The following is a 115,343-nucleotide window of genomic DNA, read 5'->3' on the forward strand; positions in this document are numbered from 1 at the left end:
ATCAACGGTGCGCCGGGGCCGGCGATGGCCATCTCGTCCTCGCAGCCGGGAACCCAGACGGCGGCGGCATCTGACAGGGAGTCGGTGGAGTGCATCCCGGCCCAGGTGACGGCGGCAGCGAGCTGGTCGGCCTCAGCCTGCAACTGGACAGAGCGTCGGGCGCGCACGAAGGCGAGCACCGCAGTGGCGGTGTCGCAGTCGTCGAGGTCCCGAGTGGCCATACTCATATGGTAGTCGAACAGGTGAGCGAATGGAAGTGGTTGTTCGTAGCCTTGTTCGAACGGTCGACCCGAGGTGACCGAAAGCTAGAAGCAGCCTGGTGATGGCCCTTGATCACCGCGGACGATGAGCCCCCTTGTCTCTGTAAATGTCTTTGAAACGGCCTGGTGCCAGGCGCAGACGTCACGGCAGAGGCCGACTCGAACGAGGTCAGCGGCAGGGCTGCGGGGGTCTCGACGGGCGTTCAGGACTTCGTCCTTCACTGCTCGACCACCGGCGGCGACCACCGGCGATAGTGACCGGCGGCAGGGCCCACCTACCGGAGGTCGTTCGCTGGTTGAGGGGGTCTCGACGGGCGTTCAGGACTTCGTCCTTCACTGCTCGACCACCGGCGGCGATCACCGGCGACAGTGACCGGCGGCAGGGCCCACCTACCGGAGGTCGTTTGCTGGTTGAGGGGGTCTCGACGGGCGTTCAGGACTTCGTCCTTCACGGGAGAGGCCACCGGAGGGCGGGTCAGCCGCGCAGTGCGGCGACCAGCCCGAGCACGTCGTCGACGAGCCCGCGCACGAGGGGCAGCCGCGACATCCGGACGATCCGGTCGACGACCGGGACGATCCGGGTGACCAGCTCGCGGGAGCGCAGCTGCTCGGGACTGTCGTCGTACACCCAGAAGAGGACGACGCCCATCTGGAGCAGCCACAGCAGCTCGGGCAGCTCGCGGCGCACGTTGGGGGCGAGCTTGAGGTCGGTGCCCTCGACGACCCGGGCGTAGAGCCCGGTCGAGGCGGCGCGCGCGGGCGCCGACTCGGCGCTGAAGGGGGACAGGGGCGAGCGCGGGTCGGCGGCGTTCTTGAAGAACTGTCCCGCGAACTCGTGGCTCGGGGCGGCGACGTCGAGCCACACCTCGAGGACGCCGCGCAGCCGTGCGTCGAAGGCGGTCTCCCGCTCGAGCACGTCGGCGGCCGCGTCGGCGTGCTCGTCCTGCATCCGGTCGTAGAAGGCCTGGATCAGGTGTTCCTTGGAGCCGAAGTAGTAGTAGGCGTTGCCGACCGAGACGCCGGCCTCGGCCGCGATGGCCCGCATCGTGGTCCGGTCGTAGCCGTCGCGGCGGAAAAGCCGCATCGCCGACTCCAGGATGGTGCCGCGGGTCTGCTCAGCCTTGGGCGAGCGGGGCGCAGGATCCGGCACAGGGCTCAGGGTAGTCACCCCTCTCGCGAACCGGGGCGGAGTGCAGCAGGTGACGCAGTCCGGCGGCCGAGTACGCCGCACCGCGGGCGAGGGGCAGCCACTGCGGTCGGGCCAGCCGCTCGGCGAGGCCGCGGTGCGCCCGGGTGGCCCACAGGCACATCACCCAGGCGTGCTCGTTGGTCCACACCGACCCGTCCGACCCGACGACCGTGATGTCGCGCAGCGTCGCCGCGTGGTCGAGCGTGGGGAACATCCGCCGGGCCGTCTCCGACCCGGCCGGCACCAGGTCGAGCGGCACCAGGAACGGCTGGCCGGCCAGCCACGACGCGAACCGCCGGCAGAGCGGGCAGCCCGGGTCGTGCAGGACGACGAGCCGGTCGACGTCGATCACGGGAGCGTCACCGCCCCGGCGCCGGGTACGGCGCGGCGTACGGCGCCACGTGCGCCTGGGGCGGGACGGGTGCGCTGCGGAGCGACTCCATCCGGCCGCGGCGACGGATCGCGTTGAAGACGTAGACGTTGAAGAAGTGCAGGACGCCGACGACCAGGGTCACGACCCCCACCTTCACGCTGAGCTCCTCGAACAGTCCGGCGGCGTCCGGGACGGTGGTCCCGATCCGCAGGTAGAGGCTGACGAAGCCCAGGTTCAGCAGGTAGAAGCCGACGACCAGCAGCGTGTTGACGGCCTCGGCGAGTCGGTCGTTGCCGGCGAAGACGTCCTCCAGGAACACCTTCCCGTTGCGCGACAGGGTGGTGGCCACCCACACGGTCAGCGGCACGGTCACCAGCAGGTACACCACGTAGGTGGCGACGGTCCAGGTCATCTCAATCTCCTTGAACGTGTTCAAAAATGGGATGTCCCGAACTGTAGGGCAAGTTCTGAACGTGTTCAACTACAGGCCGACGGCGGTCTCGGCCGCGGCCAGCACCGGCGCCGCCAGAGCGCGGGCGCGGACCGCGCCGGCGTCGTACACCTCCGAGACGTGGGCGGCGTCGGCCGCGAGCTCGGCGTAGCGCCGCTGCAGCGGCCCGAGCTCGGCCACCACCGCGTCGGTCACCGCCTTCTTCAGGGCGCCGTACGTCGTCAGCCCGTCGGCCGACCCGCCGCAGGCGAGCAGGATCTCCAGCAGGTTGGTGACCCCGGGCTTCGCGGCTCGGTCCGCGCGGACGGCGGCCGGTCCGGTCTCGGAGTCGGTGACCGCGCGCGCCACCTTCCGTCGTACGACGTCCGGCGGGTCGAGCAGGAAGATGCTGCCGGCGGCGTCGGCCGACTTGCTCATCTTGCGGGTCGGCTCGGCGAGGTCCATGACCCGCGCCCCGGCCGCGGGTGTGACGGCCTCGGGCACGGTGAAGACCTCGCCGTACGTCCGGTTGAAGCGGAGGGCGAGGTCGCGGGTCAGCTCGACGTGCTGGCGCTGGTCGTCGCCGACGGGGACCTGGGTCGGGCGGTAGAGCAGGATGTCGGCCGCCATCAGCACCGGGTAGGTGAGCAGCGAGGTCCGCGACGACGAGCGGCCCTTCTCCTTGTACTGGATCATCCGCCCCAGCTCGCCGGTGGTCGCGACGCACTCGAGCAGGTAGGCCAGCTCCCGGTGAGCAGGTACGGCGCTCTGCCGGAACAGCGTCGCCCGGTCCAGGCCGGCCGCCAGCAGCAGCGTGGCCATCTCGAGCGATCGCGCGCGCAGCTCGGCCGGGTCGTGGGGGACGGTCATCGCGTGCAGGTCGGACAGCCCGTAGAGGGCGTCGTCCTGTCGAGCGGCCATCGGTCGCAGCGCGCCGAGCAGGTTGCCGAGCGTGAGCCGGCCGGAGGGGGTGAGGAGGGAGAGGGTGCGGGTCATCGGAGCTCCTGGGACGAAGGTGGGGTGAGGCCCACCGGGAGCGCCGAGAAATCGACGACGGCCGCCCGGAGGGCGGCCGTGGGTGAAGTGCGTGCTTCAGACGTGGTCCGCCGTCAGGCGGGCCACCACTGCAGGGCGAGCGGGGTCGTGAGCACGGACACATCATGGCACGGCGGGCAACGGCGGGTAGCGTCGCGGACATGCCCGCCTGTGAGGGACCGGCGACGGTCGTCTTCGACCCGACGCTCACCGAGTACGACTTCGGTCCCGCCCACCCGATGTCGCCGCTGCGGGTCGACCTGACGATGCGGCTGGCGACCGAGCTCGGGGTGGTGGGCGCCGGCGGGCTGCGGACGGTCGCGGCCCCGATCGCCGACCTCGACCTGCTGGCCACGGTCCACGACCCGGCGATGATCGAGGCGGTGATGCGGGCTGGCCGCACGGTCGCGCCCGACGAGGCGTTCGGCCTCGGCACCGACGACAACCCGGTCTTCGCCGGGATGCACGACGCCTCCTCCCACGTCGTCGGCGCGACCGTCGAGGCGTTCCGGCAGGTGTGGAGCGGCGAGTCGCTGCACTCCGCCAGCATCTGCGGCGGCCTGCACCACGCGATGCCCGAACGGGCCAGCGGCTTCTGCATCTACAACGACGTCGCCGTCGGGATCCGCAGCCTGCTCGACCAGGGGGCGCAGCGGGTGGCCTACGTCGACGTCGACGTCCACCACGGCGACGGCGTCGAGAAGGTCTTCTGGGACGACCCGCGGGTGCTCACCATCTCCCTGCACGAGACCGGCCAGATGCTCTTCCCCGGCACCGGGTTCGCCCACGACGTGGGCGGCCCGGAAGCGCAGGGGAGTGCGGTCAACGTCGCGCTCCCGCCCGGCACCGGCGACGGCGGCTGGCTGCGCGCGTTCCATGCGGTCGTGCCCCCGCTGCTGCGCGAGTTCAAGCCCGAGGTGCTGGTCACCCAGCACGGTTGCGACTCCCACGCCGAGGATCCGCTGGCCCACCTGATGCTGACCGTGGACGGGCAGCGGGCGGCCTACCAGGCCCTGCACGACCTGGCCCATGAGGTCGCCGGCGGGCGCTGGGTGGTCACCGGCGGGGGCGGCTACGCGCTGGTCGAGGTGGTGCCGCGCGCCTGGACCCACCTGCTGGGCATCGTCGGCGGCCGGCCCGTCGACCCGCAGACCGAGACGCCGGGCGGCTGGCGCGAGTACGTCGCCGAGTACCTCGGCCGCACCGCGCCGTACCGGCTCACGGACGGGCGGAACCCGGCGTACCGCGACTGGCGCGAGGGCTACGACCCGGACACGTGGCTCGATCGGGCGGTGCACGCGACGCGCACCGAGGTCTTCCCCCTGCACGGCCTCGATCCGCTGCCCTGAGGTCGCGCTGACTCCCACACGGAGGTTCTGCAAGTCAACACGCCGTAGACCACTGGTGTTTCTTTCGTCCATCCCTTCCCACGAGTCACACCAGGCCCTATTCTCACGACAGCGCCGCCCGTGTGATCACCGGTGGGGAAGCCGGTGGCGGGCGCACAAGAAAGAGAGCTGGTGCACGATGGCTGCCAACTCGTCCGGGGACATCTCCGAAGCGAAGTTTCTGACCGTCGCCGAGGTCGCATCGATGATGCGGGTCTCGAAGATGACCGTCTACCGCCTGGTCCACAACGGTGACCTGCCCGCCGTGCGGGTCGGCCGGTCGTTCCGCGTCCGCGAGGAGGACGCGAACGAGTACCTCCGCAAGAGCTTCTACGACGCCGGCTGACCGGCCCTCGGGCCGCGATTCTCACCTGCCACCCTGCGGCGGATAGGCTGTCTTGGTCCTGCGGTGTCTCCGCCGGATCGCCTCACAGCTGTTGAAAGGTATCCCGTGGGTTCTGTCATCAAGAAGCGGCGCAAGCGTATGGCCAAGAAGAAGCACCGCAAGCTGCTGAAGAAGACGCGCGTCCAGCGCCGCAAGCTCGGCAAGTAAGCCACCTCCCAGGTCGAGGGGTCGCCATGGGCAGCGCCGGCTCGGTCGTCCTGGTCACGGGCGTGTCCCGCGACCTGGGGCGGAAGTTCGCGCGGTCCGTCGCAGCCGACCCTGCCGTCGACCGGGTGATCGGAGTCGACGTCGTCCCCCCGCGGGGCGACCTCGGCGACGTCTCGTTCGTCCGCGCGGACATCCGCAACCCGGTGATCGCCAAGGTGATCGCCAAGGAGGACGTCGACACCGTCGTCCACATGAGCGTCATCTCGACGCCGGGGAGCGCCGGCGGGCGCAACAGCATGAAAGAGCTGAACGTCATCGGGACGATGCAGCTCCTCGCCGCGTGCCAGAAGGCACCCGGGCTGCGCAACCTCGTGGTCAAGTCGACGACCACCATGTACGGCGCGAGCAGTCGCGATCCTGCGATGTTCACCGAGGACATGGAGCCCCGGCGCGCCCCGCGCTCGGGCTACGCGAAGGACGTCGCCGAGATCGAGGGCTACGTCCGCGGCTTCGCCCGGCGGCGCTCCGACGTACGCGTGGCGACGATCCGGGCGGCCAACGTCATCGGGCCCTACGTCTCGAGCCCGATCACGTCGTACTTCCGTCTGCCGGTGATCCCGACCGTGCTCGGCTTCGACGCGCGGTTGCAGTTCCTCCACGAGCAGGACCTGCTCGAGGTGCTGCGGCAGGCCGTGACCCGCGATGTCGCCGGCACCTTCAACGTCGCCGGCGACGGCATCCTGATGCTCTCCCAGGCGGTACGACGCCTGCAGCGCCCGACGGTGCCGATGCCTGGGATCCTGGTCGGCAACCTCGGGTCCGTGCTCCGCTCCGCCCGGCTCGCCGACTTCTCTCCCGAGCAGCTGGCGTTCCTGACCTACGGCCGAGGCGTCGACACGACCCGGATGCGCGAGGTGCTCGGTTTCGAGCCGTCGTACTCCACGGCGGAGGCGTTCGCCGACTTCGCCTCGACCCTGACGCCGACCGGCGGTCGCGCCGACCGGGCGCTCGCCGGCGTCGAGCGCCAGCTCACGACCAGCCCTGCAGTGCTCTCGGGAGGCGACCATGGGTGACGCCGAGATCATCCCCATCGGCACCCGCGGCCGGCCCGGCCGCGGCACCGGCAAGCAGCCGTCCTCGGCGGCGCGGGGCCTCGCCGGCGGGTCCAAGCCGGCGAAGCCCCGGGCGGCGACGCGTAAGGCCCGCCCGGCTCCCGAGCCGGCGGCGGTCGAGGAGCCGGTCGAGACCGTCGAGGTGCCCGAGGTGCCCGAGGTGGTCGAGGCCGCCGAGCGTCCGCCGGTGACGACGGTCGACCGCGGCCCGCTCGCCGGCATCCCCGCCGCCGACTGGCTCTCGGCGTTCCAGCACGCCGCGCTTGAGGTCTTCGGCGACCAGTGGGAGCCCCAGCTGGCTCGGTTCCTCGCCTTCCTGCGCCGCCGGGTCACCGGCGACTACGCCGTCGACGAGTACGGCTTCGACCAGGAGATCACCGAGCGCTTCTTCATGGCCGCGCTGCGCCCGATCGCCGAGCGGTGGTTCCGGATCGAGGTCCGGGGCATCGAGAACATCCCGACCGAGGGCGGCGCCCTGGTCGTCTCCAACCACTCCGGCACCGTGCCCGTCGACGGGCTGATGACGATGGTCTCGGTCCACGACCAGACCGGCCGGTTCCTCCGGCCGCTCGGCGCCGACCTGGTCTTCCGGCTGCCCGTCGTTTCGGCGCTGGCCCGCAAGAGCGGGGCCACCCTGGCCTGCACCGAGGACGCGGAGCGGATGCTGAGCGGGGGCGAGCTGGTCGGCGTGTGGCCGGAGGGCTTCAAGGGCATCGGCAAGCCCTACTCCGAGCGCTACAAGCTCCAGCGGTTCGGGCGGGGCGGCTTCGTCTCCGCCGCGCTGCGCACCGGCGTGCCGATCGTGCCGCTGTCGGTGGTCGGCGCCGAGGAGATCTACCCGCTGGTCGGCAACGTCCCGTCGCTGGCCCGGCTGCTCGGCGTCCCCTACATCCCCATCACGCCGCTGTTCCCGCTGCTAGGGCCGCTCGGCCTGGTGCCGCTGCCGTCGAAGTGGCTGCTGGAGTTCGGCGAGCCGATCCGCACCGACGAGTACGACCGGGGTGCTGCGGACGACCCGATGCTGGTCTTCAACGTCACCGACCAGGTGCGCGAGACGATCCAGCAGACCCTCTACTCGCTGCTGATGAAGCGGGAGTCGGTCTTCCGCTGACCGGAGTGGTCAGGGCTTGGTGGTCGGCTTCGGCGGGTTGAGCAGTCCGCCCACGATGTCGCCGACGCCTTCGAGCGTGTCGGTCACGATCGGGATCTCGGGGTCCTCGGTGGGCGTCGCGCTGCTGCCGCCGCCGAGCAGCCCGTTGACCAGGTCCTCGACGGGGTTCTTGCCACCCGAGCCGCCGGAGCCGCCGGAGCCGCCCGAGCCGCCGGAGCCGCCCGAGCCGTTGCCGCCACCCGGCGTGGGCAGGGGTACGGCGGGCGCGGTCGGGACCCCGGCCGAGGGCGCGGACTTCCCGGGCTTCGGGGAGGCCGGCTTGCCCCCGCCCGAACCGGGCTGGGGGTCGGCCGTCGTCGGGGCCTGGCCGGTCCCGGAGGAGATCAGCTGGTCGAGGGTGTTGCCGACCGGCTGGAGGAGCGACTGCGGCAGCTGGGTCAGCGACACCACGCAGCTGGGGCAGGCCTGTTGGACGGCGGCCTCGATCGCGGTCAGCACGTTGCCGACCGGCACCAGGGCCTCGCGCACCTCGTCGGTGGCATCGGAGGCCAGCTGGTCGAGGAGGGTGAAGCCGCGGTCGGTGAAGTCCTGCAGCTCGCTCAGCGCCTCGTCGTCGCCGTCGGCGTCGTAGGCGGCGAGCAGCAGGTCGCTGGCCTCGGTCGCCTGGGCCGTGAACAGCACGACGGTCTCCTCGACCGCGCGGACGTCGACCTCGCCGGATGCCGAGGCACGGGTGAGCCGGTCGACCTCCTCGAGCCGGCCGCTCGCGTTGGCCAGCAGCGTCGAGCCCTTCTGCTCGTCGTCGACGCTGAGCCCGGTGTGGGCGTTCTCGATGGCCCTCTTGAGCGGGTAGAGCACGTCGCCCGGGAGCGCGGACTGCGCGGCGACCGCCATCGAGGTGGTCGCGCCGATGATGGCGAACCCGCCGACGACGGCGGCCAGCCGGCGCTCGCGGGGGGAGCGGCGCGTCACGGTGAGCCGATCCTGGACGGCGGCGGTCGGCGCGGCGGGGACCAGCTCGGTCTCGGCCGCGATCATCAGCCGCTCGCGGAGGTCGGCGACGAAGGCGGGCCGGGGCTCGACCGGGGCGGTCGCGCGGAGCGTGCCCACCAGCGCCAGAAGCTCGTCGTACCGTGCGGGGTCGACCGGCCCGGTCGAGGTTCCCTCGACCAGGGAGTCGAACTCCTCGGCGCGTCTGCGCGCCGCGAACACGGGGCTCATCGGTGGATCCGTCCTGTCGTCTCGGCCATGACCGGGCGCGCGGTGGCGCTCCCGGACGAACGTTTCAACGACGGGCGGACGGCGGAGGTTACGGCGTGTGACGCAGGCGTCAGGAGGAATTCAGCACGGGTGCTCATCAGCCGCGGATCCCCTCGGGCATCAGCTTGGCGAGGTTGCGCACCCCACGCAGCTGGAGCTGCTTGATCGCGCCGTCGCTGCGGCCCAGCACGGCGGCCGTCTCGGCGATGCTCATGCCCTGCAGGAACCGCATCACCAGGCAGTCGCGCTGCTCGACGGGCAGCTCGGTCAGGGCCCGCAGCAGGATCTCGTTGGTCAGCCCGGCCAGCACCGCGGCCTCGGGGCCCTCGGTGGCGTCGTCGTGCTGACCCATGTCCTCGGTGGCCATCTCCAGCCGGGTCCGGCCCGCCTTGAAGTGGTCGGTGGCCAGGTTGCGCGCGATGGTCATCAGCCAGGCGCCGAAGTCCTTGCCCTGCCAGCGGAAGCTGGTCATGCTCCGCAGCGCCCGGAAGAAGGTCTCCGAGGTCAGGTCCTCGGCGAGCGTGCTCGAGCGGGTCCGGTAGAAGAGGAAGCGGTAGACCGAGCCCTGGTAGTGGTCGTAGAGCAGGCCGAACGCCTCGGAGTCGCTCTGACGGGCCAGCTCGACCAGGGCGATCAGCCGGGTGCGCTCGGCCTCGGACTCCTCCGAGGAGGCGGCCAGCTCGCTGTCGTCGTACGACGAGCCGGGGCCGGTCGGGACCGGGCCACCGTCGCCGGTGAGCGCTTCGGCCAGGAGCATCCCGGGACCCGGGGTGGCGAGGGGCGGCGGGGCCAGCAGCCGCGCGACCTCGGCGCGCAGGGCATCGAGCCCCCGCGCGGCGTCGCGCACGCCATCGCCACCGTGCCACGGCATCTGGTCGATCCCCTCCCGGAAACGCTCAGCCCCATCGAGCGTTCTTCCCACCTTACGCACGAGTAGTCCGGCATGTGAACGAAACCGTCCGCAAAATCCCGGGCGCGGAGAGGGCGGGTCAGTGCCGCCGGCGGACGGCCAGACCCGCCGCGACCGCACCGGTGGCGGCGCCGGTCATGGCGCCGACCAGGAGCCCGGCGCGAGCGGCCTTGCGTCCGGTGCGGTAGTCGCGAACCCGCCAGCCCTGCTCGCGGGCGTGGGCCCGCAGCCGGGCGTCGGGATTGATGGCGCACGGGTCGCCCACCATCGAGAGCATCGGGAGGTCGTTGTAGGAGTCGGAGTACGCCGAGCAGGCCGCCAGCTCGAGCTCCTCGCGCGCGGCGAGCGCCTTGACCGCCTCCGCCTTGGCCGGCCCGTGCAGCATGTCGCCGACCAGTCGTCCGGTGTAGACGCCGTCGTCGTGCTCGGCGACGGTGCCCATCGCCCCGGTCAGCCCGAGCCGGCGGGCGATGATCTGGGCGATCTCGATCGGCGCGGCCGTGACCAGCCAGACCCGCTGGCCCTGGTCGAGGTGCATCTGGGCGAGGGCGCGGGTGCCGGGCCAGATCCGGTGGGCCATCGCCTCGTCGAAGATCTCCTCGCCCAGCTCCTCGAGCTCGGTGACGGTGTGGCCGGCGATGAAGGAGAGCGCTGAGTTGCGAGCGTCGGCGACGTGCTCGGGGTCCTCGACGCCGACCACCCGGAAGTAGGCCTGCTTCCAGGCGGCGCCCGCGATCTCGCGGGTGGTGAAGAACTTGCGGCGGTGCAGGCCGCGGGCCAGGTGGAAGATGCTCGCGCCCTGCATCACGGTGTTGTCGACGTCGAAGAACGCCGCCGAGCGGGCGTCGGCCGGGGTGTGCAGGGCCGTCTCGACCTCGGCGGCCGCCGCGGCGGCCTCGCCGGCCAGCGTGGACCGCTGCTGGAGGTTGGGGAGGCTGCGCCGTTCGGCGGGCGGGGTCACCTGGCCAGGGTAGAGCCCCGACCGGTGTCCGGAGGAGTCCGCCGCGTGCCGTTGCGTGGTGTGGAAGTATCCCTCCATGCCTGCCTCAGCCGAGGTTCCCGACGTCCGTGACGTGGCCGACCTGGTCGCCGCCGCCGCTGTGGAGAGCCCGGACAAGCTGGCGGTCGTCGAGGCCGGCGGTCGCAGCATGACCTGGGCGGAGCTCGACGACGAGGTCGGCCGGATCGCGACCGGCCTCGGCGCTGCGGGCATCGTCGCCGGCTACCGCGTGATGCTGGTGCTCGGCAACCGCCTGGAGTTCGTCGCGACGTACCTCGGGGTGCTGCGCTCGCAGGCGGTCGCCGTACCCGTGAACCCGCTGGCGACCCCGGGTGAGCTGGCCCGGATGATCGCCGACTCCGGGGCGAAGATGGTGGTGACCGACGTCGACGCGGTGCGGGTCGTCCGCGAGGGCGTCGCGCTGCTCGCCCGGGCCGTCGACGACCACGCCGCGGGCCGCGACCCCGAGCTCGACCCCGAGCTGCTGACCCGGGCGGTCACGCCGCGCGTCGTGGTCGCGGGGGCCACGCTGCTGCCCGGCGAGCGCTCCTACGACCACCTGCGCGCCGATCGGGCCCGGTTCGTCCCGCCGCTCCAGGACCCCGAGAAGCTCGCGTGCCTCCTCTACACCAGCGGCACCTCGGGCCGCCCCCGCGCGGCGATGCTCACCCACCGCGCCCTGCTCGCCAACATCGAGCAGGTCGCGGTCGTCGACCCGCCGATGATGCACGGCGACGACGTCGTTCTCGGCGTGCTGCCGCTCTTCCACGTCTACGGCCTCAACGCGGTGCTCGGCGGTGTCGTGCGGCACCGCGCCAAGCTGGTGCTGGTCGAGCGTTTCGACCCTCAGGGCACCCTCGACATCATCGACGACGAGGCCTGCAGCGTCGTCCCGGTGGCCCCGCCGGTGTTCGCCTACTGGCGGGGCGAGGACCACCTGGCCGAACGGCTCGGCCCGGTCCGACTGGTGCTGTCCGGCTCCGCGCCGCTCGCCCCCGAGCTCGTCGAGGAGTTCGTCGCGAGCACCGAGATCCCGGTGCACCAGGGCTACGGCCTCACCGAGGCGTCCCCGGTGGTGACCAGCACCCTCTGCAGCACGCGGCCACCGGCGGCGGGCTCGGTCGGTGCCGCGCTGCCCGGGATCGACCTGCGCCTGATCGACGACGCCGGCCGCGAGCCCGAGGGGGAGGACCCCGGGCAGATCCAGGTGCGGGGGGCCAACCTCTTCAGCGGCTACTGGCCCGACGGCGCCGACGGCCCGGACGACGACGGCTGGTGGTCGACCGGCGACGTCGGCTTCCTCGACGCCGAGGGCGACCTCTTCCTCGTCGACCGGCTCAAGGAGATGGTCATCGTCTCCGGGTTCAACGTCTACCCGGTCGAGGTCGAGGAGGTCATCCGCGAGCTCGACCAGGTGCTGGAGGCCGCCGTCATCGGCGTCGCCGACGAGCACACGGGCGAGGCCGTGGTCGCCTACGTCGTGGCGACCGGTGACGACCCGGCCACCGTCGGCGCCGCCGTCCGCGACCACTGCGAGGCCCGGTTGGCCCGCTTCAAGCGCCCGCAGCGCATCGAGGTCGTCGCCGAGCTCCCGCTCACCGTCACGGGCAAGGTGCAGAAGGGCCGGCTGCGCGGCATCGAACGCCGCCGCGCGCTGGGCCTGCTGGAGGAGGCGCCGTGACCGCCCGGGTCACGCTCTACTCCAAGCCGGGGTGCCACCTGTGCGACGACGCCCGTGCGGTGGTCGCGCGGGTCTGCGCCGAGCTCGGTGAGGAGTACGACGAGATCTCGATCCTCGACGACCCCGCCCTGCTCGAGCGGTACGGCGAGGAGATCCCGGTGACCCTGGTCGACGGCCGGCAGCACGACTTCTGGCGGGTCAGCGAGGACCGGTTGCGCACGGCTCTCACCTCGTAGCCACCCCTCCGCGGGTGGGACATGTCACATGTGCTAGGCCTGCCCCCGGACCAGGCTTCCGCCGGTTTGTTCTCTCGTTCACAAACTCCTACAGTGAGCGAGCCGTCGGACGAATCCGGGCTGCGCCGGCCCCCATCTGCGGCAGCTACTTGCCCCTCGTGGCATGGAGAGAAGACGCACGTGACCGCACGGACGCCCAGCGAGACCGCCCGGGACATTCCCGAGGCCACCGTCGCGCGGCTGCCCGTCTACCTCCGGGCCCTGACGTCGCTGTCGGAGGCCGGTACGTCGACCTGCTCGAGCGAGGCGCTCGCGGCGTCGGCCGGGGTCAACAGCGCGATGCTCCGCAAGGACCTGTCCTACCTCGGCAGCTACGGCACCCGCGGGGTCGGCTACGACGTCGACTACCTGCGCTACCAGATCGCCCGCGAGATCGGCGTGACCCAGGACTGGCCGGTGGTGATCGTCGGGATCGGCAACCTCGGGCACGCGCTGGCCAACTACTCCGGGTTCCGCAGCCGCGGGTTCCGCACCGTGGCGCTGCTCGACGCCGACCCGGCGCGGACCGGTGAGACGGTCGCGGGCATCGACGTACGCCCGTTCGACGACCTGGAGGGCATCGTGGCCGAGCACGGCGTGGCGATCGGGGTCATCGCGACCCCGGCCCCGGCCGCCCAGGCCGTGGCCGACCGGATGGTCGCCGCCGGCATCAGCAGCATCCTCAACTTCGCCGCCTCCGTACTGACCGTGCCCGCGGGGGTCGACGTCCGCAAGGTCGACCTGTCCATCGAGCTGCAGATCCTCGCTTACCACGAGCAGCGCAAGGCGCAGGACCAGCAGCAGGAGGAGACCGCGTGAGCATCCTGGTCGTGGGGATCTCCCACAACTCCGCACCCGTCGCTCTCCTCGAGAGCGTCGCGCTGACCTCCGACGGCGTGCAGAAGCTGGTCACCGACGTCGCGTCGTGCACCCACGTCACCGAGGCCACGGTGATCTCCACCTGCAACCGGCTGGAGATCTACACCGAGGTCGACCGGTTCCACGGCTCCGTGGAGGAGCTGTCGCGGCTGCTGGTGGAGCGCGCCGGCCGGAGCGCGGAGACGATGCTCCCGCACCTCTACGTCCACTACGACGACGGCGCCGTCTCCCACCTCTTCCAGGTGGCCGCGGGCCTCGACTCGATGGCCGTCGGCGAGGGCCAGATCCTCGGCCAGGCCCGCGAGGCACTGCGCCTGGGCCAGGAGCTCGGGACCGTCGGCCCCGCCCTCAACGTGCTCTTCCAGCAGGCCCTGCGCGTCGGCAAGCGCTCGCGCGCCGAGACCGACATCGACCGGGTCGCGCCCTCCCTGGTGACCGCCGCCCTGGAGCGCTCCGAGCTCGCGGGCGGCGGCGTCGCCGGTCGCCGGGTGCTCGTGGTCGGGGCCGGTGCGATGGCCGGCCTGGCCACCGCGACCGTCGCGCGCCTCGGTGCCGGCGAGATCGTCGTCGCCAACCGCAGCCAGGAGCGAGCCGACCGACTCGCCCGCGAGTACGACGCCCGCCCGGCCCCGCTCGCCGACCTCGAGGCCGAGCTGGCCCACGCCGACCTGGTCGTGAGCTGCACCGGCTCGACCGGCGTGCTCGTCACCCGCGCCATGCTCGAGCGGTCCCGTCCCGACGGTCGCCCGGTCGTGCTCATCGACCTCGCCCTGCCGCACGACGTCGACCCGCGCGTGACCGAGCTGGACGGGGTGACCCTGCTCGGCCTGGCCGAGCTCGCCGACGACCTGCACGCCTCCGACGCCGGCCGCGAGGTCGTCGAGGTCCGCCGGATCGTCGGCCAGGAGGTCGCCGCGTTCCTCGCGGCCCGCCGCCAGGCCAGCGTCACCCCCACGGTCGTGGCGCTGCGCTCGATGGCCACCGCCGTCGTCGACGCCGAGATGGAGCGACTGGACGGCCGGCTGCCCGGCCTCGACGACACCACCCGCGCCGAGGTCCTGCACACCGTGCGCCGGGTCGCCGACAAGCTGCTGCACGAGCCGACGGTCCGCGTGAAGGAGCTGGCCAACGAGGCCGGCGCCGTGTCGTACGCCGCCGCGCTCGCCGAGCTCTTCGCCCTCGACCCCGAGGCGGTCGACGCGGTCACCCGTCCGGAGGGTCTGCGGTGAGCGCCGCGACCGTGCGCGTCGGCACCCGCGCCTCGCTGCTCGCCACCACCCAGGCCGGTCACGTCGCCGAGCTGATCCGCACCCGGCTGGGCCGGGAGGCCGAGCTGGTCGAGATCGCCACCGACGGCGACCGCAGCCAGGCCGCCGGCACGCCGCTGACCGCCGTGGGCGGCACCGGCGTCTTCGTCGGCGCGCTCCGCGACGCGCTGCTGCGCGGCGAGGTCGACGTCGCCGTGCACTCCCTGAAGGACCTGCCGACCTACCCCGCGGAGGGGATCGCGCTGGCCGCCGTACCCGGTCGCGAGGACCCGCGCGACGTGGTCGTCGCCCGCGACGGACTGACCCTGGGCGAGCTCCCGGTCGGGTCGCGGGTCGGCACCGGCTCCCCCCGACGGGCGGCCCAGCTGCACGCCCTCGGCCTCGGTTTGGACGTCGTCGGCGTCCGTGGCAACGTCGACACCCGGATCGGCAAGGTCCGGTCGGGTGAGTACGACGCCGTCGTGCTCGCGCGCGCCGGCCTGGCCCGGATCGGCCGGCTGGAGGAGGCGACGGAGGTGCTCGACCCGCTGCAGATGCTCCCCGCCCCCGGCCAGGGGGCGCTGGGCGTCGAGTGTCGCAGCGACGACGCGCTCGCCGCAGACCTGGCCGTCCTCGACGACCCGCACGCGCGGGCCGCGGTCGAGGCGGAGCGGGCCGTGCTGGCCACCCTCGAAGGTGGCTGCTCGGCCCCGATCGGCGTCCTCGCCGAGGTTGCCGAGGGCGATGACGGAGACGAGATCTGGGTGCGCGCCATCGCGCTCTCACCCGACGGGGCCCTCGCGGTGCGGATGTCCGCGTCGGGAGACCCCGCCGACGCCGTGGGCGTCGGCAACCGGCTGGCGGCAGAGATGCTCGCCGACGGGGCCGGACAGCTGGACACACGACAGCACGACGAGTCAGAACAGGTGCGCAACGCATGACCCGAGGCAAGACCACCACCGCCACCCCGACCCGCGGATGGGTGTCCTTCGTGGGCAGCGGACCCGGCGACCCGGAGCTGCTCACGGTCCGCGCCGTGGGCCTGATCGAGCAGGCCGACGTGATCGTCACCGAGGCGCCGGAGCACGCCGCCCTGGTGCGGCACCTGCTCGGCCTGGCCGACCCGGCCGACCTCCCCGAGGGTGAGCCGGTCCCCGGCCCCGAGCTGGTCGACGGCGGGTTCGGCGAGGACGGCCAGCCGCTGACCCACGCCGCCCGCGCGAAGGTCGTCGTCAAGCAGGCCAAGCGCGGACACCGCGTCGTGCGGCTGATGACCGGCGACCCGTTCCTCTACGCCTCGGGCCCCGAGGAGGCGCAGGCCTGCGCCAAGGCGGGCCTTGGCTTCGAGATCGTGCCCGGGGTCTCGTCGGTCAGCGCGGTCCCGGCGTACGCCGGCATCCCGCTCACCACCAAGGACCACCGCGAGGTCGCGGTCGTCACCTGTGGCGAGAAGATCGACTGGAGCCACTACGCCGACCGGCGCACCCTGGTGCTGCTCTCGGCCGTCGGCCAGATCGGCGAGGTCAGCAAGGCGCTGGTCGCGGCCGGCCGCTCGCCGCAGACCCCGGTCGCGATGACCCGGGTCGGCACCACCACCACCCAGAGCACCGTCACCTCGACGCTGGAGCACATCGCCACCGACGCCCGCGCGGCCCGGATGGCGCCCCCGGCGATCACCGTGGTCGGCGATGTCGTCGACCTGCGCGACACGCTCTCGTGGTTCGAGACCAAGCCGCTCTTCGGCTGGCGCGTCCTGGTGCCCCGCACCAAGGACCAGGCCGGCCCGCTGGTCAACCGGCTGCGCGGCTACGGCGCCGTCCCCGACGAGGTGCCGACCATCTCGGTCGAGCCGCCCCGCAACCCGCAGCAGATGGACAAGGCCGTCCGCGGCCTGGTCGAGGGCCGCTACGAGTGGATCGCCTTCACCTCCGTCAACGCGGTCCGCGCGGTCCGCGAGAAGTTCGAGGAGTACGGCCTCGACGCCCGGGCCTTCTCCGGCCTGAAGATCGCCGCCGTCGGCGACAAGACCGCCCAGTCCATCGCCGACTGGGGTCTGCGGGCCGACCTGGTCCCCTCGGGCGAGCAGTCCGCGGCCGGCCTGCTCGCCGACTGGCCCGAGTACGACGACGTCCTCGACCCGATCAACCGGGTCTTCCTGCCGCGCGCCGACATCGCCACCGAGACCCTGGTCGCCGGCCTGGTCGACCTCGGCTGGGAGTGCGACGACGTCACGGCCTACCGCACCGTGCGGGCCACCCCGCCGCCGGCGCCCACCCGCGACGCGATCAAGACCGGGAAGTTCGACGCGGTCGTCTTCACCTCGTCCTCGACGGTGCGCAACCTGGTCGGGATCGCCGGCAAGCCGCACCCGTCGACGATCATCGCGGTGATCGGTCCGGCCACGGCCAAGACCGCCGAGGAGCACGGCCTGCGGGTCGACGTCCTGGCCCCCAAGCCGGACGTCGACGAGCTGGTCGACGCGCTCGCCGACTTCGGCTCCGCTCGCCGGGCCGCGATGGTCGAGGCGGGCCAGGAGGTCACCCGGCCGTCCGAGCGCAAGCCGTCGGGCCGCCGGAAGACCACCACCGCGCGATGACCGGCCCCGTCATCCGGCCGCGGCGCCTGCGGACCACCGCGGCGCTGCGGCGGATGGTGGCCGAGACCTCGGTGGAGGCGCGGCAGCTGGTGCTGCCGCTCTTCGTCCGCGAGGGCATCGACGAGCCGGTCCCGATCTCCTCGATGCCGGGCGTCGTCCAGCACTCCCGCTCGAGCCTGCTGGCCGCCGTGGGCGAGGCAGCCGAGCTGGGCCTGGGTGGGGTGATCCTGTTCGGCGTCCCCGAGACCAAGGACGCCGTCGGGTCCGGTGCGGTCGACCCGGCGGGGATCCTCAACGTCGCGATCACCGACGTGGTCGCCGAGGTCGGCGACGCGATCACCGTGATCGGCGACCTGTGCATCGACGAGTTCACCGACCACGGCCACTGCGGGGTGCTCACCCCCGACGGTCGGGTCGACAACGACGGCACCCTCGAGGTCTACGCCGAGATGGCCCGCGCGATGGCCGCGGCCGGCGCCGACATGGTCGCGCCGAGCGGCATGATGGATGGCCAGGTCGCGGCCATCCGCGGGGCGCTGGACGGCGCCGCGCACACCGACGTCTCGATCATGGCCTACTCCACGAAGTACGCCTCCGCCTTCTACGGGCCGTTCCGCGAGGCCGTGGACTCCTCGCTGACCGGCGACCGCCGTACCTACCAGCAGGACGGCGGCAACGCGGTCGAGGGTGTCCGCGAGGCGCTGCTCGACGTCGCGCAGGGTGCCGACCTGGTCATGGTGAAGCCCGCGCTGGCCTACCTCGACGTGCTCCGCCGGGTGCGCGACGCCGTCGACGTCCCGGTCGCCGCCTACAACGTCTCCGGCGAGTACGCCATGCTGGAGGCGGCCGCGGCCCAGGGCTGGATCGACCGTGAGGCCGCGATCCTCGAGACGCTCACGTCGATCCGCCGCGCGGGTGCCGACGTGGTGCTGACCTACTGGGCGGCCGAGGCCGCCCGCCTGCTCGCCCGCTGACGCGACCCGGTCAGGGGTTCGTGTACTTGGCGATGCAGGCCTCGGTCGCCTCGGCGCCGACCACGGTGTTGAGCAGGCTGAGGATCACGTTGACCAGACCGTTGACGTCGACCTTCAGGCCGTAGTCGAGCGCGCACTGCACGATCGCCTGGGCCCGGGTGAGGGTCTCGTCGACCGGGGTGACCCCGGTGCTCGGCAGCGTCGGCACGACCACCGGCGGGAGGCTGGGGGCCTTCGTCGGCTTGCCGCCGCCCTTGCCGCCGTTGCCCTTGCCACCGCCGGACGGCGCGGTGGGCGTCGGGGTCGTGGGCGCAGCCGGCGCCGTGGCCTCGGGCTGGTTCGCGCCGGGCTTGCTCTCCTTGACCACCTTCGGGCCGGAGCTCGCGCTCGGCGGCGGGGTGTACGACGTGTCGGGCTGGATGTAGCCCGCGGCCGTGGTGCCGTTCGGGACCGAGGTGTAGGAGCCGGCCAGGTAGTTGCTCATGATCGAGAGCACGAGGTCGACGTACGAGTCGCTGTGGTTGTAGCGGTAGACCGCGGTGCGCTGACCGGCGGTCGTCGACAGGTCGTCGTCGCCGGAGCAGAGGTAGACCGCCGAGGCCAGGGCCGCGTCGTCGATGTCCTGCGGGTCGCGCCGGCCGTCGCCGTCGGCGTCCACGCCCACGACCGACCAGGTCGAGGGGATGAACTGCAGCGGGCCGACCGCGCGGTCCCACTTCGCGTCGCCGTCGAACTGACCTGCGTCGGTGTCGGCGATGGCCTGGGTCTTGTTGCTGCCGTCGAGGGCGATGCCGAAGATGCCGGGGCGGGCGACGCCCTGGTCGTCGAGGGTGTTGCCGCCGTAGCGACCGTGGTCGGACTCGACCCGGCCGATGGCCGCGACCAGCTGCCAGGTGAGGTTGCAGCTCTCGTCGGCGGCGTTGATGACGGTCTCGGCGCGCTGGTAGGCGGCCAGGGCGACCGAGGGGATGCCGGCCGTGGAGGCGGTCGAGACGGCCTGGGCCGCCCCGCCCGCACCGATGCCGGGGGCGACGCCGTCGGGGGAGGAGACGCTGGCGGGGGCCTCGATGGCCTGGGTCGGGACGCTGGTCCCGTCGGGCAGGCTGGTGGCCGGGAGCGGGTCGGGGGTCTGGGTGGCCGTGGCCGACCCCGCGCCGACGCCGGCGAGGCTGGCGGTCCAGGCGGCGGACAACAGCGCGAGCGGCACCAGGGCCGTCGCGCGCTGTGCGCGTCCGAGTCGCTTTGCCATGCGGTCTACTCCCGATCTTCGAGCGATGTGTCGTCCCCGAGCGTTCCGACGTCCGTGGGCGATCAACGAATCGTGTCACGGGCAAGTTACGCGGGGGTTCGAATCAGCCGAACAACTCGGACGAGCTTGAGTGGTCGGCGTCACGATGGTGCCCGACCAACCTGAGCGCGAAACGACCGAGTCCACTGAGTGGGCTATACCACTGTCGCGGACGGGGGCCGAGGACCCTCGCCGAGGGTCGGTTGGGCGGCTGGGCGACAATGAGGCGATGTCTGCCGCGACCCGTCCCACCCCTGCCTCCGAGGCGCTGTTCACGCGCGCCCGCGCGGTCACGCCCGGGGGCGTGAACTCCCCGGTCCGGGCCTTCAACGCGGTCGGCGGCACCCCGCGCTTCATCCGCTCCGCCGCCGGCGCCTGGCTCACCGACGTCGACGGGCACGAGTACGTCGACCTCATCTGCTCGTGGGGCCCGATGCTGCTCGGGCACGCCCACCCGGAGGTGCAGGCCGCGGTGCAGGCCGCGGTGGCCCGCGGCACGTCGTACGGCACGCCGACGGAGCCGGAGGTGGAGCTCGCCGAGGAGATCGTCGACCGCGCGCCGGTCGACCGGGTGCGCTTCGTGTCCTCCGGCACCGAGGCGACCATGTCGGCGATCCGGCTGGCCCGCGGCTTCACCGGCCGCGACGTCGTCGTGAAGTTCGCCGGCTGCTACCACGGCCACGTCGACGCCCTGCTCGCGTCGGCCGGGTCGGGCCTGGCGACGTTCGCGGTCCCGGGGACGCCGGGCGTGCCCGCGTCGTCGACCGAGCTGACCCTGGTGCTGCCCTACAACGACCGCGCCGCGGTGGAGCGGGTCTTCGCCGAGCACGGCGACCGGATCGCCTGCCTGGTCACCGAGGCCGCTCCTGGGAACATGGGCGTCGTCCCGCCGGAGCCCGGCTTCAACCGGTTCCTGGCCGAGACCTGCGCCCGCCACGGCGCGCTGTTCGTGAGCGACGAGGTGATGACCGGGTTCCGCGCGTCGCGGCAGGGGCAGTGGGGTCTCGACGGGGCGGTCGAGGGCTGGCGGCCCGACCTGGTCACCTTCGGCAAGGTGATGGGCGGCGGCTTCCCGGCCGCGGCCTTCGGCGGTCGCGCCGACGTGATGGGCCGGCTGGCGCCGGACGGGCCCGTCTACCAGGCCGGCACGCTGTCGGGGAACCCGATCGCGACCACCGCCGGGCTGACCACGCTGCGGCTCGCCACCGACGAGGTCTACGCCCACATCGGGGCGGCGGGCGAGACGATCAAGGAGGCCGCGACCGAGGCGCTGAGCGCCGCCGGCGTACCCCACGTCGTGCAGGCGAGCGGCACCATGTTCTCCGTGTTCCTCACCGACGGGCCGGTCCGCGACTTCGCGGACGCCTCGCGCACCAGCGCCCCGGCGTACGCCGCCTTCTTCCACGCGATGCTCGACGCGGGGGTCTACCTGCCGCCCTCGGCGTACGAGGCGTGGTTCCTCTCCAGCGCCCACGATGACCGCGCCGTCCAGACCGTGGTCGACGCCCTGCCCGGAGCCGCCCGCGCGGCCGCTGCCGCCCTGGAGACCGCATGAGCGCCACCCCCGACACGATCGTCCACCTGCTGCGCCACGGCGAGGTGCACAACCCGCAGGGCGTGCTCTACGGCCGGCGCGACGGCTTCCACCTGTCGGCGTTGGGCAACCGGATGGCCGAGCGGATCGCCGAGTCGATCGGCGACCGCGACATCACCCACCTGGTCGCCTCTCCGCTGGAGCGGGCCCAGGAGACCGCCCGCCCGCTGGCGGCGGCGCGGGGCCTGGAGATCGTCACCGACGAGCGGGTCATCGAGTCCACGACCGTCTTCGAGGGGCTGAGCTTCGGCGAGGGCGCGATGACGCTGGTCAAGCGGCCCAGCCTGTGGAAGCACTTGCGCAACCCGTTCACACCGTCCTGGGGCGAGTCTTACAAGGCGATCGCCGCCCGGATGATGGCGGCCGTCGAGGACGCCCGGGTCGCGGCGCAGGGCCACGAGGCCGTCCTGGTCTCCCACCAGCTGCCGATCTGGACGGCCCGGCTGCACGTCGAGAAGCGCTCCTTCCTGCACGACCCGCGCAGCCGGCAGTGCACCCTGTGCTCGCTGACGTCGTTCCACTTCGTGGGGGAGCGGCTCGCGCAGGTCTCCTACTCCGAGCCCGCCGGTGACCTGATCCCGGCCGGCGACCGCAAGGCCCCGTTCTCGGCCGGTGGCGCGCCCGAGGAGAACCGGCCCTGACATGAGGTTCTCCCGCGCCCTCTCCGGCGCCCTCCTCTCCGGTGCCCTGGTGATCACCGGCGGCTGCACGTCCGTCGGCCAGACGAACCCGAACGGCTACATCGAGGGCGACAGCCAGGTCATCCAGTTCGGCGTCGACGAGCGGAAGGACCCCATCGAGCTGTCGGCCGAGACCATCGCGGGCGACGAGCTCGACCTCGCCGACTACCGCGGCCAGATCGTCGTCGTCAACGCGTGGGGATCGTGGTGCGGCCCGTGCAACCGGGAGATGCCGCTGCTCGCCGAGGCTGCCGAGGAGCTCGGCGACCGGGCGGCCTTCCTGGGCATCAACATCCGCGACTCCAGCCGCGACGACGCGCTGGCCTTCGAGCGCTCGCACGGCGTCGAGTACCCCTCGCTGGACGGGTCGAGCGACCCGTCGGTGCTGCTCGCCTTCCGCGGCTCCTTCCGGCCGGCCGCCGTGCCCTCGACGGCCGTCCTCGACGAGGAGGGGCGGGTTGCCGCGATCGTCAGCGGCGAGGTCCCGTCCGTGCGCACCCTCGTCGGCATGGTCGAGGACGTCGAGAAGGGGAGCGGGTAGCGGCGTGGGTGACTGGTTCGGCCAGACCGCAGGCTCCGGCTCGCTGGTCCTGGCCATCCCCGTGGCGCTGCTCGCGGGCCTGGTGTCGTTCTTCTCGCCCTGCGTGATCCCGCTGCTGCCGGCGTACTTCTCCTACGCCACGGGGCTCTCCGGCGCCGACCTCGCGACGGGCAACGTCAAGCGCGGGCGGATGGTCGCGGGGTCGACGCTGTTCGTGCTCGGCTTCTCGGTCGTGTTCGTGCTGCTGGGCGTCGCGACCGGGTCGGTCGCCACCTGGCTGCTGGTCAACGAGGACACCCTCAACGTCGTCCTGGGCTGCTTCGCGATCGCCATGGGCCTGGTCTTCATCGGGCTGGTCCCGCTGCTGCAGCGCGACGTCCGGTTCCACAAGGTCCCCTCCGTCGGGCTGGCCGCCGCGCCGCTGCTGGGCTTCCTCTTCGGACTGGGCTGGCAGCCCTGCATCGGTCCGACCCTCGGCGTGATCATCACCCTCGGGTACGACGAGGGCACCGCCGGCCGGAGTGGGCTGCTGCTGGCCTGCTACTCCCTGGGGCTCGGCATCCCGTTCATCCTGGCCGGGCTGTTCTGGCAGCGCGCGCTCGGCGCCCTCGGCTTCGTGCGCCGCCACCAGCAGTGGGTCACCCGGGTCGGCGGCGTGATGCTGGTGCTGGTCGGGCTGATGCTCGTCACCGGCTGGTGGGACTACGCCGTCACCTGGCTGCAGATCCACCTGGTCAGCGACTTCGAGGTGGGCGTGTGAGCGACACCCCCGAGACCGGCCGCCGGTCCGGCGAGCTCTCGCCGCTGGAGCTGCTGCGCTGGACCTGGCGACAGCTCACCTCGATGCGGACCGCGCTGATCCTGCTGCTGCTGCTCGCGCTGGCCGCCGTACCGGGGTCGGTGATCCCGCAGCAGGGCGTCGACTCGCTGAAGACGACCCAGTGGCAGGAGGCGCACCCCGACCTGACGCCGATCTACGAGAGGCTCGGGCTGTTCAACGTCTACAGCAGCCCGTGGTTCGCCGCGATCTTCGTGCTGCTGATGGTCTCGCTGGTCGGCTGCATCATCCCGCGCACGCTGGTCTACCTGCGCGCGATCAAGGCCCCGCCGCCGCGCGCCCCGCGCAACCTCGGCCGGCTGCCCGACCACGCGTCGTACCGCACGGACGACGACGTCGAGGAGGTGCTGGCCCGCGCCCGCCAGGTGCTGAAGCGCCGGCGCTACCGGGTCCGCCCGGCGGACGCCGGGGACGCCGCGGTGAGCAGCGAGCGCGGCTACCTCCGCGAGGTCGGCAACCTGGTCTTCCACCTGTCGGTCGTGGTGGTGCTGGTGGGCTTCGCCGTCGGTGGCCTGTTCGGCTACAAGGGCGGCGTCATCCTGACCGTCGGCACGCCGTTCTCGAACACCCTGACCCAGTACGACGATTTCGTCCCCGGCCGGCTCTTCGACCCCGAGTCGATGGAGCCGTTCTGCTTCACCGTCGACGACTTCTCGGTGGAGTGGCTCGTCGACGGTCCCCGCCGCGGCATGTCCCGCGGCTTCAGCGCCGACACCCGCTACCGCGAGGACTGCACTGACCAGTCCGGCAAGGAGCGCGAGCACGACCTGCGGGTCAACCACCCGCTCGCCATCGGGGGCACCGACGTGTTCCTGATCGGGCACGGCTACGCGCCGGTGATCACCGTCCGCGACGGCGAGGGCAACATTGCCGCCACCGGCCCCAAGCCGTTCCTGCCCCAGGACCAGAGCCTCTTCTCCTTCGGGGTGGTCAAGGCCAGCGGGGCCGAGCCCGAGCAGATCGGTCTCGAGGGGGTGTTCTTCCCGACGTTCTTCCTCAACGAGGACGGCGACCCGGTCAACCTGATGGGCGAGCTGAACAACCCGCTGCTGTCGCTGAGCGTCTTCACCGGCGATCTGAACCTCGGGGAGCCCCAGTCGGTCTACGTGCTCGACAAGTCGAAGATGTCGCAGGTCGAGAACCCCGACGGGACCCCGCTGCGCCTGGACCTCCAGGAGGGCGAGACCGTCGAGCTCCCCGACGGTCTGGGGTCGGTGACCTTCGAGGGGATCGAGCAGTGGAACCGGCTGCAGATCAGCAAGACCCCCGGCAAGCTGGTGACCCTGGCGGGCGTCGTGCTCGCGCTGGCGGGGCTGCTGGGCTCGCTGTTCGTCCGTCCGCGCCGCGTCTGGGTTCGCGCCCGGGTGGTCGACGGGGAGACACTGGTCGAGGTCGCCGCCCTCGACCGCTCCGGTGGGGGAGACGTGCGGCCCGAGATCGACGAGGTCGTGGCCGCGTTGCGCGGCGCTGACGTCGTACCGACTGGCGAGGAGAAGTCGTGACCAACGCATCGTGGGAGACCCTGAGCAACCAGGCCGTCGCGTTCTGCGGGGTGATCTACTTCCTCGCGCTGCTGAGCCACCTGGTCGAGTGGTCGGCGCTGCGCCGACTGCCGGTCTCGGCCGGCTCGGTCACCCTCCCGGCCCGTCGTACGGGCTCGGGCTCGATCGCCGTCGCCGAGGGCGGGTCCGACGACGCGGAGGTGGACGAGGACGTCGAGCGCCGGACGAACCTGTTCGGTCGGCTCGGCCTGCTGCTGACGGTCCTCGCGCTCGCGGTGCACTTCGTCGCCCTGCTCGGCCGGGGCATGGCCGCGGACCCGAACCGGGTGCCGTGGGGCAACATGTACGAGTTCACGCTCGCCGGCACCTTCTTCGTGACCCTCAGCTACCTGGCGCTCTACAAGCGGTTCTCGCTGGCCTGGATGGCCCCGATCGTCACCGGCGTCGTCCTGGTGCTGCTGATGGTCGACGTGATCGTCCTGCACGAGGAGGTCGCGCCGCTCACCGAGGCCCTGGACTCGCCCTGGCTGGTCATCCACGTCGTCTCGGCCGTGATCGCGACCGGCGCCTTCACCGTCGGCGGCATCGTGTCGGTGCTCTTCCTGGTCCAGGAGCGGGCCGAGCGACGCGGTCGCACCGGCGGTGGCTACCTCGGCCGGGTGCCCGACACCGCGACGCTCGACCGGGTCGCCTACCGGATCAACGCGTTCGCGTTCCCCGTCTGGACCTTCGCCGTCCTGATCACCGGCCCGATCTGGGCCTTCCACGCCTGGGGCTCCTACTGGAACTGGGACCCCAAGGAGGTCTGGGCGTTCATCACCTGGGTGCTGTACGCCGGCTACCTGCACGCCCGGGCCACCGCCGGATGGAAGGGCCGCAACGCCGCGATCCTGGCCCTCTGCGGGATGGCGACGCTGTGGTTCAGCTTCATCGGCGTCAACTTCTTCATCTCCAGCATCCACTCCTACGCCTAGGTCGCCCGGCTAGGTCGCGGCCAGGCTCTCGAGGAGGGCGCGGTACGTCGCGTCCGGGTCGCCGTCCGGGCTCGTGACCACCACCGCGTCCGGGCGCTCGGCGACCAGTTGGACCAGTCGCGCGTGGTAGTCCAGCAGCACCTGGTCCCCGCCCTGCTCGGCCACGATCTCGCGGACCCGGTCGTGCCACGGGTCGGCGGCCTCGTCGCCGACGCCGCGCCGGTGGAACCGGGAGACGGCCGCGGCCGGGGTGTCGAGCAGGACCCGTTCGACGTACGCCGCGCCGGCGTGGGTCGCGGCCGCCTCGAACCGCTGCAGCTCCGGCTGGCGGACGAGCATCTGGGGGAGCACGACGTCGCGGCCCTCGCGCAGGTGCGTCTCGATCATCGCCAGCGCGAGCGGCCGGATCACGGCACCGGCGGTGGCGAAGTCGTCCCGCCAGCCGCCGACCAGCGTGCGCAGGACGTCGATGTCGCAGCACAGGACGCCGGGGTGCTCGTCGGCGTACCGGCGCGCGATCGTGGACTTGCCGATCCCCGGCGGTCCGTTGAGGTGGATCAGGCGGCTCATGCGTCCGCCACTCAGGCGGAGTCGGGGTCCTCGGGATCCTCGGGGAGTCGGCGCTTGCGGTCGAGGTCGCGCAGGAAGTCCTCGTCGTCGTCGGGAGCGACGATGCGGGGCTGGGGGCGGGGACCGGGGCGCTTCGTGCCGCCCGGGGTCGGCGGCAGGATGCCGCGGCGCTGGATGACGCGAACGACGAGGTACGTCGCCAGCGCGAAGAGCGCAACCACGAACAGGAACTTCAGCACACCTCCAATGTAGGCCCCGACTGGTGACGATCTACCCTGGAGGGGTGAAGGAGTTCTGGGTCTACACCGGTCTGCGGCTCGCGCTGTTCGTCGCCTCGCTCGCGGTGGTGTTCTCCGCTTGGCTCCTGATCGCCGGCGAGGCCAACATCCTGGTCTGCGTCGTGATCGCCTTCGTGGTCAGCGGCATCGGCTCGTACTTCCTCCTCGAACGTCAGCGCCTCGCCCTCGCCCAGCACGTCGAGGCCCGGGCCACCCGCGCCACCGCGCGGTTCGAGGAGATGAAGACCAAGGAGGACGTCGACTAGCTCGACGACCCGGCCGCCCGCCGTCGCCCCTCAGAGCCCACGCGCGGCGTTGCGCCACTCAGCGCCGTCCCACGTCGGCACCGCGCCACCCACCGGCTCCAGCTCCAGCCGCGGATCGCCGGACTGGGCCAGCACGATCAAGCGATTGCCCACGAGCACCGCGGTGCGCGCAGCCCCGGCCAGGACGTCGAGCAGCGACTGCGCGGTGGGCCGATCGACCTCGACGAACTGGTCGAAGCCGACGAGCGCCAGCACCAGTCCGGTTGCTCCGGTCGGCCAGCCGTACTCCCCGTGGGCGACGTCGTCCAGGCAGTCGTCGAGTGCGTCGAGGTTGTGCCCGTAGGAGGCCGGGAAGTCGAACGTCTCCGCCAGAGTGCTGTGCATCTCGGACTCCGATCCCCACCGCGCAGCCGCGAGGGTGACGCAGTGGTAGCCCTCGTCGCTCAGCCACCGCACGGTCTCGTCCAGGACCGACGTCTGCCAGAACAAGGTCACGAAGCAGTCCTGCACGAGACGGAGGTCGCGCGCGTCGGCCGGGAGAGTGCCCGGCTCCCAGGAGGCCACCGCGGCAGCGAAGCTGTCTCCGGGTGCGCCCGTGGCCCTGAGCGGGCGGGCCGTCAGGGCTGCGGGGTGGTGGTGCCGGTGTGGTCGCGTCGGAAGATCAGACCGTTGGGTGATCGCCAGATGAAGGTGGTGTCGTCGATCTTGTCGTAGCGCCATCTGGTGTGGGTCTTGGCGCGGTGATGTCGGCGGCAGAGTGGGGCGATGTTGCAGTCACACGTCGTCCCGCCGTGGGCGGCGGGGTCGCTGTGGTCGTGGTCGCAGGACCTCGCCCGCCTGCGGCACCACGGGAACACGCACGAGTGCTGGAGCAGGGCTTGGCGTTCCTTGAGCCTGTCGGGGACCTCGTAGGCATCGACGTGGACGTGACCGGCCAGGTCGATGACCGGCTTGATGACGACCTGGCTGTCTCCGTCCTGGCACCAGGACCGGACCCGTTCCACCGAGATCATCGACCGGGTGTTCTCGACGCGGGCGATGGCGGCGTCGGCGAGGTGCACGTGGACCACGACCTGACGGGGGCGCTTGCGGTCCGGGTCGGGTTCGGCGTTCAGGTCCAGGGTGAGCTGGCGTCGGGCCAGGTCACCCACGGCGATGGAACGTCGTACGTCGAGTGACAGCCCGTCGGCGATCGTGCCGAGGTGGGTCGCACCCCGAGCGACCGCGTCTTCCAGGTCCAGTGCATCGACCAGATCCAACGTGCCGCGGACCTCGACGTGACCGTCGTAGGAGACCTGCTGGACTTCGATGTCGAAGTGCCGCACCTCGGCCGCATCCCGTGCCCGTTGGGCGGCGGTCTCGGGGTCGAAACGGACACGGGCTTCTTCGATGGTGCGGTCGAGCTGGGCGATGGAGATCTTGTGTGCGGTTGCGGCGACGTGGGTGTCGACGAACTCGGCGCCGTCCTCAGGCAGGTCGATGGTCTCGGCGGCGATCCGGCGGGCCTTCCAGACCGGGAGGTCCAACGACTGGACGCGTTCGTAGATGCGTGGGAGGCGGTGGGCGAGTTCGACGGCGTGGCCGAGGTAGATCCGCCCGGAGTCGGAGGACAGGCCCAGTGCGGCGGAGAACTCCAGGACTGAGAACTCGGCGATCAACGGTGCGCCGGGGCCGGCGATAGCCATCTCGTCCTCAAAGCCCGGGATCCACACCGCTGCCGCATCGTGCAGGCAGTCGGTGGAGTGCATGCCGGCCCAGGTGACGGCGGCGGCGAGCTGGTCGGCCTCAGCCTGCAACTGGATAGATCGTCGGGCGCGCACGAAGGCGAGCACCGCAGTGGCGGTGTCGCAATCGTCGAGGTCCCGAGTGGCCATACCCATATGATACTCGAACGCATTATCGAATGCGAGGGTTGTCAACAGCCTTGTTCGAACGGTCGACCCGAGGAGACCGAGAGCCAGAAGCAGCCTCGTGATGGCCCTTGATCACAGTGGACGTTGAGCCCCGTTGTCTCTGTAAGTGTCTTTCAACCGGCCTGGTGCCAAGCGCAGACGGCGCGGCAGAGGCCGACTCGAATAAGGTCAGCGGCAGGGCTGCGGGGGTCTCGACGGGCGCTCAGGACTTCGTCCTTCACTGCTCGACCACCGGCGGCGGCAGGGTCGATCCCGCGCGAGGTCGCTTGTTTAGTTGCGGGGGTCTCGACGGGCGTTCAGGACTTCGTCCTTCACTGCTCGACCACCGGAGGCGGCAGGGTCGATCCCGCGCGAGGTTGCTTGCTGGCTGCGGGGGTCTCGACGGGCGTTCAGGACTTCGTCCTTCACTGCTCGACCACCGGAGAGGGTCAGGCGCAGGTGATGAGGGCGGCGGTGGTGAGGGCGGCCCAGGCGAGCTCGGCGGTGCCGGTGGACTGCAGGACGGGGATGAGGCCGGGGCCGGTGGCGCCGCCGAGGACCAGGCGGAGGCCGGGGCCGGCGAGGACGAGGAAGAGCAGGCCGACGAGGACGCACCAGGAGGTCGTGGCGGCGAGGGCGACGACGGCGAGGGCGGCGACGAGCACGAGGGCGGCGTAGAGGAGGCGGGTGGCGCGGTCGCCGAGGACGACGGCGAGGGTGCGCTTGCCGGCGATCGTGTCGGTGGGGATGTCGCGCAGGTTGTTGACGACCAGGATCGCGCAGGCGAGCGCGCCGATGCCGACGGCGGCGTACAGGGCGGCGAGCTCCCAGGTCTCGGTCTGGACGTACGTCGTACCGATGACGGCGACCAGCCCGAAGAAGACGAAGACCATCACCTCGCCGAGGCCGAGGTAGCCGTAGGGCTTCGAGCCGCCGGTGTAGTACCAGGCGGCGAGCACCGAGACGGCACCGACGGCGAGCAGCCACCACGCGGCGGAGGCGGCCAGGACCAGGCCGGCGACGCCGGCGACGCCGAAGGCCAGGAAGGCGGCCCGCTTCACCGCTGACGGGGAGGCCGCGCCGGACCCGACGAGGCGCATCGGGCCGACCCGGTCGTCGTCGGTGCCGCGGATGCCGTCGGAGTAGTCGTTGGCGTAGTTGACGCCGACCTGGAGGGCCAGGCTGACCACCAGGGCGAGCAGCGCCTTCCAGAGCACCAGCCCGTCGACGTACGACGCGACGCCGGTGCCGGCCAGCACCGGCGAGACCGCAGCCGGGAGCGTGCGGGGCCGGGCACCGGCCAGCCAGTCACCAGGAGTCGCCACGAGGGGTGATTGTGGCAGTCGTCCCGGAGCGGTCGGGTCAGAGGGGCCGGGCCACGGCCCCGGGGACGTCGCCGCCGGGCTCGCCGGGCTGGGTGGCCGAGGGCGGCCCGAGGGGCGGGGGCTCCTCCTCGGCGCTCGCCTCCGAGGCCGAGGCCTCGGCGAGGACGTCGGCGGGGACGTGCTGTTCCAGGAAGCGCCGGGCCATGGCGGTCGCGGGGTGCAGACCGGCCGCGGCGACGGTGATGATGCCGGCGATGACCAGCCAGCCGGTCGCCCCCCAGTTCATCGCGAGGAACGTGTAGACCGCTGGCGCCCAGACCCGGCCGAGGGTGCTGCTCAGCTCGGCGCTGCCCTGGTACTCGCCGCGGCGGCGGGGGTCCATCAGCTCGGCCTCGAAGGTCCAGCTGGCCGCCGAGAGGAACAGCTCGGCGCCGGTGAGCGTGACGTGGCCCAGGAAGAACAGGGCGATGGTGAGCCAGCCGACGCTCTGGTGCGTCGAGAGGGTGATGACGCAGGAGACGACGAAGAAGACCGTCGAGACCCGGATGGCGCGCAGGGCCGTCGTACGGTCCCGGACGCCGCGGGCGGCGGCCAGCGGCAGGAAGATGCACATCACGGTGTTGGTGCCGAAGAGCAGCGCGAGCACCGACCACGGGGCGTCGGTCTTCTCGACCAGCCACAGCGGGATGACCATGTGCAGCAGCACCTGGTTGGTCCAGAGCACGCCGGAGAAGAACGACGAGAGCAGCCACCCCGGGTTGCGCATCGGCCCGGGTCCGGGGACCTTGGCCGCCCGCTCCTCGGCGGTCTTCAGGTCGTGCGGGGCCTTGGGCAGGCGGGTGATGAAGAAGGCGTTGACCAGGAAGACCGCGGCGGTGAACAGGGGCACCAGCTCGAGGAGCGTGATCGACTCGAAGGCCAGGGCGATGCCGCCGACCAGGGAGCCGAGGGTGAAGCCGACGTTGAGCGCCGAGTACATGTAGGCGCGCGAGGTGACCCGCTCGCGCGGGGGCAGGACGTCGATCGTGTAGGCGCCGTGGGCAGTGCTGCCGAGGGCGCCCACCACCTCCATCACCACGGCCATGACGAGGTAGCCGGTGAAGCTGTCGATGAACGGCCACACGGCGAACATCGCCGACTGGCCGAGCGAGCTGATCGCCCACGCGCGCTTGGGTCCGATCCGGTCGACGAGGCGGCCCATCGGGTAGGCGGCGATGAAGGCGGCGACGCCGGCCAGGGTCAGCCCGAGGCCGACCTGGGCGGCACTCAGGCCCACGACCTGAGTGAAGAAGACGGCGGAGCCGGTCAGGAAGGTGCCTTCTCCGACGGCGAAGAGCACCGACTGCAGGGACAGGCGCCCCGCGAGGGGAGACGGCGGAGCGAAGCGCCCGAGAAGGGTTGGCACGGCCGCATCTCATCACGAGGACTAGGTTTCGGCCTATGGGGATTGCGGTGGCCGACTGGCTGGCCGCGGCCGACGAGCCGCGGCCGTGGGTCGTGGAGACCTCCGGGTCGACCGGCCGGCCCAAGCGGGTGCTGCTGCCGCGTCGGTCCTTGCTCGCCTCTGTCGAGGCCTCCGCCCGCCGCCTCGGCGCCGCGGGGCAGTGGCTGCTCGCCCTCCCCGAGGAGTACGTCGCCGGACTGCAGGTCGTCTGCCGCTCGCTGGTGGCCGGCCGGCCGCCGGTCCGCCTCGACGACCACCCCTCCTTCGCGGCGGCCGCGGCGGCGATGGCCGGCGAGCACCGGTTCGTGTCCCTGGTCCCGACGCAGCTGCACCGGCTGCTGGAGACCGACGCCGAGGTGCTGGCCGGGTTCCACACCGTGCTGCTCGGCGGCGGGCCGATCGACCCGGCGCTGCGGGACCGGGCGGCCGCGGCCGGCGTACGGGTGGTGGCGACGTACGGGTCGGCGGAGACCGCCGGCGGCTGCGTGTACGACGGGCTGCCGCTGGACGGCGTCGGGCTCGCGATCGGCACCGGCGGCCGGGTGCGGATCAGCGGGCCCACCCTCTTCGCGGGGTACGACGGAGACCCGGAGCTGACCGCGGAGGTGCTGGTCGACGGCTGGTTCCTCACCTCGGACGCCGGCCGGCTCGACGAGGACGGTCGCCTGCAGGTGCTCGGCCGGCTGGACGACGTGGTGGTGACCGGCGGGGTCAACGTGCCCGCTCCGGCCGTCGCGGCGCGGCTGCGGGAGCATCCGGGTGTCGAGCAGGCCGAGGTGCTCGGCGTCCCCGACGAGGAGTGGGGCAACCGGCTGGTCGCGTTCGTCGTGGGCGACGTCGACCTCGAGGCCGCTCGCGACTGGGTGGCCGCCGCTCGACCCCGCTCCTGGGCGCCGCGCCAGCTGGTGGCACTCACCGAGATCCCGCTGCTGCCCAACGGCAAGCCCGACCGGCTGCGGTTGAAGGAGCTCGCGTGAGAGTCGTCGCGATCCCGATGCGCACCCGCTTCCGCGGCATCACCGTCCGCGAGGCGGTGCTGCTCGAGGGCCCGGCGGGGTGGGGCGAGTGGAGCCCCTTCCTGGAGTACGACGACGAGGTCGCCGCCCCCTGGCTGCGCTGCGCCGAGGAGGCCGCCGCGGGCGACTGGCCGGCGCCGCTGCGCACCCGGGTGCCCGTCAACGTGACCGTGCCCGCGGTCGGGCCCGAGCAGGCGCACGCGATCGTGAAGCGCGGCTGGTGCGGCACCGCCAAGGTGAAGGTGGCCGAGCCCGGCCAGACCCTCGCCGACGACCTGGCCCGGGTCGAGGCGGTCCGCGACGCCCTCGGGACGACGGGACACGTGCGGGTCGACGCCAACGGTGCCTGGGACGTCGACACCGCGGTCGCGTCGATCGCGGCGCTCGACCGCGCCGCGGGCGGTCTGGAGTACGTCGAGCAGCCGGTGGCGAGCGTCGAGGACCTCGCCGTCGTACGGCGCCGGGTGCAGGTGAAGATCGCGGCCGACGAGTCGATCCGCCGGGCGGCCGACCCCTACCGGGTCCGAGACCTGGAGGCGGCCGACATCGCCGTGCTGAAGGTGCAGCCGCTGGGCGGGGTGCGCGCGTGCCTGCGCATCGCCGAGGACATCGGGCTGCCCGTCGTCGTGTCGTCCGCGCTCGAGACCAGCGTCGGGATCGCCGCCGGGGTCGCGCTGGCCGCCGCGCTGCCGGAGCTGCCCTACGCCTGCGGGCTCGCGACCGTCCAGCTGCTCACCGACGACGTGACCGGCCGCTCACTGCTCCCCGTCGAGGGCGCGCTGCCGGTGGAGGTCCCGCGGGTGGACGAGGCCGCGCTCGACCGGCTGGCCGCGAGCCCCGATCGGGTCGCCCACTGGGAGGCCCGCCTGGCTGCCGTCCGGGCGGTCGGGCAGGATCGGTGACGTGACCAGCACCGACCTCGCCCGCAGCGTCGTCCGGGCGCTGCTCGACGGCGGGGTCACCGAGGTCGTGGTCGCGCCGGGCTCGCGCAACGCCCCCCTCTCCTTCGCCGTGTACGACGCCGCGCAGGCCGGCCTGCTGCGCCTGCACACCCGCATCGACGAGCGGTCCGCCGGCTTCCTCGCCCTGGGGCTGACCAAGGTGCACGCGCGGGCGGCCGTGGTGTGCACCTCCGGCACCGCCGTCGCCAACCTGCACCCGGCCGTCCTGGAGGCGGCGCACGCCGGCGTACCGCTCGTGGCGGTGACCGCCGACCGGCCGGCCCGGCTGCGCGGGACCAGCGCCAACCAGACCACCGACCAGCTCGGGATCTTCGGGCCGCTGGTGCCGACCGCCAACCTGACCGAGCCCGGCCCGGTGCACCTGGTCGAGGACGGCCCCACCCACCTCAACGTGCAGCTCGACGACCCGCTCGTCCCGACCGACCGGTGGCAGCCGTGAACGTCCTCCCGGCCGGACCCCGCACCGTCGTCGTCGCCGGCGACGACTCCGGCCCGCCGCCGCGGATCCTCGCCCAGGACGGCGGCTGGCCGCTGCTCGCCGAGCCCACCAGCGGCGCGCGCACCGGCGACCACGCCTTGCGCTGCTACCGGCTGCTGCTCGACGGCGAGCTCGGCCGGAGCATCGAGCGGGTGGTGGTCTTCGGCCGACCGACGCTCTCCCGACCGGTCACCCGGCTGCTGTCGCGCCCCGACGTCGAGGTCCTCGCCGCCCCCGCCCGCGGCGCCTGGTCGACGCCGCCGTTCCCGGTCGACGGCACCGTCGACCGCGACACCCGCCCGGAGGCCCGCGACGACACCGGGTGGTTCGAGGCCTGGGTCGAGGCGGACCGCTCCGTCGGCCGGCAGCTCGACCGGCTGTTGCACGAGGAGCCCGGACTCACCCCCCACGAGGTGGCCGGGGCCGTCGGCCGCGCCGTCCCTCCCGGGGGGCTGTTCGTGGTCGGCCCCTCCAGCCCGATCCGCGACCTCGACCTGATGGTGCGGGGGTACGCCGTCGGCGACCGCCGCAAGCTGATCGCCAACCGCGGGCTCTCCGGCATCGACGGCGTCGTGTCGACCGCGATCGGCGCCGCCCTCGGCCGCCCGCACTCGACCCGCAGCCTGGCGCTGATGGGCGACGTGACCTTCCTCCACGACACCAACGGCCTGGTCCTCGGCCCGGGCGAGCCCGAGCCCGACCTGACGATCGTCGTCGTCAACGACGACGGCGGCTCGATCTTCACGATGCTGGAGCAGGGCGCCCCCGAGCACGCGCAGCAGTTCGAGCGGCTCTTCGGCACCCCCCACGGCGTCGACCTGGCCCAGCTCTGCGCGGCGACCCGGACGCCGCACTGGCGGGTCGGGTCGGTCGCCGAGCTGGAGCACGCGCTCGGCTCGCCCAACGGGGGCATCGAGGTCGTCGAGGCCGTCGTACGACGGGACAACCGGCGCGAGCTCGACGAGCGGATCCGTAGGCTCGTCCCGTGAGCGAGCAGCAGGCCCCCGCCGGCGTCATCCCGTACGTCGAGCACCATCTCGGTGAGCGCCGCGTCCTCACGCTGCACCTCACCACCGGGAACTCCCTGCTCGGTGGGAAGACCACACCGGTGGTGAGCATCGACGGCCGGCAGTACCTCGTCTACTGGGGCTCGGTCTCCTTCGAGGTGCCGGCCGACCGGGCCGTCCACGTCAGCGTGCACGTCGAGGTGGAGCGGGTCGGGCAGGTCGCCTCCGCGCTGCTGCCGCCGGGCGGCTCGCTCGCGATGACCTACGCCACCGACTTCAGGTCCGGGGTGGGCTCGCTGCACTGACCCCTCCGGGTGGAGGATCAGGTCGTGGACATCGCCCTGCTCCTGTGCGGTCTCGCGGTCGGGGTCCTGATCTCGACCGAGATCGCGCGCCGTCTCGACATCCCGGCGCCGTTCCTGCTGATCGCGGTGGGCGTCGCGGCGTCGTACGTCCCGCAGGTGCCGCAGGTCTACCTGGACCACGACGTGGTGCTCCTGGGCCTGCTGCCCCCGCTGCTGTACGCCGCCGCGCAGCAGACGTCGCTGGTCGACTTCCGGGCCAACTGGCGCCCGATCCTGATGCTGTCGGTGGGCCTCGTGGTCTTCACGACCGCCGGGGTCGGCCTCGTCGTGCACGCCCTCGTCCCCGGTCTGCCCTGGGCGGTGGCGCTGGCGATCGGCGCGGTGGTGGCCCCGCCGGACGCCGTGGCCGCGACCGCCATCGCCCGCCGGATCGGCCTGCCCCGGCGCATCGTCACCATCCTCGAGGGCGAGTCGCTGCTCAACGACGCCACCGCCCTGGTCACCCTGCGCACCGCGCTGGCGATCGCCGCCGGCAGCGGCCTCGACGGGGCCGAGGTCTCCCTCGACTTCGTCCGGGCGGCCGGCGGGGGAGTGGTCGTCGGGTTCGTGTTCTTCGTCGTGGTGGCCAAAGTCCGCCGGCTGATCGCCGATCCGGTCACCGACAGCGCGATGTCGCTGGTCGTCCCGTTCGCGGCGTACGTCCTGGCCGAGGAGCTGCACGCCTCGGGCGTGATCGCGGTCGTCGTCGCGGGCCTGCTCCTCGGCCACAAGGCCCCGATCCTGCAGTCGGCGCAGTCCCGGATCGCCGAGCGGCTGAACTGGCGCACCATCGCCTTCGTCCTCGAGAACACCGTCTTCCTGCTGATCGGCCTCCAGGCCTGGTGGATCCTCGAAGGGGCCGCCGACAGCGACCTCGGCGCCGGGCGGATCGTGGCGGTCTGCGCGGCCGTCCTGGCCACCGTCGTGGTGCTGCGGATGGTCTGGGTCTTCCCGTCGCGGATGCTCTACGTCCGCCGCGTCGAGCGCGACACCGGGCAGCGGCCGCCGTGGACCTTCACCTTCCTGCTCGGCTGGGCCGGCATGCGCGGGGTCGTCACGCTGGCCGCGGCGTTCGTCATCCCCGAGGACACCGAGTACCGCGAGGTGCTGCTGCTCATCGCCTTCTCGGTCGTGGCCGGCACGCTCTTCCTGCAGGGCATGTCGCTGCCCTGGTTCGCCCGGGTGCTGCGGGTGCCCTCGCCTGACCCGGCCGAGGACGCCCTGGCCCGGGCGACGCTGCTGCAGCAGGCGTCGAAGGCCGCGCTGCACCGCCTCGACGAGCTCGAGTACGACGACCGCCACGGCGTGGTCGACCTGATCCGCCAGCGTCTCGACCAGCGCAACTTCGCGGCCTGGGAGCGGTTGGCCACCGTCGAGGACCAGGAGTCGCCCAGCGACCTCTACAACCGGGTGCGGCTCGAGCTGATCGAGGCCGAGCGGAGTCGGGTGCTGGAGATCCGGTCCTCCGGCACGGTCGCGGCCGAGGTGGTCGCCGACGTGCTGGCCATGCTCGACGTCGAGGAGTCGATGCTCGACGTCGCAGCCGAGGAGCGGCGGGAGGTCCGGGTGGGCGCGGCCCGTCGTACCGGCGAGGTCTGCGCGGAGCTCGAGCACCACCCGGCGGTCGAGACCGCGACCGACCCGGTCTGCCAGGACTGCCTCGACGAGGGCCTTGAGTGGGTCGCGCTGCGGCAGTGCCTCGAGTGCGGGAACGTCGGCTGCTGCGACTCGTCGGCGGGGCAGCACGCCACCCGCCACTTCCACGAGACGACCCACCCGGTCATGCAGTCGGCGGAGCCGGGCGAGGACTGGCGCTGGTGCTACGTCCACCACCTCACCGCGTGACGCCGCTCTCTCCCTAGGCTTGAGGGGTGAGCCAGGAGCAGTCAGCGTGCGGGCAGGGCCAGGACGACGAGTTCGCGCGGCAGACGGGACACCAGCTCCGGCGCTTCATCCGCACCGAGGCCGGCAGCGCCGGGCTGCTGGTCGTGGCATCCCTGGTCGCCCTGGTGTGGGCGAACTCGCCCTGGTCGGAGTCGTACGTCGACCTCTGGCACACCACCGTCGAGATCACCGTCGGCTCGATGGGCGGGCTCTCGATGGACCTGCACCACTGGGTCAACGACGGCCTGATGGTGGTGTTCTTCTTCGTCATCGGCCTGGAGGTCCGCCGCGAGTTCTCGGTCGGTGAGCTCACCGACCGGCGCCGGCTGGTCGTGCCGCTGGTCGCGGGCCTCGGCGGCATGCTGGTGCCGGCGCTCGTCTACCTGGCCCTGAACTCCTCGGGTGAGGCGGCCAACGGCTGGGGCGTGGTGATCGGCACCGACACGGCGTTCCTGCTCGGCGTGCTGGCCCTGGTCGGCCCGCGGGTCTCGACCCAGCTGCGGATCTTCCTGCTGACCCTGACCGTGATCGACGACATCGTCGCGGTCAGCGTCATCGGGCTGGTCTACTCCGAGTCCATCGAGACGGTGCCGCTGCTGGTGGCCGCCGCCGGTCTGGTCGCGCTGGTCGTCCTGGCCCGGGTCGGCGAGTGGCGCGCGTCGCCGTACGTCGCGGTCGTCGTGGTGATGTGGATCGCGACCCTGGAGTCGGGCCTGCACGCCTCGATCGCCGGCATGCTCGCCGGCCTGCTGGTGCCGGCCCTGAACCCGACCCGCAGCGACGTCGAGTCGGCCGCGTCGAGCTTCCGGGCCTTCCGGCAGTCGCCGATGCCCGGCGTGCAGCGCACCGCCCGGCAGAGCCTGACCCGGGCCATCTCGGTCAACGAGCGGCTCCAGGAGGCGCTGCACGGCTGGACCAGCTACGTCGTGGTCCCGGTGTTCGCGCTCGCCAACGCCGGCATCGACCTGCGCGACGGCGTCCTGGGCGAGGCGCTGCGCTCGCCCGTGACCTGGGGCGTCACCCTCGGCCTGGTGCTCGGCAAGCTCACCGGCATCGGACTCGGCACGTTCGGCAGCGTCCGGCTCCGGCTGGGCAGCCTGCCACAGGGCGTCGGCCAGGGTCACACGCTCGCCGGCGCCGCGCTGTCCGGCATCGGGTTCACGGTCTCGCTGCTGATCGTGGGACTGGCCTTCGAGGACCCCGACCTGCAGGCCCAGGCCGCGGTCGGCGTCCTGATGTCGGCGGTGCTCGCCAGCGTCGTCGGCTGGCTGGTCTTCGCCCTGGCCGCCCGCTTCTTCGACCAGCGCGACGCCGCGCTCCCGCGGCTGCTCAGCGACCCCGTCGACCCCGAGGTCGACCACGTGCGCGGACCGGCCGACGCCGAGCTCACCCTGGTCGAGTACCTCGACTACGAGTGCCCGTTCTGTGCCAAGGCGACGGGTGCCGCCAACGAGGTCCGCGCCCACTTCGGCGACCGGCTGCGCTACGTCAGCCGGCACCTGCCGCTGACCGTCCACGTGCACGCCGACATCGCCGCCCTGGCGGCCGAGGCCGCGGCCGAGCAGGGACGGTTCTGGGAGATGCACGAGCTGCTCTTCGCCCACCAGGACGAGCTGGAGGTCGAGGACCTCGCCGGCTACGCCGCCGACCTCGGCCTGGACGTCGAGGAGTTCCTCCGGGCGCTCGACGACGAGCGGCTCGCCGCCCGCGTCCGCCGCGACCTGGTCAGCGCCGAGGCCAGCGGCGTGCGCGGCACCCCGACGTTCTTCGTCGGCGACCAGCGCCACCTCGGTGCCCACGACGCCCGGTCGCTGATCGAGGAGCTGGAGCGGTCGGCCCGTCGTACGACCGGGCGGTTCGGGGCGTGAGGGCCGAGGAGCGCCAGGTCCTCGCCCAGGAGGTCGAGCGGTGGCGCCTCACGTCGTACGACGACCTCCGCGCGCAGTGGCAGGACGCACCCGGCGCCTACGAGGCGACCGGTCCCGGGGGCCGCACGCACCAGGTCGAGGTCGAGGCCTGCTGGGACGACCCGAGTCGCCCGGGCGACCTGCGGGTCGTCGTCGCCGTCGGCAGCGGCTTCAGCCCGCCCACCGCCTCGTTCATCGTGGCGGCGGACGGGTCCTTCGTCGGCGAGTGAGGCTCCCGGCTCAGCCGGTGGTGTGCGCGATGTAGACGTCGCAGGGCGCCTTGCGGACGACGTCGACGGCCACGCTGCCGAGGATCCGCGACACGCCCTGGACCCGCTTGTTGCCGATCACGATCAGGGTGGCGCCGGCCGTCTCCGCGGCGTTCACCAGCGCCTCGGCGGGCTTGCCCGGCTCGGCGTCGCTGTTCACCGTCAGGTCGGGGTACGCCGACCGCAGCGCGCCGGCGGTGGTGAGCGCGAGCTCCTCGGCCGTGTCGCGGGAGGTCGGCCCGGTGGCGTCGGTCGGGCCGGGGGTGCCGGTGGGGAAGGCGGAGACGACGTGCAGCGACGTCCCGAGGGCACTGGCCAGACCGGCGGCCGTCGAGGCCGCCTGCGCTGCGGTCTCGCTCCCGTCCACTCCCACGACGATGACGCTCATGACGGTCCTCCACACTCTCGGGTTGCTTGGTGGACCGAACCCTAGCCAGATTTCGACTGCAACGATTCAACCGTCCGTCAGGGCGGCCTCGATCGGGCGGGCCGGGCGGCCGGTGACCCGCTCGACGTCGCCCGTCACCTCGGCGACCGAGCCGTCGGCGATCGCCGTGTAGGTGCTCACCCAGGCGTCCAGCTGCCAGTCCTCGGCCTCGGGGTACGACGCCCGCCGCGAGGCGTAGGCCTCCTCGACGGTCTCGTCCACGAAGCGCAGCTCGCGCCCGAGCGCGGCGCCCGCCCGGCCCGCGACCTCCTCGAGGGTGAGGGCCTCCGGGCCGGTGAGGGCGTAGACGGCGCCCGCGTGGCCGGCGGGGTCGCGCAGCACGGCCTCCGCCACCGCGGCCACGTCGGCCCGGGCGACCGCCGCCACCCGACCCCTGCCGGCCGGTCCGCGGATCGTGCCGGTGGCGTCGGCGAAGTAGGGCAGCAGGTCGCTGTAGAAGTTGTCGCGCAGGATCGTGGCCGCCAGCCCGGTCTCGCGGATCGCCGCCTCGGCGTCGAAGTGGTCGCGACCCAGCGTGAAGGTCGCGTCGGCCGCGGCGCCCGCGAACGAGGTGTAGACGACGTGCCCGACCCCGGCCTCGGCCGCGGCCCGGATGAAGGTGCGGTGCTGCTCGCGCCGGTCCGGCGCCTCGGCCGCGGAGACCATGAACAGGGTGTCGACGCCGCGCAGGGCCTCGACGGAGGCGTCCCGGTCGGCGTAGGTGCAGACCCGGACGTCGGTGTCGTAGTCGGGCGCCCGCGCCGCGTCGCGTACGACGAGCCGCAGGTCGGTGCGCAGGTCGTCGGCGAGCGAGCGGGCGACCAGCCCGCCCACGGCGCCGGTAGAGCCGGTGATGGCGATCGTCATGCCCCCCAGTCTGCCGAGTCAGCAGAAGTAGTGGGTCGAGTCAGCACCAGTAGTGCTGACTCGACGGTCAGCGACCCGGGGTGAAGCGGATCGGGAACTCCAGCGCCCCGGTGTTGCCGCTGACCGGCAGCCACCGGCCGGGTCCGTCGGGGGCCGCGTCGGGCATCCGCCGGGCCAGCAGCGGCAGCGCCACGGCCATGTCGGTGCGGGCGACGAAGTGCCCGAGGCAGTGGTGGACGCCGGCGCCGAAGCCGTGGTGCGGCGGGCGCTGCTGGGTGATGTCGAACGACGGGTCCGGCATCGCGGCCGGGTCGGTGCCGGCGCTGTGGGAGAGCATCTGGACGATCCCGCCGCGGGGGATGCGCAGGCCCTGGAACTCCACGTCCTCGAGTGCCTCGCGGGTCACCCAGGTGACCGTCGGGTTGACCCGCATCACCTCCTCGACGGCACGGCCGCCGAGGTCGGGACGCTCGCCCAGGAGCCGCCACTGGTCGGGGTGCTGGAGCAGGGTCTGCAGGGCCAGCCCGAGCTGGTTGCGGGTGGTCTCCATGCCGGCGAAGGCGAGGAAGACCAGGGCTACGCCCAGCTCGTGGCGGCTGAGCCGCTCGCCCTCGACCGAGGCCTGGACGAGCGTCGTCACGAGGTCCTCGCGGGGGTGGGCCATCCGGTCCTCGACGATCTCGTCGAGGTAGCCGTGCAGCCCGCTCAGGGCCGCCTCGATCCGCGGCACCTGCCGGCCGACGTCGATGGAGAACGACGCCCCGAGGTCGTCGGCCCAGTGCGCGACCTGACGCCAGTGCGACTCGTCGAGGCCGAGCAGCAGGCAGATGATCCGGGCGGCGTACGGCTCGGCGAACTCCGAGATGAACTCCACCGAGCCCCGGTCGGCGAACCCGTCGACCAGCTCGTCGGCGAGCGCCTGGAACCGCGGCACCATCGCCTCGATCGCCCGCTTCTTGAACGCCGGGACCATCAGCCGCCGGATCCGGGCGTGGTCGTCGCCCTCCAGGCTCAGCAGCGTCTCCTGCCACCAGTCGCTGAACAGCCCGGAGTGGATGCCGTTCTGGGCGGGCCAGCGGGCGTTGCCCTGGCGGAACCGGCGGTCGCGGAGCAGCGCCGAGACCTCGGCGTACCGCAGCACGGCCCAGCCCCAGTTCGTCTCGACGTACCAGTCCTGGTCGCGGGCGGCGTGCACCTCGTCCGAGGTCACGTCGAAGGCCGGGTCGGACAGGTCGAACCTCACGTGCCGCTCCTGACCATCCGGACGTGCAGCCCCTCGTCGTGCTCGTCCTCGGTGCCGTCGAGCCGGAAGCCCTGGCGCTCGTAGAACCGCAGGGCCCGGTCGTTCCCCCCGAGCACCCAGAGGTACGCCGCACGGTCGCCGATCGCCTCTCGCAGCAGGGCGTAGCCGATCCCCTCGCCCCAGTGCGTGGCCCGCACGTAGAGGGCCGTCAGCTCCAGCTCGAGGTCGACGTCGTTGTCGCGACCCGGTCCGGCCGAGGCGAACCCGACCAGCCCGTCGGGGCCCACGGCGAGGTACGTCGGGTTCCCGCTCGTCGTGAGGATGTCGCGCCAGCGCTCGACCCGCTCGGCCACCTTCTCGCGGCGGTCGTCGAGGATGCCCTGGGGCATCAGGCCCGTGTAGGCGTCGTCCCAGACGTCGAGGTGCAGGTGCGCGAGCGCCTCCGCGTCGACGGGGGTGGCGAGGCGGATCGTGACGTTCACCCGCGCATCCTAGGGACTACGTTGGGTGCCATGCGGATCACCAAGTTCGGCCACTCCTGCGTCCGGGTGGAGCACGACGGGGCCACGATCGTCCTCGACCCCGGCGTCTTCACCGACCGCTCCGCGCTCGACGGCGCGGACGCGGTGCTGATCACCCACGAGCACCCCGACCACTACCTGCCCGACCACCTCGCGTCGGTCGACGTACCCGTCTTCACGATCGACGCGGTGGCGGCCAAGATCCGCGCCGACGTCCCCGAGGTCGGCGAGCGGACGACGGTGGTCGCGCCGGGGGACTCCTTCGAGGTCGTCGGGATCCCGGTGCGCGCCGTCGGCGAGCTGCACGCGGTGATCCACCCCGAGCTGCCGCGCTTCCACAACAGCGGCTACGTCCTCACGGCCGGGACCGAGAAGGTCTTCCACCCGGGCGACGCGCTGACCGGGCCCGGCGAGGCCGTCGACGTGCTCCTGGCCCCCGTCTGCGCCCCGTGGATGCGGGTCTCCGAGGGCGTCGACTTCGCGCGCTCGGTCGGGGCGCCGCGCAACGTCGCGATCCACGACCGGGTCTTCTCCGACGCCGGGCTCGGCATCGCCGACACCCAGATGACCACGTTCCTGTCGAAGCAGGGACTCAGCTACGTCCGGCTGGCCGACGGCGACGACCTGGCCTGAGCGCGGCCTGAGCTACGGCGCGAGGGCGTCCCGGACCGGGACGAACTTGGCCTGCGCCTCGGCGAGCTCGGCCTCCGGGTCGGAGTCGCCAACGATCCCGCAGCCGGCGAACAGCCGCACCGTGGCGCCGTCGACCGACGCCGAGCGCAGGGCGATGCCCCACTCGCCGTCGCCGGAGGCGTCCATCCAGCCGACCGGGCCGGCGTACCGACCGCGGTCCATTCCCTCGATCTCGGTGATCAGGGCGGTGGCGACGGGGGTCGGGGTCCCGCCGACGGCGGCCGACGGGTGCAGCGCCTCGGCGAGCTGCAGCGACGACACGGTGGTGGCGTCGTGGACGACGCCGTTCACGTCGGTCGCGAGGTGCATGACGTTCGGCAGGTGCAGCACGAACGGGGCCTCGGGGACGTTCATCGAGGAGCAGTGCGGCTCGAGCGCGTCGGCGACCGAGCGGACGGCGTACTCGTGCTCCTCGAGGTCCTTCGACGAACGGGCGAGGGTGGCGGCGAGGGCGAGGTCGCGCTCGTCGTCGCCGGTACGACGGATCGTGCCGGCCAGCACGCGGGAGGTGACCAGGCCGCGCTCGCGGCGCACCAGCATCTCGGGGGTGGCCCCGAACAGCCCGTCGACGTGGAAGGTCCAGCACATCGGATAACCCTCGGCCAGCCGGCGCAGCGGCCAGCGGACGTCGACCGGCTCGGTGGCGGTCGCGATCAGGTCGCGGGCCAGCACCACCTTCTCCAGGTCGCCGGCCTCGATCCGGCGCACGGCGTCGGCGACGACCGACATCCACTGCTCGCCGTTGAGGGCACCGTCGGCGAAGCGGACGCCGACCGGGGCGGGCGGCACGTCCTGCGCGACCGGCACCTCGACCTCGGCGCCGACGGTGGTCAGCCAGACGGAGTCACCGTGGCGCCCCACGACGACGGACGGCACGACCAGGACCGAGTCGCCCGGCTCGTCGGCGAACGCGAAGGAGCCGAACGACACCAGCCCGGTGCCGGGCTCCTGGACGTGGTCGTGGACGACGGCGCGGGCCGTGGTCTCGCTCCACCACTTCGCGGCGTCGGCGAACCGGGTGGGGCCGCTGGTGCGGACCTCGGCGGCGACGCCCCAGCCGACCAGGCCCTGGCCGCGGCGCAGCCAGGTCACCGGACGGTCGGCGGGCAGCAGGTCGAGCAGGGATTCCGCGACGGCGGGGTCGAGCGGCACGGTCCTCGCGACCAGTGGGCTCGACGTCACGGCCGCGAGCCTACGCCCGGGAACGCGCTCAGCCCGCCTCCACCCCGACGTCATCCTCGTCACGCGGGGCGAACCCGGCCAGCACGTCCCGGACGTCGACCAGCCGCGGGCGGGCCGCCGGGTCGAGGTCGACGCACGCCAGCAGCAGCCCGCGCAGCGCCTCCGGCAGGCCCTCCGGTACGGCGCGCGGCGCGCTCGGCATCCGCCGCCCGGCCGCCGACCATCGTGGCGACCAGCGGGTCGACCAGCGCCGCCGGCTGTCCCAGGTGGCCTCGTCGCCGAAGGGCGGCTCGCCGCTCAGCGACTCCAGCAGCGTGACCCCGAGCGCCCACACGTCGGTGGCCGGTCCGACGTGGTCGCCGCGGGCCTGCTCGGGGGCGAGGTAGCCGGGCGTCCCGGCCCCGGCCCGCGCGGGTCCCGGCCGGCCGGCCAGGCTGAGGTCGATGAGCACCGCCTTGCCGTGCTCGACCACCACGTTGGCCGGCTTGAGATCGAGGTGCAGCCAGTCGTGGCGGTGCAGCCAGCCCAGCACGGACGAGAGCTGCAGCCCGAGGAGCGCGACGTCGGGCAGGTCGAGGGCGGCGTCCTCGACGACCGCGGCCAGGGTGGCCCCACGCAGCGTCTCGAGCACCACCGCCGGGAGCGGCTCCTCGACCACCGCATAGCCGCGGACCAGGTGCGGGTGAGCCAGGGTCGTGACGATCTCGCCCTCCCGGAGCACCGCGTCGCGGACCCGCTGCTCGCCGGCGCGCTCGGGACGCAGCACCTTGACGACGCACCGGGCGTCGCGGGCCTCGTCGTAGGCGTCCCAGGTCTCCATCCGACGGCCGCGGGCGAGCAGCCGCAGGCCGCGGTAGCCCGCAGGCAGGACGGCGCTCATCGGGCACCGGCCGGGACAGGCGCCAGCTCGACGACGCGGTCGACGTGCTCGAGCACCTGCGGGTCGTGGGTCAGGACGACGACCGTCCGCCCGCTGGCCACGACCGCGCTCATCAGCCGGTCGGCGGAGGCGCGGTCCAGCCCGGTCGTCGGCTCGTCGAGCACCAGGACCCGGCCGCCGTGCAGCAGGGCCCGGGCCAGGGCGAGCCGCTGGCGCTGTCCGCCCGAGAGCCAGCGACCGCGCTGGCCGACACGGGCGTCGTACCCGTCGGGGAGTCGGCTGACGAACTCGTGCGCGTCGGCAGCCCGCGACGCCTGCTCGACCTCCTCGCGCGTGGCGCCGGGCCGGGCGAAGGCGATGGTGTCGTGGATGCTGGCGTCCAGCAGCAGCTGCTCCTGGGACAGCACCGTGACGGCCGCCCGCACCGACGCCGTGGTGTGCTCGGCGACGTCGTGCCCGTCGAGGCGTACGACGCCTGCGTCCGGCTCCAGCTGGCGGGCCAGCAGCCGGGCGACGGTCGACTTGCCGACCCCGCTCGGCCCGACCAGGGCCACCCGCTCGCCGGCGGCGACGTGGAGGTCGAACTCGGTCAGCGCCGGTCCGCTCGCGCCCGGGTAGGTGAAGGAGACGGCGTCCAGCACGACCGAGCCGGCCCCACCCGGCAGCGCGATGGCCCCCGGACGGTCCCGGTGACCGGGCTCGTCGAGCAGCTCGACCACGCGCTCGACGCCGGCCGTGGCCGAGAAGAGCGAGGGGAGCAGGTCGCTGAGCTCGCGCACCGGCCGGTAGCACTGCATGAGCAGGGTCAGGAACGCGAGCAGCCCGCCGAGCGTGAGGCGATCGGTCGACAGCGCCCACACGCCGAGGGTGATGACCAGGAGCATGCCGAGCAGCTCGGCCAGGTCGACCAGCGGGAGGAAGAGGCCCCGGACCCGGCTGCCGGCGAGCTCCGCGTCGGCGATGGCCAGGTTCTGGCGGTGGTAGGCCGCGACCGCCTCGTCCTCGCGCCCGAACGCCTGCACCATCGACGCGTTGCCGAGGCTCTCCTCGGTGATGCTGGTCAGCGACCCCCCGCGTCGCCGACGCTCGCGGGAGACGTCGCGCGTGAAGGCCGCGAAGCGGGTCGAGACCCACCAGAACGCCGGGATGACGAGCAGCGACGCCAGGGTGAGCTGCCACTGCAGCCAGAAGAGCGCGCCGAGGAAGAGCACCAGGCGGACGATGGCCCCGAGCCCGGTCGCGAGCTGGCCGACCATGAAGCTCTCGACGGCGGACACATCGGAGGTGAGTCGCGCGAGGACGTCGCCGAGACGGCGCCGGTCCTGGACCGCGGCGGGCTGGGAGAGGACCTGGGCGAAGAGGTCGCGGCGCAGGCTGACCAGGAACCGCTGCGAGATCCAGGTGGAGAGGTAGTCGTCGGCGGCGGAGACGACGCCGCTCGCGAGGTTGAGCGCGAGGTAGAGCAGGGCCAGCAGGACCAGCGGCGAGAAGTCGGCCGGCACCAGCACGTCGTCCACGAGGCGCTGGAAGAGCATCACCTCGACCACCTCGATGGCCGGCGCGGCGGCGAGCAGCACCAGGCCGAGGAGCAGCCAGCCGCGCAGCGGGCGCAGTCGTGGCCAGAAGCGTCGTACGACGTCGGCGATGGTCAGCGACCTCGCGGCGGCGACCAGCGGGTCGTCGTCGGGAGTGGGACGCAGGGCGGCGAGGACGCGCTGCCAGGGACGGCTCATGGGGGATCCTGTGCTCCGAGCGGGTGGGTGGCTCCGTGGACGAGCCACCCACCCGCTCCTGGGGGAGGGTCAGCCGCGCGAGCGGCTGCGGCTGTTGCTGCGGTTGCGACGCCGGTTCCGGCGCCGGCGCCGACGCCGCCGACGGCGGTCGTCGTCGCTGCTCGAGTCGCCCCGGCGGGCCATGCGCGCCGGCTGGAGGGCGCTGAAGATGCTCGATCGAGCCATGGTCGTGCCTCCTTCGGTTGGTGTTCCGCCCCGGTTCCTCCGGGGTGGTCACCAACCTGACCGGCCCGCGTGAGCCTGGCGTGAGGCCCGGATGAGAGGCGTCTCACGGGGACTGCGGCCCCCGGCCCGCCGCGGGCTCGGTAACGTCTCGGGCGTGCAGAACACTCCCGCCGCCCAGCGCGTCGTGGGCCTCGGCCTCGGTGCCGTCGTCCTCGGCCTCCTCATCGTGCTCGCCGTCGCCCTCCCGAAGGCGCAGGGCGACGCCGGCACGACGCCGGCCGAGCTGCCGGCGACCCTGCCGGGCGGCTGGACCGCGACCGACGAGCTCGACGTCGCCGACCTGCCCGCCGAGGCCGGCATCGACGAGGAGGCGATCCAGCGCCAGGCCGACCTCCGCGACTACGCCGAGGAGGTCTACGCCGGCGTGTACGACGACGCGCCGTCGTTCCGCAGCTACACCGACAAGACGCTGCAGAAGTACGCGCTGGTGACCGTCTTCGCGGGCGAGTCGCACGCCTTCCTGCCCGACGCGCCGCCGATCGACGCCGAGGTCGCCGGTGCGGAGCGCTCCGGCACCGACCTGGTCCGCGAGGGCGACGCGCTGTGCTCCGCCAGCTACCAGCTGGTGCAGGCGGGCCAGGACGCCGGTGAGCCGACCTCGGTCACCTGCCAGCTGCCCACCGCCGGCCGGACCATCCAGCTCGAGGCTCAGGGCGTCTCGGTCGACGACTCCTTCACCCTGCTCGACGAGATCGCCGCGGCCATCGCCTGACCCGGCCTCGGTCGTCGCTCAGGAGCGGTAGACGACCACCCGGTCACCCACCCGGGCCCGGTCGAACAGCCAGGCCACGCCGTCGCGGTCCCGCACGTTCACGCAGCCGTGGGAGGCGCCGGCGTACCCGACCGCGGCGAAGTCCGGGCTGTAGTGCACGGCCTGGCCGCCGCTGAAGAACATCGCGAAGGGCATCGAGGTGTCGTAGAGCGACGACACGTGGTCGCGGCTCTTGGACCGGATGCTGAAGGTGCCCTCGCGGGTCGCGTGGCCCACCCCGCCGAAGCGGGCGTCGACCGTCAGCTGCACCCGGCCGTTGACGACCCAGCGCAGCGTGCGGCTGGTCTTGTCGACGCAGACGACCCGGCCGGTGCGGCAGCGCTGGTCCATCCGCCCGGGCGCGTTGCCCCCGACGAGGGCGGCCTGGCTGGGGGCGGAGGTCATCGCCCGCAGCTTGCGCAGGGTGGTCCGGTCGACCTTGCCGGTCGCGGGGAACCCGCGCTTGGCCTGGAAGCCGCGCACCGCCTCGGTCGTGAGGTCGCCGTAGAAGCCGGTGGGGCTCCCGAAGAACCAGTCGAGCTGGGCCAGCCGGGCCTGCAGGGCGCGGACCCGGCGGCTCTTGTCCCCGGGCTCCAGGACGGCGGGCTTGGCCGCGGTCCGGGCGGAGGCGGCGTGGGCGGAGACGGGGTGGTCGGTCCGGTCGCTCGCCCGGCCGGCGTCGTACGCCGTGCTCGAGAGCAGGACCGAGAGCGTGACGACGAGCACCAGGCGGCGCACGAGCAACATGACGGTTTCCTTCGGTTCGAGGTGGTGCCCGACGTGCTGTCGGGACACGGGGAAGACGCCCGGCCGAGGCACTTGGTTGCATCCGGCTCCGAACTTCCCGCGGCACCGCTCTAGCCTGTGCGCGTGGCCCGTGCAGAGCTCGACAAGCAGCCGACCGACGTCCGACGCATGTTCGACGCGGTCGCCCGTCGCTACGACGTGACGAACGACGTCCTCTCGCTGGGGCAGGACCGGCGCTGGCGCAAGGCCGTCATCGCCGCCGTCGACCCGCAGCCGGGGGAGCGGGTCCTCGACCTCGCCGCCGGCACCGGTACGTCGAGCCAGCCCTTCGCCGACCGCGGCGCCACGGTCGTGCCCTGCGACTTCTCGCTGGGGATGCTGCAGGTCGGCAAGGCGGCCCGCCCGCACCTGCCCTTCACCGCCGGCGACGGGACCCGCCTGCCCTTCGCCGACGACACCTTTGACGCGGTCACGATCTCCTTCGGGCTGCGCAACATCGTCGACCCGGTCGCGGGCCTGGCCGAGCTCCAGCGGGTCACCCGCCCCGGTGGCCGCCTCGTCGTCTGCGAGTTCAGCCACCCCACCTGGACGCCGTTCCGCACCGTCTACCTCGAGTACCTCATGAAGGCCCTGCCCGCGATCTCGCGCGCCGTCTCCTCCTCCCCGGACGCCTACGTCTACCTCGCCGAGTCGATCCGCGCCTGGCCGGACCAGGAGGGCCTCGCCGTCCTGGTCGCGGAGGCCGGCTGGCGTCGTCCCGAGTGGCAGAACCTCTCCGGCGGCATCGTCGCCCTGCACCGCGCGACCAACTAGCACCGTCGCCGCGCACCGGCGGTCGCGCCGGTCGCCGGCCCCCACCGGTGGTTGAGCAGGTCGCGCAGCGACCGGGTCGAAACCCCCGCAGCCCGCAAGACGCCTGACGTCGCCCTCGACGTGGGACAGGTCACGGTGCCGTTCTCCGGTGGCGGAAACGTGCTCCGCAGTCGCGGTCCCAGGACTTTCGTCCCGGTCCAGGTGGACGCTTACCACACTCCCGAGACCCCTCCGACCACCCGCGCGTGAAGACCCCTCCCAGGGGGGTGATCTAGGTCATGGAACGCGTTCTCGCAGGTCAGGTCCGGTGTGAATTAAGGCACGTCTGCGTTGACTAAATGCCCAGGTCAGGACCTATTTCCTGGTTCTGTCCCCCCGGCGTGCGGGCGGGGTGGGTGAGTGGCAGTATGTGCGCGACGCCACTTCGTGATTCGGTTCACAAAGGCACAAAACGGACCGATCGCGGCGACCTGCTAGGGGAGGACCGACGGCATGGAGCTCTACACCCCGGTGCTGTTCCTGGCCGCGCTCGCGGCCCTGTTCGCGGTGGGATCCGTGGCCATGTCGGCCTTCGTCGGTCCCAAGCGCTACAACCGCGCCAAGCTCGACTCCTACGAGTGCGGCATCGAGCCGACCCCGCAGCCCGTGGGCGGCGGCCGGTTCCCGGTGAAGTACTACATCACCGCGATGCTCTTCATCGTCTTCGACATCGAGATCATCTTTCTCTACCCGTGGGCCGTGCACTTCGACGCGATGAAGTTCTTCGGCCTGGTCGAGATGGTCGTCTTCATCGCCACCGTCTTCGTCGCCTACGCCTACGTATGGCGCCGCGGCGGCCTCGAGTGGGACTGAGCGCCGCGATGCACGCACCCTGCCCGCGTACTCCTCGGTCGACGGCCAACTCCGGGCCGCGTCCCTCGTCGGCCTCGGCAGCGCACGCGCCTGACGACGCTCAGCAGACTGAAAGGGCACATTGAGATGGGTATCGAGGAGAAGCTCCCCAGCGGCGTGCTGCTGACGACCGTCGAGGGCGTCGCCGGCTACATGCGCAAGGCGTCGTTCTGGCCGGCCACCTTCGGCCTGGCCTGCTGTGCCATCGAGATGATGACCAGCGGCGGCCCCAAGTACGACCTCGCGCGCTTCGGCATGGAGGTCTTCCGGGCCAGCCCCCGCCAGGCCGACCTGATGATCGTCGCCGGCCGGGTCAGCCAGAAGATGGCGCCCGTCCTGCGCCAGATCTACGACCAGATGCCCGACCCGAAGTGGGTGCTCGCGATGGGCGTCTGCGCCAGCAGCGGCGGCATGTTCAACAACTACGCGATCGTCCAGGGCGTCGACCACGTCGTCCCCGTCGACATGTACCTCCCCGGCTGCCCGCCGCGGCCCGAGATGCTCATCGACGCGATCCTCAAGCTGCACGACCAGGTCCAGGCCAAGAAGCTCGGCGTCAACCGCCTCGTCGAGATCGAGGAGCGCGAGAACGCCGCGCTGCGGGCGCTGCCCACCTCGGACATGAAGGGCCTGCTGCGGTGAGCGAGAACGACCACACCGACGAGACGCCCGAGAACGCCGTGCCGGCCACCACCGAGCCCGAGGTCCGCACCGTCGGTGTCCGCACCGGGATGTTCGGGGCCAAGGGCTCCGGCGACACCAGCGGGTACGGCGGGCTCGTGCAGCCGGTCGTCCTGCCGGGGGCGGCCCAGCGGCCGTTCGACGGCTGGCACGAGGAGGTCACGAGCGCGCTCGAGACGGCCCTCGGCACCGCAGGCCTCGAGCACGCGGTCGAGAGCGTGGTCATCCACCGTCGCGAGATCACCTTCCACGTCCGGCGCGAGGACCTCCCGACCGTGGCCAGGACGCTGCGCGACGACCCGGCGCTGCGCTTCGAGCTGCTCTCCGGCGTGAGTGGCGTGCACTACCCGGCCGACGAGGGGCGCGAGCTGCACGCGGTCTACCACCTGCTCTCGATGACCCACAACCGCCGGATCCGGGTCGAGGTGTCGGCGCCCGACGCCGACCCGCACGTCCCCTCGATCGTCGCGACCTACCCGACGGCCGACTGGCACGAGCGCGAGACCTACGACATGTTCGGGCTGATCTTCGACGGTCACCCGGCGCTCACCCGGATCCTCATGCCCGACGACTGGCCGGGCCACCCGCAGCGCAAGGACTACCCCTTGGGCGGCATCCCCGTGGAGTACAAGGGCGGCACAGTTCCGCCTCCCGACCAGCGGAGGTCGTACAACTGATGAGCCAGGACATCTACGCAGGCGCCAGCGAGACCACCGAGGGCCGCGTCTTCACGGTCACCGGTCAGGACTGGGACCAGATCGCTGACGGCCTCGCCGAGGAGGTCGAGGAGCGGATCGTCGTCAACATGGGTCCGCAGCACCCGTCCACCCACGGCGTGCTCCGGCTCATCCTCGAGCTCGAGGGCGAGACGGTGACCGAGGCCCGGTGCGGCATCGGCTATCTGCACACCGGCATCGAGAAGAACATGGAGTTCCGCTCCTGGGTCCAGGGCGTCACGTTCTGCACCCGGATGGACTACCTCTCGCCGTTCTACAACGAGATGACCTACGTCCTCGGCGTCGAGCGGCTCCTCGACATCGAGGACCAGATCCCGGAGAAGGCCGAGGTCATGCGGGTGCTCCTCATGGAGCTCAACCGGATCTCCTCCCACCTGGTCTGCATCGCCACCGGCGGCATGGAGATCGGCGCGCTGACCGTGATGACCATCGGCTTCCGTGAGCGGGAGCTGGTGCTCGACCTGTTCGAGCTGATCACGGGCCTGCGCATGAACCACGCCTTCATCCGTCCCGGCGGCGTCGCCCAGGATCTCCCGCCGGGCGCGCTCGACGAGATCCGCGGCTTCGTGGCCCTGATGAAGAAGCGGCTCCCCGAGTACGCCGCCCTCTGCAACGCCAACCCGATCTTCAAGGCCCGGCTCGTCGACGTCGGTCACCTCGACCTCGAGGGCTGCCTGGCGCTGGGTCTCACCGGCCCGGTGCTCCGCAGCACCGGCTACCCGTGGGACCTGCGCAAGACCGAGCCGTACTCCGGCTACGAGGACTACGACTTCGAGGTCCAGACCTGGGACACCGCCGACGCGTACGGCCGGTTCCGGATCCGCCTCAACGAGATGTGGGAGTCGCTGAAGATCATCGAGCAGGCCGCCGACCGGCTGGCCGGCCTCGAGGGTGCCCCGGTCATGGTCGGCGACAAGAAGATCGCCTGGCCCAGCCAGCTGGCCATCGGCTCCGACGGCATGGGCAACTCCCTCGACCACATCCGCCACATCATGGGCGAGTCGATGGAGGCGCTGATCCACCACTTCAAGCTGGTGACCGAGGGCTTCCGGGTCCCGGCCGGCCAGGCCTACGTGCCCGTCGAGTCGCCTCGCGGCGAGCTCGGTGCCCACGTGGTCTCCGACGGCGGCACCCGCCCGTTCCGGGCGCACTTCCGCGACCCGTCGTTCACCAACCTGCAGGCCACGAGCGTGATGAGCGAGGGCGGCATGGTCGCCGACGTCATCGTCGCGATCGCGTCCATCGACCCCGTGATGGGAGGCGTCGACAGATGAGCTTCACCCCACGGAGTTCTTCGCTCCCCCGCTTCGCTCCTCCGCGAACAACTCCGCGGGGACCCCGAAAGGTTGGTGGCCAGTGACCAGCGCAATCACCGACGAGACGTACGCCGAGCTCGAGTCCATCGCCGCCCGCTACCCGCAGCCGCGCTCCGGTCTGCTGCCGATGCTGCACCTCGTGCAGTCGGCCCAGGGCCGGATCACCCCGGAGGGGATCGAGGCCTGCGCCGACATCCTCGGCATCTCCGCGGCCGAGGTCAGCGGCGTCGCGACCTTCTACACGATGTACAAGCGCAAGCCGGTCGGCGACTACCACGTCGGCGTCTGCACCAACACGCTCTGCGCGGTGATGGGCGGCGACGAGATCTTCGCCCGCCTGAAGGACCACCTCGACGTCGGCAACGACGAGACCACCACCGACGGCAAGGTCACCCTGGAGCACCTCGAGTGCAACGCGGCCTGCGACTACGCCCCGGTGATGATGGTGAACTGGGAGTTCATGGACAACCAGACGCCGCAGTCCGCGGTGGCCCTGGTCGACGACCTCCGCTCCGGCAAGGAGGTCACCTCCACCCGCGGCCCGCGCATCTGCACCTGGCGCGAGGCGGAGCGGGTCCTGGCCGGCTTCCCCGACGGCCGTGTCGACGAGGGCCCGGCCGCCGGCCCGGCCTCGCTGGTCGGCCTCGGCATCGCCCGCGAGCGCGGCTGGACCGCTCCCGACAGGGATCAGGGCGACGGCGGGCACGGCGTGCCCGAGCAGCCCGCCCAGGCGGTCGAGGGCGCTCGCGTGTCCGACGACAAGCAGGCCGAGCAGGCCGCGGTCGAGGAGAAGGCGCCGACCACCACCACGGCGGCTGAGAAGGAGGACGCGGAGTGACCAGCATCCTGACCCCGGTGCTCACCGACAACTGGGGGGACGAGCGCGCCTGGACGCTCGCGTCGTACGAGGCGCGCGGCGGCTACGACGCCCTCAAGAAGGCGCTGACCATGGCGCCCGACGACATCATCTCCGCGGTCAAGGACTCCGGCCTGCGCGGCCGCGGCGGCGCGGGCTTCCCGACCGGCATGAAGTGGTCGTTCATCCCGCAGGACAACCCCAAGCCCAAGTACCTCGTCGTCAACGCCGACGAGTCCGAGCCGGGCACCTGCAAGGACATCCCGCTGATGATGGCCTCGCCGCACACCCTGGTCGAGGGCGTGATCATCAGCTCCTTCGCCATCCGCGGCAACAAGGCCTTCATCTACATCCGCGGCGAGGTGCTGCACGTGATCCGCCGGGTGCAGGCCGCGGTCGCCGAGGCGTACGCCGCCGGCCACCTCGGCACCAACATCCACGGCTCCGGCTACGACCTCGACATCGTGGTGCACGCCGGGGCCGGCGCCTACATCTGCGGCGAGGAGACGGCGCTGCTCGAGGGCCTCGAGGGCCGTCGCGGCCAACCCCGCCTGCGCCCGCCGTTCCCGGCCGTCGCCGGTCTCTACGCCAGCCCGACGGTCATCAACAACGTCGAGTCGATCGCATCGGTGCCGAGCATCGTCGGCAACGGCGCGGAGTGGTTCGCCAGCATGGGCACCGAGAAGTCCAAGGGCTTCGGCATCTTCTCGCTCTCCGGCCACGTCAACCGCCCGGGGCAGTACGAAGCCCCGCTCGGCATCACCCTGCGCGAGCTGGTCGACCTGGCCGGCGGCATCCGCGCCGGCCACCAGCTGAAGTTCTGGACGCCCGGCGGCTCCAGCACCCCGCTGCTGACCGCCGAGCACCTCGACCTGCCGCTCGACTTCGAGGGGATGGCCGGCGCCGGCACCATGCTCGGCACCCGAGCCCTCCAGCTCTTCGACGAGACGGTGTGCGTCGTCCGCGCGGTGCTGCGGTGGACCGAGTTCTACAAGCACGAGTCCTGCGGCAAGTGCACGCCCTGCCGCGAGGGCACCTGGTGGCTGGTCCAGACGCTGGCCGCGCTGGAGAAGGGGCAGGGCTCCGAGTCCGACCTCGACCTGCTGCTCGACCAGTGCGACAACATCCTGGGCCGCTCGTTCTGCGCCCTCGGCGACGGCGCGACCAGCCCGATCACCAGCTCGATCAAGCACTTCCGCGACGAGTACCTCGCCCACCTCACGCACGGCGGGTGCCCCTTCGACGCGAGCCGGTCCACGGCCTGGGCCGGACTGGAGGCGATGGCATGACGGTCTCGACAGGCTCGACCAACGGGGTGGAGCGCACCGACCTGGTGTCCGTCACGATCGACGGCGTCCAGGTCAGCGTCCCGAAGGACACCCTGGTGATCCGGGCGGCCGAGCAGGCCGGCGTCCAGATCCCGCGGTTCTGCGACCACCCGCTGCTCGCACCGGTCGGCGCCTGCCGCCAGTGCCTGGTCGACATCCCCGACGCCGGCAACGGCCGCGGGTTCCCGAAGCCGCAGGCCTCCTGCACGCTGCCGGTCGCCGAGGGCATGGTCGTGAACACCCAGGCCACCAGCCCCGCAGCCGACAAGGCGCAGCAGGGGATCATGGAGTTCCTGCTGGTCAATCACCCGCTCGACTGCCCGGTCTGCGACAAGGGCGGCGAGTGCCCGCTGCAGAACCAGGCCATGTCGAACGGGCGCGGCGAGTCCCGGTTCGAGGGCGTCAAGCGCACCTACCCGAAGCCGATCAACATCTCGGCCCAGGTGCTGCTCGACCGCGAGCGCTGCGTGCTCTGCGCGCGGTGCACCCGCTTCTCCGAGCAGATCGCGGGCGACCCGTTCATCGCGCTGGTCGAGCGCGGTGCGCTCCAGCAGGTCGGGATCTACGAGAAGGAGCCGCTGCAGAGCTACTTCTCGGGCAACACCATCCAGATCTGCCCGGTCGGCGCGCTGACCTCCGCCGAGTACCGCTTCCGCTCGCGGCCCTTCGACCTGGTCTCGACCCCGTCCGTCGCCGAGCACGACGCCTGCGGCTCCGCCATCCGCGTCGACCACCGCCGCGGCAAGGTGATGCGCCGGCTGGCCGGCAACGACCCCGAGGTCAACGAGGAGTGGATCACCGACAAGGACCGCTTCGCGTTCACCTACGCGCAGCAGCCCGACCGGCTGACCTACCCGCAGGTGCGCGGGGAGGACGGCGAGCTCCGTCCCGCGTCCTGGCCCGAGGCGTTCGCCGTCGCGGCGCGCGGCCTGCAGGCCGCGGGGGCGACCGGCGTGCTCACGGGCGGCCGGGTGACGGCCGAGGACGCCTTCGCCTACAGCACCTTCGCCCGGGTCGCCCTCGGCACCAACGACGTCGACTTCCGGGCCCGCCCGCTGTCGTCGGAGGAGGCCGAGTTCCTGGCCGCCGAGGTCGCGCTGACCCACCCCGACACCGGCTCCCCGACGTACGCCGACCTGGAGTCCGCCGCGACCGTGGTCCTGCTCGGCCTCGAGCCCGAGGACGAGGCGGGCGCGATCTTCCTGCGGCTGCGCAAGGCCCACCAGCAGCACGGCACCCGCGTCCTCGCGGTCGCGCCGTACCGCTCGCGCGGGCTGCGCAAGATGGGCGGTCAGGCGATCATCGCCGCCCCGGGCGCGGAGGCGGCGGTGATCGAGTCCCTCCTCGAGCAGGCCGAGTACGGCGTCGACAGCACCGCGGTGATCCTGGTCGGCGAGCGGCTGGCCACCTCGCCGGGTGCCCTCTCCGCCGCCGCGGCGCTGGCCCGCAAGACCGGGGCCAAGCTGGCCTGGGTGCCGCGCCGGGCCGGTGACCGCGGCGCGGTCGAGGCCGGCTGCCTGCCCACCCTGCTGCCCGGTGGTCGCCCCGTCTCCGACCCGGCCGCCCGCGTCGACGCCGCGGCCAGCTGGGGCGTCGACACGCTGCCCGACGCCCCCGGCCGCGACGCCGACGCGATCGTGGCCGCGCTGGTCGACGGCCAGCTCGGCGGCCTCGTGATCGGCGGCGTCGACCCCGACGACACCAGCAACCCCGCCGCCACGCGCGCGGCGGTCGAGGCGGCGTCGTTCGTCGTCGCCCTCGAGCTGCGCGAGACCGACGTGACCCGGGCCGCCGACGTGGTGTTCCCGGTCGCGCCGGTCAGCGACAAGGCCGGCACATTCATCACCTGGGAGGGTCGCCCGCGGCCCTTCGAGGCGGTCTTCAGCAACCCGGCCTCGCTGCCCGACCTGCGGATCCTGGCCGGCATCGCCGAGGAGCTGGGTCACCCGCTCGGGTTCCGCACCGTCGCCGACGTCCGCGCCCGGATGGCCGAGATGGGTCCCTGGGACGGCCAGCGGCCCGCGACCCCGTCGTACTCCTCGGGCGGCGGAGCCGCCGGTGCGATGGGCGGCGTGCGGATCGCGAGTTGGAAGCAGATGGTCGACCTCGGCACGATGCAGGACGGCGACGAGCACCTGCGTGCCACCGCCCGGATGCCCGTGGTCCGGGTGCCGGCGGCGATCTTCGAGCAGCACGGCCAGCTGGTCACCCTCACCGGTGACCGCGGCTCGGTCACGCTGCCCGCGGTCATCAACAAGGAGCTGCCCGACGACGTGGTCTGGGTGCCGGCGAACTCGGTCGGCCGCGGCGTGCTCGCCGACCTCGCCTCGCCCGGCTCGACGGTCACCGTGAAGGGAGCGGGCGCGTGATCCTCTCGACCCTGCCGCTGGCGGCGGACGACACCAGCCTGGCCGACTTCGGCCAGGACCCCTGGTGGATCATCCTGATCAAGACCTTCCTGATCTTCCTGATCCTGGTGCTGCTCACCCTGTTCAACATCTGGTGGGAGCGCCGCGTCGTCGCCCGGATGCAGCACCGCATCGGGCCCAACGTCAACGGACCCTTCGGCCTGCTGCAGTCGCTGGCCGACGGCGTGAAGCTGGCGCTGAAGGAGGACATCATCCCGAAGGCGGCCGACAAGGCGGTCTTCCTGATCGCCCCGGTGCTGGCCGTGGTCCCCGCGTTCGTGACGTTCTCGGTGATCCCCTTCGGACCCGAGGTCACCCTGTTCGGCGAGCGCACGCCGCTGCAGCTGACCGACATGCCGGTCGCCGTGCTGTTCGTGATGGCCATCGCCTCGATCGGCATCTACGGCATCGTGCTCGGCGGCTGGTCCAGCGGCTCGACGTACTCCCTGCTGGGTGGGCTGCGCTCCAGCGCCCAGATGATCTCCTACGAGGTCGCGATGGGCCTCGCCCTGGTCGCGGTCTTCCTGTACGCCGGCTCGATGTCGACCTCCGAGATCGTCGAGGCCCAGGACAATCTGTGGTTCGGCCTGATCCTCGCGCCGTCGTTCGTCATCTACACGATCGCCATGGTGGGCGAGACCAACCGCGCGCCGTTCGACCTCCCCGAGGCCGAGGGCGAGCTGGTCGGCGGCTTCCACACCGAGTACTCCTCGCTGAAGTTCGCCCTGTTCTTCCTGGCCGAGTACATCAACATGGCCACGGTGTCGGCGCTCGCGACGACCCTGTTCCTCGGCGGCTGGCACGCGCCGTTCTGGATCGACGAGCTGTACGCCGGGTTCAACGAGGGCTACTGGCCGGTGCTGTGGTTCTTCGGCAAGGTGCTGGCCTTCATCTTCGTCTTCATCTGGCTGCGCGGCTCGCTGCCGCGGCTGCGCTACGACCAGTTCATGGCCTTCGGGTGGAAGCGGCTGATCCCGGCCGCGCTGCTGTGGATCATCGCGGTGGCCACCATCCGCGCGATCTCCCTCGAGGGCGGCATCGACCGTCAGTACCTCCTGATCGGGATCGGGGTGCTGGTGGTGCTGTTCCTGGCTCTCTTCTTCTTCACCGACGAGGACGCCGACGGCGACGAGGAGCCCGCGGCGGCTCCGGCCGCGCCGGCGTCCGGCTCGTTCCCGGTCCCGCCCATGCCCGCCGGTGGCGCCGTCCGCGGTGCGGCCGAGCCGCTGACCTTCAGATCCAGTTCCACGGTCCCGGCCGGGGAGGAGCACTGACATGCCCACGTTGAAGGAGCAGTTCTGGGACCCGGTCGCCGGGTTCGGGGTGACCTTCCGGACGATGTTCAAGAAGGTCGTCACCGAGCAGTACCCCTTCGAGAAGCTGCCGACGGCGCCCCGCTTCCACGGCCGCCACCAGCTGAACCGCTGGCCCGACGGGCTGGAGAAGTGCATCGGCTGCGAGTTGTGCGCCTGGGCCTGCCCGGCCGACGCGATCTACGTCGAGGGGGCCCAGAACGTCGACACCGACGACGGCTCCGGCCGGTTCAGCCCGGGGGAGCGGTACGGCCGCGTCTACCAGATCAACTACCTGCGCTGCATCCTCTGCGGACTGTGCATCGAGGCCTGCCCGACCCGGGCGCTCACGATGACCAACGAGTACGAGCTGGCCGACGACAACCGCGCCGACCTGATCTACGAGAAGTCCGACCTCCTCGCCCCGCTGCTGCCGGGCATGGAGCAGCCGCCGCACCCGATGCGGCTCGGCGACGACGAGGGCGACTACTACCGCGGCGCGACCCGGGCGCCCGCGAGCGGGACCGAGGGGGCCCCGGAGTGAGCCCCGCGTTCTACGTCCTGGCGCCGATCATGGTCATCGCGGCGCTCGGCATCCTCTTCGTGCGCAAGGCCGTGCACGCGGCCCTGCTGCTCGCGGTCGTGATGATCAGCCTCGCCATCCTGTACGCCGTGCTGGAGGCGCCGTTCCTCTTCGCGGTGCAGATCATCGTCTACACCGGCGCGATCCTGATGCTGTTCCTGTTCGTGCTGATGCTGGTCGGCGTCGACGCCTCCGACTCCACGGTCGAGACGATCCGCGGCCAGCGGGTGCTCGCGGTCATCGCCGGCCTGGTGCTCGGCGTGCTGCTCCTGCTCGGTCTCTCCCAGATCGCGCTCGGGACCGTGGTCGGCCTGGAGGAGGCCAACAGCGGCGGCAACATCCAGGGGCTCGCCAACATCCTCTTCTCCCGCTACGTCTTCGCCTTCGAGGTCACCAGCGCGCTGCTCATCACCGCGGCGATGGGCGCGATGGTGCTCGCCCACCGCGAGCGGCTGACGCCCAAGGCGACCCAGGCCAGCCTGGCCGCCCAGCGGGTCCGCGACTACGCCGAGAAGGGCGAGCACCTCGGCCCGCTCCCGGCCCCCGGTGTCTTCGCCCGCCACAACGCGGTCGACACCCCGGCCCTGCTGCCCGACGGCACGGCCTCGGCGCTGTCGGTCTCGCGGGTGCTGGCCGCCCGCGGCACGGTCCGCTCCGCGCCGGCGCTGGCCGACGACATCGAGGAGGTCCAGCGCTCGCTGGGCGGCGTGCCCGGCGGTGCCGGCTCGGCCGCGGACACCTCCGCCGGGTCGGGCCACAACACCGAGCGGGGGACCGGCGTACCGCCGTCCCAGGTCGATGACCCGTCCGAGGAAGGGGACCGCTGATGGACGACGTGACGCCGTACATCATCCTCTCGTCGATCCTGTTCACCATCGGCTGCGTGGGCGTGCTGACCCGCCGCAACGCCATCGTGGTGTTCATGTGCGTCGAGCTGATGCTCAACGCGTGCAACCTCGCGCTGGTCGCCTTCGCCAAGCAGCACGGCAACCTCGACGGTCAGGTCGCCGCCTTCTTCGTGATGGTGGTGGCCGCGGCCGAGGTCGTCGTCGGGCTCGCGATCATCATGACCATCTTCCGCACCCGTCGTTCGGCCTCGGTCGACGACGCGAGCCTGCTGAAGTACTAGGAGTCCTCGATGTACCTCTTGTCCGACGCGGGCCACGTCCCCGTGGTCGCGCCGACCGGTGCGGACGGCATCTACTCGCTGATGTGGCTGGTCGTCGCGCTGCCGCTGCTCGGTTCCGCGGTGCTGCTGCTCGGTGGCCGGTTCACCGACCGCTGGGGCCACCTCCTCGGTACGGCGATGCCGATCGGCTCCTTCGTGATCAGCCTGCTGATGTTCGTCGACCTGCTCGGCCGCGACGAGGCGGACCGTCAGGTCGGTCAGCACCTCTACGACTGGATCGACGTCGGCAGCCTGCACATCGGCATGGACCTGCTCTACGACCCGCTGTCCGCGCTGTTCCTGCTGCTGATCACCGGCGTCGGATCGCTGATCCACGTCTACTCGATCGGCTACATGGCGCACGACCCGCGCCGGCGCCGGTTCTTCGGCTACCTCAACCTGTTCGTCGCCGCGATGCTGATGCTGATCCTCGCGGAGAACTACCTCGGCCTGTTCCTCGGCTGGGAGGGCGTCGGCCTGGCGTCGTACCTGCTGATCGGCTTCTGGCAGCACAAGCCGTCGGCGGCCGCGGCGGCCAAGAAGGCCTTCGTGATGAACCGGGTCGGCGACATCGGCCTGGCGCTGGCCATCGCGCTGATGTTCGTCACCTTCGGCACCACGAGCTTCTCCGGGGTGAGCGCGCTGGCCGGCGGCGCGTCCGAGAACACCCTCACCGCGATCGGCCTGCTGCTGCTCCTCGGCGCCTGCGGCAAGTCCGCCCAGGTCCCGCTGCAGGCCTGGCTGCTCGACGCCATGGAGGGCCCGACCCCGGTCTCCGCGCTCATCCACGCGGCGACCATGGTCACCGCCGGCGTCTACCTCGTCGTCCGCTCCAACTTCATCTTCGAGCTCGCCCCGCACGCGCAGACGGTGGTGGTCATCGTCGCCACGGTCACGCTGCTGTGGGGTGCGGTCCTCGGCTGCGCGAAGGACGACATCAAGAAGGTGCTGGCCGGCTCCACGATGAGCCAGATCGGCTACATGATGCTCGGCGCGGGCCTCGGCACCGCCGGCTACGCGTTCGCGATCTTCCACCTGCTGACCCACGGCTTCTTCAAGGCCAACATGTTCCTCGGGGCCGGCTCGGTCATGCACGGCATGAACGACGACGTCGACATGCGTCGGTACGGCGCGGTGCGCCACGCCATGCCGGTCACCTTCCTGACCTTCGCGATGGGCTACCTGGCGATCATCGGGTTCCCCGGCTTCTCCGGCTTCTGGTCGAAGGACAAGATCATCGAGACCGCGCTGGCCGAGAACTGGCTGGTCGGGGTGCTCGCCCTGCTGGGCGCGGGCGTCACCGGCTTCTACATGACCCGACTGATGCTGCTGACCTTCTTCACCGAGAAGCGCTGGAAGGACGACGTCCACCCGCACGAGTCACCGGGCGTGATGACCTTCCCGCTGATCGTGCTCGCGGCCCTGTCGGTGCTGAGCGGCGTGCTGCTGCTCGGGGACTGGATCGTCGACTGGCTGAGCCCGGTCGTCGGTCATGCCGAGCACCACGAGCCGCCGATCCCGGCCCTCGCGGTGACCGGCCTCGCGGTCCTGGTCGTCGCCGTCGGCGTGGCGATCGCCTGGTTCCTGGTCGGCAAGCGCGAGGTCGCGCTGACCCCGCCCGAGGACGTCTCGTTCGTCACTCGCGCGGCCCGCCGCGACCTCTACGGCGACGACATCAACGACACCCTGGTCGTGCGTCCCGGGGGCGCGCTGACCCGCGCGCTGGTCCGGCTCGACAGCAGCGGTGTCGACGGGGTGATGGCGGGCGGACCCGCCCAGGTCGCCGGCATCGCCGGGTTCCTGCGCCGCGCGCAGAACGGCTTCGTCCGCACCTACGCCCTGTCCCTGCTCGGCGGCGTCCTGCTCGTCGTCCTGGCCCTCCTGGCGGTGAACCTCACGTGAACGAGTTCCCCTGGCTCACCGTGCTGATCGCGGTGCCCCTCGTGGGCGCCGTCGTGGCGCCGTTCCTGCCGAAGGCCAACCCGGTCCTCGCCAAGCAGTTCGGCGTCGCGGTCGCCCTGCTCACCCTCGCGGTGGGGGTCGCCGTCGCCGTCCAGTACGACGTCGACGCCGGCATGCAGATGCAGGAGCAGCACACCTGGATCGAGGCGTTCGGCGTCCACTACGCCCTCGGCGTCGACGGCCTGGGCCTGCTGCTGATCCTGCTCACGGCCCTGCTGGTGCCGATCGTGCTGGTCGCGAGCTGGCACGAGGGCGACGAGAACCCGGCCGCCTTCGTCGGCTGGACCCTCGCCCTCGAGGGCCTGTCGCTGGCGGTCTTCGCCGCCACCGACGTCTTCCTCTTCTACGTCGTCTTCGAGGCGACGCTGATCCCGGCGTACTTCCTGATCGGCGGCTTCGGCCGCGAGGGCCGCGGCGCGGCCGCGTTGAAGTTCCTGATGTTCCAGCTCGGCGGCGGCCTGGTGCTGCTCGGCTCGGTGATCGGCCTCTACGTCGTCTCCGCCGACCAGGGCAGCCCGTCGTACCTCCTGGGCGACCTGGCGCAGCTCGACATCTCGACCGAGGCCGGCCGCTGGCTGTTCGCGGGCTTCTTCATCGCGTTCGCGGTCAAGGCGCCGCTGTTCCCGGTGCACACCTGGCTGGCCGACACGACCGAGAAGGCCACCCCCGGCACCAGCGTGCTGCTGGTCTGCGTGCTCGACAAGATCGGCACCTTCGGGATGCTGCGCTTCTGCCTGGGCCTGTTCCCCGAGGCCTCGCAGTGGGCGACGCCGGTCGTGGTCGTGCTGGCCCTGATCTCGATCGTGTACGGCGCGTTCGTGGCCATCGGCCAGGACGACGTGCTGCGGCTGATCGGCCTGACCTCGCTGAGCCACTTCGGCTTCATCACCCTGGGCATCTTCGTGTTCAGCACCCAGGGCGGCACCGGCTCGATCCTCTACATGGTCAACCACGGCCTCGGCACCGCCGCGCTGTTCCTGGTCGCGGGCTACCTGATCCGCCGCCGCGGCACCACGCTGATCAGCCAGATGGGCGGTCTCGAGAAGGCCACCCCGGTGCTCGCGGGTCTCTTCCTGGTCGCCGGCCTGGCGACCCTGGGCCTGCCCGGCCTAAGCCCGTTCGTCTCGGAGTTCCTGGTCATCCTGGCCGCCTTCGACTACCGGTGGTACGTCGGCGCGGTCGCCGTCACCGGCATCGTGCTGGCCGCGATCTACGTGCTGTGGATGTACCAGCGCACGATGACCGGCCCGACGCCGCCCGAGGTCGAGGGGACCCGGGACGCCAGCGTCCGCGAGGTCGCCGCCGTGGCGCCGCTGATGGTCGCCCTGGTGCTCTTCGGCTTCTACCCCGCGCCGCTCCTCGACGTCGCCAACCCTGCGGTCGAGTCGCTGCTGTCCCATGTCGGCGTGAGCGACGACCCGCCCACGGTCGACCCCGCGGACGTGCCGCCGCACTCCTACTCTGAAGGGGAGGCTCACTGATGGACTTCACCAAGCCCACCATCGAGTACGCCGAGCTCTCGCCGCTCCTGATCGTCTTCGGCGTCGCGATCCTCGGCGTCCTGGTCGAGGCCTTCCTGCCGCGCGAGCGCCGCTACCTGTCGCAGGTCGTGCTGTCCTCCGTCGGCCTGGTGGCCGCGCTGGTCGCGACCGTCTGGGTCGGCGTCGACCTCGGCAAGGTCGGCGACGGCGCCGCCCGCGGCCTGGTGGCCGCCGAGGGCACCGTCGTGGTCGACGGCCCGAGCGTCTTCCTCTGGGGCCTGATCCTGGTCTTCGCGCTGGGCGGGGTGCTGCTCTTCGCCGAGCGCCGTCTCGAGGCCGGGGTGTCGGTCTTCGCCGGCCAGGCCGCCGCGCTGCCCGGCACCGAGGCCGAGCGCCAGGCGTCCACCCGCGGGCTCGACCACACCGAGGTCTACCCGCTGCTGATGTTCGCCGTCGGCGGCATGCTGCTCTTCCCGGCGGCCGGCGACCTGCTGACGATGTTCGTCGCGCTCGAGGTGCTCTCGCTGCCCCTCTACCTGCTCACCGGCCTGGCCCGGCGCCGGCGGCTCCTCAGCCAGGAGGCCGCGCTGAAGTACTTCCTGCTCGGCGCCTTCTCCTCCGGCTTCTTCCTGTACGGCGTCGCGCTGATCTACGGCTTCGCGGGCTCGATGCAGCTGGAGCGGATCGACGCCGCCGTCCGCGCCAACGTCGAGAACCAGGCCCTGCTCTACATCGGCATCGGCATGCTCGCCGTCGGCCTGCTGTTCAAGGTCGGCGCCGTGCCGTTCCAGGCCTGGACGCCCGACGTCTACCAGGGCGCCCCGACCGCGGTCACCGCGTTCATGGCCGCCGGCACCAAGATCGCCGCCTTCGGCGCGCTCCTCCGGCTGTTTTACGTCGGCTTCGGCGCGGACCGCTGGGGCTGGCAGCCGATGCTGTGGATCATCGCGATCCTCACCATGCTGATCGGGGCCGCGCTGGCCATCGTGCAGACCGACGTGAAGCGGATGCTCGCCTACTCCTCGATCGCCCACACCGGCTTCCTGCTGACCGGGGTGCTCGGCGTGCAGAGCGCCACCGAGCTGGCCGACGGCGAGGTCACCTCGCTGCAGGCGGTGCTGTTCTACCTGACGACGTACGGCTTCGCGACGATCGGTGCCTTCGCGATCGTGACCCTGGTCCGTGACTCCGGCGGCGAGGCGACCTCGATCCAGCGGTGGGCCGGCCTGGGCCGGCGCTCGCCGCTGGTCGCCGGCGTGTTCGCGTTCTTCCTGCTGTCGCTGGCCGGCATCCCGCTGACCGCGGGCTTCGTCGGCAAGTGGGCGGTGTTCACCGTCGCCCTGTCGGCAGGGGCCTGGCCGGTCGTGCTGACGGCGATCGCGTCGAGCATCATCGCGGTCTACTTCTACGTGAGCTTCATCCGGCTGATGTTCTTCACCGAACCGGACGGGGGCGCGGAGGGTGAGGTGGCGAGCGTGACCAGTCCGTCGATCCTGACCTCGGCCGCGATCGTCATCGCCCTCGCCGGGACCGTGGTCCTGGGCATCGTGCCCGGCCCTGTTCTCGATCTCGCGGCCCATGCGGGACAATTCATCAGGTGAGCCCACAGCACGGCAGCAACCTCGCTCTCCCGGTCACCGACCCCGCGCTCGAGGCGCGGCTGTCCGAGCGGCTGATCGAGGTCGAGAAGGCCCTGTACGGCCACGTCCAGAGCCGGTTCCCCTACGTCACCGAGGCGGCCAGCCACCTGCTCGACGCCGGCGGCAAGCGGTTCCGCCCGCTGCTGGTGCTGCTCGCCGCCGAAGCGGGGGAGCACCCGACCGCCGATGAGGTCCTGACCGCCGCGTGCGTCGTGGAGATCACCCACGTCGGCTCGCTCTACCACGACGACGTGATGGACGAGGCGGCCCTGCGCCGCGGCGCCGACTCGGCGAACGCGCGCTGGGACAACCACGTGGCCATCCTGACCGGCGACTTCCTCTTCGCCCGCTCGTCCGAGCTGACCGCGACGCTCGGCGCGGACGCCGTGCGCATCCAGGCCGAGACGTTCACCCGCCTCGTCGAGGGCCAGATCCTGGAGACGGTCAAGCCCGGACCCGGTGCGGACCCGCTGGCCCACTACCTCGACGTCGTCGCCGGCAAGACCGGTTCGCTGATCGCCACCTCGGCCCGCTACGGCGCCCGCTTCGGCGGTGCCGGGCCCGAGATCGAGGAGGCGCTGGCGGCGTACGGCGAGATCGTCGGCTCGGCCTTCCAGCTCTCCGACGACATCCTGGACATCGCCTCCGAGTCCGCCGAGTCCGGCAAGACCCCCGGCACCGACCTCCGCGAGGGCGTCCCGACCCTGCCGGTGCTGATGGCCCAGGCCTCGACCGACCCCGAGGACGCCCGGCTGCTGGAGCTGCTGGCGGCCGACCTCACCGACGACGACCGGCACGCCGAGGCGCTCGACCTGCTGCGCAAGCACCCCGCGATGGACGAGGCCCGGGCCTACGTCATCGCCCGCGCCGAGGAGGCGAAGGCGCTGCTCGTCGTACTCCCGGACGGGCCGGTGCGAACCGCGCTCGAATCGTTCGCCGACGTCGTCGCGGTCCGCTCGGTCTGACGGGTCCGGCCTACCGCGAGCGGTAGGCCACCACGACGCTCGGCCGCGGGAAGTCGTCGGTGTGCGGCCAGGTGCTGGCCGGCGCCTCGAACGTGGCGCCGGTGATCTCACCCGGGTGCTGGACGGCGAAGAACAGCGAGCGGCCGCCGTCGGTCACCAGCGGTCCACAGGCCTCCGCGCCCCGCGGCACGGTGACGAACTGCTGGACCCGGCCGCGCTCCGCCCCCGAGACCGGGACCCGGAAGATGCCGTCGTTGGAGCCGAGCACGTTGCCGTCCGTCGAGACCCACAGGTTGCCTTGCGGGTCGAAGGTCACGTTGTCGGGACAGCTGATGGGGCTCACCCGCGACTTGTCGTAGCCGCCGAAGTAGGTCTCCTGGGCGGCCGGGTCGCCGCAGACGAGCAGCACGTTCCAGGTGAAGGTCGTCGACGCGTGGTCGCCGCCCCGCGGGATCAGCTCCAGGACGTAGCCGTTGCGGTTCCCCGACTGCGTGACCAGCGGCTCGCCCAGCGCCGGCCGGGTCTGCGAGGAGGTGACCGGGTTGGCCTCGTCGGCCGGCTGCGCAGTGCCGCGTCCCGAGTTGTTGGTCAGCGCGGCGTACACCCGGCCGTTCACGGGGTTCGGCTCGACGTCCTCGGGCCGGTCCATCCGGGTGGGCGAGCGGCGGTCGGCGGCCAGTCGGGTGTTCAGGAGGACGTCGGCGACGCTCATCCCCGGCACGTACGACGTCGTGTCGCTGGTCAGCGGCAGCCAGGTCCCGGTCCCGTCGTACACGCCGTCGGCGGTGCCGTCGCCGGTGAGCCGGGCGACGAACAGGGTGCCGTGCTCCAGCAGCGTCTTGTTGTGGGCGCGGGCGCGCGGGCGCCCGGAGTCGTCGTACCGGTCGCGGGAAACGAACTTGTAGAGGTAGTCGCCGCGCTCGTCGTCGCCGAGGTAGGCGACCGCGCGCCCGTTGCGGGCGATCGAGATGTTGGCGCCCTCGTGCTTGAACCGCCCCAGCATCGTGTGCTTGCGCGGCGCCGAGCCGGGACTCAGCGGGTCGAGCTCGACGATCCAGCCGAACCGGTAGGCCTCGTGCGGCTCGGTCGACAGGTCGAAGCGGGGATCGACGGCCGACCAGCCGCGGCCCTCGCCGGTGATGCCGTAGCGGGCGAAGGACTCGGCGTGCTCGGCCGGGATGCCGTCGGAGGCGTCGAAGTACTGATTGACGTTCTCCTCGCCGGAGAGCACCGTCCCCCACGGGGTGGTGCCGCCGGCGCAGTTGTTCAGCGTGCCGAGGACGCGCCGGCCGGTCGGGTCCGCGGCGGTGCGCAGCCGGGGGTCGCCGGCCGCCGGCCCGGTCACCCGGAAGGCGGTGTCGATCGTGACCCGGCGGTTGTGCCGGGCCCGGGCCGGCGTGACCCTCCGCCAGGACCCGGCGACCTGACCACGCTCGACGGTCACCACGGACATGCCGTGGCTCTGCATCTCGATCCGGAGCTGGGTCTCGGCGTCGTACCGGCCGGTGGGGAACATCAGCGTGCCGGTCGTGTACTCGTGGTTGACGACGAGCAGCGCGCGGTCCCGGTCGGAGCGTCGCGGCAGCTCGACCAGGCCGACGTAGTCGTTGTTGAAGCCGAACTGCCGGGCGGCCGCCTCGGGCGTCTGGCGGTAGGCGTCGAACGCGGGGGCGCCCGGCAGCACCGGGTCGCCCCAGCGGACGACGACGTCCTGCCGGAACCCCGGGGGTACGACGACCGCGTCGCGCCGGTTCGGCGGCACCGGGGTGAAGTCGACTCGGCCGAGCCGCCCCTCGCCCCGGCGCGCGGGCCCGGCCGCAGCGGCGGGCTCGACGGCCAGCCCGCCCAGGGCGAGCACACCGGCCCCCACGCCGGCGCCCTTCAGCAGCGAGCGCCGCTGCACCACCCGGGCGACCTCGTCGCGCAGGTGGCCGTTCCCGGAGCCGTTCGGCTCCGGACGGTCGCAGGCGTTGCCGCAGCGGAAGAGGCAGGTCATCGCGTCGCGGGAGCCGTGCGGTCCGCTGGGGAGGAGGGGCAGCAGGGCAGGCTGCTGGGGAGCCGAGGTCATCAGGCAGGTCCTTCGTCCGAGTCCGAGTGGGCCTCGCACGCTAGGAGCGCCGGGTGAGCCTCGGGCGACCTGCAGGTGAACGGGAGTCAGACGGCCGTCGCGGCCGCGACGGTGAGCCGCAGCTGGCGGCGCCGGTGGTTGACCGCCTCCACGGTGAAGATCACCAGCGCCACCCAGACCAGCAGGAAGCCGGCCCACCGGCCGGGCGGCATGTCCTCGTGGAACCACAGCACGCCCAGCGCGAACTGCAGCACCGGCGCGAGGTACTGCAGCAGCCCCAGCGTGACCATCGGCACCCGCGTCGCGGCCGCCCCGAAGCAGATCAGCGGCACCGCGGTCACGAGGCCCGCCGACATCAGCAGCAGCGAGTGACCCGCGCCGTGGCCGGTGAACTCGGAGCGACCGGTCGCGATCAGGAAGACGACGTACGACGCCGCGAGCGGGGCGATCAGCGCGGTCTCCACGGCCAGGCTCTCGACCGCGCCGACGTTGGCGGTCTTCTTCGCGAGGCCGTAGGTGCCGAAGGAGAGAGCGAGCACGAGGGCGACCCACGGCGGACCGCCGTAGTCCCAGGTGAGCACGGCGACGGCCGAGGTGGCGACCCCCATCGCCGCCCACTGGAGCGGCCGCAGCCGCTCGCCGAGCAGCAGCACCCCCATCAGCACCGTCACGAGCGGGTTGATGAAGTAGCCGAGCGAGGCCTCCACGACCCGGTCGTTGGTGACGCCCCAGATGTAGGTGGCCCAGTTGACGGTGATCGTCGCGGCCGCACCGCCGAGCAGCAGGAGGGTACGACGGTCGCGGAGCAGGGCCCGCACCTGTGAGGTCCGTCGCAGCACGACGACGAGCAGGCCCATGGTCAGCGCGGACCAGACGATGCGGTGGGCGAGGATCTCGAGGGCGCCGGCCGGCTCCAGGAGCGGGAAGTAGAGGGGGAAGGCCCCCCACATGACGTAGGCCGCGACCCCCAGGGTCAATCCACGCCGCGACTCCACCACCGGAGCAGCATAGGGTCGCCACGTCGGTCACCCGCCGGGGCCCGGCGTTTGCGGCCTTGAGTGCCCGGGCAGGCTGGTCCGATGTCCACGACCGCAGATCACGAGGGGGAACCCCGTCCCATGCGCATGCACCGAATCCTGGCCGCCCTGCTCGGTCTCGCCCTGCTGGGCCTGATGCCGACGTCCCTGTCGACGCCCGCGAGCGCGGCCGGAGTCGCGCCGGCCGCCGCCTCGGCGCCGGCCGTCGCTCGGGCCGCCAAGCTGCCCCGCGAGCTCCACGACCGCAGCGCCCGCCGCGGCGACCGCTGGTTCATCAAGGGCCGGGTCACGCCCCAGGGCGGCCGCAAGGTGGTCGTCATCAAGCGCAAGGTCGGCCCGCACAAGGCGTGGCGCACCTGGAAGAAGGTCCGCGCCGACCGCCAGGGCCGCTTCCGCGTGGAGGTCGCGTTCCCGGACAGCACTCGCTCGACCTGGTTCTACAAGGGCGGCGTCAAGGCCACCGCGAAGTACCAGGCCGGGCGCACCGACAAGATCTACACGGTCTGCCGGCGCTCGAGCTGCTGAGCCGCGCTCAGACGACCGTCCAGGTGTCCCCGCTGCCGATCAGGCCGGCGAGCCGCTCGGTCGGCGTGCCGGGAGCGGCCTCGGACGCCGAGGCGACCTGGGCGCGGGCCTGGTCGTCGTACGTCGGCCGGGAGACCTGGCGGAAGATGCCGATCGGCGTCTGGTTGAGGTAGCCCATCTCGGTCAGCCGGCTGATGGCGAAGGCCTGGGACGGGTCGGGGTTGAGGGCGTCGTGGACCAGCAGCGCGTCCGCGTCGACGTCCGCGGTCTCGACGATCTTGACCCCGCCCGTCTGGCTGTCGCGGATCAGGCCCTTGGTGCCCGCGGAGAACGTGATCGGCTCGCCGTGGGTCAGCGGGATGATCGCGTCGGCCTTGGTGTCGTTGTTCTTGATCGCGTCGAACGCCCCGTCGTTGAAGATCGGGCAGTTCTGGTAGATCTCGACCAGCGAGGTGCCGCGATGGGCGGCGGCCGCGGAGAGCACCGAGGTGAGGTGCTTGCGGTCGGAGTCGATGGTGCGCGCGACGAACGACGCCTCCGCACCGAGCGCGAGCGACACCGGGTTGAACGGGTGGTCGACCGAGCCCATCGGCGTCGACTTGGTGATCTTGCCGGCCTCGCTGGTGGGGGAGTACTGACCCTTGGTCAGGCCGTAGATCCGGTTGTTGAACAGCAGGATCGTCATGTTCACGTTGCGGCGCAGCGCGTGGATCAGGTGGTTGCCGCCGATGGAGAGGGCGTCGCCGTCGCCGGTGACGACCCAGACCGACAGGTCCTCGCGGGCGGTGGCGATGCCGGTCGCGATCGACGGCGCGCGCCCGTGGATCGAGTGCATGCCGTAGGTGTCGAGGTAGTACGGGAACCGGCTGGAGCAGCCGATGCCGGACACGAAGACGATGTTCTCGCGGCGCAGGCCGAGCTGGGGCAGGAAGCCCTGCACGGCCTTCAGGACGGCGTAGTCGCCGCAGCCCGGGCACCAGCGGACCTCCTGGTCGGAGGTGTACTCCTTCGCGGTCTGGGCGTCCTCGTTGGTCGGGACGTCCTCGACGCCCGAACGCAGGCCGGGGAAGGGGAGCTGCTCGGTGCTCACTCGGAGACCTCCTGAGCGGTAGTGGCGGGGGTGAGATCGGCGGTGAGGTCGACGGGGGTGCCCTCGGCGTCGGCGACCAGGGCTCCGACCGCCTCGGCCAGCTGGGCCGCCTTGATGGGCATGCCGTTGACCTGGTTGTAGCCGACGGCGTCGACGAGGTAGCGGGCCCGGATCAGCATCGAGAGCTGGCCGAGGTTCATCTCGGGGACCAGGACCTTGTCGTAGCGACGCAGGATCTCGCCCAGGTCCTTCGGGAACGGGTTGAGGTGGCGCAGGTGCACCTGGGCCACGTTGAACCCGGCCTTGCGGACCCGGCGGGCGGCGGCGCCGATGGGCCCGTACGTCGAGCCCCAGCCCAGCACGCAGACCTTGGCCGCGCCGGAGGGGTCGTCGACCTGCAGCGGCGGGATCGACTCGGCGATCCGGTCGATCTTGGCCTGGCGGGTGCGGACCATCAGGTCGTGGTTGGCCGGGTCGTAGGAGATGTTGCCGTGGCCCTCGCCCTTCTCGAGCCCGCCGATGCGGTTCTCGAGGCCGGCGGTGCCAGGCACGGCCCAGGGACGCGCGAGGGTCTCCTCGTCGCGCAGGTAGGGCCAGAACTCCGTGGACACGGTGCCATCGGGGGCGGTCTTCGTGTGGTTGTGCTCGGTGGCGAAGCGCGGCTCGATGACCGGGAGGTCGGCGACGTCGGGGATCGCCCAGGGCTCGGAGCCGTTGGCGAGGTAGCCGTCGGAGAGCAGGAACACCGGCGTGCGGTAGGTGACGGCGATCCGGGCGGCCTCGACGGCCGCGGCGAAGCAGTCGCCCGGGGACTGCGGGGCGACGATCGGGACCGGGGCCTCGCCGTTGCGGCCGAACATCGCCTGCAGCAGGTCGGCCTGCTCGGTCTTGGTCGGCAGGCCCGTCGAGGGGCCACCGCGCTGGACGTTGACCACGAGCAGCGGGAGCTCGGTCATCACGGCCAGGCCGATGGCCTCGGACTTCAGCGCCACGCCGGGCCCGGAGGTCGAGGTGACGCCGAGCGAGCCCGCGAACGACGCACCGATCGCGGCGCCGACGCCCGCGATCTCGTCCTCCGCCTGGAAGGTCGTCACGCCGAACGACTTGTGCTTGCTGAGCTCGTGGAGGATGTCGGAGGCCGGGGTGATCGGGTAGGTGCCCAGGAAGACCGGCAGGCCCGACTGCACGCCCGCGGCCACCAGCCCGTAGGCGAGCGCGAGGTTGCCGGAGATGTTCCGGTAGGTCCCGGGCTGCTGCGGGGCGGGCTTGATCTCGTACGACACCGCGAAGGACTCGGTGGTCTCGCCGAAGTTCCAGCCGGCCTTGAAGGCCGTGATGTTGGCGTCGCGGATGTCCGGCACCCGGGCGAACCGCTTGGTCAGGAACGCGGTCGTCGACTCGGTCGGCCGCCCGTACATCCAGGACAGCAGGCCCAGTGCGAACATGTTCTTGGCCCGGGCGGCGTCCTTGCGGGACAGCCCGAACTCCTTGACCGCCTCGACGGTCATGCCGGTCAGGTCGACCGCGTGCACCGCGAACTCGCCGAGGGCGCTGCCGGCGTCGCCGAGCGCATCGAGCGGGTTGGCGTCGTACCCGGCCTTGGTGAGGTTGCGGGTCGTGAAGTCGTGGGTGTCGACGATGATGATCGCGCCCTTGGGCAGGTCGGCCAGGTTGGCCTTCAGCGCCGCCGGGTTCATCGCGACCAGGACGTCGGGCGCATCGCCCGCCGTGAGGATGTCGTGGTCGGCGAAGTGCACCTGGAACGACGAGACGCCGGGGATGGTGCCCTGGGGTGCGCGGATCTCGGCGGGGAAGTTGGGCAGCGTCATCAGGTCGTTGCCGAAGACCGCCGACTCGGAGGTGAACCGGTCGCCCGTGAGCTGCATGCCGTCACCGGAGTCACCGGCGAACCGGATGATCACCCGGTCGAGCTGCTTGACCTGCTTGCTCTGCTGACCTGTCACGGCTCGCGCCTCTTCCTCGCTGGACCACGTACGTGCGTCTTTAACGGACGATCCCCGACCGATAACGTCCGGATCGTACCCACGTCCGGGTGAAAACTGGAACCTGTTCCAGTTTCCCCGGTGAGTGCCGACCTGTCCACGATAGAGACCCGGACCCCTCGATCCCAGCGATCTCTGATCATGGACCGCGCCCAGGTCAGTGACCCCGGACACACTGTCGTCCCGCCTGGCGAGATCGACGCCTTAAGTCGAGTACTCTTCATGACATTAGTAAGAAGGCCTGTTCGATGAGCGGGCTCGACGAAGGGTGCAGAAGGATGAAGTTCAAGCGCGCAATCACGAGTGCGTCCGCCGGACTCCTGGTGCTGGGTCTCGCCGCGTGCGGCGGCTCCGGCTCCAGTGACGCGGACACGATCAGCATCGTCGGCTTCGCGGTGCCGGAGGCGGCCAACAAGGCGATCGCCTCGGAGTTCCAGAAGACCGACGCCGGCAAGGACGTCCGGTTCAAGACGTCGTACGGCCCGTCCGGTGACCAGAGCCGCGCCGTGGTCGAGGGTCTCGACGCCGACTACGTGCACTTCTCCGTCGCGACCGACGTGACCCGCCTGGTCGACGCCGACCTGGTCGCGGACACGTGGGACGACGGTGAGAACAAGGGCGTGGTCTCCCGCTCGGTCGTGGTGTTCGGTGTCCGTGAGGGCAACCCGAAGAACATCCAGACCTGGGACGACCTGGTGAAGCCCGGGGTCGAGATCGTGACGCCCAACCCGGCGTCCTCCGGTGCGGCGCGCTGGAACGCGCTGGCGGCGTTCGGCCAGGTGGTCTCCGGAGGCGGCTCCGAGGCTGACGCCACCGACTACATCAACAAGTTCTTCGGCAACGTGGTCTCGCTGCCCAGCAGCGGCCGTGACGCCACCACCAGCTTCCTCGGCGGGACCGGCGACGTCCTGATGGCCTACGAGAACGAGGCCATCCTCGCGGCGCAGAACGGCGAGGGCTTCGAGTACGTCATCCCCGAGACCTCGCTGCTCATCGAGAACCCGGGCGCGGTCCTCGAGGACGCCGCCCCGGTCGCCGAGGACTGGCTCGAGTTCGTGCTCAGCGACGAGGGGCAGAAGCAGTTCGCCCTCACCGGCTTCCGCCCGATCCGCGACGACGTCGACTTCGGTGGCGAGGTCGAGGGCGCCGCCGACCCGAGCGACCCGTTCCCGACCGTGCCGACCCTGCTGACCGTCGACGGGGACTTCGGCGGCTGGGCCGAGGCCGCGCCCAAGTTCTTCGGCACCGGCACCGAGGGTGAGCCCCTCGGCATCATCACCGCGGCCATCGAGGCGTCCGGCAAGGCCGAGGACGAGTGACCTCGATCGAGTTGGGCCGACCGGCGAAGATCCGCCGGTCGGCCCGGTCGACGTTGACCCCCGTGTCCGGCCTCGGGCTGGGCATCGCGATGCTGTGGTTCAGCCTGCTCGTGCTGATCCCGCTGACGGCGGTCATGGTCACGGCGGTCGACGGCGGCTGGGACACGTTCTGGGCGGCGGTGACCAACGCCCAGACCGCCGCGGCGATCCGGCTGACGGTCTTCACGGCCGTCGGGGTGACGCTCGTCAACATCGTGATGGGGCCGATCATCGCGTGGGTGCTGGTCCGTGACCGGTTCCCCGGCAAGGCGGTGCTCGAGATCCTGATCGACATCCCGTTCGCGCTCCCGACGATCGTGGCCGGCCTGGTGCTGCTCTCGCTCTACGGCTCGGACAGCCCGATCGGGATCGACATCGTCAACCAGCGGCCCGCGGTGTTCGTGGCGTTCCTGTTCGTGACGCTGCCGTTCATCGTGCGCATGGTGCAGCCGGTGCTCGAGGAGCTCGACCGGGACGTCGAGGAGGCGGCCGCGTCGCTCGGCGCGAGCCGGTTCACGACGTTCCGTCGGGTGATCCTGCCGAGCCTGACCCCGGCGATCGCGGCCGGTGCCGCGCTGTCCTTCGCGCGCGGTGTCAGCGAGTACGGCTCCCTGGTGCTGCTGTCGGGCAACCTCCCCAACAAGACCGAGGTGACCTCGGTCCGGATCCTGAGCAGCATCGAGAACGACCAGCGGGCCTCGGCCGCCGCCGTGGCGGCCGTGCTGCTGGTCATCTCGCTCGTCGTGATCGTGGTGCTGGACATCATCCAGAGGCGGGTGGCGCGTCGTGGCTAGGTCCACCTTCGGGCGCAAGGGCCCGGTCGCCTACCTGCTCCGGCTGCTGGTCATCGCCTACCTGTTCTTCCTGGTGGCCTGGCCGGTCTCCCTGGTGGTGACGAACACCTTCGACGAGGGCTTCGTCAGCATCAGCGACCTGTTCGCCGATCCCGACGTCGTCACGGCCCTGCGGCTGACCCTGATCGCGGCGGTGAGTGCCGTCGTCATCAACACCGTCTTCGGCGTCGGCATCTCGCTGCTGCTGGTGCGCTACGAGTTCCCGGGCAAGCGCGCCCTCAGTGCACTGATCGACCTGCCGCTCTCGGTCTCGCCGATCGTGGTCGGCCTGGCCCTGGTGCTGGTCTACGGCGGGCGCGAGGGCTGGCTCGGACCGACCCTCGAACGCGTCGGCATCCAGGTCATCTTCTCGACGCCGGGCATCGTGATGGCGACCGCGTTCGTGGCCCTGCCCCTGGTCATCCGCGAGGTGGTCCCGGTGCTGACCGAGGTCGGCATCGAGCAGGAGCAGGCGGCCGAGAGCCTCGGGGCCAACGCCTGGCAGCGGTTCGTGCGGATCACCCTGCCGTCGGTCAAGTGGGCGATCGTCTACGGCGTCGTCCTCAGCCTGGCCCGGTCCCTCGGCGAGTTCGGGGCGGTCAAGGTCGTCTCGGGCAACGTGCTCGGCGAGACCCGGACCGCGACGCTGGTCGTGGAGGAGAAGTACCTCAACTTCGACCAGCAGGGCGCCTACGCCACCGCGTTCCTGCTCGCCATGGTCTCCGTGGCCTGCATCGTCGTCGTCTCCCTCATCCGCCCGAAGAGCCATGACTGAGTCGGCCGGGCGCACGGGCGACCCCATCACTTTCCTGGAAGGTCCTTCATGAGCATCGAAGTCGCGGGGGTGAACAAGAAGTTCGGGGACTTCGTCGCCCTGGAGAACGTCAATGTCACCATCCCCACCGGGCAGCTCACTGCCCTCCTCGGTCCGAGCGGCGGCGGCAAGTCGACGCTGCTGCGGATCATCGCCGGACTCGAGACCGCCGACAGCGGCACCATCTCGATCAACGGCAACGACGCCACCCGGCTGCCGGCGCAGAAGCGCAACGTCGGGTTCGTCTTCCAGCACTACGCCGTCTTCAAGCACATGACGGTGGCCAAGAACGTCGCCTTCGGCCTCGAGATCCGCAAGCGGCCCAAGGCCGAGGTGGCGGCGCGGGTCGACGAGCTGCTGAAGCTGGTGCACCTCGGCCAGTTCGCCCACCGGCTGCCCTCGCAGCTCTCGGGCGGCCAGCGGCAGCGGATGGCCCTGGCCCGGGCGCTCGCGGTCGAGCCGCAGGTGCTGCTGCTCGACGAGCCGTTCGGCGCGCTCGACGCGAAGGTCCGCAAGGAGCTGCGCGACTGGCTGCGGCGGCTGCACGACGAGGTGCACGTGACGACGGTCTTCGTGACCCACGACCAGGAGGAGGCCCTCGAGGTCGCCGACGAGATCGTCGTGATCAACGAGGGGCGCGTGGAGCAGGTCGGCTCGCCCGACCAGCTGTACGACGAGCCGGCCAACAACTTCGTCATGGGCTTCCTCGGCGAGGTCACGACGCTGAACGGGCGGCTGGTGCGCCCGCACGACGTCGAGGTCGCCACCTCGCCCCGCCCAGAGGCGTTGACCGGCACGGTCTCCCGCGTGCTCCGCATCGGGTTCGAGGTGCGGGCCACGGTCACCACCGAGGCGGGCGACGTCACCACTGTGATGACCCGGACCCATGCCCGCTCGCTCGGCCTCGAGTCGGGCGTGCAGGTCTGGCTGAGCGAGGCCGCCGGCGCCACCACGGTGCCGGTCGAGCCGACCACGACGGTGGGCTGAGCGCCCGCCGTACCCCCGGAACGGCCACCCGCCTGAGAGGACTGCACCCCTTCTCGGGCGGGTGGTCCTCTTGAGGAGGAGCGGCGGTCTGGACATGCCGTTCCAAAAGCACACCATGCTGATGAACTTTGTGTACCTTGAGCGCGCGGCCCCGCGGGCCCGCCCCCGATCGGCCACTCGGCCGAGGAGACTGCACCCCTCCTCGGCCGGGTGGCCCGCTGCACTCGAGGGGGCGATCTAGACCATTCTCGGGAAACCAGATAATTCTGCTGGACTTTAAGTACCTTTCTCCTCGTACAACCCCGGGTGCTGGTCTCGACCGCGCCTTGATGGATGAGGAACGGTGCGATGACAGCAGTGCCCGAGACGCTCGTGGGGGGCTCCGAGGAGGATCGTCCGCGCGTGCTGCGGAGCCGGGAGTCCCTGCAGGACCGCATCTACCTCGGCAGCGTCCGGGCGACCGGCCTCCTGGTGCTCGCGATCGTCTCCTCGATCGGCGTCTTCCTGGGCCTGCAGTCGATCCCGACCCTGCGCCACTACGGCTTCGGGTTCTTCACCGAGTACCGCTGGCTGCCCAGCCAGGACATCATCGGGATCGCGGCCGTCGTCGTCGGCACCGTCCAGGTCGCCCTGCTGGCCCTGGTCGTCGCGTTCCCGCTCTCGCTGCTGACCGCGCTGTTCATCTCCGACTGGGCGCCGGCCCGGCTGCGTCCGACCCTGATCCGCCTGGTCGACATGATGGCCGCGGTCCCGGGCATCGTGTTCGGGCTGTGGGTGCTCTTCGTGATCCAGCCGCACGCCACCGAGGTGGCCCACTGGATCAGCAAGCACGTCGGGTGGTTCCCGCTCTTCCACGTCCGCACCGACGTCGACTACCCGATCTGGAACCAGCTGCCCGGCTACCCGTCGTACGCCGGGTCCGCGTTCATCGCCGCCGTCGCGGTGTCCATGATGATCTTCCCGATGGCCACCTCGGTGATGCGCGAGGTCTTCTCCGAGGCGCCCGTCAACGAGAAGGAGGCGGCGCTCGCCCTGGGTGCCACCCGCTGGGCGATGGTGCGGACCGTGGTGCTGCCCTTCGGTCGCAGCGGCATCGTCGGTGGCACCATGCTGGCCCTCGGCCGGGCGCTCGGCGAGACCATCTCGGTGGTGCTGGTCATCTCCCAGACCTTCGAGATCAAGGGCTACGTGCTCGAGTCCGGCACCTCGACGATCTCCTCGCTGATCGCCTCCAGCTTCAAGGAGGCCTCGCCGGCCCAGCTCTCCGCCCTGCTCACCGCCGGGTTCGTGCTGTTCTGCATGACCCTGGTCGTCAACAGCTTCGCGGCGGTCATCGTGTCCCGCTCGCGCGGCAGGGACGTGACGGACCTGTGACCCAGACCGCCACCCGGCGCGCCCCCGCCCACGTGCGGCGCGAGCCCGTCACCCCCGCCTCCGTCCCGCCCGCGCCCCGGCCGCCGGTCCCGCCGGTGGTCGAGGACGTGCGCCGCCCCAGCGGCCGGACCCGCGAGGACCTGCTGAGCGTCGTCGGCGCCGGCGTGGCGTCGCTGGCGACCACCTGGCTCTTCTACACGCGGATCCTGCCGTTCGACGGGTCGATCGGCTTCGTCGTCCTCTGGTACGTCGTCTTCGTCCTCTTCTACGCCGGCCTGACCGCGCTGACCCAGCCGCGCCAGGTCGTGGTCGACCGGATCGTGACGACCGCGGTCATCGCCGCGCCGAGCCTGATCGCGCTGGCCCTGGCCAGCGTCGTGGTGATGACGGTGGTCAAAGGCCTCCCGGCGCTGACCCACTGGAACTTCTACACCGAGGACATGGCCGGCGTCCGGGCCAACGACTCGTTCAGCCGCGGCGGCATCCTGCACGCTCTGGTCGGGACCCTGATCGAGGTGGCCATCGCGGTGTCCATCGCCATGCCGCTGGGCGTCGCCACGGCCGTCTACATCTCCGAGGTCGGGGGGCGGGGCGCCGAGCTGGTCCGCACGGTGGTCGAGGCGATGACCGCGCTGCCCTCGATCGTCGCCGGCCTGTTCATCTACACGATCTGCCTGGTCTACCTCGGCATGCCGACCAGCGGCCTCGCGGCCGCCCTCGCGCTGGCGGTGATGGCGCTGCCGATCATGGCCCGGGCCAGCTACGTCGTGCTGGGGGTCGTGCCCGGGGGGCTGCGCGAGGCGTCGTACGCCCTGGGGGCGGGGAAGTGGCAGACGGTGTGGCGAGTGGTGCTCCCGACCGCCCGCCCGGGCCTGGCCACCGCCCTGATCCTCGGCATCGCGCGCGCCGTCGGGGAGACCGCGCCGGTGCTGCTCACCTCGGGCGCCTCGACGTACTTCAACGCCAACCCGGTCCAGGACCCGATGAACTCGCTGCCGCTCTACATCTATGCGGCCGTCCAGACCGGCAACCCCCAGATGGAGGAGCGGGCGTACGCCGCCGCCGCGGTCCTGCTCGCGGTCGTGCTCACCCTGTTCGTGCTCGCCCGGCTCGTCGCCGGCGGAAGGAAGTCCCGATGACCCGCCGTACCCGGATCCGCGCCGGCCTCGCCGTGGCGCTGGCGCTCTACGTCTCGCTGTTCGCCGGCCCCGGCGGCGCGAGCGTCGCGGCGGCGCCGTCGTACGCCCTGATCCAGGGGTCGGGATCCTCGTGGGCGGCCAACGCCGTCAACCAGTGGGTCGCCGACGGCGACGCGAAGGGCCTGAAGGTCGTCTACACCGCGAACGGTGCCGCGCAGGGCCGCAAGGACTACGCCAACAAGTCGACCGACTTCGGGGTCACCGACTCGCCGTACCGGGGCAAGGACCCGACGACCGGCGCGACGGACTCCCCGCTGGGCCGCTCCTTCGCCTACCTGCCGATCGTCTCGGGCGGCACCTCGTTCCCCTACCACGTCGAGGTCGGCGGCCAGATGGTCCGCAACCTCCGGCTCTCGGGCGACACGATCGCCAAGATCTTCACCAACCAGATCGACAACTGGAACGACGCGGCGATCACGAAGGACAACAACGGCCGGGCACTGCCGTCGATCCCGATCATCCCCGTGGTGCGCGCCGACGGCGCCGGCATCACCAACCAGTTCACGACCTGGATGGTCAGCCAGCACGCGAGCCTGTGGAAGGACTGCAACGGCGGCAAGCTCGCGCCGACCGACTACTTCCCCGTGAACTGCGGCCAGACCCGTGGTCAGCAGAAGGCCCAGGCCGGCTCCGACGGCGTCATGAACTACGTCAAGAGCAAGGGCGCCAACGGCGCGATCGCGATGGAGGAGTATTCCTACCCGCTGATGGCGAACTTCCCGGTCGCCAAGGTCCTGAACAAGGCCGGGTACTACACGCTGCCGACGCAGTACAACGTCGCGGTGGCGCTGACCGCCGCCGAGATCAACAACAACCCGAAGGACCCCGAGTACCTGACCCAGAAGCTGGACCGGGTCTACGTGAACGCCGACAAGCGCACCTACCCGCTGTCGTCGTACGTCTACGCGATCATCCCGACCGCCGCGAACGACTCGCGGATGACCACCGCCAAGCGGCAGACGATCGTCGACTTCCTGAAGCAGTCGATCTGCGAGGGACAGTCGGAGATCGGGCCGATCGGCTACTCGCCGCTCCCCATCAACCTGGTCCAGGCTGGCTTCACCCAGGTCAACAAGCTGAAGCTCGCCGACCAGAAGGTGCAGTTCGACGCCTCGATCATCACGAACGTCAAGAACTGCCACAACCCGACCTTCGTCGCGGGCAAGCCGCACGAGAACCACCTCGCGAAGGTGGCGCCGTTCCCCGCCGAGTGCGACCGTCCTGGCAAGGGGCCGTGCGCGGAGACCGTGGGCTCCTACAACGAGAACCCCGACGAGGACGGCGACGTCCCGGCCGACGCCGGCAACGGGGGTGGGGGCGGCGGTGGCGGCAACGGCGGCGGGACCGCCACGCCGACGGCGGGTGCCACGGCGTCCCCCGGAGCCACCCCGACCGCCACCGGGGGAGGGGCCGCGCCCGCGGCGACCGACACTGACGGCGACGGGCTGCCCGACGCCCCGCAGGCCGGCACCGATCCGGCCGCCGGTGAGGGCGGCGTGGACGGCGCCACCGCGGGGACGGCGGCCGTGGTCGCCACGACTCTCGACGCCGACGCGGCGGGATCGGGTGCGGTGCTGAAGGTGCTGGTCGTGGGGTTGTTCCTCGGGGCGCTGGTCGTCCCGGTGACGGTCGGCCAGGTCTTCGCGCGCCGTCGGGGCCGGCGTTGAGCGCCGCGACCACCCGGCGCCGGGCCGCCTCGCGGGTGCTGCTCGCCGCGGCGCTGCTGCTCGCCTCCGTGGCCGGCGTGCTGCCGATGCTGCAGGGGTCGGCCGACGCGGCCACCGGTGCGGCGGTGACCAAGACGGTCACGGCCACCCGGGCGTTCCTCGACGAGGACGGCACCCGCCGCCAGGTCAGCAGCAACCGGGTCACGCTCGCGGTGTCGCAGACCCAGGACCTGCGCGGTCGCCAGGAGATCCACGTCTCCTGGTCGGGGGCGATCCCCACCGGGGGCATCGTGACCGACCCGAACGCCTCCGACGGTCGCAACCAGGAGTACCCCTTCGTGCTGCTCCAGTGCCGCGGGGTGGACACGACCGGCAAGGTCCCGGCGGGTCAGGCCCGCCTGACGCCGGAGACCTGCTGGACCCAGACCTCGCCCGAGCGCTACCTCGCGGCGGCCTCGCACACGCCCTCGTGGCGCTTCGACGCCTACGCACCGGCGGCCGAGCGTGGCGCCGTCGTCGGTCAGCCGGCCAACCTCCCGGCCGCGTGCGCCGAGCTGAGTCAGCCCCTCACCGCTCGGTGGGTGCCGTTCCGCTCGGCCGGGGGCGAGGTCTTCTACGGCGGACCCGACCCGGGCGCCGGCTGCACGCCCCTCGCGCCGGAGTCGGACAGCGCGGAGGGCGGTGGTCTGACCAGCAACACGACGTACGGCATCACGGGCACGGACGGTCGGGGCGAGGCCGACTTCGCGGTCTGGACGGCGGCGGAGAACCAGTCGCTGGGCTGCTCGGTCTCGGTCGACTGCGCGCTCGTGGCGGTGCCGATCGTCGGCCTCAGCTGCGACGCCTGGGGCCGGGCCCTGCCCGCCGGTGCGGTGCAGACGACCAAGGCCGGTGCGCCGCTGACCGCGCAGCAGCTGACCACGGCCGACACCACCTGCCGCCGCACCGGGGCCTACGAGCCCGGGATGCCGCGCTCGAGCGAGTCGACCGACCAGGCCGTGCGGGGGAACCTGTGGTGGGCCGCCTCCAACTGGCGCAACCGGATCACCGTCCCGCTGGACTTCGCGGTCACCGGCTCGGTCTGCGACACGGTGAGCAAGGAGCCGCCGGTGGAGCTGATGGGCTCGGTCGTCGTCAACGAGCTCACCGCGTCCTGGCGGCCGGCCTTCTGCACGAGCAAGGACCTGTTCACCTTCACCCACGTCCAGCAGGCCGACTCGCTGGCCCGGACCCTGGTCGAGGCCGGGGAGATCGACGGGGCCTTCAGCTCGGCACCGAAGGCCGGGGGGTACGGGCGACCGGTCGTCCAGGCGCCGCTCGCCATCGGCGGCTTCGCCCTCGCGTTCACCATCGACGACGCCGACAAGCAGCGACGCGAGACCCTCAACCTGAACGCCCGGCTGGTGGCCAAGCTGCTCAGCGCGTCGTACCCCGCCTCGTCGGTCGTCCGTGACTATCACGAGGGCCTCGACCACAACCCGCTCAACATCACGCTGGACCCCGAGTTCCAGGCCCTCAACCCCGGGCTTCCGCAGAGCGCGTCGCTGGAGTCCGGTGCCGCGCTGCAGGTGTTCTCCGCCAACACCGACCTGGTCTGGGCGCTGAGCTCGTGGATCGACTCGGACCCCGAGGCCCGGGCCTGGCTGGACGGGTACGCCGACCCCTGGGGGATGACGGTCAACGAGGCGTACCGCGGGCTGGACCTGCCGGTCGACAACTGGCCGCTCCTCGACGAGTTCGTCGCGCCGGACTGGTACAAGGAGCAGAACGCCTGCTACAAGAACAGCCCCACGCCCTTCCTCCAGCTGGTGGCCAACCCGCCGTCGAACCTGGCCGCGGTGCTGGTGAACATGCAGTACGCCAAGTCCGCCGTCGCCACCGTCTGCCGCTACGACGGCAACGACCCGACGTCCCTCCCGCTCCGGCAGCAGGGCCGGCAGGACGTCGGCTACCGCTTCGTCCTCGGCCTGGTCTCGGTCTCCTCGGCCAGCCGGTACAACCTGCGGACGGCCGCCCTGCAGACCACGTCCGCGGTCAAGCCCGCCCAGCGGTTCACCGACACGACGGGCCGGCGCTTCGTGCGGGCGGACCTGGCCGGACTCCGGGCCGCCAGCCAGCTCCTCGAGGCCGACGACGAGGCGGGCACGTGGCGCCTCGACTACGGCCGGCTGAGCACGGATGACGGCGCGGCCGCCTATCCCGGGGCCCTGCCGGTGTACGCCGTGCTCCCGACCAGCGGGCTGGACGACAAGACGGCCACCCGGCTCGCCAAGCTGCTCTGCTACTCGCACACCCGCGGTCAGCGGTCGGGAGCGGCGAACGGGAGGCTGCCCGTCGGCTACCTCCCGGTGACCGCGGCGAACGGGCTCGGGGCCGAGCAGGACTACGTGCTCAACGCGGCCGCTGCCGTGCGGGCCCAGGACCGTGAGGTGCCCGCGCTCGACGCCGCTCCGACCACCCGGGCGCAGGCGTGCGACTTCTCGGCCGCGAAGCCGACGGCCACGTCCTCGCCGAGCCCGAGCGACTCCCCGTCGCCGTCCGAACCGACCGCGCCGAGCGTGACGCCCCCGACGGTCCCGGCCGCCGCCGTACCCTCGGCCCCGGTGCCGACCGCGACGGTGCCGACCGGCGTCCCGTCGGTCAGCACGGCCCCGATCGTCGAGGCGGCCACGGTGGCGACCGCCGGGCAGTCCTCCGACCTCGGCCGGCTGGGCGTGCCGTTCCTCCTCCTGCTCGCCTTCGCGAGCGCCCTGACCGGTGTGGTGCTGCGGTGGCTCGACGAGCTCGGCGAGGCGACCCGCCTGGCCTGGGCCGAGGCGCGTGGCTGGGTGAGGCGATGAGCACGATCGTGCCCGAGCGCAGCACCGTCCTCCACCCGGGCGTCGTCGATGCCTCGGCGCCTCCGGGACGCGACGAGGAGCAGGGCCGTCGTATCACCTCGCAGATGCTGATCGGGGTCTCGCTGCTGGTGACCTGGTTCCTGGTCTACCTGTTCGTGCTGAGCGGCCTGGAGCAGGGCCAGGTCCAGGCGGGCCTCTACAGCCGCCTGCGGACCGAGCTCGCCGAGGGCACCGCTCCGACCGGCGCGCCGATCGAGCCGGGCCGGCCGGTGGCGCTGCTCTCGATCCCCGGGATCGACGTCGAGGACGTCGTGGTCGTGGAGGGCAGCCGGCCCGGTCAGCTCCAGGACGGACCCGGCCACGTCCTGGGCAGTGTCCTTCCCGGCCAGCAGGGACTCAGCCAGGTGGCGGGGCGCTCGCTGAGCTTCGGCGCCCCGTTCGCCCGGATCGACGAGCTCCCGGTCGGCGCCGCGGTCGAGGTGACGACGGCGCAGGGTGAGTTCACCTACCGGGTGCTCGGCTCCCGGACCGAGGGGGACCCGCTACCGCCCGCTCCGGCTGCCGGTGCCTCTCGTCTGACCCTGGTGACCGCCTCGCGGGGCACCGGTCTCGGAGGGCTGCAGCCGCAGGAGACCGTGTACGTCGACGCCGCCCTCGACGAGGGCGCGGTGGTCGCGGGTCAGGTCGCGCTGAAGGACACCGGCGTCACGCTGATGTCCGCGCGGGCCGACACCACGACCCTCGCGCTGCTCGCCCTGGCGCTCCAGGTGCTCGTCGCCACCCTGGCCGGGTTCGCCTGGGCCTGGTCGTCCTGGTCGCGTCCGGCCGCCTGGCTCGCGGGCGGCCCCTGCGTGCTGGCGGCGCTGTGGCTGGTGTCGTCCCTCGCTTCCCGTCTCCTCCCGGCGCTGATCTGACCCATGCGCCCCACCGACCCCGGCAGCCCCCTGCCGTTTATCTCGGGTAAATCACTCAGGAAAGGCAACGTGATGCACCAGTACCGCAAGAGCCTGGGCGCGGCCGCCGTCGCCCTGGCGACGACCGCCGCCCTCGGGCTGTCGGGTGCGCCGGCGCAGGCCGACCCCGCGCCGCAGGAGAAGGACGTCGTGGCCACCGGGTCCGACATCATCCAGAACTCCTTCAACTTCCTGGCCGACGGCTACAAGCAGCTGCCCGGCTACAACACGGCCGGCAACCGCTGGCGCTTCATCAACTTCGACTCCTCCGGCGACGCCCAGGGCCGCAGCGCGTTCACCGACCCGCGGCTGCTCCCGACGATCACCGGCAACGGCACGCTCGGCGAGAACGGCGCCAAGTACGTCAAGCAGAGCGACGTCAAGCTGCTCAACCCGACCATCGCCCTGCGCGCCGGTCAGGACCTCGTCGTCCGCCCGAGCGGCGGCGGCGGCGGCGGTCGCGACGCGATCATCGCCGACGACCAGGGCTGGATCGACGTGGGCCGCAGCCCGGACCCGCTCGACAAGGTCGAGAACGGCCCGGACTACCAGCAGCTGGCCTTCGCCAAGCAGGGCACCAAGCTGCTCCGCGTGCAGATCGCCACGGACCGTCAGCTGATCGCGACGGCGACGACGACCAACGCGCCCGCCACCATCCCGGCCTCGGCGATCCTCAGCATCTACGCCGGCAACATCACCAAGTGGGGCCAGATCCCGGGCTACCAGGGTCCGGGGCAGGCCATCAACACCGCGGCGCCGACGTACACGGGTCCGGAGGCCGACGAGACGATCGTCGCGCTGATCCTGCCGACCGACGCGGGCATGTGGAACACCTTCGTCGCCAACGTCAAGCGGCAGAACCCGGGCAACACCGGCTTCACCGGCCGCGGCAACCCGAACAGCGTCCAGGTCCAGCAGAACGACCCGGTCTCGATCACCAGCCTGCCCGAGGCGCAGCGCAAGAACGCGATCGTGCCGTTCCCGCGGGGCCGCTTCCGGACCCTGAACACGGGCTACTACACCCAGACCTCCGACGGTGCGAAGACGAACAACTACAACACCGAGACCGGTCACCGCACCCCGGCCAGCGCGGCCGGGATCAAGCTGCTCGACGGCGACAGCAACGCCGACGTCAACCAGCCGACCGCGCCGTACGGCGGCAACTTCGCCTACAACGCCATCGTCCGTGAGCGGGACCTGAACAGCACCACGCCGTGGCAGCCGGGCAGCACGCTGAACTGGGTCGAGGCGCTGTTCTACAACCCCGACGGCCCGGCTCCGTTCGTCCGGACCCCCGCCGGCCAGGCCCTGCTGACCGCGGCCGGAGTGACGCCCCAGTACCGCGTCTTCGGCACCGACAACGCCGAGATCTCGGTCGACTGACCCGCTGGTCGGCCCTGAGGAGAGACAGACAGTCATGACCATCACGCTCACGCCCCTGCGGGCAGCTCTTGCCGTCCTCGTGGTCGGCGTGGTGATCGTGGCCGGAGTCCTTCTCTGGCCGGAGCAGGACCAGGACGAGCAGCGGGACCAGTCCCCACGGGCCGCGCCGTACGACGACACCCTGGCGGCCGGTTCCCTCACGCTGTGCTCGGCGGACGGTCAGCCCGTCACCGAGGGCAGCACGAAGGACCGACCGTTCGCGGACGTCGTACGCGGGGAGACGGCGCTGCCGTCGGAGCTCGACCCCGCCGGCGCGGTGGCGACCCTCTACGCCTACCAGCCGCGTGAGGGAGTCGGGACCGAGGAGTTCAGCGGGACGGCGATCACCGCCGCCGAGGTGCTCCCGGACCCGGGGCAGCCCGCGGTGCGCGTCACCGAGGACGCGTGGTCGGTGGACGACTTCGTCACCGCCTTCCCCGCGACCTACGACGGCTTCGTCCAGCTGCGGCTCTACCTCGGCACGCCCGGCGCCGGGACCCTCTCGACGAGCCCCTACGACACCGCCGACCTCCGGGTCGACGACGGTCGCTGGGAGCTCGTGCGAGGCGGTTCCGCCTCCTGTGCCGACGCCGAGTCGCTCGTCCCCTGACCCGGTCGGCCGACCGCGCGGTCACCAGACCACAAGGAGAAGATGATGCAGATCAGAGTGAAGAAGACGTGGGCTGCGGCCCTCGGTCTCACCGTCGCCCTGTCGACCGCGGGCGGCGTCGCCCTCGGTGCCGGGGACGACGACTGGTACGCCGGTGACGAGAACGTCACGGTGCCCGACCACGACAAGATCGCCGCGACCCTGAAGCTCTACAACGCTTCCGGGACCGAGGTGACCTCCGGTACGGCGAGCGCGCCGATCGCCGCCATCGCGGCCGTCGGCTCGCCCGTGCGCGCCGGCGACACCTTCGGCACGCTCTACGCCCACCAGGTGCGGTCCGACACGGCGCCCGGCGCCTGGCCGGGCATCCAGGTGAGCGGCACGAGCAAGTTCAGCGGCGAGGGGGCGATCGCCGTACCCGCCGCGCTGGTCAACAGCCCTGCCGTGGACGCCGACGCCCCGGGCACCTCCACGCTGGCCGACGTGGCCGGCTCGTTCACGACCACCGGAGGTGCGGTCGCGAACGTCTACGAGCTGCGCCTGCGGACGAGCTCGCCCTCGGGCGGCGTCGGGACGTCGTACGCCGCGACGTACGTGCGGGTCGACGGCGACACCTGGGAGGTCACCGACAACCCCGGCGAGGTCGAGCCCGACCCGGAGCCGGTCGCCACCTCGGTGGCCGTCGCCTGGCCGGCGTCGCTCGGCTACGGCCGGGCCGCCACGGTCGGGGTGACCGTCACCGCCGCCTCGGGTGCGGCGAAGCCGACCGGTGCGGTCCGGCTGCTGCAGGGGACCCGGGTGCTGGCCACGGCCACGCTCACGGCAGCGGGTACGGCGAGCCTGCCGATCGCGAGGACGGCACTCGCGCCGGGCTCGCGTCCGCTGCGGGTCGCCTACCTGGGAGCCACGGACGCGTTCGTGGCCTCCACCTCGGCGGTCAAGCCGTACACGGTCGCCAAGGCCGCGAGCGGCACGCCGGTCCTGCGGATCACCAAGAAGCCGACCGCGAAGAAGGCCGGCAAGGCGACCGTCACGGTGGCCGTCCCCGCGGGTCTGGCGAAGGCCGGCGGTCGGGCGACCGTGGTCCTCACCAAGGGGAAGTCGGTCACGAGGGTCGTCGTGGCGGTCCGCTCGGGCGCGGCCTCGGTGAAGCTGCCGAAACTGAAGAAGGGCACCTGGTCGATCCGGGTCGACTACCAGGGTGACGCGTACTACCTGCCCGCGAAGTCGAAGACCGTCAAGGTCAAGGCGAAGTAGGGTTTCTCTACCGAACAACTGGGTGGTGTCGGCGTTCTGCCGCCGGCACCACCCGGTCGCCCGGCTCGTCGAGCCGGGGCACAACCAGGAGGGTGCATGAGTGCCGAGCTGAGCGAGGCCACCGATCCGACCGGCGTGCTGCCGGTGTTCGTCGACGAGGTCGCGGCCACCCCGGCTCCCCGGGTGTCGACCGCGGCGACGCTGGAGGCCGACCGGGTCTCGGCCTGGTTCGGTCAGCGCAAGGTGCTCGACCGGGTCTCCCTCGACATCCCCGCCGGGCGGGTGACCGCCCTGATCGGTCCGTCCGGGTGCGGCAAGTCGACCTTCCTGCGCATCCTCAACCGGATGCACGAGCTGGTGCCGAGCGCGCAGCTCGCGGGCGAGGTGCGGCTCGACGGCCAGGACATCTACGACCCGGAGCGTCGGCTGACCGACGCCCGCAAGGCCATCGGGATGGTCTTCCAGAAGCCGAACCCGTTCCCGGCGATGTCCATCGCCGACAACGTGCTGGCCGGCCTGAAGATCACCGGCACCAAGATCGCCCGCCCGGACCGGGAGGCGCTGATCGAGGAGTCGCTGACCCGGGCCGGCCTCTGGAACGAGGTCAAGGACCGGCTCAAGCAGCCCGGCTCCGCGCTCTCCGGCGGCCAGCAGCAGCGGCTGTGCATCGCGCGCTCGCTCGCCGTACGGCCCCGGGTGCTGCTGATGGACGAGCCCTGCTCGGCCCTCGACCCGACCTCGACGCGGGTGGTCGAGGAGACGATCGGCGAGATCGCCGCCGACGTCACCATCGTGATCGTCACCCACAACATGCAGCAGGCGCAGCGGGTCTCCGACCAGTGCGCGTTCTTCCTCGCGGCCCAGGGCACGCCCGGCGTGATCGTCGAGCACGGGCCGACCGACGTGGTCTTCGAGAACCCGCAGGACCAGCGGACCTCCGACTACGTCAACGGCCGCTTCGGCTGAGCCGGGCGGCGGGGGCCGCGGGCGAATCGGCCGCCATGTAACGCGATGTTCGCCGCACTGGGTACGCGCTGCAGCAGGTACCCAGTGCGGCGAACATCGCGTTACAGCGGGGCCGGCTCCGGGGCCGCGGCCGGCTCGAGCGAGCCGCGCCGGCGCAGGTCGAGCGGGGACGGGCGGCGGTGCAGCCGCTCGTCGAGGAGTACGGCGGCCTGCTCGTGGCGCCCGGCGTTGACCAGGGCGAACAGCAGCGTCTCCTCCACCACCTCGCGCTGCGCGGCCGAGCCGCCGACCCGCGCGAGCACCGGCAGCACGTCCTCGATCAGGGTCGCGGCGTCGGTCCACCGGCCCTCGACCGAGGCCTCCAGCGCCTGGCAGAGGGTGGCGACGGTGCCGCGCAGCACGCCGTCCTTGGAGCGGCGGCAGTGGGCGGCGAGCTCGCGGAGCCGGTGCAGGTCGCCGGCGGCGGCCAGGGCGATGGCCGCGTGCAGCGCGACGAACGGCGTCTGTGGCCGGTCGAGCAGCGTCGGGTCGACCGCGTCGAGCACCGGAGCGACCGGCGGCGGTGCGCCCTCGCCCGGGAAGGCGGCCGGCCACTCGCTGGTCGTCATCCGCCAGCGCCACAGCAGGCTGGCGGAGTCGACCAGGGCCCGCACGCCGGCGACGTCGGGCGCGGCGAGCTGCGAGTAGTAGCGGCGGCGGACCGCCTCGGTGTCGCCGAGCGCCAGCTCGTGCAGCGCGGCGTGCCAGGAGAAGTGGGCGCGGTGGCTGGCCGAGCGGCCGCTCTCGGCGACCCAGTGGTCGAGCCAGACCCGACCGACCTCGTGCTGGCCGGTCTCGTAGAGGACGTGGGTCTGCGCGTGCACCGCGTGGCCGGACGACGGCTCGCAGGACAGCGCGCTCTCCGCGAGCAGGCCGGCCTCGTCGAAGAGGCCCTGGTCCTGGCGGGTGAAGGCGAGCAGGGAGATGTACCACCAGTGGTCGCCGTACGCCGGGGCGAGGCCCTCGACCAGGTCCCACGCCTCCTGCTGGACGTCGGTGACGCCGGAGAAGGCGATCGTCGGGACCGCCGCCGAGACGGCGAGGACGTCGCGCGGGTGCAGCGAGATGTGGTGCATGAGGGCGTCGGCCCCGGCCCGTCGTACGTCCTTGACCCGGAGGCCGACCACGTCGACCAGGCTGCGCTCGCGGTCGTCGCCGCGCTGACGGGCGGCCTTGCGGGCGGCGTCGAGCGAGGCGCGTACGTCGGCGTCGGCCCCGGCCTCGTGGCCGAGCATCGCGAGGGCGGCGTGGGCGAGCGCGAAGCCGGGGTCGAGCTCGGTCGCCCGGCGCAGCTGCTCCTCGGCGCCGTCCTGGAGCCGCATCAGCCGCTCGAGGCCGGCGTTGTAGGCCGCCGCAGCCTCGCTGGTGGTCGAGATCGGCAGGCCGAGCGGGTCGCGGGGACGGGCGACGGGGTGCCGGCCGCCGACCAGGCGACCGTCGGCGAGCCGGCGGGGGAGCGGGGCGACCTCGTCGAGGACCGCCCGGGCGACGGAGGCCGCCTGCAGCCGGATCTCGGGGACGGCGGTGGTCTCCCACAGCTCGCCACGGCGCAGCGCGCCGATGGTCCACAGCGGGGCGTCGGTCTCGCCGTCCGAGGCGAGCAGCCGGCCGTCGGCGGTGCGCAGGCCGAGGCCGGCGACGTCGATCGAGGCCAGGGCGGCGCCACCACGCTCGCGGAGCAGGTCGTCGAGGACGGGGTTGCCGAGCAGGCGCAGGTCGGACTGGGGGCCGGTGCAGTTGACGACCCAGCCGACCTCGCGGGTGCTGCCGTCGTCGAGGGTCACGCGCAGGCCGCCGGTCGGCAGCGGCTCGCAGTCGGCGACCCGGCCACTGCCGATCGCCAGGCGGCCCTCGGCGCGCAGGCCGTCGAGCCGGACCGCGCTGGAGGGAGCCATCCGGTGGCGATAGGTGTTCCAGCGTCCGGCGTCCTCGGTCAGGAAGGCTTCGCGGTCCTCGGCGGAGAACCGGCCCCACAGCTCCTGGACCCGGAACCGCAGCCCGTCGAGCGCGGGCCGCCAGTCGCCGGTGGTGCTGCGGACCTCGGCGACGTGCCGGTCGACCGCGGCCCGCACGTCGGCCAGGCCGGTGCCCCAGTCGGAGATGTCGGGGATCGCGGCGAGCTGCGGCTGCGGCGCGTGCACCTGCGGGAGCCGGCCGCCGCGGGAGATCGCGTGGACGACCCGGTCGTCGCGGTTGGCGCCGTCGGTGAGCGAGAAGACGACGTCGACCATGGTCAGGCCGGTGCCGACCAGCAGCACGTCGGCCGGCCCGCTGCGGTCACGTCGTACGACGTCGAGGGCTCCGCGGGCCCAGGGGTCGGCCACGAAGAAGGGGGAGGCGGTGAGCGACTCCGGCGCCCAGGCGCTGCCGGCGGCGGGCAGGCCGGACGCGAACACGGCGGCGTCCGCGACGACCTCGCCGCCGCAGCCGGTGCGCAGTGAGACCCCGCTGGTGGTGCGTCGTACGCCGACAACCTGCTGGCGCACGTGCCGCAGCCCCACCTCGCCGTACGACGCGCGCTGCGCCTCGTCGAGGGTCTCGTCGAGGTAGCGGGCCCACTGGCGCCGGGGCGCGAAGTCGTAGGGGTGGGTGCGGGCGTCGGGGTCGACGTCCTCGGCCTCGCGCTGGCGCCAGGCGGCGAAGTGGCTCGGCTCCTCGGGCAGCGCGGTCATGCCCGAGGCCGGCACGTTGAGCAGGTGCTGCTCGTCGGGAGTACCGAAGGCGACGCCCTGGCCGCGGCGGTCGACCGGGTCGACGAGGACGATGTCGAGCCCGGTGCTGCGGCGGGCGGCGGTGCGGGTCAGGTGGAGCGCGACCAGGGTGCCGGCTGCCCCGGCCCCGACCACGGCGACGGTCGGTCCGTGCCCGCGGGGGCGTCGTCCACTGGCCATGGCTCAACCGTCCTAACACAACAAGATGACTCGACAAACTGCAGTCTAGGCGGTCCGAGGGCGTCGCGCCGAATGTCGGCGCGACGCCCCGGGTTCAGCGGTAGTTCGTGAACTGCACCGCGAAGTCGTAGTCCTGCTGCTTGACCAGGGCCTGCACGGCCTGGAGGTCGTCGCGCTTCTTCGACGACACGCGCAGCTCGTCGCCCTGGATCTGCGCCTTGACGCCCTTGGGCCCCTCGTCGCGGATCAGCTTGGAGATCTTCTTCGCGTCCTCGGAGCTGATGCCCTCCTTGAGTGCGATGCCGATCTTGGACTGCTGGCCCGACGCCCGCGGCTCCGAGGCGTCGAGGATCTTCAGGCTCTGCTGGCGCTTGATCAGCTTGTCCTTGAAGACGTCGAGTACGGCGGTCGCGCGGTCGTCGGCCGACGCGGTGATCTCGATCGCCTCGTCGCCCTGCCACTCGATGGTGGCGCCGGTGCCCTTGAAGTCGAACCGGGTCGCGATCTCGCGGGCGGCCTGCCCGAGCGCGTTGTCGACCTCCTGGCGGTCGATCTTGCTGACGATGTCGAAGGACGAGTCGGCCATGGGTGCTCCTCGTGTGACGGTTTCGTGCTGCTGATGGGGCTGCGCTATTCTTTCGTCTCGTTGTCCACCGGCCAAGCTGGGACGACGACATCCCTGGCAGATTGCCCGAGCGGCCAATGGGAGCGGACTGTAAATCCGTCGGCGTAGCCTTCGAAGGTTCGAATCCTTCATCTGCCACCAGGGAAGCAAAGGGCCTCTGACCTGCGGAAACGCAGGTCAGGGGCCCTGTTGCGATACGGGCTCAGGGTATCCGGCCAAGCGGGTTTCGGACCTACCGCCTCACGGCAGCCTGCAAGTCGCTGACCTACGGAAACGCGATGCCGCCATGGTGTGGCGCGGAGCGCGTGACAGATACGTGCCAACGTTGCGGGTCGTTGTGGGAGGCGTCAAGCAGGCTGACGCGGTGGCCTGCGACTTCGGCTACACGGGGGTATGCCTTGGCAACGGGGCGCAGCGCCGTCCTGGTTCCTCAGGACCTGCATGCATTGGGTGTGTGAGTCGAGATCGTCGTGGGTGGACTCTGGGCTAGAGCGGACGGTTTCAGCCCTGCGATGGTGAGCCAGTCTCGGGACGATGGATGGTCGAAGGGGACTGCTGCAACACCCGATGTCGGCGCGGCTTCGGTGTCGGTGAGCGGACGGGTGTCCAGGCACCCGGGAGGCCGGGTCAGACGTCGTCGGCTCGGCCTCCGGCGTGGTGAGCAAGAACCGGGAGCCAAATGTCGTCGACGATCTGTTCGACGCGGTTGTCGCTCGACGCGACGCCGTTGGAGAGGAAGTCGAGTGAGGCCATCTGTGGCCCGAGGTTGATGACGGGCGCGGGAATGTCGTGGGGAGGGATGGTGAAGCGCAGTCCGTCGATGAGGGGGTCGGCTCTGTCGTAGGCGTGGCGCAGGCAGAGCAGGACGGACTCGATGGGGCGTTGGTCGTCCGTGGGGGGCACTGGTGCCACTCCTGCGTCGGCGATCACGGCCCGCATCGCCTGCCCGAAAGGCGACTCGAAGTTGCGGCCCGAGGTGTGAAGCCCGCGGATGAGGTCGGCTCGGAGTGACCCGAGGCTGGGCATGACCGGGACCGGTTGGACCGCGTTGCGGTACATGGCTGCGCGGATGAGCGCGGTTCGGCTGGACCACCGTGCGTACAGCGACGCCTTCCCTGATCGAGCTCGTGCGGCGACGCCCTCCATGGTAAAGCCGTGCCAGCCCTTCTCGGCCAGCTCCTCCCACGCGGCCTGGAGGAGTTCGTCCTCGAGGACGCGACCCCGGCGCCGGGTCCTGCGGGCCGCAGTCTCGGGCTCCCGCGGTGCGCTATCCACAGGCGTCATGGTGCCGCAACAGTCCAGCGGGGCGGTTCGGGTGGTGCCGGCACGGCCGCAGCGTGGGTTGCAGAACGCGCCCGGTGTCGACCTGCCCAGATCAACCGCTGGCGCACCGCGCCGACGATGACGTGAATCGTGACGGGGACTTCCACGCAGCTCGGGCGCGTCGCACTCGGTCTCTGGCCTAGCGCAGCCGGGGCCTGTCGGGGCCGGCACGTACGCCGGTGCCGTGGTCGCGGAGGGAGCCGCGACCACGGCACCGTGGTGGGAGGGGTCAGCGCTTGCTGACGCGGATCCAGATCTTCCTCGACTTCGCAGGCTTGGTGCTGCGGTCACCGAGGTAGTGAACGCGCAGCGCGTGCCTGCCGACCTTCAGCCCCTTGGGGAGCCGAAAGGTGGCGGTGTTCTTCGCATTGAGGGTGCGGGTGACCTTGCGCCCGGCAATGCGGAAGACGACCTTGCCGCTCATGTCCTGGCGAGCTGTGACCGTGGTGGTGGCCCGGATGCGGCGACTGGCGCCGCGGACCTGCACATGCGCGTTGACCTTCAGCTTCACCTTCGAGGCTTGCTTGGGCTGCGCCGCCGGCGGCTGCGTGGGCGGGGTGAAGGTGTCGCATGCTGTGGTCAGCTTGGCCGCGCCGTAGGGCTGGACGATGACCGGGCCGACGAGGCCATAGGCGTCACTGCTGTCGAGGCCGGCGTTGTAGACGGGCGTGGCGATGTGGATGACGACCTGGTTGGTGCCGGCTTTCAGGTGGTCGCCGAGGTCGACCCGGTGCTGGGTGACCTGGTCGACCGGATCGAGGCGCTGTCCGTTGACGGTGACCTGGGCGGTACCGAGGACGGTTCCGAGGTCGAGGTGGGCCCCGGCCCCGCCGGTCCAGCCCGCCCCGGTGTCGATGGTCGTCGTGTACGTCGCGGTTCCCGAGACCTTCTCCAGGCCGGCGATCTCCTGCCAGCTCGGGAGAGTGCCATCCGTCTTCGTCGTCACATCACGTGCAGCGAGAGGCGTCTTGAGGGTGTCGTTGGGTCCGCCAGGGCCACCGGTCCAGGACGTCACGGCCAGCTTCCACGTGGACGGCCGGATGGGCGCGCCGACCGAGGGGATGCTGGTCGTCACCGACGATCCGTCGCTGAGGGTGCTGACGTAGGAACCGGCGGCGTCGGCGCGGACGGTGAGCGCGTCGGCCTCTGCCCGGACCTCGTCAGCGCTCGTGCGGGTGACGTTGACCGCGCAGGCCTTCGCTGGGGTGTCCTCGTTGCCTCGGGTCATGGCCACGAGCTCTCCGGTGCCGGTGGCCAGGTCCACCTCGATCTGGACGCCCGAGGGGGTGCGGGTGTACTCGGCGATGGGCGTCACGGAGCCGCTCCACGCGTCGTACCGGTACGGCTGCCCGTCACCCTGCAGCGTGACCGTGGTGGCCGTCTGCTTCGTGTCCTCGTTGAACAGGTAGTAGTAGTCGCTGTTCGCGGCCTTACGGTGCAAGGTCACCAGGGGAGCGTCATAGCTGGCCGACGCGGTCACGCCAGCCCGAGCGAGGGCTCTCGGCACCCGCGTGTGGCTGGGGACGGTCGTGACGGAGTTCTCGGCGAGGAGGTCGTTGAGCACCTTCTGGATGGCGCCGTCCTGACCGGGGCGGTAGCCCCGCACCCGCGGGGCAAGGTCGCCCACGACGACGATCGGGAACCCCGAGCGGGCCCACCCCAGGATGCGCTTGGCCGCGGCCAAGTCCAGGGGAGCGCTGGTGCTGGTGCCGTCGATGACCAGGGCGCGGTAGCCGAGCTTCGTCAGGCGGCCGTCGTCCAGGCTCGCGCTGGGATCGGTGACCAGGGTGCTGTTCATGAAGCCGTAGGTGTACCCGGCGTTCGAAAGTCCATCGTCGTCGTAGGTCGACCTGCCGATGCCGTCCCAGTAGACGGCGACGTCGTTGGCCAGGGTGCCTCGGCGCAGCACGTTCTGCATGCGGCCCACGTAGGTGTTGATGGTCTTGTCGTCCTCGAACATCGGGACCTGGATGCCGTAGTTCTCAGGGGCCTGCTTCGCGAACGGGAAGAATCCCGGCCACTGGTTCGACGCGCCGGGCGACTGGTCGGGCCAGCCGTGATAGATGACCTCGTTCATGCCCAGCGCGAACTGGGAGTTGATCCTCGCCACGAGCGATGCCCGAGCGAGGCCGTCGGCACGGCCGAAGGTGCCCGCCTCGTACGAGATGCGGTTGCCGCCGACCTGGGACTTCGCCGAGGAGATCTGACGCCACGCGTCGGACTCCTCCACGCTGAAGAGCGGACGCTCGGCGTCGGTGCGGTTGTTGGCCTCCTGCTCGGGGATGTCGAGTGCGATCGCCGCGTCGGTGCGGTTGATCGCTCCGGGGCCCCAGTCGACGTAGGCCTGGCCGCGAATCGTCATGTCGTAGGTCGCGGCCCAGTCCTTGAGAAGCCCGATGTGGTTCTCGTTGAACAGCTCGCCGAGGGTCTGCAGGTAGTCCTCGCGGACCCGCTTGCCGACGCCGCCGCTGAACTCGAAGAGCGGCTTCGACGCCAACGTCAGGTGGTCGGCGGTGGAGAGCGTGGCGATGTAGGGACGCAGGGAGTAGCCGCGTCGCTCGCGGAACTCGTCGAGGAAGTCGTCGGTCCAGTGTCGGACCTCCTGGCCGTAGCGATTGATCTCGAGGGAGTCGAAGAACAGCGACCCACCGCTGGCCCTCATGGCCGCCCGCAGGTCGGGGTCGAGGATGTTCTCCTCCCAGTAGTCGATGATGGCCCGGGCGCCGGCGGCGCCGTAGTGGTCGACCATGAAGCTGGGGGTCGCGGTGTCGGCGAGCCGGATGGTCTGGCCGGTGCCCTGCGACCACGCCGCGACGATCACGTAGCGCCCGGACGCCGCCGGGGCGGTGTAGGCGAGGTTCGTGCCGGACACGGTCGCGGTGAGGTCGACGGCGCTGTCCGGGTCGAGGGTCGGGACACCGGTGCCGGCGCAGTTGGTCTCGCAGCGGTACGCGACGACCCCCTCCAGAACACGCTTGGTCACGCCGCCCGGTAGAGCCCGCGTCGGCACGGCCCCCGAGAAGCTCTGGCCCGCGTCGAGGTAGACCGAGCCATAGACGAGCTCCTTGGCGGTTCCAGGCTCGTCCGGTGAGAGGCCCTGGATGCCCGCGGACCACCCCGGGGTGTAGAGGTGGTCGACCAGCATCCCCTGCTTCCTGCCCTCCTCGAACAGCTGGGTCCAGGCACGGGTGAACTCGCTGGTCCCGAACCCGTGCTGAGCCGGGACGTAGCCGGGCATCTTGCCGCCCGCGGTGACCTCGCCGACAAGGAAGTTGGCCTCGAACCCGCCTGCTCCAGCCTCCTTCATCTGCGAGACCTGCTGCTGGATCGACTCCGGCGTCATCAGACCTCCGCCGTTCCAGAAGCGGTACATCGGCCTGTCTGCCATCGGCGGGTTGGTGAACGGTCCGGCACCGTCGGCGGTCGGGCTTGTCGAGCCCGCGAGTGCGGCTGTGCTCGTAGCGGCGCCAGGAGCGGTCGCGCTCGTGGGCGCGGCCAGCGCCGGAAGCGCGGAGAGACCGACGACGGCTGAGAGAGCCATCGAGCCGACGAGCATGGCGGGACGTGCCTTGAATGAGCGAGCACGTGGCTGGGGAGCTCCCCTCGAGGTGCTCGCGAGTGGGTCGGGCCGTCCTGACGGCGCGCGAAAGGGCATGTCTTCTCCTGGAGGCTTTCCGGGGACGACCGAGATCCCGGGTCGATGAACAGCCAGCCCACGTCTAAAACGTTTCAATGGCCAGCAGGGCGACTGTATGGCGACGGTCACACTCAGGTCAATAGTGAACGCGCCGTTCACTAAAGTTCGTCGGTTGGAGCGTCCTCGCGCCGCTCGCGAGGCGACGGGCGGAGTCCGGTGCCGACTGACGACAGGTCCGTCGGCACCGGAGTGCACGGCCGTCGTCGTAAGAACCAGCGAGGAGGGGTCGTCCCTCTGCCGTGAACCTCAACCTGCAGGAGCTCTTCGAGTTCGTCGTGGCCCGCAACGTCGAGGCGGCCTCGGCGGCGGGCGTCAGGGGTGACCCGGTCGCCGCGCAGGCGCACCATCGTCTGCACGACCTCCTGAGCCGCAAGCGATCGGATGTCGTCGGCGGTCGGGAGGTCTCGGCCGCCGAGCTCCGGGGCCTCGAGGACGCACTGCGGCGCATGGCATCGAGCTACGACGACCATCCCGCCTTCCGACGCGAGTGGCTCATGAGTCCCTGATGGCCTGGACGCCAGGAAGCACACCTGGTCCGCCTCTGGGGCCCTTTCCCGGTGATGGGTCTTCCGGGCTAGCCCACCTGGAGAACCGCGTAAGCCACCTTCTTGTACGCCCGTCTTCCTCCTGACTCGGGACCTCCGGCCGAGACCAGCGCCGGGTGCTCACAGAGACGAAACCAGGGGAGATCCACCATGACAGGACAACACCGACTCGCCGCCTGGCGGGGACGGCGGAAGAAGCGGACAGTCACGTCGCTGGCGCTGATCGCGCTCGGCGCGGTCGTCGTCTCGGCGCTTCCGTCGGTCGCTGCGCCGGGCGACGAGACACTGACCCTGACGCTGAGCCAACAGACCGGCACCGGTCCGTTCGATGCCGACGATGCGCCGGGGCACGACTCAGGTGCGGGCAACGATGTCGTGCGGACCAACGACACCGTCACCTACACCGTCGGCATCCGCTACGAGGGTGGGGACGCGACCGCACCGACGATGACCTTCACCCTCCCGCAGGGCCAGGAGCTGGTGTCGCTCCCACCGTTCTGTGGCGGGGCTTCGTCGGTGACGCCAGCCTCGATCGGCGCGCCGACGCTGCCGGTGACGAGCACGTCGTACCAGTCGCTGCCGACGCAGACGGTGACCTGCGTGGTCGACAACCAGAGCGAGGGCACCGCGCTGGACTACAAGTTCGTCGCGAAGGTGCGCCCCGAGATGCCGCAGGGTGCCTCGATGGGCCCGTTCTCGGTGAGCGCCACGACCAACCAGGTGTCGACCCCGGCGGTCTCGCCCAGCGTGACCCAGGTGGTCTCGGCTGCTGCTGACTTCGATGTCTCGAAGCGGGGCACGTCGACGAACGAGAACACGGGTCCGTACTACCAGGAGCCTGCGGCTGTCGCCTGCAGCTTCGACGCGACCCGTTCGTGCCGACGCGTCCACTACCCGCTGACGGTCAACTCGACCCCGGGCGGCAAGGGCATCACGCCCTTGGCCTCGCCAATCACGATGACCGACGACATCAGCCCTGCGGTGTTCTACGGCCCGACCGTCTGGGCCGCCGCGGTCACCGCTGCCGGGTCTGAGGCTGCTGCCGTCGCGCAGTACGCCCCGCGCCTGAACAACTGCGGCAACATCACCCACCTCTGGGGCGGACTGCCCTACACCGGCGGTGGCAGCGAGTCAGGCGATCACAATGCCGTGACCAACTCCGGCGTCATCAACTGTGTCCAGCCGGGCGGCACCGGCACGCCGATCGACGTCACCATCACCGGCGCCGACACCACCGGCTACTACGTGCCGACCCAGACGGGCAACACCAACCCGCTCCCGGCCGACACCGGCTACGTCATCGCCTTCACCGTCCTGATCGATGTCCCGATGGACGCGGTCCTCGACCTCGGCATCGTCGGAGCCGACGGGAACTCCTGGACGCTGGCCACCGAGAACACCTACACCGACATCGTCGCGAACGACATCACCGGGAACCCCAACACCGGCGAGGATCTCAGCAACAACGACCGTGACGCCGTGATCGCCGTGCAGACCGGCGAGGGCTTCAACAAGTACTTCTCCGGGCAGTGGGGCCGCGCGGGCAACACCTCCGCCGGGGCATTCTCGCCCGGCACCGGCCTGTGGCAGGGACCGCCCGGATCCGCGGGCCTGCGCGACGGCAACACCGTGGTCCTCCCAGGCCAACCCATCCAGAGCAACCTGTACTTCAACAGCACCGGCATCCCGAACTCGGGCACCACCTACGCCCGGAGCTACTTCGGCTGCGACGTGTGGGACGAGTCGAAGCTGGCGCTGACGGCCGCGAATGTTGCCGGAAGTGGTACGCCGTCCTCGCGTCCGTCGGGCGGTGCGCCAGCGTGGATCTCGTACTTCTCGAAGGACGGCTCGGACACCCTGCCGATCTCGGAGCTGGACAACCTGCGGATCGAGTTCTCCAGCGGCCCGGCGGGTTCGGGGTCCGCGTCGGACTGCACGACCGGATCCTGGTTCACCGATCCGGCCGACGTGCCCGGCGCGACCGTCGACGGCGCAGGGATGTACAGCGGGGTGAATCGCGTCCGGGTGTCGTTCAGCTCGGAGTACAACAGCGTCTCGAACGGATTCACCGTCAACCTCGCGATCGCCCAGACCGTCAAGTCCACCGCCGGCGTCCAGGGAGACGTGATCGGCAACTGGGGCGCCTACAAGCGCGTCGACGGCGTCACCGACCTCGCCGGTGTCCTGGCGGACCCCTCGGCCAGCTATCAGCAGTCCAACTACGTCCCGGCCACCCACGCCGACGCCTGGGGTGACCGACTCACCATCGGGACCGCGACCGCGCGGATCCGGAAGTGGGTTCGCAACGGCCCTTCGGGTCCCTTCACGGACACCGCGGTGCCGCAGTACGCCGCGGGGAACAACGTGGACTACCGGCTGAACCCGACCCTCACGGCGGACGTCCCGGCCGGGGTCACGGCCCCTGTCGTCATCGAGGACTGCCTGCCGCGCTACCAGCAGTTCGTGTCCTCCAAGCACGAGACCACGGGTGATGCCATCACCCCGGACGTCGTCCAGCTGGGAGCACCGGCGGGCTCGGAGCTCACCTGTCCCACGAACCGGCAGTACGTCCGGTGGAACCTCGGGCAGCAGGCCATCGGCACCGTGATCGACCCCATCGTGTACACCGTGGAGATCCTCGGCACCGCCCTGAACGGGGTGTACACCAACACGACCCTGGTGTCCTCGGAGGGTGACCCGACCTCGGCGGCCCTGCGCCGCGACTCGGTCGACATCCAGGTCGTGGTCCCGACCGGCATCAAGATCGCCAAGTCGACGCCCCAGACGGTCGTGGAGGTGAACCCGGACGGTGTCGCTGCTCCACGGCGGCTGCAGTGGAGCGTCGACTTCGCCAACGTCGATGCTCCGCAGAACGTCTCGAACGTCGATGTCATCGACGTACTGCCGACCGATGGTCTGAACGGCTCGGACTTCACCGGGTCGCTGCGCTTCGACTCGGCGGCGGTCACGGCCGGCACGGGCATCGCCCTGCGCTACACCAAGGCGCCGTCGACCGCGATCGCGATCGACCCGGCTCACGCGTCCAACGGGGCAGCAGGTGCCACCGTCTGGTGCGACGCACCCGCCGGCGGCGCGGTGGTCTCCGGATCAGGGGCCGCGGCCGACTGTCCGGCCTCGCCGGCCCAGGTCACTGGCCTGCGGTTCGTGCGGACCGGCGACTTCGAGCCCGGTGACGAGCTCACCGTGGGCATCACGATGACGCCGTCGGGCAACCGTGGCGGTGACGTCTACGTCAACCGCACCTCGGGTCGCGCCGACGGGGTCAGCCAGAGCGTCGGGCCGGCCAGCCGGGCGATCGAGATCATCTCCTCGTCCATCGGCGACCGGGTGTGGATCGACCAGGACCGTGACGGGGTGCAGGATGCCGGGGAGCCGGGCCTGTCCGGGTTCACGGTCCGGCTGAGCGGCACCGACCTGGACGGCAACACCGTCACGGCCAGCACCACCACGGGCGCGGACGGGAGCTACCTGTTCGACGGTCTGGCCTCGGGCACCTACACGGTGACCTTCGACCCCGCCTCGCTGAAGGCGTGGCAGAGGTTCACCCAGCAGGGGGTCGGGGGCGACCGCGCCGAGGACTCCGACGGCGAGGTTACCACGGGCGTCACCGCGCCGATCGTGCTCGCGGCCGACAGCGCGAACCTCGACATCGACCAGGGGGTCGTGCTCGAGCCGTCGCAGCCGGGCTACGTGACCACGATCAGCGACCAGGCGACCGAGGTCGGGGACCGGGTCACCGACCAGGTCGTCGTGTCGGGGCTGGTCCCGGGTGCTCCGGTGCAGATGAAGTGGGAGCTCTACGGGCCCTACCCGACCAAGGCGGCCATCACCTGCGCCCCGGGGTCGGTCTTCGCGGAGGGCACGATGACGGTCGCCGGCAACGGCACCGTCACCACGCCGCCGGTCACGCTGACCAAGGCGGGCTGGTACACCTACGTCCAGTCCAACGTGGCCAGCGCGGCGTACGACGCGCAGCGCACCGCCTGCGCCATCCCCGCCGAGACCACGCACACGACCGTGAAGCAGGCCCCGCCGGGCAAGTCCGAGGTCACGGTGTCCACGGTCTCGTCGCGCCAGGCCCTCGTCCTGCCGTCGAGGGGTGGCGTCAAGGTCACGGACAAGGTGATCGTCCGAGGCCTGCCGAAGGGGGTCAGGGCGAGGGTCACCGGCGCTCTCTACGGTCCGTTCGAGACCGAGAAGGCGATCCGGTGCACCAAGGCCCACGTCGTCAAGAAGGTCGCGTTCACCGCCACCGGGCGGGCGAGGACCACGACGAACTACCGGAGCAAGGCCGTCCGGGTCACCGAGCCCGGCTGGTACTCGTGGTCGATGACGGTCGCGGGCACGAAGTTCACCAAGGCTGCCACGGAAGGGTGCGGTGTCGCCCGAGAGACGTTGATCGCCACCCGGGCCGCACCGCCGGTGCCCTCGGTCCCGACCGGTTTCACCGGAGAGGCCCGGGAGAGCGCCCTCAGCGCCGTCGAGGCTGACGTCGCCGGGGTGTTCGCTGACGGCGACCTCGACTTCCTGGAGCAGATCGCGCAGGTCCTGGATATCGCTGACGGGGTCGAGGACGGCAACATCCCCGCGGGTGACGCCGGCGACCTGCCGGTCGTGTCGGCGAAGGAGGCCCAGGAGCTCGCCGAGCGACAGGCGTCCGGCATCGACGTTCCGCAGGTGGCCCTCGCCCCGCGTCACACCAGGAAGCTCTACTCCCCGCCGAACGGCAGGGGAGTGGTGCGGCGGGCCGGGACCTCGTTGTCGATCCCCGGCCTGGGGATCAAGACCTCGGTCGACGACAGTCGGGTCACCGGTGGCGTCCTGGCCGTCCCGAAGGACGTGCGTCGGGTCGGGTGGTACAGCCGCACCGCGCACGTCGACGACGTGATCGGGTCGACCGTGATCGCCGGCCACGTCTCCGACGACCGCGACAACCCTGGTGCCCTCTACCGGCTGAAGTCGCTGAAGAAGGGTGCGGTCGTCACGGTGACCGAGAACGGCCAGACCCGGAGGTTCCGCGTCACCCGGATGCGGACCTACCAGCGAACGGGTCAACTCCCCGCGGATGCGTTCGCGACCACCGGGGCGCACCGGCTCACCCTGATCACCTGCACCGGCAAGGTGACCTACCCCAACGGGAAGTTCCACTACACCAAGAACCTCGTCGTCACCGCCGACGAGATCTGAGAACGCCGGGCCCCACGGGGCCAGCGCTCAACATGGGCGTGGGTCGGGACTCCCGCGATCGCGGTGTCCCGGTCCACGTCCCACCAGCCCCGACTCCTCGGGGAGGGAGTGGGCGGCGGGGCTTCCACCCCTGGTTCACCCGCCGGCAGCACCCGGGCACACGGCCGACCACGGACGGTCGACCGTGTGCCTGGTCCCCCTGATCCGCGGTGGCCGTCCGGAGGGCCCGGTCGTCCTTCGGACGGACGCCGGGTGGGCGGCTCCGTGGTCGGGCGTCCGCCCCAGGCGCCCGTGCTCCCGTCCCCGCCGGCCCCTGGCCGGGGCTTCTGCGCCCCGGCCGAGGACGTGGGGGCGGGAGCACACTTCTCGATCCCACCGTCGATCTCAGTCCCCGAAAGGTGCCTCGATGCTCCGCACGTCAGCCCGCATGGCAGTCGGCTCCCTGGTCCTCGTTGCCGGGGTCCTTGCCGCGTGCTCCTCCGACGACGCTCGGCCCTCGCGTGATGACCTCGCCGAGGTCATCGTCGACGAATCGCTCGCCGGGGGCGCGTCGTCGGAGGACCTCGCCGACTGCATGGCGACCCTGTTCGACGACTCCGAGCTCTCGGACTCCTTCCTGCGCGCGATGGTGGCGAAGGACGACGACTACCGACCTTCCGAGAAGGACACCGCTGCGATGGCCTCCGTCGCCCGTGAGTCGGCGACCTCCTGCGCCGGAGATCCCGGTTAGGAGGTCTGGGCCGTGGGCCCGAGCACTGCCGGCGCACGACGCGTAAGTAAGCGTCTTGTGGCGGCGTCTTCGCAGCGTGACCAGCGCAGATGACGACCTTCCCTTCACGCCGGGCCGGGTGGATGCCCCTCCTCGTACCGCCGACCAACGTCGACCGGACCAGGTCCAGGACGAGCCGCAGGACGAGAGCAGGGATCGGATCCTGCTCGCGGCACTGCGAAGCGGGGATGAGGGGGCCTGGGAGGAGCTGTGGCGGCGGCACCATCCCTGGGTGCGCAGGTACTCGGCCCTGCTGCTGCGTGACCAGGCTGAAGCCGACGACGTCGCCTCGGAGGCGATGGTCCGGACCCTGACCCGCTTCACGGTCCACGACGGACCGCGGTCCCTGAGTGCCTATCTGCAGGCGGTGGCCCGCAACCTGGTGATCGACGTGTTCCGCCGGCGAGAGCGTGATGCGGAGGCGGTGGCGCGGATGTCGGTCCTCGTAGCCTCGACGGACGACCCGGTGCTGGCGCTGGATGAGCGCCGGGAGGTGGTCCTGACCCTGGAGCGCATGCCGGCACGGCAGCGGTACGCGCTCATCAGGCTGGTCGTCGACGGGCTCTCGGTCGCCGAGCTGGCCGACGAGATCCACCTGACGGCCAACGCGACCCACCAGCTCGCCCATCGCGCTCGCCACACGTTCCGGCGTCTCTTCCGAACCCCGCTCCTCCTGCTCCTCGCGGCTCCGGTGTCGGAGCGGCGAGGCCGACCCTCGCACCTGGGTCGCTGCTGGGGTGGTGGACGGCCGCGGGACCACGAGAGGGTCCAGCGCCGACGGGACCGTGACCGATCGAGAGGGAGGTCGGCGTGACGGACGAGCCGCTCGACGCGGAGGGTGGAGCCACCTCGCCCGCGGTCGACTGGGCCGGACTGCTCCTGGAACGGATCGTGCAGGAAGAGGTGGCGGACCTGGATCGACCGCACCTGGTGATGAGCCGTCACGTCGCGACCGGCATCACGTCGTACCGGGGGCCCTACCGCGACGCTCTGGCGGCCGTCGTGGCCGCGCAGGAGGAGCAGATCGCCTCCCAGCGCCACGGTCAGGAGGAGGGCATGGTGTTCTCCGTTGCACCGCTGTTCGCCGCCCATCTCGACCAGTCCTCCGAGAGCGGCGGGTGAGAAACGTCCGCGGTCCGCGTAAGCGGTCCACGTCCCGCGCGTCTCCCTCTCGGGATCACGTCTCCAGGCGTGGCGCGGACGAGAGGGCGGCGACCCGATGGCAATGGTCGGGGCAGGGACACGGGTGGCTCCCGGAGGCAGGGGCCCGATCACGGCTGGTCCCGCCGGCGTCGGTGGCGACGTCGTTCAGCGGCACGACCACACGACGTGGCGGCCCGACGCATGACCGAGCTTGCGGAGCCGGGGGCCGCAAGCGCCGGCGTCTCCGACCTCGACCTGATCGAGGCCGCTCGGCTCTCCGACGACACGGCCGTCGCCGAGCTGTATCGGCGACACCGTGAGGCCGCGCTGCGGCTGGCGCGTCATCTGTCGGACCCGGTCACCGCCGAGGACGTGGTGGCTGATGCGTTCATGCGGGTCTTCCAGGCCATGCGCGACGGGAAGGGACCGTCGGTCGCGTTCCGTCCCTATCTCCTGACCTCCGTCCGCAACGCGTACGTGAGTCACATCCGCCGGGTGGGTCGGGCCACCCCCGTCGACATCGACGAGATGCTCGGCGGCGTGGCCGCCGAGGGGGACGCGGTCGAGGCCGCTCGCGAGTCGCGCACCCTCGCGGAGGCGTTCCGGAGCCTGCCCGAGAGATGGCAGGCGGTCATCTGGCACACCACGGTCGAGGGTGACGACCAGGAGACGGTCGGTCGGCTCCTCGGCATCAAGGCGAACGCCGTGGCGGCGCTGAACTTCCGAGCTCGTGAGGGACTGCGTCGTGCCTACCTGGATGCCCATCTGGCCGCGCCGGCACCGGACGAGTGCCGCCCGGTCCGTGAGCAGCTGCCCGCCTACGTCCGGGGGAGGCTGAACCGGCGGAGACTCGACCAGGTCGAGGGGCATCTGGGCGAGTGCCGTCGCTGTACGGCGGCCTACCTCGAGCTCGACGCCGTCAACAGCAGGCTCGCCGCCGTTCTCGGTGCCGCCGTCCTGGGCGCCGCCGCGTCGGGGTACGCCGCGACCCGGCCTCCGACGGCCGGCTCCCGCGCTGTTCGTCCGCACGACGGTCTGCTGCACCCCCGCGGGGTGCTCGGTGTTCCCCGTCGGCTGACGGAGCGCCCCTTGGTGGCGGCGGTCGCCTCGGTGGCCGTCCTCGCCCTGACCGTCGGGATCGCTCTGGCCCTCACCCGGGAGAGCGACGCCTCCGAGGGTCCCCTCGCCCTCGGCGCCGCGGAGCACCTCTCCGGGGGTCCCACTCGGGCGACCCGGACACCGGTCCCGCAGGAGCCGATGTCGACATCGTCGCCCGACGACCCGGGAACCCCGGCACGTGCTGCACCCCCGAAGCCACTCGGGGCCCCGTCCGGTCCTGCCCAGGCACCCTCGACGCCGCATCCGTCTCCACCGGTTCCGTCGAGCACGCAGGGAGATCAGGCGCCTCTGCCGTCGGCGACCGTGGAGGAGCTACCGGCGAAGACCACGACGCCATCCGGGCCGACGCCGTCGTCGTCGCCGTCCCCCAGTCCCACCTCGCCCGCGCCGACGCCGACCCCTGCCAGGACGACGGATGATCTCGCCGTCGGGTCGGCCGCGACCATCGATCTCGGTGACTCCTACCACCTGCAGCTCGAGGTGGTGGGGTTCGACGACCCGACGGTGGTGACCTTCGAGGTGGCGCACCTGGTCGGCTACGAGCTGCACCAGGACTTCGACTTTCCCACGAGCAGCTGCGTCACGACGGCCGGGGACCCGACCAGGATCGTCTGCGCCCTGGCCCCGGGCGGCGGAACCTTCGCCCTCGACGTCTCCGTCGAGGGCCCGCTCGTCGCGACGGCCCGGATCAACGCCCCGAAGAACGATGACCCGAATCCCGCCAACGATGCGGTCGTCTTCCCCGCACCGTGACCCGTCGCATCTTCACCTGCCGACACCCGGCTGGGTCTGATGGCCGTGCAGGCCGCAGCCGCGTAAGGCGGTGGGGGGCGAGGCGTCTATCCGGTGTGAAGCTCCGTCAAGACACCCGTCGCCCCAGGACGAGCGTTCGCGCCGTCGTGCGCAGCGTCCGCTCCGGCACTCTTCGCCGACGGAGGTTGTTCGGCAGCCGCCGGAGTCCGGTGCCCGCTGAGCAGTCCCTGCGCGCCGTGATCCTCGAGCTCGACCCGGTCGAGAGGTCTGCCCTCATCGACCTGCTCCGGGAGGAGCTCGCTCGCGGCTGGGTTCCCAAGCGGGCGGACCTCGAGGCGGCGCTGGAGTCGATCCGCTCCGGCGACCGCAGCACCGAGACGTGGTGTGCGTGACCCGGGCTCCGAGGCCGACGAAGCCGGTGGGGCCTGTCGCCACTGCCCTGCTGGGCGGCGCAGCCGCCCGCCGGCGCGTCCGGGGTGGTCATCGGTGGTCCAACGACCGGTGTCCGGACTGCGGCCTCTCCCGACATGAGACGTGGCTGCGCGACCAGGAGGGGGCTCCCACCACCGCGATCGTCTGGGTCGCACCAGATGGCGCCGTCGTCGCGCTACGACCGTTTCCCGCGGTGAGCGGTACCGAGCCCCCGGTGGCTGTGAGGCTCCTGCCGACCGCCGCTGAGGGATTCCCCGCAGCGGGGCGCGATGAGCCACCGTGCGTCGAGCCGACCCAGACGCGCCCAGCCCACCCGACGAGTGGCCGATGAACCCGTCGAACGGCGTCGTGGCGACCCGCCGGCCGTCGCCGATCGCTCATGCACGCGCCGTCGTACGCGGGATCGGCGCGCTCACCCAGATCGCACGGGCCGTGCTCGTCTGCCTGCTGCTCGGGGTCCTCGCGCCCGTGATCGTCCTGACCGTCCTCGTCCCGGCGGGGGTCGTGGTCCTTGCCTTGGCCGCGGGGGCGTGGGTCGGTACCGCGCAGTGATCCGAGCGGATCGGTGGGGACGCCGCGCGCGGGCGACCTGCGGAACTCCGGCGGGTCCCTTGAGGCGTCGTGGCCGGTGCTGGGTCAGTCGCAGTCGTGGCAGTGGTCGCTGTCGGTGGCGGAGCGTCGAGAGACGTGCTGGACCAGGAAGCACCGGGTGCAGGTGAACTCGTCGGCCTGTCTCGGCATGACCTCGACGGTCAGGGTCTCGTGGGACAGGTCGGCGCCCGGCAGCTCGAACGACTCGGCGGCCTCGGTCTCGTCCTCGTCCACCTTGCCGGATGACTTGTCCTGCTCGCCGGAGGTGAGCCGGAGCGCTTCGAGGCTCTCTTCCTTCTGCTCCTCCTCGGACTTGCGGGAGGCGTCGTAATCAGTGGCCATGGGTGAGGTCCTCTCTGGGTGGCGCGGCGACGATAGTCATCGCGACGACCGCGAGCGGTCCCGGCCCTTTCGAACGGACCTCGAATGAGTGAGGCGTCACGCCCTGGTCGGGCATGCAGGGAGGAACCGCTGACCGCCGGAGACGGGCGGGGCTCCCGGACGAGCGGGTCGGCATCACCCCTAAGAGTGGTCTTGAATCTGTGACGTCCCTGTGACACAGCGAAAACGCGGCGAAACGATCCGGCCCCTAGCGTCGCCGATCACTCGTGCAGCGTCGCACGAGTGTCATCGCCGCCTCGCGACGATCGGATGAGTGCGTCGGAGCCGCCGCTCCACCACTGCGGATCCGCTCGCGTGCGGCCGGCAGCCAGAAGCGCTGAGGGGGTGGCGGCCAGGCGGCCTGGGCCGTCCCCGTCCTCCCGAGCACGACGAAAGCAGACTCCCCATGCCAGGTCCCTCTCCCTCCGACAACGTCTCCGACGCCGCCGAGACCGCCTACGACGGCTGCGGCCACCCGGTTCCGGCCCCGCGGGTCTCGCGTCGCGCGCTGTTCGCCGGTGCCGGAGCCACCGCCGCCGTCGTACCGCTCGCGATGCGCGTGCCCCACGCGGACGCCGAGTCGGCGCCGGCGAAGCGGGTGCGGCCGGCCAACGAGATCGGCCGCGGCCACTACCTCATCAAGAATGCCGCCCTGGTGTCGGTCGACCCGGAGATCGGCAACCAGCAGGACGTCGACATCGAGGTCAAGGACGGGGTGATCCTGCGGATCGGCTCCCGGTTGACGGCCGCCGGCGCCGAGCAGATCGACGCGAGCGCCATGATCGTGATGCCCGGATTCATCGAGACGCACTACCACATGTGGAGTGCGCTGGGCCGAAACTTCGTGGGGGACGGCTTCGAGTACTTCCCGGCCAAGTCGGCGACCGTGGCGGCCTACGAGCCCCGCGACTTCTACAACAGCGTCCTCCTCGGCCTGGCCGAGGCGGCGAGCGCGGGCATCACGACGGTCCACAACTGGGCCCACAACGTCCGCGCGCCCGAGTACGCCGACGCCGAGCTGCGCGCCCACCGCGACGCCGCCGTCCGCGCGCGCTACTCCTACGGCCACCGCGACGGCCAGCCCGCTACCCAGCTCATCGACATCGCCGACATCGACCGGGTCCGGACCCAGTGGTTCGGCTCGAGCTCGCCGTTCGAGGACGTGGTGCACCTCGGGGTGAACGTCCGCGGCCCGTCGAACATGACGACCTTCCAGGCGGAGATGGCCCTGCTCACCGAGCGCGGGATCCCGGTCAGCGTGCACTCGGGCCAGGGCCCCACGACGGCGGTCAAGCCCGCCGACCTCGAGACCCAGGGCTACCTCGGACCCGACTTCCTGGTCTGTCACAACCTGCCCGCGACCCAGGCCGACCGCGACGCCATGAAGCGCACCGGCGCTCCGGTCAGCTTCGCCCCGCACTCGGAGCTGCGGCTCGGGACGGCCGGTGGCTACCACGGCCAGCTGCTGCGCTCGAAGGCCGACGGACTGATCATCTCGCTGTCCTTCGACGCCTCGTCCCTGGCGCCGATCAACATGTTCGAGTCGATGAACCTGACCTGGAACCTCGGCATCCCGTACATCGGCACCGACACGGCGAGCCTCGCCCCGGTCCTGCTGAAGGACGTCATCGAGTGGGCGACCCTGGGCGGCGCCCGCGCACTGGGCATCGACGACGTCACCGGCTCCATCACCCCGGGCAAGCGGGCCGACATCATCATGATCCGCCAGGACGACCTCAACATGGCCCCGGCCTGCGACGTCGAGTCGGCGATCGTGCGGGTCGCGACCCCGGCCAACGTCGACACCGTCATGGTCGACGGTCGCGTCCTCAAGCGCGGCGGCAAGCTGGTCGGCTTCGACACCCAGAGGATCGTCCGCAACGCCGCGTCGTCCGCGCACGCCGTGCGGACCAGGGCGGGTGGCCGGCTGAAGCCCGCGTCGGTCAAGGTCCCGACCTTCTGACCGCCCTGATCGCCGTCCCTCTCCCCGTCTCCCGAAGGAAGCCATGAACCTGCTCTCCCACCGCCGCCGCGCGGTCGCCGCCGGCGTCTCGGCCGCGTGCGTCCTGTCGCTCGCCGTCGCGGCTGTCGCCGTCCCCGCGACGGCCGAACCGACCACCTCGACCGCAGCCCTCCCCGCCGGCTCCCCGGCCGTGGTCGGGCTCGGCATCAGCGACGCCCAGGCCCTCCTCACCCGGGGCAGCACCACCTCGGTGGCGCTGGTCCAGGCCTACCTCGCGCGGATCGCGGCGTACGACGACCCGTACGGCGACCAGCCCGGCCTGAACGCCATCCTCCGTCTCAACGACCAGGCGCTGGCCGAGGCCGCCGCCCTCGACGCCGAGCGCGCCGCGGGCAAGGTCCGCGGTCCGCTCCACGGCGTACCGATCCTGGTCAAGGACAACTACGACACCGGCGACATGCCGACCACGAGCGGCTCGACGGCCCTGGCGGACTTCCAGCCGGCCGACGACGCCACCCAGATCGCTCGGCTGCGGGCCGCGGGCGCGATCGTGATCGCCAAGACGAACCTGCACGAGTTCGCCTACGGCATCACGACCGTCAGCTCCCTCGGCGGCCAGACCACCAACCCCTACGACCAGACCCGGAACCCGGGCGGCTCCAGCGGCGGGACAGGATCCGGCGTCGGAGCGGCCTTCGCTGCCGGCGGCATGGGCACCGACACCTGCGGCTCGATCCGCTACCCCGCCACGCACCAGAACCTGGTCGGCCTCCGCCCGACCCTCGGCCTGACCAGCCGCGACGGCATCGCCCCCATGTCGCAGACCCAGGACACCGGCGGGCCGATCGTCCGCTCGGTCCGAGACGCCGCGATCGTGCTCGACGCCACCGTCGGCTACGACCCGGCGGACCCGATCACCGCCGAGTCCAACGGCAAGACCCCGGCGTCGTACCTCGACTCCCTCGACGACGGCCTGCAGGGGAAGAGGATCGGCCTGCTGGTGAACTCCACCTACCTCGGCGCCACCCAGGCCGAGCAGCCGGTCACCGAGCTCATGTACGACGCCGTGGACCAGCTGGAGGCAGCCGGTGCGGAGGTCGTCGAGGTGGCCCTGTCGCCCGAGCTGGTCGCCGACATCGGCGGCGCCAGCGTCCTGGCCCAGGAGTTCCGCCGCGACCTCAACACCTACCTGGCCCAGCCCGGAGCCACGTTCTCGGCCGAGGTGGCCGCGCTCACGGCGCCGACGGACACCCTCACGCTGAGCGACATCATCGCCACGAACACGGCGGTCGTGCAGAGCCAGCTGACCGGCGCCCAGAACCAGCCCGAGCTTCCGAGCGCCGACTACGAGGCCCGTCTCGCGAAGCGTGCCTCGGCCCAGGCCAAGCTCACCGAGCTGATGGAGGTCAACGACTTCGACGCCCTCGGCTACCCCACGCTGAAGCAGACCGCCGCGTCCATCGGGCAGAGCCAGCCGGGTGGCAACTGCGGCATCTCGGCGGTGACCGGCTTCCCCGCCCTCACCGTCCCGGCCGGGTTCACCAGCGCCGGCATGCCCATGGGTCTCGAGCTCCTCGGCACCCCGTTCAGCGAGCCGACCCTCCTCGCCATCGGTGCCGGCTTCGAGAGGACCGCCGACCACCAGAAGCCCCCGGCCTCGGTCCCCGAGCTCGCCGTCGACGCGATCCGCCCGGTCGGGCTGACCGGCACGGCCGCCGCCGCGACCTTCGGACGGGCCACCACGGTCACCGCGACGGTGACGTCCGCCGTCCCCGCCCGGGGACGCCTGAGCGTGACCCGCGCCGACGGGACCGTCCTCGGCACCGCCGCCGTCACCGCCCGGTCCTCCACGACCCAGGTCCGGATCCAGGTACCCGCCGGTCGCCTGCCCGGCGGCACGTCGCGCCTCACGCTCGCCTACGCCCCCAGTGCCGGCAACGCGACCGGAGCATCGAAGGTCGCCGTCGCCGCCCAGGTCCGTCGGGCGAAGCCCTCCGCCACGGTGCTGCGCTCCTCGGGACTCGCCCAGGGCGCCCGCGCGCGCATCCGGGTCCGTCTCTCCGCCATCGCCGGTACGGCGCCGCGCGGGACGGTCGTCGTCCGCGTCGGTGGACGCGCGGTGGGCAAGGCCGCGGTCCGCAAGGTCGGCGGGGACTGGATCGCGGTCGTCCGCACCGCGAGACTCACCCGGCCCGGCGCGGTGGTGCTGACGTACAAGCCCTCCGCGGCGGTGAGGACCAACCTCGCCGCGACGACGTACCGCACCCGCCTGAAGGTGACCCGACGCTAGGCGGGCCCGGCCGGGCGGAACGGACGACGACACGTCCGTGACTCGCCCGACGTCGTGACCCAGCGAGAACCTCCGGCGGAGACGGACCATCGAATGGTCCTCGTTCGCCGGAGGTTCTCGTGCGTCCTAGGTCGCCGGGCACCCATGCGGTGCCGGCCGCCGGTGCTGGCTCTCCCTTGTCGCACCGGAGGTTTCGACGACACCCGGTTGCTGGAGCGAAGCGCGCTCAGCACGCCGATATCTCCACAGTGTGTGGAGGTTTTGACCTGACGTGACTGGTAGCAGAAGTCAGGGAGGCCGTGCGGTCTAGACCGATGTTGGCGATTTTCCCACAGCTATCCCGTTATTCAGGCAATAAACCTCCATGTCTTGTGAAGGTCCTGGAGGCGAGTGTCGTAGGTCCCCGCGACAGCGATGACACATGGCCGGCGGAGACCGGTCGGGAGCGAAGGAGTTCGATGCACGCGTTCAGGAGCATCCGGTGGACGGTCGGGCGGCGGCTGGCGGTGATCACCGCGGTGGGCGTCGCCGTGACCTCCACGGTATCGGTGGTGGCGTGGGCGTCCGGGGGCGTCGTCGAGGACGACGCGGAGTCGGTGCGGACCAGCGCTCGCGTCCAGGCGGTCTACCAGTCGCTCGACACCGAGGCCAGCGAGGTCAAGGCGGCCGGGTTCGCGGCCCTGGGGGGACTGGAGGCCGGTGGGGCAGACGGCGCCTCGGGGGCCGGCACCTCGGTCCTGGCCGACCACTCCCGCCGCATCGAGTCGCTGCTGGACGAGCTCGCCGGCCTGAGCGAGTCCGGCTCCTCGGCGGACCGGCAGACCCTTGCCGGGACGGAGGCGGCTTTCGAGCGCTTCCTGCCACTGGTCGCCGATGCGGCGGAGCGTGCTCGGACCACCTCGCAGACGGGGGCAGGGGCCGATCCGTCGACGTCGCGGGCGGTCGCCGAGGCCAGCGAGGAACTGCACGGCCAGCTCACGGACGCCGTCGATCGCGTGACCGCCGACAGCGCCGATGCCTCCTCCCACCTGCTGACCGCCGCCTCGGGGCTCCGCGCCACGGTGCTGTGGGTCACCCTCGGGGGACTGACGCTGCTGATCGGTCTGGCCTGGGCGATCGCGCGAAGCCTGGTCCGACCCCTGAAGGCGGCGATCGCCGCCCTGCAGCGGATGGCCGACGGCGACCTCACGACCCGGCTGCCGGAGACGGCGTCGGGGTGCACCGGTGACCTCCAGAAGGCGTTCAACCGCTCGGCCGAGAACGTCAGCGGCATCGTCGGCACCGTCTCGTCGAGCGCGGTCGCGGTGGCGGCGGCCTCGGAGGAGCTGTCGGCCTCGAGCCAGCAGATCGCGGCCGGCGCCGAGGAGACCACCGTCCAGGCCGGCGTGGTGTCCGGTGCCGCCGACGAGGTCTCCCGCAACGTCGGCACCGTCGCCGCCGGCGCCGAGGAGATGGGCGCCTCCATCCGCGAGATCGCCCACTCCGCCAACGAGGCCGCCCGCGTCGCCGCCGAGGCCGTCACCACCGTGGAGGTCACCAACGAGACCGTCGCCAAGCTCGGGACGTCGAGCCAGGAGATCGGCAACGTGGTCAAGGTGATCACCTCGATCGCGGAGCAGACCAACCTGCTGGCCCTCAACGCGACCATCGAGGCCGCCCGGGCCGGTGAGGCCGGCAAGGGCTTCGCGGTCGTGGCCAACGAGGTCAAGGAGCTGGCCCAGGAGACCGCTCGGGCGACCGAGGACATCTCGCGTCGGGTGGAGGCGATCCAGGCCGACACGTCCGGTGC

At 71.8% G+C, this 115,343-nt stretch carries 103 protein-coding genes and 1 tRNA gene (1 of these 104 running past the window's edge); 71 read left to right on the forward strand and 33 right to left on the reverse strand.

Features of this window, described 5'->3' with window-relative positions; translation table 11 throughout:
• The 5 genes from BLT76_RS25720 to trpS all read right to left on the reverse strand — a co-directional run.
• On the reverse strand, positions 1–221 hold a 221-nt coding region (locus BLT76_RS25720), incomplete at its 3' end, for a hypothetical protein (RefSeq protein ID WP_211752945.1).
• Between the two features lie 514 nt (positions 222–735).
• Positions 736–1,410 (reverse strand): TetR family transcriptional regulator, encoded by a 675-nt coding sequence (locus BLT76_RS13365; RefSeq protein WP_244509398.1) that lies wholly within the window; start codon positions 1,408–1,410, stop codon positions 736–738.
• Complete coding sequence (locus tag BLT76_RS13370; protein ID WP_090856705.1) at positions 1,376–1,801, reverse strand: thiol-disulfide oxidoreductase DCC family protein; 426 nt, start codon at positions 1,799–1,801, stop codon at positions 1,376–1,378. Before BLT76_RS13370 ends, BLT76_RS13365 begins: the two co-directional genes overlap by 35 nt.
• A 7-nt stretch (positions 1,802–1,808) precedes the next feature.
• Positions 1,809–2,234 (reverse strand): hypothetical protein, encoded by a 426-nt coding sequence (locus BLT76_RS13375; RefSeq protein WP_090856708.1) that lies wholly within the window; start codon positions 2,232–2,234, stop codon positions 1,809–1,811.
• A gap of 69 nt (positions 2,235–2,303) precedes the next feature.
• Positions 2,304–3,248: a tryptophan--tRNA ligase gene (gene trpS / locus BLT76_RS13380; RefSeq protein ID WP_090856712.1), complete on the reverse strand. Its 945-nt coding sequence runs from the start codon at positions 3,246–3,248 to the stop codon at positions 2,304–2,306.
• A 200-nt stretch (positions 3,249–3,448) separates the two neighbouring features.
• Here trpS and BLT76_RS13385 point away from each other — a divergent pair, with 200 nt between their 5' ends.
• The 5 genes from BLT76_RS13385 to BLT76_RS13405 all read left to right on the forward strand — a co-directional run bounded on the left by BLT76_RS13385 (position 3,449) and on the right by BLT76_RS13405 (position 7,451).
• Entirely contained in the window at positions 3,449–4,636 is a 1,188-nt protein-coding gene (locus BLT76_RS13385) for an acetoin utilization protein AcuC (protein WP_090856715.1), read from the forward strand.
• Between the two features lie 178 nt (positions 4,637–4,814).
• Positions 4,815–5,021 carry a helix-turn-helix domain-containing protein gene (locus BLT76_RS13390; protein ID WP_090856718.1) on the forward strand — a complete coding sequence of 69 codons (207 nt, stop codon included), beginning with the start codon at positions 4,815–4,817 and terminating at the stop codon, positions 5,019–5,021.
• A gap of 105 nt (positions 5,022–5,126) precedes the next feature.
• The gene (locus BLT76_RS13395; RefSeq protein WP_008356322.1) at positions 5,127–5,228 is read left to right on the forward strand and encodes a 30S ribosomal protein bS22; all 102 of its coding nucleotides are present in this window, start codon (positions 5,127–5,129) and stop codon (positions 5,226–5,228) included.
• A 26-nt stretch (positions 5,229–5,254) separates the two neighbouring features.
• Positions 5,255–6,301: an NAD-dependent epimerase/dehydratase family protein gene (locus tag BLT76_RS13400; RefSeq protein ID WP_090856721.1), complete on the forward strand. Its 1,047-nt coding sequence runs from the start codon at positions 5,255–5,257 to the stop codon at positions 6,299–6,301.
• Complete coding sequence (locus BLT76_RS13405) at positions 6,294–7,451, forward strand: lysophospholipid acyltransferase family protein (protein ID WP_090856724.1); 1,158 nt, start codon at positions 6,294–6,296, stop codon at positions 7,449–7,451. The genes BLT76_RS13400 and BLT76_RS13405 overlap by 8 nt, the downstream gene beginning before the upstream one ends.
• 9 nt (positions 7,452–7,460) lie before the next feature.
• Here BLT76_RS13405 and BLT76_RS25725 read toward each other — a convergent pair whose 3' ends face one another.
• The 3 genes from BLT76_RS25725 to BLT76_RS13420 form a co-directional block, all read right to left on the reverse strand.
• Positions 7,461–8,672: a DUF5667 domain-containing protein gene (locus BLT76_RS25725; RefSeq protein ID WP_170867051.1), complete on the reverse strand. Its 1,212-nt coding sequence runs from the start codon at positions 8,670–8,672 to the stop codon at positions 7,461–7,463.
• 136 nt (positions 8,673–8,808) lie between these two features.
• Entirely contained in the window at positions 8,809–9,582 is a 774-nt protein-coding gene (locus BLT76_RS13415) for a sigma-70 family RNA polymerase sigma factor (protein WP_090856727.1), read from the reverse strand.
• A 118-nt stretch (positions 9,583–9,700) separates the two neighbouring features.
• Positions 9,701–10,582: an HAD family hydrolase gene (locus BLT76_RS13420; RefSeq protein WP_244509399.1), complete on the reverse strand. Its 882-nt coding sequence runs from the start codon at positions 10,580–10,582 to the stop codon at positions 9,701–9,703.
• Between the two features lie 76 nt (positions 10,583–10,658).
• On the opposite strand from BLT76_RS13420, the gene BLT76_RS13425 reads away from it, so the two are divergent.
• The 7 genes from BLT76_RS13425 (at position 10,659) to hemB (ending at position 18,273) form a co-directional block, all read left to right on the forward strand.
• Positions 10,659–12,302, forward strand: coding sequence for a class I adenylate-forming enzyme family protein (locus BLT76_RS13425; protein ID WP_090856732.1), 1,644 nt, complete (start codon positions 10,659–10,661; stop codon positions 12,300–12,302).
• Positions 12,299–12,538, forward strand: a complete 240-nt coding sequence (locus BLT76_RS13430; protein ID WP_090856735.1) for a glutaredoxin family protein — start codon at positions 12,299–12,301, stop codon at positions 12,536–12,538. The genes BLT76_RS13425 and BLT76_RS13430 overlap by 4 nt, the downstream gene beginning before the upstream one ends.
• Positions 12,539–12,718: 180 nt before the next feature.
• Positions 12,719–13,396: a redox-sensing transcriptional repressor Rex gene (locus BLT76_RS13435; RefSeq protein ID WP_211752949.1), complete on the forward strand. Its 678-nt coding sequence runs from the start codon at positions 12,719–12,721 to the stop codon at positions 13,394–13,396.
• Complete coding sequence (locus BLT76_RS13440) at positions 13,393–14,685, forward strand: glutamyl-tRNA reductase (protein WP_090856742.1); 1,293 nt, start codon at positions 13,393–13,395, stop codon at positions 14,683–14,685. The genes BLT76_RS13435 and BLT76_RS13440 overlap by 4 nt, the downstream gene beginning before the upstream one ends.
• Positions 14,682–15,644 carry a hydroxymethylbilane synthase gene (gene hemC, locus BLT76_RS13445; RefSeq protein WP_244509400.1) on the forward strand — a complete coding sequence of 321 codons (963 nt, stop codon included), beginning with the start codon at positions 14,682–14,684 and terminating at the stop codon, positions 15,642–15,644. Before BLT76_RS13440 ends, hemC begins: the two co-directional genes overlap by 4 nt.
• Positions 15,641–17,299: a bifunctional uroporphyrinogen-III C-methyltransferase/uroporphyrinogen-III synthase gene (locus BLT76_RS13450; RefSeq protein ID WP_090856745.1), complete on the forward strand. Its 1,659-nt coding sequence runs from the start codon at positions 15,641–15,643 to the stop codon at positions 17,297–17,299. The genes hemC and BLT76_RS13450 overlap by 4 nt, the downstream gene beginning before the upstream one ends.
• Positions 17,296–18,273, forward strand: coding sequence for a porphobilinogen synthase (gene hemB / locus BLT76_RS13455; protein WP_090856748.1), 978 nt, complete (start codon positions 17,296–17,298; stop codon positions 18,271–18,273). The genes BLT76_RS13450 and hemB overlap by 4 nt, the downstream gene beginning before the upstream one ends.
• A 10-nt stretch (positions 18,274–18,283) precedes the next feature.
• On the opposite strand, the gene BLT76_RS26595 is transcribed toward hemB, so the two are convergent.
• Positions 18,284–19,522 carry a lytic transglycosylase domain-containing protein gene (locus BLT76_RS26595; RefSeq protein WP_090856750.1) on the reverse strand — a complete coding sequence of 413 codons (1,239 nt, stop codon included), beginning with the start codon at positions 19,520–19,522 and terminating at the stop codon, positions 18,284–18,286.
• Between the two features lie 268 nt (positions 19,523–19,790).
• Here BLT76_RS26595 and hemL point away from each other — a divergent pair, with 268 nt between their 5' ends.
• From hemL to ccsB, 6 genes are read left to right on the forward strand one after another with little or no spacing between them, the layout of a single operon-like run.
• Positions 19,791–21,116, forward strand: coding sequence for a glutamate-1-semialdehyde 2,1-aminomutase (gene hemL / locus BLT76_RS13465; protein WP_090856752.1), 1,326 nt, complete (start codon positions 19,791–19,793; stop codon positions 21,114–21,116).
• Complete coding sequence (locus tag BLT76_RS13470) at positions 21,113–21,796, forward strand: histidine phosphatase family protein (protein ID WP_090856755.1); 684 nt, start codon at positions 21,113–21,115, stop codon at positions 21,794–21,796. The genes hemL and BLT76_RS13470 overlap by 4 nt, the downstream gene beginning before the upstream one ends.
• A gap of 1 nt (position 21,797) precedes the next feature.
• A complete protein-coding gene (locus BLT76_RS13475) occupies positions 21,798–22,376 on the forward strand; it encodes a TlpA disulfide reductase family protein (RefSeq protein WP_090856758.1) in 579 nt (192 codons plus the stop codon).
• Between the two features lie 4 nt (positions 22,377–22,380).
• Positions 22,381–23,136 carry a cytochrome c biogenesis CcdA family protein gene (locus BLT76_RS13480; RefSeq protein ID WP_090856761.1) on the forward strand — a complete coding sequence of 252 codons (756 nt, stop codon included), beginning with the start codon at positions 22,381–22,383 and terminating at the stop codon, positions 23,134–23,136.
• Positions 23,133–24,716 carry a cytochrome c biogenesis protein ResB gene (resB, locus tag BLT76_RS13485; protein WP_244509401.1) on the forward strand — a complete coding sequence of 528 codons (1,584 nt, stop codon included), beginning with the start codon at positions 23,133–23,135 and terminating at the stop codon, positions 24,714–24,716. Before BLT76_RS13480 ends, resB begins: the two co-directional genes overlap by 4 nt.
• Positions 24,713–25,690 carry a c-type cytochrome biogenesis protein CcsB gene (gene ccsB, locus BLT76_RS13490; RefSeq protein WP_090856763.1) on the forward strand — a complete coding sequence of 326 codons (978 nt, stop codon included), beginning with the start codon at positions 24,713–24,715 and terminating at the stop codon, positions 25,688–25,690. Before resB ends, ccsB begins: the two co-directional genes overlap by 4 nt.
• A 9-nt stretch (positions 25,691–25,699) precedes the next feature.
• Here the strand turns inward: ccsB and BLT76_RS13495 are convergent, their stop codons facing one another.
• Together BLT76_RS13495 and BLT76_RS13500 are read right to left on the reverse strand one after the other, a co-directional pair.
• On the reverse strand, positions 25,700–26,260 hold the full coding sequence (locus tag BLT76_RS13495; RefSeq protein ID WP_090856766.1) for an AAA family ATPase: 561 nt from the start codon (positions 26,258–26,260) through the stop codon (positions 25,700–25,702).
• An 11-nt stretch (positions 26,261–26,271) separates the two neighbouring features.
• Positions 26,272–26,499, reverse strand: coding sequence for a hypothetical protein (locus BLT76_RS13500; RefSeq protein ID WP_090856769.1), 228 nt, complete (start codon positions 26,497–26,499; stop codon positions 26,272–26,274).
• Between the two features lie 44 nt (positions 26,500–26,543).
• Here BLT76_RS13500 and BLT76_RS13505 point away from each other — a divergent pair, with 44 nt between their 5' ends.
• A complete protein-coding gene (locus BLT76_RS13505; protein ID WP_090856772.1) occupies positions 26,544–26,804 on the forward strand; it encodes a DUF4229 domain-containing protein in 261 nt (86 codons plus the stop codon).
• Positions 26,805–26,834: 30 nt separating this feature from the next.
• Here BLT76_RS13505 and BLT76_RS13510 read toward each other — a convergent pair whose 3' ends face one another.
• The 4 genes from BLT76_RS13510 to BLT76_RS13525 form a co-directional block, all read right to left on the reverse strand.
• Positions 26,835–27,368, reverse strand: coding sequence for a barstar family protein (locus BLT76_RS13510; protein ID WP_170867052.1), 534 nt, complete (start codon positions 27,366–27,368; stop codon positions 26,835–26,837).
• A 53-nt stretch (positions 27,369–27,421) separates the two neighbouring features.
• Complete coding sequence (locus tag BLT76_RS13515) at positions 27,422–28,678, reverse strand: HNH endonuclease signature motif containing protein (protein WP_139175528.1); 1,257 nt, start codon at positions 28,676–28,678, stop codon at positions 27,422–27,424.
• A 467-nt stretch (positions 28,679–29,145) separates the two neighbouring features.
• Positions 29,146–30,021: a 1,4-dihydroxy-2-naphthoate polyprenyltransferase gene (locus BLT76_RS13520; RefSeq protein ID WP_090856780.1), complete on the reverse strand. Its 876-nt coding sequence runs from the start codon at positions 30,019–30,021 to the stop codon at positions 29,146–29,148.
• 37 nt (positions 30,022–30,058) lie between these two features.
• The gene (locus tag BLT76_RS13525) at positions 30,059–31,426 is read right to left on the reverse strand and encodes an MFS transporter (RefSeq protein ID WP_090856783.1); all 1,368 of its coding nucleotides are present in this window, start codon (positions 31,424–31,426) and stop codon (positions 30,059–30,061) included.
• Positions 31,427–31,461: 35 nt separating this feature from the next.
• On the opposite strand from BLT76_RS13525, the gene BLT76_RS13530 reads away from it, so the two are divergent.
• From BLT76_RS13530 to BLT76_RS13560, 8 genes are read left to right on the forward strand one after another with little or no spacing between them, the layout of a single operon-like run.
• The gene (locus BLT76_RS13530; RefSeq protein WP_090856786.1) at positions 31,462–32,442 is read left to right on the forward strand and encodes an AMP-binding protein; all 981 of its coding nucleotides are present in this window, start codon (positions 31,462–31,464) and stop codon (positions 32,440–32,442) included.
• Positions 32,439–33,383, forward strand: coding sequence for an o-succinylbenzoate synthase (locus tag BLT76_RS13535; RefSeq protein ID WP_090856790.1), 945 nt, complete (start codon positions 32,439–32,441; stop codon positions 33,381–33,383). The genes BLT76_RS13530 and BLT76_RS13535 overlap by 4 nt, the downstream gene beginning before the upstream one ends.
• A gap of 1 nt (position 33,384) precedes the next feature.
• On the forward strand, positions 33,385–33,882 hold the full coding sequence (locus BLT76_RS26360) for a thiamine pyrophosphate-binding protein (protein WP_244509402.1): 498 nt from the start codon (positions 33,385–33,387) through the stop codon (positions 33,880–33,882).
• Complete coding sequence (locus BLT76_RS13540) at positions 33,879–34,910, forward strand: thiamine pyrophosphate-dependent enzyme (protein WP_244509403.1); 1,032 nt, start codon at positions 33,879–33,881, stop codon at positions 34,908–34,910. Before BLT76_RS26360 ends, BLT76_RS13540 begins: the two co-directional genes overlap by 4 nt.
• Positions 34,907–35,233, forward strand: coding sequence for a hypothetical protein (locus BLT76_RS13545; RefSeq protein WP_090856793.1), 327 nt, complete (start codon positions 34,907–34,909; stop codon positions 35,231–35,233). The genes BLT76_RS13540 and BLT76_RS13545 overlap by 4 nt, the downstream gene beginning before the upstream one ends.
• A 24-nt stretch (positions 35,234–35,257) precedes the next feature.
• Positions 35,258–37,117 carry a Na+/H+ antiporter gene (locus BLT76_RS13550; RefSeq protein WP_090856796.1) on the forward strand — a complete coding sequence of 620 codons (1,860 nt, stop codon included), beginning with the start codon at positions 35,258–35,260 and terminating at the stop codon, positions 37,115–37,117.
• A gap of 26 nt (positions 37,118–37,143) precedes the next feature.
• Positions 37,144–39,024, forward strand: coding sequence for a Na+/H+ antiporter NhaA (gene nhaA, locus BLT76_RS13555; RefSeq protein ID WP_211752951.1), 1,881 nt, complete (start codon positions 37,144–37,146; stop codon positions 39,022–39,024).
• Positions 39,021–39,293, forward strand: a complete 273-nt coding sequence (locus BLT76_RS13560; protein ID WP_090856799.1) for a hypothetical protein — start codon at positions 39,021–39,023, stop codon at positions 39,291–39,293. Before nhaA ends, BLT76_RS13560 begins: the two co-directional genes overlap by 4 nt.
• Before the next feature lie 10 nt (positions 39,294–39,303).
• Here the strand turns inward: BLT76_RS13560 and BLT76_RS13565 are convergent, their stop codons facing one another.
• The 4 genes from BLT76_RS13565 to BLT76_RS13580 form a co-directional block, all read right to left on the reverse strand.
• On the reverse strand, positions 39,304–39,720 hold the full coding sequence (locus BLT76_RS13565) for a universal stress protein (RefSeq protein ID WP_090856802.1): 417 nt from the start codon (positions 39,718–39,720) through the stop codon (positions 39,304–39,306).
• A gap of 66 nt (positions 39,721–39,786) precedes the next feature.
• Positions 39,787–40,626, reverse strand: coding sequence for an NmrA family NAD(P)-binding protein (locus BLT76_RS13570; RefSeq protein WP_090856805.1), 840 nt, complete (start codon positions 40,624–40,626; stop codon positions 39,787–39,789).
• Between the two features lie 67 nt (positions 40,627–40,693).
• Positions 40,694–41,869, reverse strand: a complete 1,176-nt coding sequence (locus BLT76_RS13575; protein WP_090856807.1) for a cytochrome P450 — start codon at positions 41,867–41,869, stop codon at positions 40,694–40,696.
• On the reverse strand, positions 41,866–42,351 hold the full coding sequence (locus BLT76_RS13580; protein ID WP_090856810.1) for a GNAT family N-acetyltransferase: 486 nt from the start codon (positions 42,349–42,351) through the stop codon (positions 41,866–41,868). Before BLT76_RS13580 ends, BLT76_RS13575 begins: the two co-directional genes overlap by 4 nt.
• Before the next feature lie 30 nt (positions 42,352–42,381).
• Between BLT76_RS13580 and BLT76_RS13585 the strand changes: the two genes are divergently transcribed.
• Positions 42,382–43,023, forward strand: a complete 642-nt coding sequence (locus BLT76_RS13585) for an MBL fold metallo-hydrolase (protein WP_090856813.1) — start codon at positions 42,382–42,384, stop codon at positions 43,021–43,023.
• Between the two features lie 12 nt (positions 43,024–43,035).
• On the opposite strand, the gene BLT76_RS13590 is transcribed toward BLT76_RS13585, so the two are convergent.
• The 4 genes from BLT76_RS13590 to BLT76_RS25730 form a co-directional block, all read right to left on the reverse strand.
• Entirely contained in the window at positions 43,036–44,265 is a 1,230-nt protein-coding gene (locus tag BLT76_RS13590; protein WP_244509404.1) for an isochorismate synthase, read from the reverse strand.
• 28 nt (positions 44,266–44,293) lie between these two features.
• Positions 44,294–45,145: a serine/threonine-protein kinase gene (locus BLT76_RS13595; RefSeq protein ID WP_090856818.1), complete on the reverse strand. Its 852-nt coding sequence runs from the start codon at positions 45,143–45,145 to the stop codon at positions 44,294–44,296.
• Positions 45,142–46,878 carry an ABC transporter ATP-binding protein gene (locus tag BLT76_RS13600; protein WP_090856822.1) on the reverse strand — a complete coding sequence of 579 codons (1,737 nt, stop codon included), beginning with the start codon at positions 46,876–46,878 and terminating at the stop codon, positions 45,142–45,144. Before BLT76_RS13600 ends, BLT76_RS13595 begins: the two co-directional genes overlap by 4 nt.
• Before the next feature lie 69 nt (positions 46,879–46,947).
• Positions 46,948–47,103 (reverse strand): hypothetical protein, encoded by a 156-nt coding sequence (locus BLT76_RS25730; RefSeq protein ID WP_170867053.1) that lies wholly within the window; start codon positions 47,101–47,103, stop codon positions 46,948–46,950.
• Between the two features lie 154 nt (positions 47,104–47,257).
• Between BLT76_RS25730 and BLT76_RS13605 the strand changes: the two genes are divergently transcribed.
• Positions 47,258–47,875 carry a hypothetical protein gene (locus tag BLT76_RS13605; RefSeq protein WP_090856825.1) on the forward strand — a complete coding sequence of 206 codons (618 nt, stop codon included), beginning with the start codon at positions 47,258–47,260 and terminating at the stop codon, positions 47,873–47,875.
• An 18-nt stretch (positions 47,876–47,893) separates the two neighbouring features.
• Here the strand turns inward: BLT76_RS13605 and BLT76_RS13610 are convergent, their stop codons facing one another.
• The gene (locus tag BLT76_RS13610) at positions 47,894–48,661 is read right to left on the reverse strand and encodes a L,D-transpeptidase family protein (protein WP_090856828.1); all 768 of its coding nucleotides are present in this window, start codon (positions 48,659–48,661) and stop codon (positions 47,894–47,896) included.
• Positions 48,662–48,784: 123 nt separating this feature from the next.
• Between BLT76_RS13610 and BLT76_RS13615 the strand changes: the two genes are divergently transcribed.
• The 16 genes from BLT76_RS13615 to BLT76_RS13690 all read left to right on the forward strand — a co-directional run bounded on the left by BLT76_RS13615 (position 48,785) and on the right by BLT76_RS13690 (position 66,782).
• Positions 48,785–49,474: a demethylmenaquinone methyltransferase gene (locus tag BLT76_RS13615; protein ID WP_090857513.1), complete on the forward strand. Its 690-nt coding sequence runs from the start codon at positions 48,785–48,787 to the stop codon at positions 49,472–49,474.
• Positions 49,475–49,966: 492 nt separating this feature from the next.
• A complete protein-coding gene (locus BLT76_RS13620) occupies positions 49,967–50,326 on the forward strand; it encodes an NADH-quinone oxidoreductase subunit A (protein ID WP_090856831.1) in 360 nt (119 codons plus the stop codon).
• Positions 50,327–50,452: 126 nt separating this feature from the next.
• Entirely contained in the window at positions 50,453–51,007 is a 555-nt protein-coding gene (locus BLT76_RS13625; RefSeq protein WP_090856834.1) for a NuoB/complex I 20 kDa subunit family protein, read from the forward strand.
• Positions 51,004–51,723 carry an NADH-quinone oxidoreductase subunit C gene (locus BLT76_RS13630; RefSeq protein ID WP_090856837.1) on the forward strand — a complete coding sequence of 240 codons (720 nt, stop codon included), beginning with the start codon at positions 51,004–51,006 and terminating at the stop codon, positions 51,721–51,723. The genes BLT76_RS13625 and BLT76_RS13630 overlap by 4 nt, the downstream gene beginning before the upstream one ends.
• Positions 51,723–53,057, forward strand: coding sequence for an NADH-quinone oxidoreductase subunit D (locus BLT76_RS13635; RefSeq protein WP_090856840.1), 1,335 nt, complete (start codon positions 51,723–51,725; stop codon positions 53,055–53,057). Before BLT76_RS13630 ends, BLT76_RS13635 begins: the two co-directional genes overlap by 1 nt.
• A gap of 82 nt (positions 53,058–53,139) precedes the next feature.
• On the forward strand, positions 53,140–53,937 hold the full coding sequence (gene nuoE / locus BLT76_RS13640; protein WP_090856843.1) for an NADH-quinone oxidoreductase subunit NuoE: 798 nt from the start codon (positions 53,140–53,142) through the stop codon (positions 53,935–53,937).
• On the forward strand, positions 53,934–55,244 hold the full coding sequence (nuoF, locus tag BLT76_RS13645; RefSeq protein WP_090856846.1) for an NADH-quinone oxidoreductase subunit NuoF: 1,311 nt from the start codon (positions 53,934–53,936) through the stop codon (positions 55,242–55,244). The genes nuoE and nuoF overlap by 4 nt, the downstream gene beginning before the upstream one ends.
• Positions 55,241–57,652 carry an NADH-quinone oxidoreductase subunit G gene (locus BLT76_RS13650; RefSeq protein ID WP_090856849.1) on the forward strand — a complete coding sequence of 804 codons (2,412 nt, stop codon included), beginning with the start codon at positions 55,241–55,243 and terminating at the stop codon, positions 57,650–57,652. Before nuoF ends, BLT76_RS13650 begins: the two co-directional genes overlap by 4 nt.
• Entirely contained in the window at positions 57,649–58,965 is a 1,317-nt protein-coding gene (nuoH, locus tag BLT76_RS13655; protein WP_244509405.1) for an NADH-quinone oxidoreductase subunit NuoH, read from the forward strand. Before BLT76_RS13650 ends, nuoH begins: the two co-directional genes overlap by 4 nt.
• Before the next feature lies 1 nt (position 58,966).
• Positions 58,967–59,527, forward strand: a complete 561-nt coding sequence (nuoI, locus tag BLT76_RS13660; protein ID WP_090856852.1) for an NADH-quinone oxidoreductase subunit NuoI — start codon at positions 58,967–58,969, stop codon at positions 59,525–59,527.
• Positions 59,524–60,393 (forward strand): NADH-quinone oxidoreductase subunit J, encoded by an 870-nt coding sequence (locus BLT76_RS13665; RefSeq protein ID WP_280139648.1) that lies wholly within the window; start codon positions 59,524–59,526, stop codon positions 60,391–60,393. Before nuoI ends, BLT76_RS13665 begins: the two co-directional genes overlap by 4 nt.
• Complete coding sequence (nuoK, locus tag BLT76_RS13670) at positions 60,393–60,695, forward strand: NADH-quinone oxidoreductase subunit NuoK (protein ID WP_090856854.1); 303 nt, start codon at positions 60,393–60,395, stop codon at positions 60,693–60,695. The genes BLT76_RS13665 and nuoK overlap by 1 nt, the downstream gene beginning before the upstream one ends.
• A 9-nt stretch (positions 60,696–60,704) precedes the next feature.
• Positions 60,705–62,636 (forward strand): NADH-quinone oxidoreductase subunit L, encoded by a 1,932-nt coding sequence (nuoL, locus tag BLT76_RS13675; protein WP_090856857.1) that lies wholly within the window; start codon positions 60,705–60,707, stop codon positions 62,634–62,636.
• The gene (locus BLT76_RS13680; protein WP_090856860.1) at positions 62,633–64,177 is read left to right on the forward strand and encodes an NADH-quinone oxidoreductase subunit M; all 1,545 of its coding nucleotides are present in this window, start codon (positions 62,633–62,635) and stop codon (positions 64,175–64,177) included. The genes nuoL and BLT76_RS13680 overlap by 4 nt, the downstream gene beginning before the upstream one ends.
• Positions 64,177–65,778, forward strand: coding sequence for an NADH-quinone oxidoreductase subunit NuoN (nuoN, locus tag BLT76_RS13685; protein WP_090856863.1), 1,602 nt, complete (start codon positions 64,177–64,179; stop codon positions 65,776–65,778). The genes BLT76_RS13680 and nuoN overlap by 1 nt, the downstream gene beginning before the upstream one ends.
• Positions 65,775–66,782 (forward strand): polyprenyl synthetase family protein, encoded by a 1,008-nt coding sequence (locus tag BLT76_RS13690; RefSeq protein WP_090856866.1) that lies wholly within the window; start codon positions 65,775–65,777, stop codon positions 66,780–66,782. Before nuoN ends, BLT76_RS13690 begins: the two co-directional genes overlap by 4 nt.
• A gap of 10 nt (positions 66,783–66,792) precedes the next feature.
• Here the strand turns inward: BLT76_RS13690 and BLT76_RS13695 are convergent, their stop codons facing one another.
• Both BLT76_RS13695 and rarD read right to left on the reverse strand, forming a co-directional pair.
• Positions 66,793–68,850 (reverse strand): PhoX family protein, encoded by a 2,058-nt coding sequence (locus BLT76_RS13695; RefSeq protein WP_090856869.1) that lies wholly within the window; start codon positions 68,848–68,850, stop codon positions 66,793–66,795.
• Between the two features lie 86 nt (positions 68,851–68,936).
• Positions 68,937–69,848, reverse strand: a complete 912-nt coding sequence (rarD, locus tag BLT76_RS13700) for an EamA family transporter RarD (RefSeq protein ID WP_090856872.1) — start codon at positions 69,846–69,848, stop codon at positions 68,937–68,939.
• Positions 69,849–69,968: 120 nt separating this feature from the next.
• On the opposite strand from rarD, the gene BLT76_RS13705 reads away from it, so the two are divergent.
• Positions 69,969–70,412: a hypothetical protein gene (locus tag BLT76_RS13705; protein ID WP_090856875.1), complete on the forward strand. Its 444-nt coding sequence runs from the start codon at positions 69,969–69,971 to the stop codon at positions 70,410–70,412.
• Positions 70,413–70,419: 7 nt separating this feature from the next.
• On the opposite strand, the gene BLT76_RS13710 is transcribed toward BLT76_RS13705, so the two are convergent.
• Positions 70,420–71,502 (reverse strand): 2-oxoacid:ferredoxin oxidoreductase subunit beta, encoded by a 1,083-nt coding sequence (locus BLT76_RS13710; RefSeq protein WP_090856878.1) that lies wholly within the window; start codon positions 71,500–71,502, stop codon positions 70,420–70,422.
• Entirely contained in the window at positions 71,499–73,466 is a 1,968-nt protein-coding gene (locus BLT76_RS13715) for a 2-oxoacid:acceptor oxidoreductase subunit alpha (protein ID WP_090856881.1), read from the reverse strand. The genes BLT76_RS13710 and BLT76_RS13715 overlap by 4 nt, the downstream gene beginning before the upstream one ends.
• Positions 73,467–73,783: 317 nt before the next feature.
• Here BLT76_RS13715 and BLT76_RS13720 point away from each other — a divergent pair, with 317 nt between their 5' ends.
• The 13 genes from BLT76_RS13720 to BLT76_RS13785 all read left to right on the forward strand — a co-directional run bounded on the left by BLT76_RS13720 (position 73,784) and on the right by BLT76_RS13785 (position 89,785).
• Positions 73,784–74,824 (forward strand): sulfate ABC transporter substrate-binding protein, encoded by a 1,041-nt coding sequence (locus tag BLT76_RS13720; RefSeq protein WP_090856885.1) that lies wholly within the window; start codon positions 73,784–73,786, stop codon positions 74,822–74,824.
• A 62-nt stretch (positions 74,825–74,886) separates the two neighbouring features.
• Complete coding sequence (cysT, locus tag BLT76_RS13725) at positions 74,887–75,657, forward strand: sulfate ABC transporter permease subunit CysT (RefSeq protein WP_244509406.1); 771 nt, start codon at positions 74,887–74,889, stop codon at positions 75,655–75,657.
• On the forward strand, positions 75,650–76,471 hold the full coding sequence (locus BLT76_RS13730; protein WP_090856888.1) for a sulfate ABC transporter permease: 822 nt from the start codon (positions 75,650–75,652) through the stop codon (positions 76,469–76,471). The genes cysT and BLT76_RS13730 overlap by 8 nt, the downstream gene beginning before the upstream one ends.
• 48 nt (positions 76,472–76,519) lie before the next feature.
• Complete coding sequence (locus BLT76_RS13735; RefSeq protein ID WP_090856892.1) at positions 76,520–77,497, forward strand: sulfate/molybdate ABC transporter ATP-binding protein; 978 nt, start codon at positions 76,520–76,522, stop codon at positions 77,495–77,497.
• A gap of 348 nt (positions 77,498–77,845) precedes the next feature.
• Positions 77,846–78,871, forward strand: a complete 1,026-nt coding sequence (gene pstC, locus BLT76_RS13745) for a phosphate ABC transporter permease subunit PstC (RefSeq protein ID WP_170867054.1) — start codon at positions 77,846–77,848, stop codon at positions 78,869–78,871.
• On the forward strand, positions 78,868–80,010 hold the full coding sequence (gene pstA, locus BLT76_RS13750; protein ID WP_244509407.1) for a phosphate ABC transporter permease PstA: 1,143 nt from the start codon (positions 78,868–78,870) through the stop codon (positions 80,008–80,010). Before pstC ends, pstA begins: the two co-directional genes overlap by 4 nt.
• Positions 80,007–81,737 (forward strand): substrate-binding domain-containing protein, encoded by a 1,731-nt coding sequence (locus BLT76_RS13755; RefSeq protein WP_090856902.1) that lies wholly within the window; start codon positions 80,007–80,009, stop codon positions 81,735–81,737. The genes pstA and BLT76_RS13755 overlap by 4 nt, the downstream gene beginning before the upstream one ends.
• Complete coding sequence (locus BLT76_RS13760; RefSeq protein WP_090856905.1) at positions 81,734–84,577, forward strand: hypothetical protein; 2,844 nt, start codon at positions 81,734–81,736, stop codon at positions 84,575–84,577. Before BLT76_RS13755 ends, BLT76_RS13760 begins: the two co-directional genes overlap by 4 nt.
• Positions 84,574–85,491, forward strand: a complete 918-nt coding sequence (locus BLT76_RS13765; protein ID WP_090856908.1) for a sortase domain-containing protein — start codon at positions 84,574–84,576, stop codon at positions 85,489–85,491. The genes BLT76_RS13760 and BLT76_RS13765 overlap by 4 nt, the downstream gene beginning before the upstream one ends.
• Positions 85,492–85,563: 72 nt before the next feature.
• A complete protein-coding gene (locus tag BLT76_RS13770; RefSeq protein ID WP_090856911.1) occupies positions 85,564–86,913 on the forward strand; it encodes a substrate-binding domain-containing protein in 1,350 nt (449 codons plus the stop codon).
• Between the two features lie 34 nt (positions 86,914–86,947).
• Positions 86,948–87,562 carry a hypothetical protein gene (locus BLT76_RS13775; protein ID WP_090856914.1) on the forward strand — a complete coding sequence of 205 codons (615 nt, stop codon included), beginning with the start codon at positions 86,948–86,950 and terminating at the stop codon, positions 87,560–87,562.
• A gap of 45 nt (positions 87,563–87,607) precedes the next feature.
• Complete coding sequence (locus BLT76_RS13780; RefSeq protein WP_170867056.1) at positions 87,608–88,819, forward strand: Ig-like domain repeat protein; 1,212 nt, start codon at positions 87,608–87,610, stop codon at positions 88,817–88,819.
• A 96-nt stretch (positions 88,820–88,915) separates the two neighbouring features.
• Positions 88,916–89,785 carry a phosphate ABC transporter ATP-binding protein gene (locus tag BLT76_RS13785; protein WP_090856922.1) on the forward strand — a complete coding sequence of 290 codons (870 nt, stop codon included), beginning with the start codon at positions 88,916–88,918 and terminating at the stop codon, positions 89,783–89,785.
• Between the two features lie 101 nt (positions 89,786–89,886).
• On the opposite strand, the gene BLT76_RS13790 is transcribed toward BLT76_RS13785, so the two are convergent.
• Together BLT76_RS13790 and BLT76_RS13795 are read right to left on the reverse strand one after the other, a co-directional pair.
• Complete coding sequence (locus BLT76_RS13790) at positions 89,887–92,715, reverse strand: FAD/NAD(P)-binding protein (RefSeq protein ID WP_090856925.1); 2,829 nt, start codon at positions 92,713–92,715, stop codon at positions 89,887–89,889.
• A gap of 94 nt (positions 92,716–92,809) precedes the next feature.
• Positions 92,810–93,301, reverse strand: coding sequence for a YajQ family cyclic di-GMP-binding protein (locus tag BLT76_RS13795; protein ID WP_090856928.1), 492 nt, complete (start codon positions 93,299–93,301; stop codon positions 92,810–92,812).
• A gap of 95 nt (positions 93,302–93,396) precedes the next feature.
• Between BLT76_RS13795 and BLT76_RS13800 the strand changes: the two genes are divergently transcribed.
• Positions 93,397–93,481, forward strand: a tRNA-Tyr gene (locus tag BLT76_RS13800).
• 486 nt (positions 93,482–93,967) lie between these two features.
• Here BLT76_RS13800 and BLT76_RS13805 read toward each other — a convergent pair.
• Together BLT76_RS13805 and BLT76_RS13810 are read right to left on the reverse strand one after the other, a co-directional pair.
• Positions 93,968–94,615, reverse strand: coding sequence for a helix-turn-helix domain-containing protein (locus tag BLT76_RS13805; RefSeq protein WP_170867057.1), 648 nt, complete (start codon positions 94,613–94,615; stop codon positions 93,968–93,970).
• Between the two features lie 277 nt (positions 94,616–94,892).
• Entirely contained in the window at positions 94,893–98,051 is a 3,159-nt protein-coding gene (locus BLT76_RS13810; protein WP_170867058.1) for a glycosyl hydrolase, read from the reverse strand.
• Between the two features lie 548 nt (positions 98,052–98,599).
• On the opposite strand from BLT76_RS13810, the gene BLT76_RS13815 reads away from it, so the two are divergent.
• From BLT76_RS13815 to BLT76_RS13850, 8 genes are all read left to right on the forward strand, one after another.
• Positions 98,600–98,866, forward strand: a complete 267-nt coding sequence (locus BLT76_RS13815) for a hypothetical protein (protein ID WP_090856937.1) — start codon at positions 98,600–98,602, stop codon at positions 98,864–98,866.
• Positions 98,867–99,055: 189 nt separating this feature from the next.
• The gene (locus BLT76_RS13820) at positions 99,056–104,113 is read left to right on the forward strand and encodes an SdrD B-like domain-containing protein (RefSeq protein WP_090856940.1); all 5,058 of its coding nucleotides are present in this window, start codon (positions 99,056–99,058) and stop codon (positions 104,111–104,113) included.
• A 427-nt stretch (positions 104,114–104,540) separates the two neighbouring features.
• Positions 104,541–104,843, forward strand: coding sequence for a hypothetical protein (locus BLT76_RS13825; protein ID WP_139175532.1), 303 nt, complete (start codon positions 104,541–104,543; stop codon positions 104,841–104,843).
• Between the two features lie 118 nt (positions 104,844–104,961).
• A complete protein-coding gene (locus BLT76_RS13830; protein WP_170867059.1) occupies positions 104,962–105,696 on the forward strand; it encodes an RNA polymerase sigma factor in 735 nt (244 codons plus the stop codon).
• A complete protein-coding gene (locus tag BLT76_RS13835) occupies positions 105,693–106,004 on the forward strand; it encodes a hypothetical protein (RefSeq protein ID WP_090856948.1) in 312 nt (103 codons plus the stop codon). The genes BLT76_RS13830 and BLT76_RS13835 overlap by 4 nt, the downstream gene beginning before the upstream one ends.
• Before the next feature lie 222 nt (positions 106,005–106,226).
• Positions 106,227–107,897, forward strand: coding sequence for a sigma-70 family RNA polymerase sigma factor (locus BLT76_RS13840; protein ID WP_090856951.1), 1,671 nt, complete (start codon positions 106,227–106,229; stop codon positions 107,895–107,897).
• Between the two features lie 209 nt (positions 107,898–108,106).
• On the forward strand, positions 108,107–108,289 hold the full coding sequence (locus tag BLT76_RS13845) for a hypothetical protein (RefSeq protein ID WP_090856953.1): 183 nt from the start codon (positions 108,107–108,109) through the stop codon (positions 108,287–108,289).
• A gap of 367 nt (positions 108,290–108,656) precedes the next feature.
• The gene (locus BLT76_RS13850) at positions 108,657–108,881 is read left to right on the forward strand and encodes a hypothetical protein (protein WP_090856956.1); all 225 of its coding nucleotides are present in this window, start codon (positions 108,657–108,659) and stop codon (positions 108,879–108,881) included.
• Between the two features lie 84 nt (positions 108,882–108,965).
• On the opposite strand, the gene BLT76_RS13855 is transcribed toward BLT76_RS13850, so the two are convergent.
• Positions 108,966–109,262: a DUF4193 family protein gene (locus BLT76_RS13855; RefSeq protein WP_090856960.1), complete on the reverse strand. Its 297-nt coding sequence runs from the start codon at positions 109,260–109,262 to the stop codon at positions 108,966–108,968.
• A gap of 445 nt (positions 109,263–109,707) precedes the next feature.
• Between BLT76_RS13855 and BLT76_RS13860 the strand changes: the two genes are divergently transcribed.
• The 3 genes from BLT76_RS13860 to BLT76_RS13870 form a co-directional block, all read left to right on the forward strand.
• Positions 109,708–111,264: an amidohydrolase family protein gene (locus BLT76_RS13860; RefSeq protein WP_211752953.1), complete on the forward strand. Its 1,557-nt coding sequence runs from the start codon at positions 109,708–109,710 to the stop codon at positions 111,262–111,264.
• A gap of 43 nt (positions 111,265–111,307) precedes the next feature.
• On the forward strand, positions 111,308–113,554 hold the full coding sequence (locus tag BLT76_RS13865) for an amidase family protein (protein ID WP_090856963.1): 2,247 nt from the start codon (positions 111,308–111,310) through the stop codon (positions 113,552–113,554).
• Between the two features lie 458 nt (positions 113,555–114,012).
• A protein-coding gene (locus tag BLT76_RS13870) for a methyl-accepting chemotaxis protein (RefSeq protein WP_090856966.1) crosses the window boundary here: on the forward strand, positions 114,013–115,343 show its 5' portion. Its footprint extends 286 nt past the window's final position; the window shows 1,331 of its 1,617 coding nt (coding positions 1–1,331); the start codon lies at positions 114,013–114,015; its stop codon lies off the right edge, out of view.

Origin of the sequence: Nocardioides lianchengensis (assembly GCF_900101465.1) — a bacterium.
In the GTDB taxonomy this organism is placed as follows: Bacteria; Actinomycetota; Actinomycetes; order Propionibacteriales; family Nocardioidaceae; genus Nocardioides; species Nocardioides lianchengensis.

Bases quoted from the DNA above. Each gene is read 5' to 3' on its own strand.
- BLT76_RS13865 (WP_090856963.1), top strand. From the start codon at position 111,308: ATGAACCTGCTCTCCCACCGCCGCCGCGCGGTCGCCGCCGGCGTCTCG.
- BLT76_RS13390 (WP_090856718.1), top strand. From the start codon at position 4,815: ATGGCTGCCAACTCGTCCGGGGACATCTCCGAAGCGAAGTTTCTGACC.
- BLT76_RS13785 (WP_090856922.1), top strand. From the start codon at position 88,916: ATGAGTGCCGAGCTGAGCGAGGCCACCGATCCGACCGGCGTGCTGCCG.
- BLT76_RS13810 (WP_170867058.1), bottom strand. From the start codon at position 98,051: ATGGCAGACAGGCCGATGTACCGCTTCTGGAACGGCGGAGGTCTGATG.
- BLT76_RS13375 (WP_090856708.1), bottom strand. From the start codon at position 2,234: ATGACCTGGACCGTCGCCACCTACGTGGTGTACCTGCTGGTGACCGTG.
- BLT76_RS13765 (WP_090856908.1), top strand. From the start codon at position 84,574: ATGAGCACGATCGTGCCCGAGCGCAGCACCGTCCTCCACCCGGGCGTC.
- BLT76_RS13385 (WP_090856715.1), top strand. From the start codon at position 3,449: ATGCCCGCCTGTGAGGGACCGGCGACGGTCGTCTTCGACCCGACGCTC.
- BLT76_RS13470 (WP_090856755.1), top strand. From the start codon at position 21,113: ATGAGCGCCACCCCCGACACGATCGTCCACCTGCTGCGCCACGGCGAG.
- BLT76_RS13595 (WP_090856818.1), bottom strand. From the start codon at position 45,145: ATGAGCGCCGTCCTGCCTGCGGGCTACCGCGGCCTGCGGCTGCTCGCC.
- BLT76_RS13720 (WP_090856885.1), top strand. From the start codon at position 73,784: ATGAAGTTCAAGCGCGCAATCACGAGTGCGTCCGCCGGACTCCTGGTG.
- BLT76_RS13755 (WP_090856902.1), top strand. From the start codon at position 80,007: ATGACCCGCCGTACCCGGATCCGCGCCGGCCTCGCCGTGGCGCTGGCG.
- BLT76_RS13415 (WP_090856727.1), bottom strand. From the start codon at position 9,582: ATGCCGTGGCACGGTGGCGATGGCGTGCGCGACGCCGCGCGGGGGCTC.
- BLT76_RS13790 (WP_090856925.1), bottom strand. From the start codon at position 92,715: ATGGCCAGTGGACGACGCCCCCGCGGGCACGGACCGACCGTCGCCGTG.
- nuoN (WP_090856863.1), top strand. From the start codon at position 64,177: ATGGACTTCACCAAGCCCACCATCGAGTACGCCGAGCTCTCGCCGCTC.
- BLT76_RS13565 (WP_090856802.1), bottom strand. From the start codon at position 39,720: ATGAGCGTCATCGTCGTGGGAGTGGACGGGAGCGAGACCGCAGCGCAG.
- BLT76_RS25725 (WP_170867051.1), bottom strand. From the start codon at position 8,672: ATGAGCCCCGTGTTCGCGGCGCGCAGACGCGCCGAGGAGTTCGACTCC.
- BLT76_RS13840 (WP_090856951.1), top strand. From the start codon at position 106,227: ATGACCGAGCTTGCGGAGCCGGGGGCCGCAAGCGCCGGCGTCTCCGAC.
- BLT76_RS13855 (WP_090856960.1), bottom strand. From the start codon at position 109,262: ATGGCCACTGATTACGACGCCTCCCGCAAGTCCGAGGAGGAGCAGAAG.
- BLT76_RS13825 (WP_139175532.1), top strand. From the start codon at position 104,541: ATGGCAGTCGGCTCCCTGGTCCTCGTTGCCGGGGTCCTTGCCGCGTGC.
- BLT76_RS13625 (WP_090856834.1), top strand. From the start codon at position 50,453: ATGGGTATCGAGGAGAAGCTCCCCAGCGGCGTGCTGCTGACGACCGTC.
- BLT76_RS13695 (WP_090856869.1), bottom strand. From the start codon at position 68,850: ATGACCTCGGCTCCCCAGCAGCCTGCCCTGCTGCCCCTCCTCCCCAGC.
- BLT76_RS13405 (WP_090856724.1), top strand. From the start codon at position 6,294: ATGGGTGACGCCGAGATCATCCCCATCGGCACCCGCGGCCGGCCCGGC.
- BLT76_RS13860 (WP_211752953.1), top strand. From the start codon at position 109,708: ATGCCAGGTCCCTCTCCCTCCGACAACGTCTCCGACGCCGCCGAGACC.
- nuoK (WP_090856854.1), top strand. From the start codon at position 60,393: ATGGACGACGTGACGCCGTACATCATCCTCTCGTCGATCCTGTTCACC.
- BLT76_RS13570 (WP_090856805.1), bottom strand. From the start codon at position 40,626: ATGACGATCGCCATCACCGGCTCTACCGGCGCCGTGGGCGGGCTGGTC.
- BLT76_RS13775 (WP_090856914.1), top strand. From the start codon at position 86,948: ATGACCATCACGCTCACGCCCCTGCGGGCAGCTCTTGCCGTCCTCGTG.
- BLT76_RS13400 (WP_090856721.1), top strand. From the start codon at position 5,255: ATGGGCAGCGCCGGCTCGGTCGTCCTGGTCACGGGCGTGTCCCGCGAC.
- BLT76_RS13495 (WP_090856766.1), bottom strand. From the start codon at position 26,260: ATGAGCCGCCTGATCCACCTCAACGGACCGCCGGGGATCGGCAAGTCC.
- BLT76_RS13650 (WP_090856849.1), top strand. From the start codon at position 55,241: ATGACGGTCTCGACAGGCTCGACCAACGGGGTGGAGCGCACCGACCTG.
- hemL (WP_090856752.1), top strand. From the start codon at position 19,791: ATGTCTGCCGCGACCCGTCCCACCCCTGCCTCCGAGGCGCTGTTCACG.
- BLT76_RS26595 (WP_090856750.1), bottom strand. From the start codon at position 19,522: ATGGCAAAGCGACTCGGACGCGCACAGCGCGCGACGGCCCTGGTGCCG.
- BLT76_RS13705 (WP_090856875.1), top strand. From the start codon at position 69,969: ATGCGCATGCACCGAATCCTGGCCGCCCTGCTCGGTCTCGCCCTGCTG.
- BLT76_RS13635 (WP_090856840.1), top strand. From the start codon at position 51,723: ATGAGCCAGGACATCTACGCAGGCGCCAGCGAGACCACCGAGGGCCGC.
- BLT76_RS13530 (WP_090856786.1), top strand. From the start codon at position 31,462: ATGGGGATTGCGGTGGCCGACTGGCTGGCCGCGGCCGACGAGCCGCGG.
- BLT76_RS13610 (WP_090856828.1), bottom strand. From the start codon at position 48,661: ATGTTGCTCGTGCGCCGCCTGGTGCTCGTCGTCACGCTCTCGGTCCTG.
- pstC (WP_170867054.1), top strand. From the start codon at position 77,846: ATGACAGCAGTGCCCGAGACGCTCGTGGGGGGCTCCGAGGAGGATCGT.
- BLT76_RS25730 (WP_170867053.1), bottom strand. From the start codon at position 47,103: ATGGCTCGATCGAGCATCTTCAGCGCCCTCCAGCCGGCGCGCATGGCC.
- BLT76_RS13735 (WP_090856892.1), top strand. From the start codon at position 76,520: ATGAGCATCGAAGTCGCGGGGGTGAACAAGAAGTTCGGGGACTTCGTC.
- BLT76_RS13585 (WP_090856813.1), top strand. From the start codon at position 42,382: ATGCGGATCACCAAGTTCGGCCACTCCTGCGTCCGGGTGGAGCACGAC.
- BLT76_RS13770 (WP_090856911.1), top strand. From the start codon at position 85,564: ATGCACCAGTACCGCAAGAGCCTGGGCGCGGCCGCCGTCGCCCTGGCG.
- BLT76_RS13425 (WP_090856732.1), top strand. From the start codon at position 10,659: ATGCCTGCCTCAGCCGAGGTTCCCGACGTCCGTGACGTGGCCGACCTG.
- BLT76_RS13600 (WP_090856822.1), bottom strand. From the start codon at position 46,878: ATGAGCCGTCCCTGGCAGCGCGTCCTCGCCGCCCTGCGTCCCACTCCC.
- BLT76_RS13795 (WP_090856928.1), bottom strand. From the start codon at position 93,301: ATGGCCGACTCGTCCTTCGACATCGTCAGCAAGATCGACCGCCAGGAG.
- nuoI (WP_090856852.1), top strand. From the start codon at position 58,967: ATGCCCACGTTGAAGGAGCAGTTCTGGGACCCGGTCGCCGGGTTCGGG.
- BLT76_RS13850 (WP_090856956.1), top strand. From the start codon at position 108,657: ATGAACCCGTCGAACGGCGTCGTGGCGACCCGCCGGCCGTCGCCGATC.
- hemB (WP_090856748.1), top strand. From the start codon at position 17,296: ATGACCGGCCCCGTCATCCGGCCGCGGCGCCTGCGGACCACCGCGGCG.
- trpS (WP_090856712.1), bottom strand. From the start codon at position 3,248: ATGACCCGCACCCTCTCCCTCCTCACCCCCTCCGGCCGGCTCACGCTC.
- BLT76_RS13475 (WP_090856758.1), top strand. From the start codon at position 21,798: ATGAGGTTCTCCCGCGCCCTCTCCGGCGCCCTCCTCTCCGGTGCCCTG.
- nuoL (WP_090856857.1), top strand. From the start codon at position 60,705: ATGTACCTCTTGTCCGACGCGGGCCACGTCCCCGTGGTCGCGCCGACC.
- BLT76_RS13515 (WP_139175528.1), bottom strand. From the start codon at position 28,678: ATGGCCACTCGGGACCTCGACGATTGCGACACCGCCACTGCGGTGCTC.
- BLT76_RS13450 (WP_090856745.1), top strand. From the start codon at position 15,641: ATGACCCGAGGCAAGACCACCACCGCCACCCCGACCCGCGGATGGGTG.
- BLT76_RS13620 (WP_090856831.1), top strand. From the start codon at position 49,967: ATGGAGCTCTACACCCCGGTGCTGTTCCTGGCCGCGCTCGCGGCCCTG.
- BLT76_RS13820 (WP_090856940.1), top strand. From the start codon at position 99,056: ATGACAGGACAACACCGACTCGCCGCCTGGCGGGGACGGCGGAAGAAG.
- BLT76_RS13780 (WP_170867056.1), top strand. From the start codon at position 87,608: ATGCAGATCAGAGTGAAGAAGACGTGGGCTGCGGCCCTCGGTCTCACC.